We start from the raw sequence: 115,343 nt of genomic DNA, 5'->3' as shown, positions 1-115,343 counted from the left end.
GATGAACGTGGTGCCCTACATCGACGTGATGTTGGTGCTGCTGGTCATCTTCATGGTGACCGCGCCGATGCTCAATCAGGGCGTGAAGGTCGATCTGCCCAAGGTTTCCAGCGAAGCCTTGCCGCAGGACAACAACACCCAGGTACTGACCATTTCGATCAAGGCTGACAAGACCTACTACTGGAACCTTGGCAGTGAAGTGGACACCGAGAAGCAGCAGGACCGGGCCATGACCTTGCCGCAGATGACCGATGCGGTGACCAAGATCATTCGTGTCGGCAACGATGCCGGCAAGCGCACGCAGGTCTTCATTCGCGGCGACAAGACCGTCGACTACGGTGCCGTGATGGGCGCCATGGGCGGCCTGCAGAAAGCCGGGGTCGGTAATGTTGGCTTGATCACCGAGGCCCCCTGATGCAGCAACAGCGAGAGCCGTCCGCCTCGGAAAGCTACTTCTGGCCCAGTGTCCTGGCCATCGGCTTGCATGTGCTGGTGTTCGGCATGCTGTTCGTCAGTTTTGCCATGACCCCGGAGCTGCCGCCGGCCAAGCCGATCGTGCAGGCGACCTTGTACCAGCTCAAGTCGAAAAGCCAGGCCACCACGCAGACCAACCAGAAGCTTGCCGGTGAGGCGAAGAAATCCGCCGCGCGCCAGACCGAAGTCGAGCAGATGGAACAGAAGAAGGTCGAGCAGGAAGCGATAAAGGCAGCGGAACAAAAGAAAGAGGAATCGGCTCAAAAGGCCGAGGAAGCCAAGAAGGCCGATGAGGCGAAGAAAGCGGACGAGGCAAAAAAGGCTGATGAAGCCAAGAAAGCCGACGAAGCGAAGAAAACCGCCGAGGCCAAAAAGGCAGAAGAGAAACAATTGGCTGATATAGCCAAGAAGAAATCCGAAGAAGAAGCCAAGAAAGCCGCTGAAGAAGAGGCCAAGAAAGCGGCCGCTGAAGAAGCGAAGAAAAAGATCGTCGAGGACGCGAAGAAAAAAGCAGCCGAAGACGCCAAGAAGAAAGCTGAAGCTGACGAGGCGAAAAAGAAAGTCGCCGAAGACGCGAAGAAGAAAGCCGCCGCCGACGCCGCCAAGAAAAAGGCCCAGGACGCAGCGCGTAAATCCGCCGAAGACAAAAAGGCCCAGGCCTTGGCAGATTTGCTTTCCGACACGCCGGAGCGCCAGCAGGCCTTGGCCGATGAGCAGGGCGATGAAGTCGCCGGCAGCTACGATGATCTGATTCGTGCCCGAGCGGCAGAAGGCTGGGCTCGTCCACCTTCGGCGCGTAAAGGCATGACGGTAGTATTGCAAATCGGCATGTTGCCCGACGGTACGGTTACCTCGGTCAGCGTCGCCAAGTCCAGTGGTGACGGCCCGTTCGACGCTTCGGCGGTCGCAGCGGTCAAGAACATTGGGCGATTGACGGAAATGCAAGGAATGAAACCGAGCGACTTTGCTCCCTATCGTTCATTCAAGATGACATTCACACCTGAGGATCTAGCCTTGTGAGAAACCTTCTTCGATCAATGCTGGTCGTTATCTGCTGCCTGGCAGGGATAGCGGTAGCAGAGGAAAAGAACATTCTGGTCACCAGCGGCAGCGACCGGGCGACCCCGATCGCCGTCGTACCGTTCGGCTGGCAGGGCGGTAACGTCCTGCCGGACGACATGGCGGAAATCATCGGCAACGACCTGCGCAACTCGGGTTACTACGCGCCGATTCCGAAGCAGAACATGATCAGCCTGCCGACCCAGGTCAGCGAAGTCATCTACCGCGACTGGAAGGCCCTGGGCGCCCAGTACATCATGGTCGGCAGCATCGTTCCGGCTGGCGGTCGCCTGCAGGTGCAGTACGCCCTGTTCAACGTCGCCACCGAGCAGCAAGTGCTGACCGGCAGCGTGTCGGGCAGTGTCGATCAGCTGCGCGACATGTCGCACTACATCGCCGACCAGTCGTTCGAGAAACTTACCGGCATCAAGGGCGCGTTCTCTACCCGCATGCTCTACGTGACGGCCGAGCGTTTCTCCGAGAACAACACCCGCTACACCCTGCAGCGTTCCGACTATGACGGCGCGCGTGCGGTGACCTTGCTGCAATCGCGCGAGCCGATCCTGTCGCCGCGCTTCGCCCCCGATGGCAAGCGCATCGCCTATGTCTCGTTCGAGCAGAAGCGTCCGCGCATTTTCGTGCAGCACATCGACACCGGTCGTCGTGAGCAGATCACCAACTTCGAAGGCCTGAACGGCGCGCCAGCCTGGTCGCCGGACGGTTCGCGCCTGGCGTTCGTACTGTCCAAGGACGGTAACCCGGACATTTATGTGATGAACCTGGCTTCGCGTTCGATCTCCCGCGTCACCAATGGCCCGGGCATCAACACCGAACCGTTCTGGGGCAAGGATGGCTCGACCATCTACTTCACCTCCGACCGTGGCGGCAAGCCACAGATCTACAAGACCGGTGCCGGTGGTGGCGGTGCCGAGCGCGTGACGTTCGTCGGTAACTACAACGCCAACCCTAAACTGTCGGCAGATGAAAAGACCCTGGTGATGATCCATCGCCAGGATGGTTTCACTAATTTCAAGGTGGCGGCCCAGGATTTGCAGCGCGGTAGCGTAAAAATCCTCACTGATAGCACTCTGGACGAGTCACCCACTGTTGCGCCCAACGGCACCATGGTAATCTACGCCACCCGCCAGCAGGGCCGGGGAGTCTTGATGCTCGTGTCCATTAACGGACGCGTGAGGCTCCCGCTTCCTACCGCTCAAGGCGAAGTCAGAGAACCGTCCTGGTCCCCTTACCTGAACTGACGCGGCGCTATACGTTTTACTTAACACACTGGGGTTCATTAGGAGTTTCACGATGGAAATGCTGAAGTTTGGTAAATTTGCTGCGCTGGCTCTGGCCATGGCTGTAGCTGTAGGTTGCTCGTCCAAAGGCGGCGACAATGCCGGTGAAGGCGCTGTTGATCCAAACGCTGGTTACGGCGCTAACACCGGTGCAGTTGACGGCTCCCTGAGCGAAGAAGCTGCTCTGCGCGCAATCACCACCTTCTACTTCGAATACGACAGCTCGGACCTGAAGCCAGAAGCCATGCGCGCTCTGGACGTTCACGCCAAAGACCTGAAGTCGAACGGCGCTCGCGTTGTTCTGGAAGGCAACACCGACGAACGTGGTACTCGTGAGTACAACATGGCACTGGGCGAGCGTCGTGCGAAAGCCGTTCAACGCTACCTGGTACTGCAAGGTGTTTCCCCAGCTCAGCTGGAACTGGTTTCCTACGGCGAAGAGCGTCCAGTTGCTACCGGCAACGACGAGCAGTCCTGGGCTCAAAACCGTCGCGTCGAACTGCGTAAGTAATTCGTCATGCGAACGTGCCGTCGTGCTGTAACTGTTCTGGCTCTCAGCCTCGCGCCGCTTGCGGCGTGGGCTGCGGTTCCTGTGGTCGATAACGATTCCGGCTATAACAATAGCGGGAGCAGCTATCCGCCTGCAGGTTACGGTACGAACGGCGCCTATGCCGGGGGAGGGGTTTCGGCCCCTGTCTCGGCACAGGGCGAGCTGTTCAACCAGCTCCAGCAAATGCAGGATCAGCTTTCGCGCCAGCAAGGCGTGATCGAAGTTCTGCAGAATGATATTTCGCGCATGAAGCAGGAAAACCTGGAGCGATACCAGGATCTTGATCGGCGCATAGGATCCGGCGTTGCACCTGCCGCGACTCCCGAGAATTCTCCAGCCGGTGGCGACTTGAACGCCCCCGGTGCAGCCGCAGGCGCGGGGGCAGCCGCTCCCGCAGCACCTGCCGCCGGTGGCGAGCCGGCTGATCCGGCGAAGGAAAAGCTCTATTACGATGCTGCCTTCGACCTGATCAAGGCCAAGGATTTCGACAAGGCCAGCCAGGCCTTTGGCGCTTTCCTGCGCAAATACCCAAACAGCCAGTACTCGGGCAATGCCCAATACTGGTTGGGCGAAGTGAACCTGGCCAAGGGTGACCTGCAAGGCGCTGGCCAGGCGTTCGCCAAGGTTTCGCAACTGTATCCCAAGCACGCCAAAGTGCCGGATTCGCTGTACAAGCTGGCTGACGTAGAGCGCCGCCTCGGTCACACCGACAAGGTAAAAGGCATTCTGCAGCAGGTGGTGGCCCAATATCCGGGTACATCCGCCGCCCAGTTGGCCCAGCGTGATCTGCAACGCATGTAAGCTGGCTTGACCTGTTTTGAAGAAACCCGCGCCTGCCGCGGGTTTTTTCGTTAGAATTCACGCCCTTTTTATGAAACACGCTTTTTGGGATCTGCGCGTTGGCGGGGTTCCTTGAAGTGCCTGACGGAGGCGGACAGCCTGTTTAGCTGTTACGCCCGTGGCGACTATGCAAGACACATTGAGAATCACCGAAGTTTTTTACTCGTTGCAGGGTGAAACGCGGACGGCTGGGCTGCCCACAGTATTTGTGCGCCTCACTGGTTGCCCGTTGCGTTGCCAATACTGCGACAGTGCCTACGCGTTCAGCGGCGGCACCTTGCGAACCCTCGACGATATCCTGGAGCAAGTGGCCAGTTATCGTCCGCGTTATGTCTGCGTCACGGGCGGCGAGCCATTGGCGCAACCCAACGCCATTCCCTTGCTCAAGCAGTTGTGTGATGCCGGATATCAGGTTTCCCTGGAAACCAGCGGCGCCTTGGATATCTCGGCCGTCGACCCGCGTGTCAGTCGCGTTGTGGACCTGAAGACTCCAGGTTCCAAGGAAGCGCACCGCAACCGTTACGAGAATATCGAACTGCTGACGCCCAACGATCAGGTCAAGTTCGTGATCTGTTCCCGGGAAGATTACGACTGGGCCGTGTCCAAGCTGATCCAGTACGGACTCGACCAGCGGGCCGGCGAAGTATTGTTGTCGCCGAGCCATCACGATTTGAGCGCCCGGGACCTGGCGGACTGGGTGGTGGCGGATAACCTGCCGGTGCGCCTGCAACTGCAGCTGCATAAATATCTTTGGAACGACGAGCCGGGGCGCTGATATGACAGAACATTCGAACATTGCGGAAAAACGTGCGGTCATCCTGTTGTCCGGCGGCCTGGATTCGGCCACCGTCGTGGCCATGGCCCATGCCGAGGGTTACCGCTGCTACACCATGAGTTTCGATTATGGTCAGCGCCACCGCGCAGAACTGCACGCCGCCGAGCGAGTGGCCCGGGACCAGGGCGTGGTGGAACACAAAGTGATCGGCCTGAACCTCAACGGCATCGGTGGCTCGGCCTTGACCGACAGTTCCATCGACGTGCCGGAGGCGCCTGGCGAAGGCATCCCGGTGACGTATGTGCCGGCGCGTAACACCGTATTCCTGTCCTTGGCATTGGGCTGGGCCGAAGTGCTGGGCGCCCGTGACATTTTCATCGGCGTCAATGCCGTGGATTATTCCGGTTACCCGGATTGTCGCCCGGAGTTCGTCGAAGCCTTCGAGCGCATGGCGAACCTGGCGACCAAGGCCGGCGTAGAAGGGCAGGGTTTCCGCATCCAGGCGCCGTTGCAGAATCTCAGCAAGGCCGACATCGTCAAGGCCGGTGTGAAGCTTGGCGTGGACTACGGGCTCACTGTTTCCTGCTATCAGGCCGACGATCAGGGCCGTGCTTGCGGCAAGTGCGACAGCTGCCGCCTGCGCGCAGAAGGCTTTGCCGCGGCGGGTGTGAGCGATCCAACCCGTTATTTTTGATTTATTTCAAATTAGGTGTTGAATAGTCCTTAAAAATCAGTATTATACGCGCCACCACACAGCGGGTCGTTAGCTCAGTTGGTAGAGCAGTTGGCTTTTAACCAATTGGTCGTAGGTTCGAATCCCACACGACCCACCATTTTTTGCAGTTTTAAAAGTCTGGAAGGCCCACGAAAGTGAGGATTTCCGGATTTTTTTTTGCCTGAAATTAAGTGTCCCCCCGCCCAAGGGCAGGGAGTCAGCAGTCCTGTTGTAGAGCCGTCGCCATGCTCACGACTGCCAGGGCCTTCAGCCCTTTTTCTCGCCCGACGCGGAGCGATGAACGCCAGGAACCAGCGCTTCCCACGCGAGCCAACGTCCTGCCTGGATCTGCCATGAGGGCACCCGACAGGACCATTCGTTCTGTGGTTTCCTGGCGAATACCGGTAGCCGAGGTTTGCGCACAACCTTGCTATTGAGCGTGCTCACACAGAACTTCGAGTAGTTTTTCAGTTCTTTGAGTTCAAGTGACAGCATGTCTTTTGGGCACAGTAACAGTACGTCCCCAAAGGAATATAACTGGAACGCCTCGACTTCTATTTTTTGCGCAGCAACCTGACGTGTTTTCCACAGGGTGGCGCTCAGGTCTTGCAGCTTTATATCCTCTGGCAAGGTGTATCGCTCCGCCGTTTGTTGGCGAACCGATAAGCCGCCTGCTGCGATGTAGGTGATCTGGCTCAAACTGCCCGGCGAGAGCAATGTGAAGACGCAAAAGGCGAAGATCATTGCGACCAGGCCATTGAAGGTCCGCCTGTAGATATCCCCCTTGAAACAATAAAATATGACGACCGGTAGCAGGGTGAAGATGAGTGTCAGCCAGGACAGGCCCGCCACGTAGGGGACGGTGTCAGGCGTTTCCCTCTCCATATAGGAGCGTATCGTCAGCAGGATTGGAAAGGCGGCGAAGATCACGGTGACGAATATGGAGATCGAGAGCAGGGTGACGAGCCAGAACTCTTTGCGAGCCCATACCCACGACTGTAGCCGCTGCCATTTTTCTTTTAGCCAGAGCCACGCTGGCGTCGTCTTGTTCTTGAGTGCCTGCCAATAGGTGAGCCATTCTTGCGACCAGGTCTTCTGGGCGGGGGCTGCCTTGTGCTGCAATTTTTTCCGCTTTATTTGTTGATGGGCTGCCAGGCGCTTCAAGCGGGCTCGATCTAGCCTGGCTTGGACAAGTGTGCTTTTCCTGATGATTCTTTTGAACGGCGTGAATGCGTACATGAGAAAGCACGCAACGAAGACGATCAGGAGTAACGCCGCCATTGTCGCCCAGTGGTTCAATAAAGTGGGCAAGAAGAAGGTGGCCCAGATGAACGCGCTAAATCCCACAACCGTGGGGAACACCAGATAGAAAACAATCTTCGGTTGGTGGTCCTTCATGTTTGAAAAAAGCGAAACCGAGCAGCCGAACATCCACGTTGTTGCCCCCAGGATGAACAAATACGAAAGCATCAGCAGCAGGACCAGCACGACCCAGACCAACAGCGCAGACTTCACATCGATCGACGGCATGAAAAGGTCGATACGTCCAATCGTGCGGGTATAGAGATACAGCGTGATGAACCCAAGCCCTGTCGCGAGCAGGCCTAACGTGACGGTGATTTGGGTCCAATAGGAAAGAATGCGTTTGACGGTTCGCTTTAGCACTTCAGCGAAGGTTCTGTCAGGAATGACGGACAAGGCGTAGCTCCCTTACGAGGTAAAAATCCTGGCAGGTATAGTAACGCCAAGTCGCACCCGCTAAATCTTCAACCTATCAAGTCCTCCTACTGGAAATTCAGCGGATGTGCTGTCCGTAACGTTTTGGGTCCAGGCGCAATACCATCACCATCATCAACGCCATGACCGCCGTGAGCGACCACCAGGCCCACTCAAAACTCCCCAATTGGTCGCGGATCATCCCGGCAATCAATGGCGAGAGCCCGGCGATGAGATAGCCGACACCCTGCACGAACGCGGTAAGGCCACCGGCCCGACGTGGGTTATCCAGGTGGTCGAGGGATACGATCAGGCTCATGGGGAACAGGCCGCCGATACCCAGCCCCAGCAGGGAGGCCCATAGCAGGCTGAAGCGTTCCGGACTGAGGATCAGGCCGCAGAAGCCGCCGATGATCAGGGCTAGCAGGACGGTGAGCACCAGGCGTTTATCCCGGCTGCGGTTGGCAATCGCCGGAGTGATCAGGCCGGACAACACTTCCATTGCCGTGAGGAACCCCAGCAGCAGGCCAGCGTGCTGTTCGCTCCAGCCCTTTTCCACGTAGTACGGCGCCAGCCAGGCCAGCACGCAGGTGTAGGAGGCGGTGCCCAGGCCAAAGAAAATCGCCAGGAGCCAGGCCCGGGCGTTGCTGGAAAACGCTTCGTGATGCCGGGACGCTGCTTCGGGCAAGGGCGTGATGTTCGAGCGCTGGGCGTACCAGCAGCCCAGGGCGACCAGTGCCAACAATGCCCAGATCGCCAGGCCGACGCGCCAACTGCCAGTCTGCGTCAGGACAAAGGGTGAAAACGATGCGGCAAGCGCCGCCCCGCCCATGATGGAGGTGACGTACAAACCCATGAACAGCGAGACGTTGTCGGCGAAGCGCGATTTGATCAGTGCCGGCATCACCGCCTGGATCAAGGCGATCCCGAGCCCGGCCACGATCGCACTGGCGATCAACCCGGCGGCGCTGTCCAGGTACAAGCGCGAGGCCGTGGCGAGACCAATGATCAACAGCGACAGCACGATGGTGCGGTGTTCACCGATGCGCAGGGCGATGCGCATGCCCAGGAACATCGCGAGGCCCATCGCCATGACGGGCAACATGGTCAACAGCGAGGCGGTACTGAAACTCAAGGGCACCTCGCCGCGAATAGCCGACAACAACGGCCCGACCGCCGCCATCGAGGGCCGCAGGTTCAGCGCGACCAAGACGATGCTGACCATCAGCCAGACGGCGTGGGTGCTTGAGGTTCGAATGTTTTCCATAACAGGGCCTTGGCTGGATAAAGCCCCATTTAGGCCAGGGCACCTTGCGATGGGCAAACTGAAAACTGGTGAGGCTTATTTAATAATTAGATGTTGCTCGCTTTTGTGGCGAGGGAGATTGCTCCCGCTTGACTCTGTAGGAGCTGGCGAAGCCTGCGATCCTTTGTTTTTTTGCTCGTTCGCTCACGACTCAAGTGTCTGGGACAAGATCGCAGCCTCGTTGCACTCGACAGCTCCTACACGCACCCCAGCGGGAGCAAGCTCCCTCGCCACGGATTCAGTGGGGCGTTAGTCGGTTATTCCATCCCCGGGCTCAGCGTCCCCAGCCACGCCACCAACCCCAGGATGATCACCGCGACAGTGAACTCCAGGACCATGCTGCGCCGCAGGGCATTCACCGCGACCCCGTGCTCGCCGGTCTTTCGGGCCTGCTCCAGCAGTGGGCTCAGGTGAAAACGGTTCAGCGCGGCGAACACCAGCATGGCCGCGAACAAGATGAGTTTGAGCGCCAGCAACTGTCCATAGGTACTGTCGAACAAGCCTGCGACGTTTGGGCCGACGATAAACAGATAATTCACCACCCCCGTCACGCTGATGACCACCACGATCACCGCCCCGGCGGTTTCAAACCCGGTCAACGTCCGGGCCAGTACCGCCAACTGCGGTTCGGTCTGGCGAAGCAGCAGGGCGAACGCGGCCAAGGCGCCGACCCAGCCACCCGCCGCCCACAGGTGCAGGAAGTCGGTGATGAAGTGCCAGTTGCGGCGTGTGCCTTCGTCCATGGCGCCATGCCCTGCCCAGGCCAGCGTCGCCAAGGCCACCGCCCCGCCCAGCATCGCCAGGCCCAGGCTGGCGCTCGGCCAACGTGTATTGAGCGTCACGGCGAAGCCGGCCAGCAGCAGCGCCGCTATCCGCAGCGTCCAACTCAAGCCGAAATCGGTCTCCATCACCATCATTTCAACGTGCGGCCACAGCTCGGCCCAGTCCGCAACGCCGCTCATGGCCCAGGCCATGCACGCCATGGCGGCGAAGGAGAGCAACCCGCCCAGCACCGCCGTGGTCAGCAGCAGCGGCGTGAAAGGCAACTGCGCGCCCGAGACCCGCTCCTGGCCTCGCAGGCTATAGAGGCCGAACGCGGCCAGGCCGAACAACAGCATCAAATCCAGGTACAGGGCGAAACGCAGGGCGATGTTGATCGAGTCGCTCATCAACTCACTTCACCTTGAACGTGACGTTACCGGTGATCGGGTGAGTGTCGGACGACACCGCGCGCCACTGGACCTGATAGGTGCCGGCGGTGAGGGGACCATTCGGGACAATGACCATGGTTTTCGGGTCATCGCTGCCGGAAACCTTGGCTGGCATGGGCATGGGCGAATGCGCCGCCATGCCGGGCATGGCGGTCATCATCAGCTTGGCGCCGGAAAACTTGGTCAGCAGGTTTTCGGAAAAATGCAGCTCGATTTTTGCAGGTGCCGCCCCGTCTGCACCGTCGGCAGGGGTAGAGGACAGCAGTTTCGGGTGGGCCTGGGCCAGGCCACTGACCAACAGGCCGGAGGATAAGGCAACGGCGACAACAGCGGTTTTGATGAATGACATGCAAGGACTCCTACAGCTTGGTTTTTAGTTTTTAGTGAAGCAGGTCAGTGGCTCAGAACCACATGCGCACGCCCAACACCAGGCGCGCTTCGCTGCGGTCTTCGCCTTCTTCCCGGGCGTAGTCGGCGGTGTTGCCGTAGACCCGATTCCAGGTGACGCCAATGTAGGGCGCGAATTCGCGGCGTATTTCATAACGCAGCCGCACGCCGAGTTCGGTGTCCGACAACCCTGAGCCGACGCCACGGGCGGGATCGTTCTTGCCATAGAAGTTGACCTCGGCGGTGGGCTGCAGGATCAACCGATTGGTCAGCAAGATGTCGTAGTCGCCTTCCAGTCGTGCCGCGCTCTGGCCGCCTTCACCGATGAACGCGGTGGCTTCGGCTTCGAAGTTGTACAGCGCCATGCCTTGCACGCCGAAGGCGGCCCAGGTTTGCGCATCGCCCGGCTTGAAGTCCTGGCGTACGCCGGCCACCACGTCCCACCAAGGACTGATGGCGTGGCCCCACAGGGCTTGAAGCTCTGCCTCTTCGGTCTTGCCGTTGAGGCGTTCACCTTCGGAGCGCAGCCACAAGCGGTCGATGTCGCCACCGATCCAGCCGGAGGCGTCCCAGCTCAGGGCGCTGCCGTCATCGGCGTCTTGCCACTCCAGCTGGTCGATGAGGAAAAACGAATGGATGGCGCTGTCATGCACCGCGTGTCCGCCATGATCCTCGTAGACGGCGGCGCGGTCGGCGGCGGTCAGTTCCGGGATCGGTGTGCGGCTGCTGGTCGGCGCTGATTGCATGGGTTCCATGCCCTGCATCGAGTCCATGCCTTGCATCTGGCTATGGTCCATCCCGGGCATCTGGCTGTGATCCATGCCTTGCATGTCGTTGCCCGCCGCCCAGGCCGAGGTGGCGCCGAGGGTCAGGCTGGCAATGAGTGCCATGGGGTAGTGAAAAACAGTGGTCATGGTCGGCTCCTCATTCCTGCACCCGAACTTCACGGAACATCCCCATCTCCATGTGAAACAGCAGATGACAGTGGTACGCCCAGCGCCCGAGGGCATCGGCGGTGACGCGGTAGCTGCGCTTGGTGCCCGGCGGCACGTCGATGGTGTGCTTACGCACCATGAACTGGCCGTTCTCATCCTCCAGGTCGCTCCACATGCCGTGCAGGTGGATGGGATGGGTCATCATGGTGTCGTTGATCAGCACGATGCGCAGTCGCTCGCCGTACTTGAGCAGCAGCGGCGCGGCGTCGGAAAATTTCACGCCGTTGAACGACCAGGCGAATTTCTCCATGTGCCCGGTCAGGTGCAGCTCGATCGTACGGCCCGGCTCGCGGCCGTCGGGGTCGGGGAAGGTGCTGCGCAGGTCTGAGTAGGTCAGCACTTTGCGGCCGTTGTCGCGCAGCCCCATGCCCGGGTCGTCGAGCCTGGGCTTGACGCTCATGGCCTGCATGTCCACCAGGGGGTTGTCGTTCTCGGTGTCGGGATGCGACTGCATGCCGTCCATGCCTTGCATGGCACCGTGATCCATACCGGCCATGTCGCCCATGCCCTGCATCTGGCTGTGATCCATACCTTGCATCGAGCTGTCGTCCATTCCCGCCATGCCCTGCATCGAGCCATGGTCCATGCCACCCATGCCCATGTCGTCCATGGTCACCAATGGCCGCGGGTCCAGGGGCGGCACCGGTGCCGACAACCCGGCCCTGGCCGCGAGAGTGCCGCGGGCATAGCCGGTGCGGTCCATGGACTGGGCGAACAGGGTGTAGACCTCCTGGGTCGGTTCGACGATGACGTCATAGGTTTCGGCCACGGCGATCCGGAACTCGTCGACGCTCACCGGTTTGACGTATTGGCCGTCGGACGCCACCACCGTCATCTTCAAGCCAGGAATGCGCACGTCGAAATAGCTCATGGCCGAGCCGTTGATAAAGCGCAGGCGAAGACGTTCGCCAGGCTTGAACAGGCCAGTCCAGTTCATATCCGGCGCCTGGCCGTTCATGAGGTAGGTGTAGGTGGCGCCACTGACGTCGGCCAGGTCAGTGGGATTCATCTTCATCTCGGCCCACATCTTGCGATCGGCCACGGTGCTGGCCCAGCCGTTCTTGCCCACATCGTCAATGAAGTCGCCGACGGTGCGTTTGTTGTAGTTGTAGTAGTCCGACTGTTTCTTGAGCTTGCGAAGGATGTCGGCGGGGTCTTCATCGGTCCAGTCGGTGAGCATCACCACATAGTCCCGTTCGTACTGGAAGGGCTCCGGCTCCCTGGCGTCGATCACCAGCGGGCCGTAGACCCCGGATTGTTCCTGGAAGCCGGAATGGCTGTGGTACCAGTAGGTGCCGTTTTGCCGGACCTTGAACTGATACACGTACATGCCGTCGGGTTCGATGCCTTTGAAACTCAACCCCGGAACGCCGTCCATGTTGGCTGGCAGCAGGATGCCGTGCCAGTGGATGGACGTGGTGTCCTTCAAGCGATTGCGCACCCGCAGGGTCACGGTGTCGCCTTCACGCCAGCGCAGCAGCGGGCCGGGAATGCCGCCGTTGATGGTCTGGGCGGTACGTGGGTTGCCGGTGAAGTTGACCGGGCTTTCGCCGATGAACAGGTCGAACTCGGTGCCGCTCAGGACGTTGGGCTGGCCCGGGCCGGTGACCGCCCAGACAGGCGCGCGCCACAAGCCCAGGCCGCCGAGGATGCCACCGGCAGTCAGGCCCTTTACGAAGGTTCGCCGGGAAGTTTTTGTTTGCATACGATGGAAGTCCGCCAGTCGATTCGCAGCGAACACGGGGGCAATCCCCCGGTGTCGCTTTGAAAAGAAGATGACATAAGCCGGCCGGGCAGGTGATTACATTTCGGTCAGCTTGCCGGAGGCAGAAGCCACTATTGCCTTGGCTAACGCAAAACCTGTGGCGAGGGGATTTATCCCCGCTGGGCTGCGAAGCAGCCCCAAAGAAGGTGAATGCAACATGCCTGATACACCACGGTGTCAGGGTTTAGGGCTGCTGCGCAGCCCAGCGGGGATAAATCCCCTCGCCACAAGGTTTGTGTTCGACTCAGTTGCCTGTGACAGGTTGGTCGGGCACAGGTCAGAATGATCTTTTGCATCGACGGGATATTCTGTAGCCTTGCCGGCTTCACGCTGTCCCGTGCCTGATTGATACCCACTTTCCCGGCGGTACCCGAGTGGTCCGGAGCCGGGTGTATACTCGACTTTCGCGCTAAACGCGCTTGCAGGTCTTGCGAACATGACGCAAATTTCCGAACGCCTTCTGGTCCAGGCCCACCTCGACGCCAAGCAGCCCAAGCCGCTGACCGCCGAGCAAGAGGCCTGGTACCGCGCCGCCATCGCCGCCGAGCTCAAGGCTCAGGACGCGGTGCTGGTCGCGCACTTCTACTGCGACCCGATCATCCAGGCCCTGGCCGAAGAGACCGGTGGTTGCGTGTCCGACTCCCTGGAAATGGCCCGCTTCGGCAATGCCCACCCGGCCAAGACCGTGGTGGTGGCGGGGGTCAAGTTCATGGGCGAGACCGCCAAGATCCTCAATCCCGAAAAACGTGTGCTGATGCCCACCCTGGAAGCCACCTGCTCCCTGGACCTGGGCTGCCCGGTGGACGAATTCTCGGCGTTCTGCGACCAGCATCCGGAGCGCACCGTGGTGGTGTATGCCAACACCTCGGCGGCAGTGAAGGCCCGGGCCGACTGGGTGGTGACGTCCAGTTGCGCGCTGGAAATCGTCGAGAGCCTGATGGACAACGGCGAGACGATCATCTGGGGCCCGGACAAGCACCTGGGCACTTACATCCAGCGCAAGACCGGCGCCGACATGCTGCTCTGGGACGGTGCCTGTATCGTCCACGAAGAGTTCAAGTCCAAGCAGTTGGAGGACATGAAGGCGCTGTACCCGGACGCCGCGATCCTGGTGCACCCGGAGTCGCCGACGTCGGTGATCGAACTGGCGGATGCCGTGGGCTCCACCAGCCAATTGATCGCCGCGGCCCAGACCCTGCCGAACAAGACGCTGATCGTCGCCACCGACCGGGGCATTTTCTACAAGATGCAGCAGCTGTGCCCGGACAAGGTCTTCATCGAAGCCCCTACCGCCGGCAACGGCGCGGCGTGCCGCAGTTGCGCACACTGCCCATGGATGGCGATGAATACCCTGGAGCGCACGCTCAAGAGCTTGCAGGAGGGTGCCAACGAGATATTCGTCGACCCGGCGCTGATCCCCCAGGCGATTCGCCCGCTCAAGCGCATGCTGGACTTCACCCAGGCGGCGCGGATGAAGCTGGCGGGCAATGCCTGATTGGAGGCGTGAGCTTGATCGTTCCCACGCTCTGCGTGGGAACGCCTCTGCGGACGCTCCGCGTTCGGCTTTTTGGGACGCAGAGCGTCCCGGGCTACATTCCCACGCAGAGCGTGGGAACGATCAAACCCACTGACGTGGTGTGCTTATTTGCTCTTCTTGGGAATCCGCACCAACTGCGTATCCGAGTAGATGTCATGCCAGCTGCGCTTGCGCTTGTCGAACAGCGCCCAGATGAAGCCCAGCCCCACCAGCAGCAGTGACGCAATCGATACCACGAACCGCAACAGCGCCTGCCACAGGCTGATGGCCGTGCCATCGGCGTTCTGTACGCGGATGCACCACACCTGCATGCCCAGGGTCTGGCCGTTGTGGGTCCAGAACTTGGCGAAGAAGCCGAACAGCACGAACAGCAGCACGGTGGACAGCAGCGGGTCACCGTCCAGTGCGCCAGCTTCGGTCAGGGCACGCATTTTTTCTTCGCCGATGATCGCCATCTGGATCATCTTGTAGGCGCCACTGGTGACGATCAGCAGCGCCGTGCACAGCAAGAAGTCATAGAACATCGCGGCCAGGCGACGGCCCAGGCCGGCGGGAGGAAAGTCGCCCTGGGGGGTGAGCAGGTGTTTCGGCATGACGGCCTCGGACGAAAAAAGAAGCCATTTTACGGATTTACGCCCATAAAAAAGCCCCTGATATCAATCAGGGGCTTTTTAGTGTGCGAAAGCCTTAGGCTTCTGCTTGAACCTCGTCAGCCTGCATGCCTTTCTGGCCTTGCACAGCAACGAAAGTGACTTTCTGGCCTTCTTTCAGGCTCTTGAAGCCGTTGCCCTGGATGGCGCGGAAATGCACGAACAGGTCCGGACCGCTTTCAGGCGTGATAAAACCAAAACCCTTCTCGTCGTTGAACCACTTGACGGTACCGCTCTGACGTTGAGACATTTTCTTATTTCCTTTGACGCTAAAATTGATGACAGCCTCTTTCGCATGAAAGAGTACTGGGGCTGGGTTGCAGGAAAGTAAGAGACGTCGAACGGGATGTAGCGAACTTCATAAGCTACTGCCCAGGTCACGATTCCAAGCGACCCATGCAAACACAGTGACCAAACTCTACGCCAACTACGAATGAAAAAACAACCCCCCGGGGAAGCCCCGTATTTGCTCAGCTTGCAAGCATTTACATACACCACCGGGCGGAGCTTATTCGATAGGCTAGTTCAATTGTTAGCGACCGTTATAAGCGTTGTTCAATGTCTAAAGATATGCACCTTTTTATGGCGGTTGCGTTACACATTAGTGCACGTATAACGCAATCGCGTTACTTATAGAAACAGTCAATCAACCGCGGTAGTAGCGCTGTGGGACGAATGGCATTTTGCTTACAAGTAAAGGCACCTTTTTCCCACGCACGATGGCCCAGACTGGCGTATCCAGTGCGACATAGGCGCTGTCCAGGTAACCCATCGCCAACGGCCCGCCCAGGGTCGGGCCGAAACCGCCGCTGCACACCGTCCCGATAATCTCGCCCGCTTCGTTGACGATTTCTGCGCCTTCGCGCACCGGTGTGCGTTCCTGGGGCAGCAGGCCGACGCGTTTGCGCTTCACGCCGCCCTGTTGTTGGGCGAACACGGTTTCAGCGCCGGGGAAACCGCCAGCGCGGGCGCCGTCGGCACGACGTACTTTGGAAATCGCCCACAACAGGCTGGCTTCGATTGGCGTGGTCTCGGTGTTCATGTCGTGGCCGTAGAGGCACAGGCCGGCTTCCAGGCGCAGGGAGTCACGGGCACCGAGGCCGATGGCCGCGACTTCCGGCTCGGCCAGCAGGGCGCGGGCCAGTTTTTCCGCATCGGCGGCGGGTACCGAGATTTCGAAACCGTCTTCACCGGTGTAGCCCGAACGGCTGACAAAGCAGTCCATGCCCAACAGCGTGACGCGCTGGAACTGCATGAAGGTCATCTTCGCCACGTCCGGCGCCAGGCGTGCGAGCACGGTGACGGCGGCCGGGCCTTGCAGGGCGAGCAGGGCGCGGGCTTCGAACAGTGGCTCGATGCTGCACTGTGCGCCAATGTGGGCCCGCAGGTGGGCCAGGTCCTGGTCCTTGCAGGCCGCGTTGACCACCAGGAAGAGTTCGTCATTGCCCAGGTTGGCGACCATCAGGTCGTCGAGGATGCCGCCGTTCTCGTGGGTGAACATGGCGTAGCGCTGCATGCCCACCGGCAGGTCGATGATGTCCACCGGCACCAGGGTTTCCAGGGCCTTGGCGGCGCCTGCGCCGGTCAGGCGGATCTGGCCCATATGGGACACGTCGAACAGCCCGGCCTGATCACGGGTGTGCTGGTGTTCCTTCATCACGCCCAGAGGGTACTGCACCGGCATGTCGTAGCCGGCGAACGGCACCATGCGGGCGCCGAGTTCGAGGTGCAGCGCGTGCAGCGGGGTCTTCAGCAGTTGTTCGGTGGACATATCAGCTCCTGGAAAAAATGTAGAAGTGAGGCCGCATCAGCATTCGATGATGTTGACCGCCAGACCGCCGCGGGCGGTCTCCTTGTATTTGCTTTTCATGTCGGCGCCGGTCTGGCGCATGGTGCGGATGACTTTGTCGAGGGAGACGAAGTGATGCCCGTCGCCGCGCATGGCCATGCGTACCGCGTTGATGGCCTTCACCGAACCCATGGCGTTGCGTTCGATGCATGGCACCTGCACCAGGCCGCCAATCGGGTCGCAGGTCAGGCCGAGGTTGTGTTCCATGCCGATCTCGGCGGCGTTTTCCACTTGCTGCACGCTGCCACCGAGCACTTCGCAGAGGGCGCCGGCGGCCATGGAGCAAGCCACGCCCACTTCACCCTGGCAACCGACTTCGGCGCCGGAGATGGAGGCGTTTTCCTTGTACAGGATGCCGATGGCGGCGGCGGTCAGCAGGAACCGCACCACGCCATCCTCGCTGGCCCCGGGGATAAAGCGCATGTAGTAATGCAGCACGGCCGGGACGATACCCGCCGCCCCGTTGGTCGGGGCGGTGACGACGCGCCCGCCATAGGCGTTTTCTTCGTTGACCGCCAAGGCGTACAGGTTGACCCAGTCCAGCACCGACAGCGGGTCGCGCAGTGCGGCTTCGGGGTTCTTGCACAGCTGGCGGTGCAACGCCGCGGCCCGGCGCTTGACCTTCAGCCCGCCTGGCAGAATCCCTTCGTTGCGACAGCCCGCCGCCACGCAATCCTGCATCACCTGCCAGATTTTCAGCAGGCCGGCACGGGTCTCGGCTTCGGGGCGCCAGGCGCTTTCGTTGGTCAGCATCACCTGGCTGATGGACAGGCCATAGGTGCTGCAATGGCCCAGCAGGTCCTTGGCACTCTTGAACGGGAAGGTCAGGGGCGTGGCATCTTCGACGATGCGGTCGGCGCCAGCCGCGTCTTCATCGACGACAAAGCCGCCGCCGACCGAGTAGTACTCGCGGCTGCGCACTTGCAGTCCTGCGGCATCGAAGGCGCGGAAGATCATGCCGTTGGGGTGAAAGGCCAACGGCTTGCGGATCATCGCCAAGTGCAGCTTTTCATTGAATTCGATGGAGTGTTCGCCGAGCAGGTTCAGGCGACCGCTGCTGCGGATCGCTTGCAGGCGGGCGTCGACGGTTTCGGTGTCCACGGTGTCGGGATGCTCGCCTTCCAGGCCCAGCAGCACGGCCTTGTCGCTGCCGTGGCCCTTGCCGGTGGCGCCGAGCGAGCCGTAGAGCTCGACCTTGACGCTGGTGGTGCAATTGAGCAAGTCATCGCGACGCAGCCCCTCGGCGAAACGGGCTGCGGCACGCATCGGGCCGACGGTATGGGAGCTGGAAGGGCCGATACCGATCTTGAACAGGTCGAACACGCTTAACGACATGGTGTTTCTCCGGTTTCTTTTTATGAGTTCGAGATTGGCGTAGATCCCCTTGTGGGAGCGGGCTTGCTCGCGAAGGCGGTGTGTCAGCCAAGTAGATGTTGACTGATACACCGCCTTCGCGAGCAAGTCCGCTCCCACAGGGGGTAGGCGGTGTTATTGAAAGAGGGGCGAGCAAGCCCGCCCCATTCAGGTCAAGCGTAGCTTTCGATCGACGGGCAGGCGCAGACCAGGTTGCGGTCGCCGAACACGTTATCGACCCGGCCCACAGGCGGCCAGTATTTGCCTTCGATCAACGACGCCACCGGGTACACCGCCTGTTCGCGGCTGTAAGGGTGGGTCCACTCGCCGACGATTTCCGCCGCAGTGTGCGGGGCGTTCTTCAGCGGGTTGTCGTCCTTGTCCAGACTGCCGTTTTCCACCGCGCGAATTTCTTCGCGGATGCAGATCATGGCGTCGCAGAAACGGTCCAGTTCTTCCTTGGATTCGCTTTCGGTCGGCTCGATCATCAGCGTGCCGGCCACCGGGAACGACATGGTCGGCGCGTGGAAACCGAAGTCGATCAGGCGCTTGGCCACGTCATCGACGCTGATGCCGCTGCTGTCCTTGAGTGGACGCAGGTCGAGGATGCATTCGTGGGCCACCAGGCCGTTGCTGCCGGAGTAGAGCACTGGATAGTGCTCTTCCAGGCGACGGGCGATGTAGTTGGCGTTGAGGATCGCCAGTTGCGAAGCGCGCTTGAGACCGGCGCCGCCCATCATGCGGATGTACATCCAGGTGATCGGCAAGATGCTCGCGCTGCCGAACGGCGCCGCGCACACCGCGCCTTCCTTGCGTTCCATGTTGGCGTGGCCCGGCAGGAACGGTGCCAGGTGCGACTTGACGCCAATCGGGCCGACGCCCGGGCCGCCACCGCCGTGGGGAATGCAGAAGGTCTTGTGCAGGTTCAGGTGCGACACGTCGCCGCCGAACTTGCCTGGGGCGCAGAGGCCGACCATGGCGTTCATGTTGGCGCCGTCGATGTACACCTGGCCGCCGTTGTCATGAATGATGCCGCAGATTTCGCGGATGCCTTCTTCGAACACACCGTGGGTGGACGGGTAGGTGATCATCAGCGCGGCGAGGTGTTCGCGGTGCTCGATGGCCTTGGCCCGCAGGTCTTCGATGTCGACGTTGCCGCGGGCATCGCAGGCGGTCACGACCACGCGCATGCCGGCCATGTTGGCGGTGGCCGGGTTGGTACCGTGGGCCGAGGACGGGATCAGGCAGATGTCGCGACGGTCTTCGCCACGGCTCTGGTGATAGGCGCGGATCGCCAGCAGGCCGGCGTATTCGCCCTGGGAACCGGCGTTGGGTTGCAGCGACACCGCGTCATAGCCGGTGGCGGCGCAGAGCATGGCCTCCAGCTCGTCGGTCAGTTGCTGGTAGCCAGCGCTCTGTTCGGCCGGGGCGAACGGGTGCAGGGCGCCGAACTCGGCCCAGGTCACCGGAATCATTTCGCTGGCGGCGTTGAGCTTCATGGTACAGGAACCCAGCGGGATCATGGTGCGATCCAGGGCCAGGTCCTTGTCGGCGAGCTTGCGCAGGTAGCGCATCAGCTCGGTTTCGGAGTGGTAGCGGTTGAACACTGGGTGGCTGAGGATCGCCGATTGGCGCACCAGCTCGGCCGGAATGCGGCTTTGCACGCTGGCGGCCAGTGCCGCGAAGTCCGGCAGCGCCTTGCCGTCGGCCAACAGATTCCACAGGGCTTCAACGTCAGCCTGGCTGGTGGTCTCGTCCAGGGACAGGCCCAGGCGTTCAGCGTCCACCACCCGCAGGTTGATGTGTTGGGCGCGGGCCTTGTCGTGCAGGGCGGCGGTTTGCGCGCCGGTGCGCAGGGTCAGGGTGTCGAAGAAGCACTCTTGCTCGACGCTCAGGCCCAGCGCGCCCAGGCCCTTGGCGAGGATCGCGGTCAGGTGATGGATGCGATTGGCAATTTGCACCAGGCCCTTGGGGCCGTGGTACACGGCGTACATGCTGGCGATGTTGGCCAGCAGCACCTGGGCGGTGCAGATGTTGCTCGTGGCTTTCTCGCGGCGGATGTGTTGCTCGCGGGTCTGCATCGCCAGGCGCAGGGCCGGCTTGCCGAAACGGTCCACGGAAACGCCGACCAGGCGGCCCGGCATGTCGCGCTTGAACGCATCCTTGGTGGAGAAATACGCCGCGTGCGGGCCACCGAAGCCCAGCGGCACACCGAAGCGCTGGGCGCTGCCGATGGCCATGTCGGCGCCGAATTCACCTGGCGGGGTCAACAGGGTCAGGGCCAGCAGATCAGCAGCCACGGCCACCAGGGCGTTGGCGGTGTGGAAGCGTTCGGTCAGTTCGCGGTAGTCGAACAGGTCACCGTTGCTGGCTGGGTACTGCAGCAGCGCGCCGAAGAAGCCGCTGACGTCGCTCAGTTCGCGCTCATCGCCCACCACCACGTCGATGCCCAGGGGCTCGGCACGGGTGCGCAGCACGTCGAGGGTTTGCGGGTGGCTGTGCACGGAGGCGAAGAACGCGTTGCTGCCTTTGTTCTTGCTCAGGCGCTTGCAGAAGGTCATGGCTTCGGCGGCGGCGGTGGCTTCGTCGAGCAAGGACGCGTTGGCGATCGGCAGGCCGGTAAGGTCGCTGATCAAGGTCTGGAAGTTCAGCAGCGCTTCGAGACGGCCCTGGGAAATTTCTGGCTGGTACGGGGTGTAGGCGGTGTACCAGGCCGGGTTTTCCAGCAGGTTGCGCAGGATCGGTGCCGGCGTATGGCAGTTGTAGTAGCCCTGGCCGATGTAGGTCTTGAACAGTTGGTTCTTGGCGGCGATGGCCTTGATCGAGGCCAGTGCGTCGGCTTCGCTCTGGCCGTCGCCCATGTCCAGCACGCTGGTGCCCTTGATGCTTTCCGGGATGACGCTGGCGCTCAGGGCTTGCAGGGAGTCGTAGCCCAGGCGCTCGAGCATGGCTTGCTCGTCGCTGGCACGCGGGCCGATGTGGCGGGCGATGAATTCGTTGGCAGTGCCGAGATTAACGGTCATATGGCGCTCCTCAGGCTTGGGCGTTGGCTTTGATCAGGCGATCGTAGGCGTCTTGATCCAACAGCTTAGCCACTGCGTCGACGTCGGTCGGTTTAAAGCGGAAGAACCAGCCTTCGCCCATCGGATCTTCGTTGACCAGTTCCGGGCTGCTGTCGAGGTTGCCATTCACTTCGAGCACTTCACCGTCCAGTGGCATGTACACACCGCTGGCGGCCTTGACCGACTCCACGGTGGAGGCTTCGGCGCCTTTTTCATAGGCCTGCAGTTCAGGCAGTTGCACAAAAACCACGTCACCCAATGCGTTCTGCGCGAAAGCGGTAATGCCTACGGTGACGCTGCCGTCGGCTTCGGTGCGCAGCCATTCGTGATCTTCAGTGAAACGCAACTCGCTCATGGAAACTCCTGGGGCCAGAATCGTCTGGTGGACGCGAAGAAAGGCACGGGGCTTGGCCCGGCCGAATGCTAATACCCATAGCAAGAATGCGGCCAATGTTAATAATTGCTTACACATCAATGGCTTGACTGGTTTTGTCAAAGCTTGGACCAACTTCGCTGTAGCGAAATCGCTACAGATGGGAGGCTGGAAAAAATCGTTGTGGGATCAAAGCCTTGCGCAGCGCTGCTTAGCGATGAGTGTATCGATATCGTTCCACTGTAGCGCTTTCAGTACAGGTGGAGGTCGTTTTTGACGCTACTTTCGAATGCAACACAAGAATCCCTGTGGGAGCGGGCTTGCTCGCGAAGACGGTGTGTCAGCTAATTGGATGTCGACTGGCACACCGCTTTCGCGAGCAAGCCCGCTCCCACATGGACCGAGTAAAACTAGGGCTTGTTGGAGATCCCGTACTTGCGCAACCGATGGGCAATCGCGGTGTGGGAGGTTTGCAGGCGGCTGGCGAGCTGGCGGGTGGAGGGGTAGTTGACGTAGAGGCTTTCGAGCAGGTGCTTCTCGAAGCTTTCCACGGCCTGTTCCAGGCTTTCGACTTCCACATCGCCCTGGCGCGCCACGGAGGTGCCGGCGATGTCCAGGTCGCCGATGTCCACCAGGCTGCTTTCGCAGATGGCCGCGGCGCGGAAGATCACGTTCTGCAATTGCCGCACATTGCCTGGCCAGCGGTTGCCCAGCAGGGCCGGGTAAGTGCCGGGGGCCAGGCGGCAGACCGGGCGCTGGATCTGCGCGCAGGCCTGCTGCATGAAATAACGCGCCAGCAGCAGGATGTCCTGGCCGCGTTCCCGCAGCGGCGGGACTTCGACATTGAGCACGTTCAGGCGATAGAACAGGTCTTCGCGGAACGAGCCCTCGCTGACCATTTTTTCCAGGTTGCGGTGGGTGGCGCTGAGGATCCGCACGTTGACCTTGATTTCCCGGTCGCCGCCCACTCGGCGGAAGCTGCCATCGTTCAGGAAGCGCAGCAGCTTGGCTTGCAGGTACGGCGACATCTCGCCGATTTCATCGAGGAATACCGTGCCCTGGTTCGCCAGCTCCATCAGTCCCGGCTTGCCGCCTCGTTGCGCTCCGGTGAAGGCGCCGGGGGCATAGCCGAACAGTTCGCTTTCCGCCAGGTTCTCCGGCAATGCTGCGCAGTTCAGGGCCAGGAACGGTGCGCCATGACGGGCGCTGATGGCATGGCACGCCCGGGCCACCAGTTCCTTGCCGGTGCCGGTTTCGCCCTGGATCAGCAGCGGCGCATCCAGCGCCGCGACCCGCTGGGCCCGGGCCTTGAGGGTGCGGATCGCCGGGGATTCGCCCAGTAGCGCGTCGAAACCTTCGGCGTGATCGTGATGCAGTGCCGACAGGCGCTCGCCGATGCGGTTCGGCTGATACAGCGTCAGCAGCGCGCCGGCGTCGGTGATGGGCGTGGCGTCCAGCAGCAACGTCTGGCCGTTGAGGGTGATTTCCCGCAGCGGCAAGCGGAAACCGTTCTCCAGCAAGGCGTCCAGCAAGGCCTCGTCACCGAACAGCTCGGCCACGCTTTCCCCGGCCGGTTCACGCCCGTACAGGGCAATCAGCGCCGGATTGGCCAGCAACACCTTGCCGGCGCTGTCCAGGGCCAGCACCGGGTCGGTCATGGCGGCGAGCAAGGCATCGAGCTGCAAGTGCCGACGCTGGCCCGGCAGGATGTCCACCACGGTGACCGCCTGCACGCCGCGCACGCTGAACAGCGCCTCGCGCAACTCGTCGAGCACTTGTGGACTGAGGGTCGGGGCGTCGATGTAGACGTTGGGCGGCACCATTTCCACCGCATCCAGATTGAGATTGCGCCCACCGAGCAAGGCCAGGACTTCCTGGGTGATGCCGACGCGGTCGATGAAACTGACGTGGATACGCATGGGGCGGTTTTGGGTTCTGGAGTGCGGAGGGTGGCCAGTATGCCTTGGGGCGGGCTGTTGGTGAAATCCTGGCGAAGAGACAAGGAATACACCGACCTCCACTGTGGGAGCGGGCTTGCTCGCGAAAGCGGTGTACCAGTCGACATTTGATTGGCTGGCACTCCGCCTTCGCGAGCAAGCCCGCTCCCACAGTGGCGGTCGGCGGTGAGGCGGCTATCGCTTAGAGCCCCACATCCCACTCGGGCATCTCGGGAAACTTGAGCACCAAAAAATCCAGCAGGCTGCGCAGTGCCGACGGCATGTGTTTGCGTGAGGCATACACCGCGTACATGTTCATCCGGCGGGGTTCGGCGTGGGGCAGCAGGCGGATCAGTTCGCCGTTCTTGATGTGGGCGCCGGCCTGGTAGCTGGGCAGCATGGCCACGCCGGCACCGGCTATCGTGGCCTGAAGCAATGTGCTGGCTTCGTTGGCGCTGATATTACCTTGCACCGGCACCGAGACCTGCTCGCCGTCCTGCTCGAAATGCCACAGGCTCTTGCCGACGTAGGAGTGGGTCAGGCAGTTGTGCCGGCTCAGGTCTTCCACGCGCAGCGGTGTCGAGTGCTCGCGCAGATACTGTGGCGAAGCGCAGATCACCGAGCGGCAGACCGTGAGGCGACGGGCAATCAGGTTCGGGTCCAGGTCGTTGCTCATGCGGATCGCCAGGTCGATGCGCTCATCCACCAGGTTCACGGTGCGGTCGAGCATTTGCAGGTCGACGCTCACCCCTGGGTAGCGCTTGACGTATTCGGCCATGGCGCTCGCCAGTTGGGCCTGGCCGAACGAGGTGCTGGCGCTGATGCGCAGCATGCCCCGCGGCGCGTCGTCCGGGGTGCTGACGGCGGCTTGCATGTCGCCGGACAGCTCGAGCATCTGCCGGCAGCGCGGCAGGATCTCCGTGCCTGCGGCCGTCAGGCTCAGCTTGCGAGTGGTGCGGTGCATCAGCCGGGCACCGACCCAGTCCTCCAGCTCCGCCAAATAGCGCGACACCACCGGCCGCGACAGGTCCAGATGCTCGGCCGCCGCCGACTGGCTGCCCAGGTCCACCACCGTGACGAACACCCGCATTGCTTGTAGACGATCCATGATTTGCCCGATTTCAGAAACAAACTATGTTCCAGCATCGCATTTTTTGTAACGAGTAAGGTAACTAAGCTCAATCCCCATTCCCCTGACGGGTTTTTGGACAACGGAGCACACCATGACCGGACTTATCCCACTCAAGCGCCTGCTGCTGGCAACCGCCGCCCTGGCCTTCACCGCCCAGACCTGGGCCGCCGGCCTGACGCTGGACGTCTACAACCCCGGCGCGGCGGCGGTTTTCCCGGTGACTTCGGTTTTAGTCAGCGGTGAAAAAGAGGCAATCCTGGTGGACGCCCAGTTCGGCAAGACCCAGGCCGCCCAGGTGGTGGAAAAAATCCGCGCCAGCGGCAAGCGATTGACCACGATCTACATCAGCCACGGCGATCCAGACTACTATTTTGGTTTGGAAACCCTCACCGCCGCGTTCCCTGAGGCCAAGGTGCTGGCGTCCGCACCGACTGTCGAGCACATCAAACACACCATGGACGGCAAGCTGAAATATTGGGGGCCGATTCTGAAGACCGATGCACCGGCCAAAGCCATCGTGCCCCAGGTACTCAAGGGCGACAGCCTGACCCTGGAAGGCCAGCGCTTGCAGATCGTCGGCCTCGATGGCCCACAGCCGGACCGCAGTTTCGTGTGGATTCCATCGATCAAGGCCGTGGTAGGCGGTGTGGTGGTGGCCGAGAACATTCATGTCTGGATGGCTGACACCCAGACGCCGCAGTCCCACAAGGACTGGCTGGCGACCCTTGCCGGTATTGAAAAGCTGCAGCCGAACACCGTGATCCCGGGCCACTACCTGGGTGAAAGCGCCCGGTCCCTGGCCCCGGTGACATTCACCGCCGGCTATATCAAGGCCTTCGATGAAGAAACCGCCAAGGCCAAGGATTCCGCCGCGCTGATCGCCGCCATGAAGCAACGCTACCCGAACCTGGGTGAAGACAGTTCCCTGGAACTGAGTGCCAAGGTGGCGAAGGGCGAGATGAAGTGGTGAGACACAAATCTTGGGGGCGGTACTCCTTTGTGGCGAGGGGATTCAGCGAAACGTCGCACCGCCCCGCTGGGCTGCGAAGCGGCCCTAAAAAGGCTGAACGGGTTACATCAGGTTTATCACCAATGGCGCATTGGGACTGCTTCGCAGTCCAGCGGGGATAAATCCCCTCGCCACAAGAGCATACATTTCGAACATCGCTAACCAATGGAGAACACCATGAGCAAAATCGCAATCATCGGCGCCACCGGTCGCGCCGGCAGCCAATTGCTGGAAGAAGCCCTGCGCCGTGGTCACAGCGTGACGGCCATTGCCCGCAACACCGCGAAAATCGGTGAAAGGGCCGGGGTGGTCAGCAAGCAACTGGATGTATTGGACAGCGAGGCATTGACGGCGGCGGTGACCGATCACGATGTGGTGATCAGCGCGGCCCACTTTGCCAGCGTGTCGGCCGACAAGCTCATCGCGCCGGTGAAAGCCGCTGGGGTCAAGCGTTTGCTGGTCGTCGGCGGGGCCGGTTCGTTGCTGCTCCCGGACGGATCTCGTGTGATCGACAGCGATGGCTTCCCGGAGGAATACCTGGCCGAAGCCAGCGCCGGAGCATTGTTCCTCGATGTACTGCGCCAGGAGCAAGACCTGGACTGGACCTTCCTTTCGCCTTCGGCAGAGTTCGTCGAAACCGAGCGCACGGAGCAGTTTCGCCTCGGCAAGAATCACCTGCTGTTCGACGATGCCGGGCGTAGCTGGATCAGCTTTGCCGACTACGCTATCGCGATGATCGATGAAGTGGAAACGCCGCAGTTTTCGCGGACGCGATTTACCGTCGGTTATTGATCACAGAGATCAGCCGTGAAGCCGTACCCAAGCGCTGACCAGCACCGTCGCCGCCATCAGCCAGGCGACGGCTGCCACGGCCAATGAGGCTTCGAGGCGCATGCGGTCGACCATCACGTACAGCGTTGCCAGATAGACGAAGTACGGAATGATCGACCACATCCCAAACACGATGGTGGTCTTCAGGTCGTCCACCGAGCGGCCCTTGCCGACGATGTAATGGGCGATCAGGGCGAAGGTCGGGAACAGCGGCACCAGCCCGGCGATGTAATAGTTCCTGGTCTTGGCCAGCATCGCCAGGATGACCACCACGGCTGCACCGAGCGCCGCCTTGAAAATCAGATCCACAGGTTTCCCGCCCAGTTAATGGCTCAGGCCATATTTTTTGACTTTGTCGAACAGCGTGGTCTTGGCCATGCCCAACTCCAGGCTGGCCTGGGTCAGGTTGCCACCGCTGCGTTGCAGGGCGTCCACCAGCAGGTTGCGCTCGAAGGCTTCGACGGCTTCGGCGAAGGCCAGGCCCTGGTTACCGCCGCTGGCACCGGCGCGCTTGAACGCCGGCAGGCCCAGGGCGTAACGCTCGGCGACGTTGCGCAGTTCGCGTACGTTGCCCGGCCAGTCGTGGCTCATCAGGTTCGACAGGGTCTGGTTGTCCAGCTCCGGCACCGTGCGGTCGAAGCGCAGGGACGACTGCTGGAGAAAGTGCTTGAACAGTTGCAGGATGTCTTCGCGCCGCTCGCGCAGTGGCGGCAGTTCCAGGGTCACCACGTTGAGGCGGTAATACAAGTCGCTGCGGAACTGCCCGGTCCGGCCCATTTCGTCCAGGTCGGACTTGGTGGCGGCGATCACCCGGCAATCCACGGCCACGCTCTGGTTCGAACCCAGGCGCTCGAGGGTGCGTTCCTGCAGCACGCGCAGCAACTTGATCTGCAAGGGCAGGGGCATGCTTTCCACTTCGTCGAGAAACAGCGTGCCACCGTCGGCGTGTTCGATCTTGCCGATCCGGCGTTTGCCGGCACCGGTAAAGGCATTGGCTTCGTGGCCGAAAATCTCGCTTTCGAACAGGTTCTCCGGCAGGCCGCCGCAGTTCAATGCGACGAACTGCTTGTCGTGGCGTCGGCTGAAGTCGTGCAGGCAACGGGCGACCAGTTCCTTGCCGGTGCCGGTTTCGCCTTCGATCAGCACGTTGGCCGAGGTGTCGGCGACGTTGGCGATCAGCGCGCGCAGGTGCTGCATGGCGGGCGAGCGGCCAATGATCCGGCCTTCCAGGGAATCGCGTTCGGCCAATTGCCGACGCAGCGATGACACTTCCCGGGCGAGGCTGCGCTGCTCCAGGGCACGGCGGGCGACGTCCACCAGGCGTTCAGGAGAGAAGGGTTTCTCCATGAAGTCATAGGCGCCTTTTTGCATGGCACCGACGGCCATGGAGATGTCGCCGTGGCCGGTGATCAGCACCACCGGCAGGCTGCGGTCCCGTGCCTTGAGGCGGGTCAGCAGTTCCAGGCCGTCGATGCCCGGCAGGCGAATGTCACTGATGACGATGCCGGCAAAGTTATCGTCGACACGCTCCAGGGCCTCTTCGGCGCTGCCCACGCCGATGCAGGGAATGTCTTCCAGGCTCAAGGCCTGCTGGCAGCCCAGCAGGACGTGGGGGTCGTCTTCGACGATCAGTACGCTCAGGTCGTGGTTCATAGCGGCTCGACAGGTGAAAGGCTTACCAACGGTAAACTGAGGACAAAGGTGGTTCCACTGCCCTCGACCGGGTGCTCGACGCCCAGGTATCCGCCCGTGGCGGCGGCCAGGCTGGCGGAAAGCGTCAGGCCCAGGCCCAGGCCTTGTTCGCCGGGTTTGGTGGTGAAGAAGGGTTCGAACAGATGCTTGCGTGCTTCTGGGTCAATACCGTGGCCGTTATCTCGCACACGCAGGCGATATTTGCCATCGCCGGCCTGGCCTTCGAGCCACAGCTGCGGTTCGGGTTGCGTCTGCATGGCGTCCAGGGCATTGCCGATCAGGTTCACCAGGATCTGCTCCAGGCGCGTCTGGTCAATTTGCACCTGGACGTCGTCGAAACTGGAATGAATCTGGATGTTCAAGCTTTCAAGACGAGCGCCCAGCAGTTGCAGCGCGGCCTCGATACCTTTGCCGAGGCTGGCCTGGCCCTGGTCGTCCCCACGCCGGGCAAAGGAGCGCAGGCTGGCGGTGATCCGGCCCATGCGGTCGATCAATTCGTTGATGGTCTTGAGGTTGGTGCTGGCGATGTCCAGTTGACCGCGTTCCAGGAAGCGCACGGTATTGCCGGACAAGGTGCGCAGCGCCGCCAGCGGTTGGTTGAGTTCATGGGCGATGCTGGTGGACATCTGGCCGATGGCCGCCAGTTTACCGGCCTGGACCAATTCGTCCTGGGCCCGGCGCAAGGTCTCTTCGGCCTGGCGCCGCTCGCGGATCTGGCCCTTGAGTCGTTCGTTGCTGGCGCGCAGGTCGGTGGTGCGTTCGGTAATCCGACGCTCGAGCTGGTTGTTGGCTTGCTGCAAGGCTTCCCGGGCCGCAAGGCGGGTGGCGATGACCTTGCGTCGTTCGTTCCAGGCAATCAGCAGGAACGCCACCAGGGCGAAGGCCACGGCCACCAGGATGCCTTGGTTGATCGCCTGGCGACGCAGGTCTTCAAGTGGGGTCAGCAGGGTGAAATTCCACGGTGTATCGCTCAAGGGCCGGGTCTGCGACAAGTAGCTGATGGCGCGCTCGTCGGGCACCAGTTCGCTGTTGGCCGGGAACGTCAGTTTCTCCATGCCTTCGGCCAGGCGTTCCCGGGCCAGTGGCACCAGTTCATTGAGCGGGAACCAGTAGTACTGCAGGCTGCGGGCCAGGCGCTCCTTGGTGTCGTCGCTCAGGGGGCGAACCGACTTGAGCCGCCGCGCCGGGTCGCTGGACAGGATGATGATGCCGTTCTCATCACTGACAAACGCCTCCAGCCGCGCTCGCTGCCAGCGCTCTTCCAGGGCTTCGAGGCGCACCTTGACCACGGCCACGCCAATGATCTTGCCTTGTTGCTCCAAGCCATGGGCCAGGTAGTAGCCGGGTTCGCCGTTGGTGCTGCCGATGCCGTAGAAACGCCCCGGCTGGCCGCGCACGGCGTTCTGGAAATAGGCGCGGAAGGACAGGTCTTCGCCCAGGTAACTGTCGACATCGCGCCAGTTGCTGGTGGCCATCACCCGGCCGGTGGTGTCCATCACGTAGATGGCCCGGCTGCGGCTGCGGCGGTTCAGGCCTTCGAGGTATTCATTGACGGTCCTGCGGTGCTCGGGCGTCGGGTCGTCGAGCAGTTGCGAGACACTCGATTCAAGTTCCAGCAGGCTGGGCAGGTAGGTGTACTTGCTGATCTCGCTTTCGACCGCACGGGCGTGCAGCTCCAACTGGCGTTCGCCATTCTCGGCGAGGCCACGTACGCCATAGTGCTCGCTGATCCAGAAGCCGAGGTAACCCAGGCCGATCATCAGGGCGATGACCAGTGGCGGCAGGAACAGATGGCGGATCAGGCGGGGTTTCACGGCGAGTGATGGCGGCGCGGCGCGATAAAGGGTGGGGTCGCATTTCATCACAGAAGCCTTGGGTCAACCACAACACAAATCGACAAGCCAACTCCGATCCCTGTGTGGGAGCGGGCTTGCTCGCGAAGGCGGTGTGTCAGCCACATTGATGTTGAATGTGCTGACCTCTTCGCGAGCAAGCCCGCTCCCACAGTGGGGAGTGGTGTTGTTTAGTGCTGCAGGATTTTCTCAAGGAAATGCTGCGCGCGTTCGGAGCGGGCGCTGATGTCGCCGAAGAACTCTTCTTTCGGGCAGTCTTCGATGATCTGGCCCTGGTCCATGAAGATCACCCGGTTCGCCACTTTGCGGGCGAAGCCCATTTCGTGGGTCACGCACATCATGGTCATGCCTTCGTGGGCCAGTTGCACCATCACGTCGAGCACTTCGTTGACCATTTCCGGGTCAAGGGCCGAGGTCGGTTCGTCGAACAGCATCACCACCGGGTCCATCGCCAGTGCACGGGCAATCGCCACGCGCTGCTGCTGGCCGCCGGAGAGCTGGCCCGGGTGCTTGTGGGCGTGGGCCGAGAGACCCACGCGCTCAAGCAGTTGCAGGCCTTTCTTGGTGGCTTCTTCCTTGCTGCGGCCCAGCACCTTGATCTGCGCGATGGTCAGGTTCTCGGTGATGGTCAGGTGCGGGAACAGTTCGAAATGCTGGAACACCATGCCCACGCGCGAACGCAGCTTCGGCAGGTTGGTCTTCGGGTCGGCGATGGATGTGCCATCGACCACGATGTCGCCTTTCTGGAACGGTTCCAGGGCGTTCACGCACTTGATCAGCGTGGATTTGCCCGAACCGGACGGCCCGCACACCACCACAACCTCACCCTTGCTGACCTCGGTGCTGCAATTGGTCAGTACCTGGAAGTCCCCATACCACTTGTTGATGTTTTTGATAGAGATCATACGGCGAACCTTTTTTGCAGACGCTTGACCAGCAGCGAGGCGGCAAAGCTGATTGTGAAGTACACGAGACCTGCGATGATCAGGAACTCATTGGAGCGGCCGATGATGTCGCCATTGGCCCGCGAAGCATTGAGGAAGTCCACCAGGCCGACCGTGTAGACCAACGAGGTGTCCTGAAACAGGATGATGCTTTGTTGCAGCAGCAGCGGGGTCATCTTGCGAAACGCCTGGGGCAGGATGATCAGGCGCATGACCTGGCCATAATTCATCCCCAGTGCCTGGGCGGCGCCCATCTGGCCCTTGGGAATCGCCTGTACGCCGGCCCGCACGATTTCGCAGAAGTACGCTGCCTCGAACATCATGAATGCCACGACGCAGGAGCCGAACGCGCCGATCGGCGTGTCTTCGCCGGTGATCCAGCGCAGCACGAACGGCACCGCCAGGTAGAACCAGGTGATGACCAGCAGCAGCGGAATCGAGCGGAAATAGTTGACGTAGGCGCCAGCGATATTGGAGACCAGCTTGTTGTGGGACAGGCGCATCAGCGCCAGGATGGTCCCCAGGATGATCCCGCCGACCACGCCAAGGGCCATCAGTTGGAGGGTCATCAGCATGCCGTTCCACAAGCCGGGAATGGCCGGGATGACGCCAGTGAAGTCGAATTCCATTATTTACCCCCCACGGAGATCAGGCCGGGCACCGCGACTTTCTTCTCGACCATGCGCATGAGCAGCATCAGGCTCATGTTCAAGGTGAAATAGATCAGCGTCGCCAGGGTAAAGGCTTCGAACAGGTTGGCGGAGAACTCGGCGGTCTGCTTGGTCTGCGCGAGCAGTTCCATCAGGCCGATCAGCGAGGCCACGGAAGAGTTCTTGAAGACGTTGAGGAATTCCGAAGTAAGCGGCGGAATGATGATCCGGTAGGCCTGGGGCAGCAGCACGTTCCAGTAGATCTGCGGCAGCTTGAAGCCCATGGCGCGCGCGGCGGATTCCTGGCCACGCGGCAGCGCCTGGATGCCGGTACGCACCTGTTCGCAGACCCGGGCGGCGGTGAACAGGCCCAGGCACACCACGACGCTCAGGTAGGCCGAGGTGGTCGGGTTCAGGTCCTGCTTGTACCACTCCTGCATATCGGCGGGCAGCAGGTCCGGGACCAGGAAGTACCAGATGAACAGCTGAACCAGCAGCGGCACGTTACGGAAAAGCTCCACGTAGCACGTGGCGATACCCGACACCAGCCGGTTCGGCACGGTACGCATCACACCCAGGATCGAGCCCAGCAGCAGGGCAATGATCCAGGCGACGACGGCGATGGCGATGGTCCAGCCCAGGCCGGCCACGTACCAGTCGAGATAAGTCTCGCTGCCCACGCCGGTGGACTTGAAGAACACGCCCCAGTCCCAGTTGTAATTCATTAGGGTCTCCCCTCAGATCGTTCGATGTACAAATGCCTGCCTGGGGAAACTCCGTTCCCGCCCGGCTTGGAGGCCAGGCACACGCGATCGGCTCGACAGCCACCGGTTCGAGTGTTTCCAGAGTTGCCAGCAGGGAGTGACCATCCCCTGAAAGGGCCGGGCCCCTTCAGGAGATAAGGTTAGTCAGAAATCAGGATTTCTTGTCGTCAGCCGCTTTATCGGTCGGCTTGGCGATCAGTGCCTTGAGTTCTTCGCTCATCGGGAAGTTCAGGTTCAGGCCTTTTGGCGGAATAGGCTGCATGAACCATTTTTCGTAGATCTTGTTGATCTCGCCCGAAGCGTAGGTGGCCTTGATGGCGTCATCGACAGCCTTTTTGAACGGCTCGTCGCCTTTGCGCATCATGCAGCCGTAGATTTCGTAGGACTGTGGGGTACCGGTCACGGCCCAGTCATCGGCTTTCTTGGCCTTGGCGGCTTCGCCGGCCAGCAGGGCGTCGTCCATCATGAACGCAACGGCACGACCCGATTCCAGCATCTGGAAGGATTCGCCGTGGTCCTTGGCGGAGATGACGTTCATGCCCATCTGCTTGTCGGCGTTCATCGCCTTGAGGATGCGCTCGGACGTAGTGCCGGCGGTGGTCACGACGTTCTTGCCCTTGAGGTCGTCGAAATCCTTGTACTTGGAATCTTTCTTGGACAGCAGCTTGGTGCCGATCTCGAAGATGCCAACGGAGAAGTCAACCTGCTGCTGACGCTCGACGTTGTTGGTGGTGGAGCCGCACTCCAGGTCCACGGTGCCGTTCTGCACCAGCGGGATACGGGTTTGCGAGGTGACCAGGTTGTACTTGACCTGCAGGTTGGGCAAGTCCAGGTCTTTTTTCAGTGCTTCGACGACTTTCATCTGGATATCGTGGGAGTAGCCGACCGGCTTGCCGGAAGCGTCCGCGATGTAGGAAAACGGAATGGAAGCATCGCGATGGCCCAGCGTGACAACGCCGGACTCTTTGATCTTTTTCAATGTGCCGGTCAGTTCGGCTGCGAAAACCGGAGTGCTGATCAGAGCGGCAGCAATGGCTGCGCCCAGGAGATGGGGAACGATACGCATCGATGTTTCCTCGACATTGTTTTTTTTATTTCGACCGGTTTGTCGGCCCTGAGTACTTCGAAGTGCCTGGCAGCTCCTGTTGTGTTGGCTTACAGGCATTCGTCTCCAGGAGTGTAGAGCATGAGTCGTGCCAGGCCAGGGTTATCTGGTTAACTTATTGTTTTAGATGGTAATTAATGTTTTGTTTCAGGTTTTATGCGGGCTGTTTTATCCGGTTAGCCGAACTGACTGGCGGGTCTTGTTCGGAAAACCGAATGCCCTGGAGCTTCATTAATCCTTGTGGGAGCGGGCTTGCTCGCGAAAGCGGTGTGTCAGCCACATTGATGTTGAATGTGCCGGCCTCTTCGCGAGCAAGCCCGCTCCCACAGGATCTGTGGCGGATTTCAGACAGCAAAAAGCCCCTGAATCGCTGGATTCAGGGGCTTTGGGTTTGCGGGCGATCGTTCAGGCCGCTTCGATCTTGCGGCGGTTGTGCTCGACCTTGTCCAGGTACTGCTGCAGTTTCTCCTGCTCGACCGGGGTGGTGAACAAGCCCAGCTTGCTGCGGCGCCACAGGATGTCCTGGGCATCGACGGCCCACTCGTCGCTGCACAGATAATCGACTTCACGGGTATAGAGGCCGGCGCCGATGTGCTCGCCCAGGTCGCTCAGGTTGTGCACGCCTTCGAGCATGCGCCAGGTACGGCTGCCGTAAGTGGTGGCCCAGCGGCGGGCAATGTCGGTTGGCAGCCAGTCGAACTTGTCGCGGATCGCCGAGCAAAGCGCCTGCGGGGTGGTCATGTTTTCACCGCCGGGGAGGGCCTCTACGGCGGTCCAGCTCGCACGCATTTGCATGAAATACGGGGCCAGTTGCGCCATCGCCGATTCGGCCAGTTTGCGATAGGTGGTCAGCTTGCCGCCGAACACCGACAGCAAGGGGGCTTCTTCACTGCCGCCCGACAGCGCCAGGGTGTAGTCGCGGGTCACGGCCGACGGGTTGTCGGATTCGTCATTGCACAGCGGACGCACGCCGGAATAGCTGTGCAGGATATCGTCGCGGCTGATCTGCTTCTTGAAGTGGGCATTGACCACCTTCAACAGGTAATCGGTTTCGCCCTCGGTGATCGCCACTTTGGCCGGGTCACCGGTGTATTCGCGGTCAGTGGTACCGATCAGGGTGAACTGGCTCAGGTACGGAATGGTGAACACGATGCGCTGGTCTTCGTTTTGAAGAATGTGTGCATGCTCGCCTTCGTAGAGTTTCGGTACGATCAGGTGACTGCCCTGGATCAGGCGGATGCCATAGGGCGATTCCAGCTTCAGGTCATCGCGAATGAACTTGGCGACCCACGGGCCGGCGGCGTTGACCAATGCCTTGGCACGGATCGAGAACAGGCTGCCGTCGGTACGTTCCAGGTGCAAGTGCCACAGGCCTTTGCTGCGACGGGCGTTCACGCAACGCGTGCGGGTGTGGATATGCGCGCCTTTTTCCCGGGCGGCCATGGCGTTGAGTACCACCAGCCGCGCATCGTCGACCCAGCAGTCGGAATATTCGAAACCTTTGGTGATCTCGCTTTTCAATGCGCTGTCGGCACCGAACTTCAGGCTTTTGGAGCCGGCGAGCTGTTCACGCTTGCCCAGGTGATCGTAGAGGAACAGGCCGGCGCGGATCATCCAGGCCGGGCGCAGATGCGGGCGGTGAGGCAGCACGAAGCGCATTTGCTTGACGATGTGCGGGGCCTTGGTCAGCAGCACTTCGCGCTCGGCCAGCGCTTCGCGCACCAGGCGAAACTCATAATGTTCGAGGTAGCGCAGGCCACCGTGGATCAGCTTGCTGCTGGCCGACGATGTGTGGCTGGCCAGGTCGTCCTTTTCGCAAAGGAACACCGAAAGACCGCGACCGGCAGCGTCCGCGGCAATCCCCACGCCGTTGATACCGCCACCAATGACGGCGACGTCGTAAACCTCGGCGAGAGGGGGCGTAGGCAAGGTAGAAGTGGGCATCGGCTGGCCTCGGGCTCTTTTTCGCAATATTTGAATTCGAACATAAATGTTCATTTGCGAAAATACTAGCCCATAAACAACGCAACAGCCAGCGGGCTTCGATTGAAAATACTGATCAAAGGAAGCTAAAAGGAAAATTTTCGAACACGAAGAGAGATTGAAGCCGACAGAGAGGCAGTTGCGGCGAGGGGATTTGTGGGAGCAAAGCTTGCTCGCGAAACAGGCGCCTCGTTCTTTGTAGAAACCGTGTCGTCTTCATCGCGGGCAAGCCTTGCTCCCACAGCATTAGTCTTGCCACAGGGTATTGGAGAAGGCGTTAAACCACCTCCAGCCGAATCTTGTGCTGGCTCAGCAATTGCGCCAGGGCCGGCACGGGTTGCTGGTCGGTCACCAGGCAGTCGATCAAGCTGATAGGCCCCAGGCGGACCATGGCGTTGCGCCCGAATTTGCTGGAGTCCGCCGCCAGCAGCACTTGCCGGGCGTTGGCGATGATGGCTTGGGAGACCCGCACTTCCTGGTAGTCGAAGTCCAGCAGGCTGCCGTCTTCATCGATCCCGCTGATGCCCACCAAGGCGAAGTCGACCTTGAACTGGTTGATGAAGTCGACGCTGGCCTGACCCACCACGCCGCCGTCTCGCCGTACGTTGCCGCCGGCGATCAGGACTTCGAAGTCGTCCTTGGCGCTGAGGATCGAAGCCACGTGCAGGTTATTGGTGATGACCTTCAGATGGTTGTGATTGAGCAGCGCTCGGGCAATGGATTCGGTGGTGGTGCCGATGTTGATGAACAGCGAGGCATGATCGGGGATCTGGGCGGCGATGGCTTCGGCGATGCGTTGCTTCTCGTCGCGCATCTGATCGGCGCGCATGGCGTAGGCGGTGTTTTCCACGCTTGAGTCGTAGGCGGCGCCGCCGTGGTAGCGACGCAGCAGGTTCACTTCCGCCAGTTGGTTGATATCGCGGCGAATGGTTTGCGGGGTGACGACGAATAGCTGCGCCATTTCCTCGATGCTGACATAGCCGCGTTCGCGGACCAGTTCGAGGATTTGCTGCTGGCGGGGAGGCAGATTCATGGGGCTTCCTTTGGGCTGCCGTACAAAATTTGCCCATGATGCCGCAGGAATCCACTCCCGACCAGTTTCAGAACCTTATCAGGCCTTATTCAGCGTCTTCATGGGGTTCCCAGTCACGGGTGCGGCTGACCGCCTTCTGCCAGCCGGCGTAGAGTTTTTCCTTCGCCTGCTCGTCCAGTTGTGGTTCGAATACACGCTCGATCACCGCTTTGCCGCGCAGTTCCTCCAGGCTGCCCCAGAAGCCGCACGCCAGGCCGGCCAGGTACGCCGCGCCCAAGGCTGTGGTTTCACGCATTTTCGGGCGCTCGACCTGAGTACCCAGGATGTCGGCCTGGAACTGCATCAGGAAGTTGTTCGCCACCGCGCCACCGTCGACGCGCAGGGCCTTGAGGCGTTCACCCGAATCCTGCTGCATGGCGTCGAGTACGTCGCGGGTCTGGTAGGCAATCGACTCCAACGCTGCGCGAATGATGTGATCGACGCGTACGCCGCGGGTCAGGCCAAACAGCGCGCCGCGGGCATAGGGGTCCCAGTAGGGTGCGCCCAGGCCGGTGAAGGCGGGCACCAGGTACACGCCATTGCTGTCCTTGACCTTGTTGGCAAAGTATTCGGTATCCAGCGCGTCGTTGATGATCTTCAGTTCATCGCGCAGCCACTGGACCGTGGAACCGCCATTGAAGACCGCACCTTCCAAGGCGTAGGCGACTTCGCCGCGCGGGCCGCAGGCGATGGTGGTGAGCATGCCGTGATTGGATTTGACGGCCTTTTTACCGGTGTTCATCAGCAGGAAGCAGCCGGTGCCGTAGGTGTTTTTCGCCTGGCCCGGCTCCACGCACATCTGGCCGAACAGGGCCGCCTGCTGGTCGCCGGCGATGCCGCCGATGGCGATGCCGCTCTTGGTGCGGCCATAGATTTCCGAGGAGGACTTCACTTGCGGGAGCATTTCGCGGGGGATGTCGAGGATGTCGAGCATCTTCGCGTCCCACTCCAGCGAGTGAATATTGAAGAGCATGGTGCGCGAGGCGTTGGTGTAGTCGGTGACGTGGACCTTGCCGCCGGTGAATTTCCAGATCAGCCAGCTGTCGACGGTGCCGAACAGCAGTTCACCGTTGCGCGCACGCTCGCGGCTGCCTTCGACGTTGTCCAGGATCCACTTGAGCTTGGTGCCGGAAAAGTACGGGTCGGTAACCAGGCCGGTGGTCTGGCTGATGTATTGCTCGTGGCCATCGCGCTTGAGCTGCTGGCAGATTTCGGTACTGCGGCGGCATTGCCAGACGATGGCGTTGTAGATCGGCCGGCCGGTGGTCTTGTCCCAGACCACGGTGGTTTCACGTTGGTTGGTGATGCCGATGGCGGCCACCTGGTCATGGTGCAGGCCAGCCTGGGCGAGGGCTTCGACCATGACCGCGCTCTGGGTGGCGAAGATTTCCATCGGGTCGTGTTCGACCCAGCCGGCCTGTGGGTAATGCTGGGCGAATTCGCGCTGGGCGGTGCAGACCACGTTGGCGTCGCGATCGAAGATGATCGCCCGCGAGCTGGTCGTACCCTGGTCGAGGGCAATGATGTAGTTCTTGTTCTGGATATCGGTCATGTCGATTGCCTTGGGACGTAAAAGGAAGAAGCCACGGCGCAGGTTCGATGGGCAAGAGCCTGCACCGACTGTTTCAGGATGTTCTGGGCTTGCCGTCAATGGCCGTTTTTGCATCCTTTGTAGCCGTTATGGCGCTGGGCAGGTGGCGGGCAATCAGCCCGCGATAGGCCGCAGCACCGAGGCAGGCACCCACGATAGGTGCAAAAATCGGAACCAGGAAGTACGGGATGTCGCGTCCACCCGTGAGGGAAATTTCACCCCAGCCAGCGAAGAAAGTCATCAGTTTAGGACCGAAGTCCCGCGCCGGGTTCATCGCAAAGCCTGTCAGGGGCCCCATGGAGCTGCCAATCACGGCAATCAGCAGGCCGATCAGCAGTGGCGCCAATGGGCCGCGAGGCAAGCCATTGTTGTCATCGGTCAGGGACATGATCACGCCCATCAGGATGGCCGTGATGATCACCTCCACGAGGAAGGCCTGGCCGGTGGACAGCGCTGCGTGCGGGTAGGTGGAAAACACCGAGGCCAGTTCGAGGCTTGCTTCGGTGCCGCGAATCATGTGCCGGGACTGTTCGAAATCGAAGAATAGGTTGCTGTACAGCGTGTAGACCAGGAGGGCACCGCAGAAAGCACCGGCCAACTGGGAAAGCATGTAGAGAGGCAGTTTGCGCTTTTCGAAGTCAGTGAAAATGCACAGGGCAATGCTGACGGCGGGGTTGAGATGGGCGCCGGAAATGCCTGCGCTCAGATAGATCGCCATGCTGACGCCAACGCCCCAGATGATGCTGATTTCCCACAAGCCGAAGCTGGCACCCGCAACCTTGAGCGCCGCGACACACCCGGTGCCGAAAAAAATCAGCAGGGCAGTGCCCAGGAATTCAGCCAGGCATTGGCTGGACAGGGACGGCTGTTGTAAAGCAGTTGTCATTCAAACCTCGGTTTTTGTTGTTTTGCTGCGCCTTCGATAAAGCTCGATGGCGCGATCTCCACCGAGGCAGGATCCTCATCCTGATCTCGTGTTGTTGCTTGAGACCTGCGATATGACTTTCAGTTTCGAAAAAATATAGACAAGAAACGCTGGTGTCAAAGGTCGAAAGTGAACCGTCGGTCACATTTCAACTATTCGTGGCGTGAATGACTCTTCCATTGGCGGTGGATCACCGGAACACGCGACGCCCTCCCAAGCCTTTTCGCTGACGATGGCTTAGAATCCGGCCACTCTTTTCTTCATTTCCTTGTCAGGAGCAGTCATGACACCCGCGTTGGATCTGCTTAAGAAAGTGCGCGCCGAACATCGCATCCACAGTTATGAACACGATCCCAAGGCCGCGTCCTACGGCCTGGAAGCGGCGGAAAAGCTCGGGCTGGATCCGGCGCAGGTGTTCAAGACGTTGTTGGCGGCCAGCGAAAAGGGTGAACTGTTGGTGGCGGTGGTGCCCGTGGCCGGAAGCCTGGACTTGAAAGGCCTGGCCCATGCCGCCGGGGTGAAAAAGGTCGAGATGGCCGACCCGGCGGCCGCGCAGCGTTCGACCGGTTATTTACTTGGCGGGATCAGCCCGCTGGGACAGAAGAAGCGTTTGCGCACTTTCATCGACAATTCCGCACAGCCGCTCGCCAGTATGTTTGTCAGTGCGGGGCGCCGTGGCTTGGAAGTCGAGTTGGCGCCTTCGGTTTTGAAGGAGCATACCGGGGCGGCGTTTGCCGATATTGGGCGGGCTTGATAGCCGGGTGGCTGCTGCGCAGCCAAGCGGGAGCAAGCTCCCTCGCCACAGGGGCGTAAGGCCTGGTCGGTGTTTTTATCCTTCGCTGTAGGGTGAAAATTCTGCTGATCTGTCACTGGATAACCCGTGCCGCTGCACCGCATGCTGGTGCATCATAAAAAGGAGAAGTGCCATGCAGCTTGCGTTTCATCAGGTCGATGCGTTCAGTGACCGGCCGTTCGGCGGTAACCCGGCGATGGTCTATCGGCTCGACGGCTGGCTTGCCGACGACTTGATGCAGAAGATCGCCGCCGAACATAACCTGGCTGAAACCGCGTTTCTGGTGCGTGAAGGCCAGCATTGGCATATCCGCTGGTTCACCCCCGCCACCGAAGTCCCGCTGTGCGGGCACGCTACGTTGGCCGGCGCTTATGTACTGTTCGAGGTCTACCACGAAACCGTCGAACGACTGGATTTCATCTGCAAGTCCGGCTCATTGAGCGTTACGCGCGAGGGTGATCGGCTGTGGCTGGATTTTCCGGCCGTCGTGCCTGCCGAGTTGGGCGCGTCCTTGGCCGTCCAGAATGCCTTGGGCGTCGAAGCGGTGGATGTGCTGAGTTCCAACGAACTGTTCGTAGTGCTGGAGTCGGAGCAAGCGGTGCTCGATTGCAAGCCGGACATGGCGGCCCTGGCAAAACTGCCCTGGCCCGGCGCTATCGTCACCGCGCCGGGGAGCAAGCATGATTTTGTCTCGCGCTATTTTGCCCCGGCGATCGGCATCAACGAAGACCCGGTGACCGGCTCGACTCACTGCAGCCTGGTTCCCTATTGGTCCAAACGCTTGGGCAAGCACGGCCTGACGGCTTACCAATGCTCGGCCCGGGGCGGGGCGCTGTTTTGCCGGCTGGAGGGGGAGCGGGTGAAGATCGGTGGGAATGCGACGTTGGTGGCCAGTGGGACGTTGATGCTGGGTTGACTCTGCACTCAAGCCAATGAGATCAACTGTGGGAGCGAGCTTGCTCGCGATAGCGGTGGTTCAGCTTGCATCGATGCTGAATGTGCCTACGCCATCGCGAGCAAGCTCGCTCCCACAGAGGTTTTCATTCTTCAGGTCTTAGCTGGCGCTGCTATGGCGCCGCACACCGCTGTCCATCGGAGGGATGTGCGCCGCGGTGCTGCCCGAGGCCTGGAACAGCACCAGGTGTTCAGCCGCCACGCGGATGCCGACACGGTCCCCAAGCTGATGGTCGGCATGGCTGGGGAAGATCGATTCCAATTGCGCGCCTGTGGGCAATTGCAGGCGATACAAGGTTGAAGCGCCCTGGAAGGTCTTGCCGACAATGCTGGCGGTGAGCGGACTGTCCGGTGCGTAGACGATATCGTCCGGGCGCAGCAACACGTCCACCGCGCCGCCGATGGGCCAGGTGTAGGCACGGTTACCGCGCAGGGTGCCCAACTCGGTCTGCACCGATTCCGGGCTGTCGAGCCGGCCGCGAATGAAGTAGCCCTGGCCAATGAAGCTGGCGACGAATGGCGTCAGCGGTTCGTGATACAGGTTGTAGGGCGTGTCCCACTGTTCCAGTCGACCTTCCTTGAATACCCCGACATGGTCACTGACGGCGAAGGCTTCTTCCTGATCGTGAGTGACCAGGATCGCGCTGGTGCCGCGGGCCTTGAGAATATCCCGCACTTCATGGCTGAGCTTGCGTCGCAACTCGCCATCGAGGTTGGAGAACGGCTCATCGAGCAACAGCAGTTGTGGTTCCGGTGCCAGCGCGCGGGCCAGGGCCACACGCTGTTGCTGGCCGCCGGACAACTCATGGGGAAAGCGCTTGCCCAGGTGCTTGAGGTTGACCAGTTCCAACAACTCTTCGACGACGCGATCCTTGTCCGGATGCTTGCGAATGCCAAAGGCGATGTTCTCGGCCACGCTCAGATGGGGGAACAGGGCATAGTCCTGGAACACCATGCCGATACGGCGTTTTTCCGGGGCGAGGGTGAAACCGGCGCGGGAAATGGTTTCCCCGGCCAGTTGGATTTCACCCTCGTGCACCGGTTCGAAGCCGGCAATGGCGCGCAACGTGGTGGTCTTGCCGCACCCGGACGAACCGAGCAGGCAACCGATATCGCCGGCATTGAGGTGCAGGTTGAGGTTCTGCACGACCCGCTGGTTTTGGTAGCCGCAGGCCAGGTTTTGCAAGTTCAGCAGCAGCGAGTGGCTCATGCGTGGCGATACGCCGGCTCGACAAGGAACTCGAGCAGCGCCTTTTGCGCATGGAGACGATTCTCTGCCTGGTCCCAGGCCACCGAACGCGGGTCGTCGAGCAAATCGAAGCTGATCTCCTCGCCGCGGTGGGCCGGCAGGCAGTGCATGAACAGCACCTCGGCATCCGCCAGGTCGAGCAAGGCCCGGTTGACCTGCAGCGGCGCGAACAACTCGAGGCGCTTGGCGGTTTCTTCTTCCTGGCCCATGGAGGTCCAGACGTCGGTACTCACCAGGTGCGCGCCGGCCACGGCCTGTTTCGGATCACGCACGATGGTCACCCGGTCCCCGGCCTTGGCGAGCAGTTCGGCATTGGGGTCAAAACCTTCAGGGCAGGCAATGCGCAGCTGGAAGTCGAATTGCAGCGCCGCTTCTATATAGCTGTTGCACATGTTGTTGCCGTCGCCGATCCAGGCCACGGTCTTGCCCTGGATCGAGCCGCGATGCTCGAGGAAGGTCTGCATGTCGGCCAGCAACTGGCAGGGGTGCAGGTCGTCGGACAGGCCGTTGATCACCGGTACGCGGGAATGGGCCGCGAACTCGGTCAGGGTGCTGTGGGCAAAGGTACGGATCATCATCGCGTCGAGCATGCTCGACATGACGATGGCGCAGTCGCTGATCGGTTCGCCGCGGCCCAGTTGGGTGTCACGGGGCGACAGGAAGATCGCCTGGCCGCCCAGTTGGATCATGCCGGCTTCGAAAGAGATACGGGTGCGGGTCGATGACTTCTCGAAGATCATTCCCAGCACGCGGTTTTTCAAGGGCTCGAACAGTACGCCGCGGTTACGCAGGTCTTTGAGCTCCACGCCTCGACGGATCACGCCGAGCAACTCATCGGGCGTTAAATCCATCAGGGAGAGAAAGTGCCTTGCGCTCATGATTGACTACCTTTTTGTAACTGACCGCAGATGCTCAAAGCCTTGTTTAATGAAAAAACGGGCGAGACCTGCGGCAAAAGCCGCACGGGGCGACGAAATAGGGGAAGGCGCGATCTTATAATTAAATGTCGCGTCTTACCAATAGGGCTACGGTTTTTGGGGATTTCAGCGAGGCCATCACGCGAAAGCGATGGCATATTTGTGGCCGGTTTCCTGACAGCAGCGACCCATTTGTACACTGGCGTTGCTGGGCTTGGCAATCAAGCGTGGCGGGCGCGCCATGGATGAGGGGCGGTTTGCACCGTGGCCCCCAGCCTTTCGCCTGTCTGCTGGTGGTTGTGAAACATTTCCTAATGCAAAGGCCTGGGTTATAAATGAGCCACAGCGGCACAGGAGCCCGAAATGGATTCGAAAGAGCAACAATTGATGGAATTGCTGGGGCTGACTGCACGCTCGCTGACGCACCTGACGGCTTCGGTGACTTCCATGTCATTCGAATTGCTGCGCAGCGATGACGAGGTGACCAAAGCCGCGGGTCGCCGGATGATCGATCGCATGGCCACCATCAGTAACGGGCTCGATGAGCATTGGCGGCTGATCGGCGAGCTGACGGGGGTGCCCATCGCTCAGGAACAGGTGGAAACCGTCGAAGAAATCCAGCTGCTGGCGCCGCCTCCCGACCAGCCTTGACGCCCGGTCATCGGTGGGCCTGATGCCCGGCAATTCACAGGACGAACGTCGCTGGCGCTGCCGGGAATCACGCGCCATAGTTTTGTTCCCGCGGCCGAAAACGCCCGCCACGAATAAAACAGAGACTGGCCATGACCAAGACTCTCCACCACCGTGCGTGCCATCTGTGTGAAGCCATCTGCGGCTTGACCCTCGAAACCACCGAAACCGACGGCCAGGGCCTGGCGATCACCTCGATCAAGGGCGATACGCTGGACACCTTCAGTCGCGGTCACATCTGCCCCAAGGCGGTGGCTTTGCAAGATATCCAGAACGATCCGGATCGCTTGCGCCAGCCCATGCAGCGCGTTGGTAATGAATGGCAACCCATTGCCTGGGACGACGCCTTTGCGTTAGTGGCCGAGCGCCTGGCGGATATCCAGGCGCGCCACGGCCAGAACGCGGTGGCGGTCTACCAGGGCAACCCCAGCGTGCATAACTATGGGCTGATGACCCATAGCAACTATTTCCTGGGCCTGTTGAAAACCCGCAGCCGTTTCTCGGCGACCTCGGTGGACCAACTGCCCCATCACCTGACCAGCTACCTGATGTACGGTCACGGCCTGCTGCTGCCGATTCCGGACATCGACCATACCGACTTCATGTTGATCCTGGGCGGCAACCCGCTGGCTTCCAACGGCAGCATCATGACCGTGCCGGACGTGGAAAAGCGCCTCAAGGCGATCCAGGCCCGTGGCGGCAAGGTGGTGGTGGTCGATCCGCGCCGCAGCGAAACGGCAGCCATTGCCAACCAGCATGTCTTTGTACGACCCGGCGGCGATGCTGCGCTGCTGTTTGGTTTGCTCAATACATTGTTCAGCGAAGGCTTGACCCGTGACAGTCACCTGCCGGTGGACGGCCTGGACGAGGTGCGTGAGGCCGTTGCCACGTTCACGGCTGAAGCCATGAGCCCGCTCTGTGCGGTGCCAGCAGCGCAGATCCGGCAATTGGCCCGGGACTTCGCCGGCGCGCCGTCAGCGGTGTGCTACGGGCGGATGGGGGTGTCGACCCAGGCGTTTGGTACGCTGTGCCATTGGCTGATCCAGGTGATCAACCTGGTCACCGGCAATCTTGATCGGGTGGGCGGGGCGCTGTGCACCGAACCGGCGGTGGACCTGGTCGCTACCACCTCGGGCGGGCATTTCAATCGTTGGCAGAGCCGGGTGTCCGGGCGTCCCGAGTACTCAGGGGAGTTGCCGGTGTCGGCCCTGGCCGAGGAAATGCTCACCGAGGGCGAAGGCCAGATTCGTGCGCTGGTCACCGTGGCCGGCAACCCGGTGCTGTCCACACCCAACGGGCGGCAACTGGAGCAGGCCCTGGACGGGCTGGAGTTCATGGTCAGCGTCGACTTGTACATCAACGAAACCACGCGTTATGCCGACCTGATCCTGCCCTCGACCTCGGCCCTGGAAAACGATCATTACGACACCACGTTCAACCTGTTCGCGGTGCGCAACGTGACCCGTTTCAACCGGGCGATCCTGCCCAAGCCCGAGGGCGCGCTGCACGATTGGGAAATCTTTGTCGGCCTGGCCAAGGCCTTCGCTGCCCGGACCGGCAAGGAGCTCAAGCCGACCATGCCCCCCGCGAAAATGATCGATTTTGGCCTGCGCAGCGGGGCGTATGGCGACGCCTCGCCGCACAAGTTGTCCCTGGCGACCCTGTTCGACCATCCCCATGGCATCGACCTCGGCGCACTCAAGCCCAACCTGGCTGCGCGTCTGAAAACCGAAAACCAACGGGTGCAGGCTGCGCCAGCGGTGATTCTTGCCGACCTTGTGCGCTTTGCCGCGTTGCAGGCGCCAAAACCGGACGAGTTGCTGATGATTGGCCGTCGCCATGTGCGCAGTAACAACTCCTGGATGCATAACTTCCATCGACTGGTGAAGGGCAAGCCGCGTCATCAGTTGCTGATGCACCCGGATGACCTCGCCAGTCGCGGCCTTGTCGACGGGCAACGCGTGACCGTCAGTTCGCGGGTGGGCGTCATCGAAGTCGAGGTGCTGGGCAGCCTGGACATGATGAAAGGCGTGGTCAGCCTGCCCCATGGCTGGGGCCATGCCCGGCCGGGCGTGCAGATGACCATTGCCAGCGGACAGCCGGGCTCCAGCGCCAACGACCTGACCGATGATTGTCAGCTCGATGAGTTGTCCGGCAACGCGGCGCTTAACGGCGTACCGGTGAAGGTGGCGGCTGCGTAAAATTGTCTCTGGAGCAGGTTCGGCTTTCCGTTACAATGCGTCACCGTGTCGACAACTTAAGTCGCAAAAGTTTTAAGCCGAGGTGCTCCATGGATATCATCGAAACGATTAAAGACCAGATTGCCAACAACACCATCCTGCTTTACATGAAAGGCTCGCCGAACGCGCCACAGTGCGGTTTCTCGGCCAAGGCTGCTCAGGCGGTGATGGCGTGTGGCGAGAAGTTTGCCTACGTGGACATCCTGCAGAACCCGGAAATCCGCGCCAACCTGCCCAAGTACGCCAACTGGCCAACTTTCCCACAGCTGTGGGTGGGTGGTGAACTGATCGGCGGTAGCGACATCATGACCGAGATGGCCGCCGACGGCTCTCTGCAGGCCACGATCAAGGCAGCTGTGGAAGCAGCAGCGGCGAACAAGACCGAAGCCTGATCTACACATCCGTATTCACCACGCCGGTTGTGACTGAATGCGGACACTGTGGGAGCGGGCTTGCTCGCGAAAGCGGTGGGTCAGTCGCTATTGATGTTTCTGATACAACGCTTTCGCGAGCAAGCCCGCTCCCACAGGGGATTTAAGTGAGTCTGGAGTCCAGGCAATAAAAAGCCCCGCCTCTCGAAAGAGGGCGGGGCTTTTTAGTGGCTTGCTTTCGGGGAAGCTTACTCTTCACCCATCTGCGATTGCAGGTAGTTCTCAAGACCGACTTTGTCGATCAGGCCCAATTGGGTTTCCAGCCAATCGATGTGCTCTTCTTCGGACTCGAGAATGTCTTCCAGCAGTTCACGGCTGCCGAAGTCACCAACGCTTTCGCAATGGGCGATGGCGACTTTCAGGTCCTTGTGGCCTTCGCGCTCGATTTTCAGGTCGCACTCAAGCATCTCGCGGGTGTGTTCGCCGATGTGCAGCTTGCCCAGGTCCTGGACGTTCGGCAGGCCTTCGAGGAACAGGATGCGCTTGATCAGCTTGTCCGCGTGCTTCATCTCGTCGATGGATTCGTGGTACTCGTGCTTGCCCAGCTTGTTCAGGCCCCAATCCTCGTACATGCGCGCATGCAGGAAGTATTGATTGATCGCGACCAGCTCATTGGCAAGGATCTTGTTGAGATGCTGGATGACTGTAATGTCGCCTTTCATGATGAGGCCTGCCCTGTAATAGCTGTGTATAAGGCCGAGTTTGAGCCGCGCATTTACGAGTGTCAAACCTAAGTTATTGAATAATAAATGAAAATTAATCGGAATAAGAATGTTTGTGTTCCGCGTCTGGACGCTAAGCATTTGATTTGCAGGCATAAAAAAACCGGACATTGAGTCCGGTTCCTTGAAAACTGTCTATTACGCCGCGGTAAATTCTACCGGGTAGGGGATCGAGGCCTGTGCCGTTTGCACTTTGGCGAGGGTTTCACGAACCACTTCCTTGGCCAGGCAGGCACATTTGCCGCATTGGCTGGCTACGCCGGTGGCCTGGCGGACTTCGCGATAGCTGCAGCAACCTTCGTAGATCGCTTCGCGGATTTGCCCGTCGGTGACGCCAGTGCAGAGGCATACATACATAAGTGAGAACCGTCGCTGGTTGTGACTCAATTGGGACGGATCTTAATGTTAACGAGAATGATTGTCAAAGTGGTTTCTCAAGGTCTTGCGCCAGAGCGTTGCCGGGCTGACGAACGGTTTATCCAGGACGACTGATGCGGCATGAAACCGGACGGCGATTTTTCGATGCCACCGAAAAACCGTTGAAGACAGTCCAAATGCGCGGTGTATGATGATCGGCCCTTGCAAGCGGGTTCGTGTCACAGGGCTGTCGCCTGAGGGTGGCAGGCTGGCCCGGACCTTGTTTTCACGCTATTACATCAGGAGATATCCAATGAGCGTACTCGTAGGCAAACAAGCCCCAGACTTCACCGTTCCAGCCGTCCTCGGCAACGGCGAAATCGTCGACAGCTTCACCCTGTCCTCGGCCATCAAAGGCAAATACGGCCTGGTGTTCTTCTATCCACTGGACTTCACCTTCGTCTGCCCGTCCGAGCTGATCGCACTGGATCACCGCATGGATGACTTCAAGGCGCGCAACGTTGAAGTGGTCGCTGTTTCGATCGACTCGCACTTCACCCACAACGCCTGGCGCAACACCCCGATCAACAATGGCGGTATCGGTCAGGTGAAATACACCATGGCTGCCGACATGAAGCACGAAATCGCCAAGGCCTATGACGTTGAGTCCGAAGGCGGCGTGGCCTTCCGTGGCGCGTTCCTGATCGACGACAAAGGCGTTGTCCGTTCGCAGATCATCAACGACCTGCCACTGGGCCGTAACATGGAAGAACTGATCCGCCTGGTCGACGCGCTGCAATTCCACGAAGAGCACGGCGAAGTCTGCCCGGCCAACTGGAAAAAAGGCGACAAGGGCATGGACGCATCGCCTGAAGGCGTGGCCGCTTACCTGACCGAGCACGGCGGCCAGCTGTAAGCGCACCGAGGCATAAAAAAAACCGGCCCATCATGGGCCGGTTTTTTTATGGGTGTTTCAAACCGAATGATCGGCAGAAACGCAGAACCCTGTGGCGAGGAAGTTATCTGTGGGAGCAAGGCTTGCCCGCGATGATGGCGATGCGGTCCTTCAGAAACCGAGTCGCCTGTGTCGCGAGCAAGCTTTGCTCCCACAAGTCTTGTTCCCAGAGCTCCCCTCGCCACAAGAGCGCCGTGCGCTTCAATCAGAACTTGATGAAGTGCTTACGGTAATGCTGCAACTCGGCAATGGACTCGCGGATGTCGTCCAGGGCCAGGTGGCTGCCGCCTTTCTGAAAGCTGTCGCGCACTTCTGGCGCCCAGCGCGCGGCCAGTTCCTTGAGGGTGGAGACATCCAGGTTGCGGTAGTGGAAGTAGCTTTCCAGGGATTTCATGTGGGTGTACAGGAAGCGACGGTCCTGGCAGATGCTGTTGCCGCAGATCGGCGACTTGCCCTTGGGCACCCATTGCTCCAGGAAGGCGAGGGTCTGGGCCTCGGCCTCGGCCATGCTGATCGTGCTCTCGCGCACCCGCTGGGTCAGGCCCGAGCCGCCGTGCTGGCGAGTGTTCCACTCGTCCATGCCGGCGAGGATCTCGTCGCTGTGATGGATCGCGATCACCGGGCCTTCGGCCAGGGTGTTGAGGTCGCTGTCGGTGACGATGGTGGCCATTTCGATGATGACGTCGGTATCAGGGTTCAGACCGGTCATTTCCAGGTCGATCCAGATCAGGTTCTGCGGGTTTTGCATAGGGAAGCTCCTCGGCGTAGCCACGCAGTTTAGCCTAGGCCGGCCTTTGGGCGTGCTAAACTCGCGGCCGTTTTACCCTATTCGCTGCATTTCTTCATACGGAACACCCATGGCCAAACGCCAACTCAATCGTCGTCAAAACTGGCGCATCGAAAAGATCCAGGGCGAGCGCGCAGCTCGCGCCGCCAAACGCGAATCCAGTGCTGTCGAAGCCCTGGAGGGTGGCGACCTGGGCCCTGAACAGACCGGCCTGGTGATCGCCCACTTCGGCGTGCAGGTCGAGGTCGAGGCCCGGGAAGGCGAACTGGCCGGCCAGGTGTTCCGCTGCCACTTGCGCGCCAACCTGCCAGCGCTGGTGACGGGCGACCAGGTGGTCTGGCGTGCCGGCAACCAGGGCATCGGCGTGATCGTCGCGCAATTGCCACGCCACACCGAGCTGTGCCGCCCGGACAGCCGAGGCCAGCTCAAGCCCGTGGCCGCCAACGTCGACATGATCGTCATCGTGTTCGCCCCGTTGCCCGAGCCCCACGCCAACCTGATCGACCGCTACCTGGTGGCCGCCGAACACGCCGGCATCCGTCCGTTGTTGCTGCTCAACAAATTCGACCTGATCGACGAGCACAACGCCCCGGCGCTGAACGCCCTGCTGTCGGTCTATCGGGATTTGGGGTACCCGGTGCTGGAAGTCTCGGCCCACCACGGCAACGGCATGGAGCAATTGCAACAGCAACTGGACGGGCGCATCAGCGTGTTCGTCGGCCAGTCCGGCGTCGGCAAGTCGTCGCTGGTCAACAGCCTGCTGCCGGAAGTCGAGACACGCGTCGGGCCGTTGTCCGAGCTGTCCGGCCAAGGCACTCACACCACCACCACGGCGCGGCTGTTCCACTTCCCTGGCGGCGGTGAATTGATCGACTCGCCGGGTATCCGCGAGTTCGGCCTGGGCCACGTCAGCCGGGCCGATGTGGAAGCAGGGTTCATCGAGTTCAACGAGCTGATCGGCACCTGCCGCTTCCGCGACTGCAAGCACGACCGCGAGCCTGGTTGCGCCTTGCTCAAGGCCCTGGAAGAAGGCCGCGTGCATCAGCAACGGATGAACAGCTACCGCTCGATCATCGCCAGCCTGCCGGAAAGCAGTTACTGATTCTAAAAGGAATGTGAGTCGAGAGGATCTGTGGGAGCAAAGCTTGCTCGCGAAATAGGCGCCTCGGTCTTTGAAAGACCGCATCGCCTTCATCGCGGGCAAGCCTTGCTCCCACGGTCTGTATCGGCTCTTAGGTCACTGCGCCGGCGGTTCGGCCGGCTTCGGCGCCGCGTCGTCGAACAGGTTCAGGCGCTCGCGCAACTCATGGGCCGGCACGGGTTGCTGGTCCGCCGGCAACGCGTTCGGATCGACCGCCGCGCCAGGTGTGACGGGCGAAGCAGGAGCTTCCCCCGGCGCACCCTCGCCCTGGGCCGGATCGGGCGCCGGATCGTCAGTCTGCGAACCTTCGATGGCCTGCTGGGCCTTCTTGGTCAACACCACGATATCGATACGCCGGTTGACCGGGTTGAACGGATCCTTGCGGTCGAACAACGCCGAAGACGCATAACCGACCACCCGTGCCACCTGCTCATCCGGGTAACTGCCGGCCACCAGGGCGCGACGGGCCGCGTTGGCGCGGTTGGCCGACAACTCCCAGTTACCGAAATCGCCTTTGCCCACGTAAGGCTTGGCATCGGTGTGACCGCTGATGCTGATCTTGTTCGGCACCGCCTTGATGGTGTCGGCCATGGCCAGCAGGATGTCTTCGAAATAAGGCTTCAGGCGCGCGCTGCCAGAGTCGAACATCGGCCGATTCTCGGCGTCCATGATCTGGATGCGCAAGCCGTTCGGCGTGATCTCGAACAGAATCTGATCCTTGAACTTCTGCAGTTCAGGATTCTCTTCGACCTTGTTCTGCAATTCCTGCAGCAGCAACTCCAGGCGCTCGCGCTCAATCTGCTCGGCCATGCCTTCGACCTGCTCGGTATCCGTCGTCACCTTGTCGGGCTGAGGCTGGGATTTGACTTCAGGGTTGAGGGTCGTGTCCGGCGCCAGGGTCGGTGAGCCGCCCAGGTCGATGATGTACGGCGTGCCGCTTTCAGTAAAACCCACCGGGTCCTTGAAGTAACCGGCGATGGCGATCTTCTGCTCAGGGGTTGCCGTGGACAGCAGCCACAGCACCAGGAAGAACGCCATCATCGCCGTCGCGAAGTCGGCGAAGGCGATTTTCCAGGCACCCCCGTGATGCCCAGCGGCTATGCGCTTGACGCGCTTGATGATGATCGGCTGGTTATTTTCCATAACTTAGCGACCGCGAACCGCTTGTTCCAGCTCGGCAAAGCTTGGACGGTGCGCCGGGTACAGGACCTTGCGACCGAACTCCACCGCCAGCGAGGGCGGCATGCCCGAGGCCGAGGCCACCAGGGAAGCCTTGATGGCCTCATAGACATTGAGTTCTTCCTTGGCGTCATGGGCCAGGGAAGTGGCCAACGGGCCAAAGAAACCGTACGCGGCCAAAATACCGAAGAAGGTACCCACCAGTGCCGCACCGACGTGCAGGCCGATGGACTTCTGGTCGCCATCGCCCAGGGAAGCCATGGTTACCACAATGCCCAATACCGCCGCGACGATACCGAAACCAGGCATGGCGTCGGCGATGCCGGTGACGGCGTGGGACGGGTGCTCCAGGTCTTCCTTGAGGCTGTACAGCTCCATGTCGAACAGGCCTTCGAGTTCATGGGGCGCCATGTTGCCGGACGACATGATGCGCAGGTAATCACAGATGAACGCCGTCATGCGGGCGTCCTTCAGCACCGAGGGGTACTTGGCGAAAATCGGGCTGGCGGCGGCGTCTTCGATGTCGCCTTCGATCGCCATCATGCCTTCGCGGCGGCTCTTGTTGAGGATCTCGTAGATCAGCCCCAGCACCTCCAGATAGAAGGTGTGGCTGAAACGCGAACCGAACATGCTCAAGGACTTCTTGAGCACATGCATCGTCATGTAGCCGGGGTTGGCCTGCAAAAATGCGCCAAGGGCCGCACCACCGATGATCAACACCTCGAAAGGCTGGATCAGCGCAGCAATCTTGCCATGGGAGAGTACGTATCCGCCGAGCACGCTCGCGAACACGACAATGATGCCGATAATTTTAGCCATAGATAGAAAGTACTTACTTAGTCGGGTTCAAGGTCATATTCGGAAGCTGAAAAATCTCTTCTTCTACTTATCGGCAAAACTGCGCCAGACTATAGGCTGTTCTGGCGAAAAGCCAATTTGCCCCGTTCCGGGCGTAGAGAATTCATACGATGATCACGTCCAGCCATGACTAACGAAACCAAGGTTCCAACGCCTCGACCGAGCACCCTCGAAGGCTGGGTAAAGCTGCTCAACGGCGTGCATCTGCCGGTGCCCCAGGCCAGCCATGACCTGGTCTGCAAGGCCATCGCCGACAGCCGCCGCTCATTGCGCGACATCGCCGACCTGATGCAGGACAGCCCCGCCCTGGCCCTGAGCGTCATCCGCGAAGCCAACCATCACACCCATGGCAGCCTTGCAGAACCTGCGGAAAACCTCGAAGTGGCGATCAACCGCCTCGGCCTCAAGCGCACCGAGGAACTGCTCGCCCGCCTGCCGTCATTGCCGGGGCACGAAATCCCCATCGCCTTGCGCCAGCTGCAATTGATCAGCCAGCACGCCACGCAACAGGCCAATGGTTTTTTTGCCAGCCGCCTGGCGCGACTGTGGCAAGACATACACTGGGGCAGCCTGTTGTTCCTGTCGCCACTCTGGCCCCTGGCCCTGACTCATCCGCGATTGCTCGGGGAGTGGGAGTTGCGGGTCGCCCACAAAGGCGAGCCCGCGCGCAAGGTAGAGCGCGAGCTGTTCGGCGTCAGCCTGCTGGAAATCTGCCTGGCGCTGGTGGAGACGTGGCGCTTGCCCATCTGGATTGCGCAAGGTTATCGCCTGCTGCTCAATGAACGCCGCGAGCTGGTGCAGGTCCTGCGCATCGCCCGGGACAGCGAGCACCCGCTGCGCCAGCAGAATCGCCTGGACGATGACCCGACCCTGCGGCGCTGGCTCAATCAACCGGCCAATACCGTGTTGCTGGCCAACGGCCTGGCACTTTCAGCGCAACACGCCTGGGACAGCCCCCACACTGCCCGCTGGCAATACCTCACCAGTTTGTATCTGCAGATGCCGATCGATGAGGTCCAGCAACAGCTGCACCAACAAGCCGTCACCAGCGCCCGTCATGACGCCATGCCGGACCTCTGGCATCCGGCCGTGGCGTTGCTCTGGCCCTGGGGCAGCCGTCGCATCCACCCCGGCTTGCTACCTCCTCCCCCACCCAGCGCCGAAGACCTGAGCCAGTGGCGCAAGCAATGTTCCGCACTGCTGGTGGAACCGAGCCCCTTCAGCAATGCCATGCACCTGACCACCTCGGCACGGGACGTGTTGGTGGCCTGCGGCATGCGCCGGGTGATGATCCTGATGGCCGACCGCACCCAGACCAGCGTGCGCGTACACCAGATCGCCGGCCTGCCCAAAGAAGCCGCGGCCATGAGCTTTACCATCAGCCAGAGCAAAATCTTGCAGCGGTTGCTGGCCCAGCAGGCCCAGGTTCGCCTGAACCCGGACAACAACGCGCAGTTTTCGGCGCTGCTGCCACCGGGCCTGCGCAGCCTGTTCCGGGGGGAGCACCTGCTGCTGCGCTCCCTGACCTGCAATGGCCGGGTGATCATGCTAGTGGCGGTGGACCAGGGCGGCGGGCCGTTCTCGGACGTGACCGTGCAAGCCTTCGGCAAAACCGTGCAATGCATCGAAAGGGCCCTGCATACCTTTACCAACCGCGGCCGCTGAACTTGCTACAATCTTTTCCCTTTGCGCCCCTGGAGACCTCACATGCCTGACTTCTCTGGCTTGCCGTTGGTGATCGAGCCGAGCGAACTGCTGCCGCGCCTCGACGCCCGCGAACTGATTCTGGTGGACCTGACCAGCGCCGCCCGCTACAGCACCGGCCATATCCCCGGCGCACGCTTCGTCGACCCCAAGCGTACCCAGCTCGGCCAACCGCCGGCGCCGGGCCTGCTGCCGGCCAAAGCCGACCTGGAAACCCTGTTCGGCGAGCTCGGGCACAACCCGGATGCGGTCTACGTGGTCTATGACGATGAAGGCGGCGGCTGGGCCGGGCGGTTTATCTGGCTGCTGGACGTGATCGGCCACTCGAACTACCACTACCTCGACGGTGGTTTGCTGTCGTGGCTGGACGAAGGCCTGCCGGTGTCCGTCGAAGTGCCTGCGCCCGTCGCAGGCCCGGTCAGCCTGACACTGCACGAAGCGCCCACCGCCACCCGTGAGTACCTGCAAAGCCGTCTCGGTGCTGCCGACCTGGCGATCTGGGACGCTCGCGGCCCGCTGGAATACTCCGGCGAGAAAGTCGTCGCAGCCCGAGGCGGGCACATTCCCGGCGCGGTCAATTTCGAATGGACTGCCGGCATGGACCCGGCGCGCAACCTGCGCATCCGCAAGGACATGCCGCAAATCCTCGAACAATTGGGCATCACGCCTGACAAAGAAATCATCACCCACTGCCAGACTCACCACCGCTCCGGCTTCACCTACCTGGTGGCCAAGGCGTTCGGTTATCCACGGGTCAAAGGCTATGCCGGTTCCTGGGGCGAATGGGGCAACCACCCCGACACCCCCATCGAGCTTTAAAGGTTCTTAAGGACAGTTAATGAAAAACCGTTTGTTCATCCTCACTCAATACCTGCTGCCCCACCACCTGCTGTCGCGGCTGGCCGGCTGCATTGCCGAATGCCGCGTGCGCTGGTTCAAGAACGCCTTCACCGCGTGGTTTGCCAAGCGCTACCAGGTGGACATGTCCCTGGCCCTGGTGGAAGACCTGACTGCCTACGAGCACTTCAACGCCTTCTTCACCCGCGCCCTGAAAGACGGCGCGCGCCCACTGGACGAAACCCCGGGCGCTATCCTCAGTCCCGCCGACGGTGCCGTCAGCCAGCTGGGCCCGATCGAGCACGGCCGGGTCTTCCAGGCCAAGGGCCACAGTTTCAGCGTGCTGGAATTGCTCGGCGGTGATGCGGCCAACGCGGCGCCGTTCATGGGCGGCGATTTCGCCACCATCTACCTGTCCCCCAAGGACTATCACCGCGTGCACATGCCACTGGCCGGTACCCTGCGGGAGATGGTCTACATCCCCGGGCGGATTTTCTCGGTCAACCAGACCACCGCCGAAAACGTTCCGGAGCTGTTCGCCCGTAACGAGCGCGTGGCGTGCATTTTTGACACCGAACGCGGGCCGATGGCCGTGGTGCTGGTGGGCGCGATGATCGTGGCGTCCATCGAAACCGTCTGGGCCGGGCTGGTGACACCGCCCAAGCGCGAGCTGAAAACCTTCCGTTATGACGAAGCCGCCCGCGCGCCGATTCATCTGGAAAAAGGCGCCGAACTGGGTCGCTTCAAGCTGGGTTCGACGGCCATCGTGCTGTTCGGGCCGGACCAGGTGAAATGGGCCGAAGGCCTGGTTGCCGGTTCGCCAGTACAGATGGGCCAGGGCCTGGCATTGCCGAAAGCCTGATTCACACCCGCCCCTTGAAGCAGGCCTGTAGAGGCAGGCCTGCGGGAGTAGGATTGTGAGAGCAAGGCCTGTGGGAGCAAGGCTTGCCCGCGATGAACGATGACGCGGTCCAAAAGAAACCGCGGCGCCTGCATCGCGAGCAAGCTTTGCTCCCACAGCACATTCAGGGCAACGCGCCGGCCTGTCAGCTGCTAGAGTTGGAACATCACGTTTATTTCCCGCCGGAGCCCGTACACGGCATGAATGAGACCAGCCCTCTCCAGCTATTGCGCGTCCTGACCCCGACACAATCACGCCTGTCATTCTGCGATGCTACGCCAAAGGACCTCAAACGCTGGATCGCCAACCTGCCCAAGGCCAACATCGGCGAAACCGCCCGCCTGTTGTACCAAGCCCTTGGTGAACTCAACCAACTGCTCACACCCAGCGACAATCGCCTGCAACTGCTCGAGCTGCTGCGGCCCGAGGTGTATTACGTCTGCAAGCACCTGGAGCGGCACTTCCTGCAACAGGCCATCGTGCTGGATGATCGCTCGCGCAAGATCGTCAACCTGTGCCAGGCCCTGCAAACCCAGCTGGCGATGGGCTACAAACAGATCGTGACGCGTATCGCGTCGAAATACACCAAGGACCGTGCCCGCCTGCTGAGCACCGCGCTGCAACGGGCGCTGCATGCCCTCAACGGCCCGCTGCTGCGTGCGAGCCAGCTGTACAGCCCAGTGCCCGAGGGATTGTGGCTCGATTTGCATCAGTTGTACCGGATCGCCTGCCTGCACCGCTTGCAGCACTTGAGCGTGAGTGACGAACTGGCCAGCCAGGTTCATCAATTGAACGCCGAGCAAACCTATGTCGTCGCCTTGTTGCTGGGCGCTTCACGCAGCAATCAATTGCGCCAGAGCCAGATCGGACGACTGACCGAAGTGCTCGAATCCTGGAGCCAGTGGGTCAAGCTGGACCCCGCCACCAGCGCTACCAGCCTGTTCGCGGTCGCTCCGGAGCTGGATGTCGGGCCACGCTATCGTTCCAAGTTCCGCGCCGAACAGCAGCCGACCTTGCAGGGGTTCGATCCACAGCCCCTGGTGCGCATAATCGCCACTCACCTGGAACAACCTGCCGAGCACAGTCTGCCAGTACCGAGTGGCATGAGCATCGACACCCTGCATCACCTGCATGCAGCCTGGGGCGAAGCAGCCGAGCGCAGTTTCCAGCGCACCGAGGGCAACGGCACGCTGACGCTGTGCGTGGGCATGAGTGCGCTGCACTACTACCTCGGCGGCGAGCGCTCTTTCAACGAAATACTGAAAAGCCCCACCACCCGCAAGGCCCGCTTCGAAGCCTCGCCGAGCAAGACAAACGACACCTGGGGCCAAGCCTTCGACGCCGCCCCTGTCGGCGACAGCGACCTGCTGCCCTATGAAGAAATCGAGTACCCGGTCAACCCAGCCGATGACGATGGCACCAGCTCCGACAACCAGCATCACTTCCCCACCTACGACCTGCCGATCATCAACCACAGCCCTGGCGGCTATTGCCTCGGCTGGCCCAAGGAAGTGCCGGAACAACTACAAGCCGGGGAAATGATCGGCATCCGGGACACCAGCGACCAGGCCTGGAGCGTTGCCGTGGTGCGCTGGATCCGGCAAGTGCGCAACGGGGCCATGCAAATGGGCATCGAGCTGGTGGCACCGCACGCCCAGCCTTGCGGGCTGCAACTGGTCCGGGAAAAAAATGAGCACGGCCACTACCTGCGCGGGCTGTTGCTTCCCGAGATCAGTGCCATTGACCTGCCCCCAACCATGATCGCCCCACGCCTGCCTTTCCAGGAGGGCCAGCATGTGCTGATCAATACCAACGGCCAGGAACGCCGCGCCGGCCTGGACCGCCGGGTCACCAGTACCCACAGCTTCAACCAGTTTTCCTATCACCCGGAAGACTCAGCCGAGACTGGGGATGGCGGCGACCAAGAGGGGAATTTTGATTCGTTGTGGAAGTCGCTCTAGGCAGCCAACGCGTAACCCTTTGTGAAGAGAGAATTCTCTGTGGGAGCAAAGCTTGCTCGCGATGCGGGCACCGCGGTTTTTTTATAGACCGCGTTATCGTTTATCGCGGGCAAGCCTTGCTCCCACAGCTAGATCCCCTCGCCACAAAGATTGCGACAGACTCAGAGCTGCCCGTCACGATCCCTGAAGCCCAACAGGTACAACACCCCATCCAGCCCCAAGGTTGAAATCGCCTGCCTGGCCGACTGCTTGACCAGCGGCTTGGCGCGGAACGCCACGCCCAGGCCCGCTATCGCCAGCATCGGCAAGTCGTTGGCACCGTCGCCCACGGCGATGGTCTGCTCCAGGCGCAGGCCTTCTTTTTCAGCCAGTTCACGCAGCAGGTCCGCCTTGCGCTGGGCATCGACGATCGGCTCGACGGCCACGCCAGTCACCTTGCCATCCACCACTTCCAGTTCGTTGGCGAACACGTAGTCGATGCCGAGCTTGGCCTGCAACTGCTTGGCGAAGTAGGTGAAGCCGCCGGACAGGATGGCAGTCTTGTAGCCCAGGCGCTTGAGTTCGGCGAACAGCGTCTCGGCGCCTTCGGTCAGGCGCAGGGAAGCGCCAATGGAATCCAGCACGCTGACGTCCAGCCCCTTGAGCAGTGCCAGACGCTCCTTGAAGCTGGCGCGGAAATCCAACTCGCCCGCCATGGCTCGCTCGGTGATGGCCGAGACCTTGTCGCCCACGCCGGCCGCCTTGGCCAGTTCGTCGATGACTTCGGCTTCGATCAGCGTCGAGTCCATGTCGAACACCGCCAGGCGGCGGTTACGGCGGAACAGCGAATCTTCCTGGAAGGCGATGTCGACATTCAGTTCCTGGGCCACGCTGAGGAACTCGGCACGCAACGCCTGGGGATCGGCCGGTTCACCGCGCACCGAAAACTCGATGCAGCCCTTGCCCTTGTCGTCCGGGGTGTCCAGCGGCATGCGCCCGGACAGTCGGTCGATGTGATCGATGTTCAGGTCATATTTGGCAGTGATCGAGCTGACGCGCTGCAACTGTTCGGCGGTGACCTTGCGGGTCAACAAGGTCACGATGTGGCGTTTCTTGCCCTGGCCAGCCACCCAATGCCGGTAATCGTCCTCGGACACCGGGGTGAAGCGCACCTGTTGGTCGAGCTTGTAGGCGGTGAACAGGATGTCCTTGAGCACGGACTTGCCTTGTTCGGCGTCCGGGATTTCAACCAGGATGCCGAACGACAGCGTGTCGTGGATCACCGCCTGACCGATGTCGAGAATGTTCACACCACCCTGGGCCAGAACGCCGGTAATGGCCGCAGTCAGACCCGGACGGTCGCTGCCAGTGATGTTTATCAGGACGATTTCGCGCAAGGCGCACCCCCGCAGGTGGAAAAAAACCGCATTCTACCCACATTCAGTGACCATCGGGCACCGCCAGTGCTTTGCCGGTCATGGGGCTATCGCTATACTGCGCGTCAATTTCACGGACAAAGAGCCGAGCTCAGTGAACCGGCCCACGCCAGTCAAAACCGACAACTTCTTCCTGCTGATCTTCCGTGCACTGCGTCACCGTCGTGTGCCGATTGCATTGCGCATTGCCAGCCATAACGTGATCCTGGTCGCCCTGGCCCTGGTCATCTATGCCTGCGTGATGGGTTTGCAATTCAAGCAGGCCATGCACGAGCAGGCCGATGCCCTGGGTGAAAGCCTGACCACCCAGACCGCCACGTCCGCCACCGAGCTGCTGGTGTCCAACGACATCCTCAGCCTCAATGTGCTGCTCAACAACCTGACCAAGAACAAACTGGTGGCCCACGCCGCCATCTACAGCGTGGACAACCGCATCCTCGCCGAGGCCGGACAGCGTCCCAAGCCGGGCCTGCTGAGCGAGTCCGGCGGCATGTACCAGAGCAAGATCACCTTCCAGGACGTGACCGCCGGGCAGCTGCGCATCAGCCTGGACATGGACCAGTTCCAACAACCAATGACCATCAGCCTGCAAAGCATGGGCATCCTCAGCGCGATACTGCTGGCGCTGGCACTGGCCTTGAGCCTGCGCCTGGGGCGACACATCTCTACGCCGCTGCTGCAATTGCGTGTCTGGCTGCGGGACATCGACGAGCACACGCCGGCCACCCAGCGCCAGGACGAAATCGGCGACCTGGCCCGGCAACTGCACGCCAGCTTCGCGCCGGAACCTGAGCCGGTGCCGGAACCCGAAGACATCGACTACGCGGACGACGATGCCGAGCCGGGCTTCGAAGTGCGCAACCTGCGCGACCCGGGCTTCGATGAAAGCCAGCCAGTGCCTGCCTCCAAACCGGCGCCACGCCACGTGGTACGCACGGTAGAGGACGAGGAAGACGACGACGCGTTCGCCGACCTGCGGGACGAATCAGTCGATGGAGCCCCTCAACCGGTCGCCAGGCCAGTCGCCTCGAACCTGCCCCAGCACAGCGCCGTACTGGCCGTGCAACTGGGCGCCCAGGATCAACTGCGCCGCCTGCCCCAGGCGCGCCTGAAGGAGTTGCTCGAGCGCTACCGCGACTGCCTCGACCAGGCCGCATCGCTCTATCAAGGCGAACTGCACACCCTGAACGATGGCAGCACGCTGATGCTGTTCCACACCGAAGACAGCGGTGATGACTACCTGACCAACGCCATTTGCTGCGGTGAGTTGCTGCGCGCCTTGGGCCACCAGTTGCAGATCGAAGTCGCCGACAGCGGCATCACCCTGCAACTGCAATTGGGCCTGACCCTGGGCGATGGCTTGTTCGGCCTGAGCCAGATCGACCTGCTGCTGACCGAAACCGCCCAGGACGCCCTGGCGCTGTCGCAACACAGCCGCAACCTGCTGCTGGTGGAGCGCAAGATCAACGACGACGCCCTGATCCGCCAGCGCGCCCGCATCCGCCCCATCGCCAGCCCCGAAGGCGCGTGCTGCGTGGAGCGCTTGATGGAGCCTTATCCATCGATGCTGGAGCGGCAACTGGCACGGATGCATGAACGCCAGGCCTGAGTCTCAGGACTTGAAATGACGAAGCCCGCAGACGAGTGATTGTCTGCGGGCTTTTTTGTTGCCTTCAGCGCCGTCATCGCGAGCAAGCTCGCTCCCACAGGGGGACCTCTGCAAAGCCATAGATCCAGGACATCACCGGCCCCGTGGCGAGGGAGCTTGCTCCCGCTGGGCTGCGGAGCAGCCCCAAAACGGCTGAAGGATGCATGAGAGTGCCGAGCCTAAGACGAGCAATTGCCTGCGGGCTTTTTTACTGCCTTCGCTGGCCTCTTCGCGAGCAAGCCCGCTCCCACAGGGGAACTCTGTCAGCCACAGATCCAGTGTGGGAGCGGGCTTGCTCGCGAAAGGGCCGGCCCAGGCACCAGAGAATCCAACCGGCAGAAACAACAAAGCCCGCATTGATGCGGGCTTTGTCTTGTAATCCAGTCCTGGCGTCAGAACCTGAACACTTCCATGTCCGTGCGAATCGGCAAGGCCATGGGAATCTTGTCCTTTTCCTTTTCTACCGGCTTGGCCGGGGCAGGAGCAGCCTTGCGCGGGACTTCAGCCGCAACAGGAGGCTGGTTGGCCAAAGGCTTGAGCGACACGGACAACTGTTCGGCCAGGCGTTGCAGGAGCACGCCCTGGGCCTGGACCTGTGCCGCCGTGGTGCCAGCATGTTGCTCTTGCAGATGAACGATGCGGTTCTCACGCACCTTGCCACGCCGGTCGATCAATCGCCATTGGGCATCGAGCACTGCCGGCTGGGCTTTACCCGAGTCCAGGCGGGTAATCGACAGCAGCACCTGTACATCCGGGGCGAAGCCTTGGGTCGCAGGTGCGAGCACTACACGCTGGCTGTCCAGATGCCCGGCGACCTGGCGCAGCAGCAACTGATCGATGTCAGAAGACAGGCTGCCGGCCCAACGACCATCCGTGGCGGCCTGCAGGCTGCCGTCCGGTTGGCGTTGCAACAAGGTTTCGCGTTGCAGGTAGTCGGCGATCAGGACCGGCCCCAGCAATACTGCCATGCCTGTGCTTTGCGCAGGCTGGGCCGGGGTTCCGCTGTCCAGTTGGTACAGCGACACCGGCTGGTTCATGCTGCAGCCCGCCAGGCCAAGCAGGCCGGCGAGCCACAAAATAGGAAGGCGCAGAGCAGTCATCGTTCCGTCCAGGTGGCAGCCACAAGGCTTGCCACAGTGAAAAAATACTCGGTCATTATGAAGAACGCTCGGCCACGCCGGCGCTTGAAAGGGCCTATCATCCGTGAATATGCGCGCCGACTCCAGCGCGAAAGTATCGATCTGCGGCATTTAATCGCAGACCGAGCCCTCTACTACGCCTAATTGAGGTTTTCGACGAGCAGCGCATCGACTCGCTGAAACCCTCTTGGAAGCTTGTTGCCCCGCCGACCGCGTTCACCCTTGTAATGCTCAAGATCGTCCGCCTTCAACGACAGCGTGCGCTTGCCTGCCTGCAGCACAAGCGTGGCGCCTTCCGGCAACACTGCAATATCCGTGACATATTCTTCACGACTGGCGACCCGTTCGCCGGAAATACCAATAATCTTGTTGCCCTTGCCTTTACCCAGCTGTGGCAGGTCGCTGATCTTGAACACCAGCAACCGGCCTTCGGTGGTAACCGACGCCAGCCAGTTGCTCTCTCGATCGGCCACCGACCGCGGCGCAATCACCTTGGCGTTGTTCGGCAGGCTCAACAACGCCTTGCCCGCCTTGTTCTTGGCTTGCAGGTCCTCGCCCTTGACCACGAACCCGTAACCCGCGTCCGATGCAATTACGTACAGTCCATCATCATCTGGCATCAGCACGCATTCAAAAGTTGCACCCGGCGGCGGCGTTAAACGACCGGTCAGCGGTTCGCCCTGGCCACGAGCCGACGGCAGGGTGTGGGCTGGCACCGAATAGCTGCGCCCGGTGGAGTCGACGAACACCGCAAACTGGTTGGAACGCCCGGCCGCCAAGGCCTTGAAGCCGTCCCCGGCCTTGTAGGAAAGCCCCGTCGCGTCAATATCATGCCCCTTGGCGGAGCGCACCCAACCTTTTTCTGACAGCACGACGGTGACTTTCTCGTTCGGCAACAGGTCGTGTTCGGTCAGCGCCTTGGCTTCGGCACGCTCGACGATCGGCGAGCGACGGTCGTCGCCGTAGGTTTCGGCGTCCTTGAGCAGTTCGGTGCGTACCAGCTTCTTGAGCTTGGCTTCGCTGCCCAGCAGGGCTTGCAGCTTGGCCTGCTCTTTGAGCAGTTCATCCTGCTCGGCGCGCAGCTTCATCTCTTCCAACCGCGCCAACTGCCGCAGGCGGGTGTCGAGGATATAGTCGGCCTGGATTTCACTCAGGGCAAAACGGGCGATCAGGCTGGCCTTGGGGTGCTCCTCGGTGCGGATGATGTGGATCACTTCATCCAGGTTGAGGTAGGCAATCAGCAAGCCGTCCAACAGGTGCAGGCGACGCTCGACCTTGTCCAGGCGGAATTGCAGGCGCCGGCGCACGGTCTTGACCCGGAACTCGAGCCATTCCACCAGCAACGCCCGCAGGTTTTTCAACTGCGGCTTGCCGTCCAGGCCAATGATGTTGATGTTGACCCGGTAGCTGGACTCCAGGTCGGTGCTGGCGAACAGGTGCTGCATCAGCGCGTCGTGGTCGACCCGGCTGTTGACCGGGATAATCACGATGCGGCACGGGTTTTCGTGGTCGGATTCGTCGCGCAAGTCAGCCACTTGCGGCGCTTTCGACGGTTTTGCCTGCATCATTGCGGCAATTTGCTCCAACACCTTGGCCCCGGAGACCTGATGCGGCAGCGCCGTGACAATGATGTCGCCGTCTTCTATGTGGTACACGGCGCGCATGCGCACCGAACCACGACCGGTCTCGTAGATTTTCAGCAGGTCGGCACGCGGCGTGATGATTTCCGCCTCGGTCGGATAGTCCGGGCCCTGGATGTGTTCACAGAGCTGCTCCACCGTGGCTTTCGGCTCATCCAGCAGACGCACGCACGCCGTGGCCACTTCCCGCAAGTTGTGGGGCGGCACGTCAGTGGCCATGCCCACGGCAATGCCGGTGGTGCCATTGAGGAGAATATTCGGCAAACGCGCCGGCAAAACCAGGGGTTCGTCGAGGGTGCCGTCGAAGTTCGGCCCCCAGTCCGCGGTGCCCTGGCCCAGCTCGCTGAGCAGTACTTCGGAATAGCGCGACAACCGCGCCTCGGTGTAACGCATGGCCGCGAAAGACTTGGGATCATCCGGCGCCCCCCAGTTACCCTGGCCGTCCACCAGCGTGTAGCGATAGCTGAACGGTTGAGCCATCAGCACCATGGCTTCATAACAGGCCGAGTCGCCGTGGGGGTGGAACTTACCGAGCACGTCACCGACGGTACGCGCCGATTTCTTGTGCTTGGAATCCGCATCCAGCCCCAGCTCACTCATGGCATAGATGATCCGCCGCTGAACCGGCTTCAAACCGTCGCCGATGTGCGGCAAGGCGCGGTCCATGATCACGTACATGGAGTAATTGAGGTAGGCATTTTCGGTGAAGTCAGCCAGCGATCGGCGTTCTACGCCGTCTAAGCTGTCTGCAAGAATGTCGCTCATGCGGGCCTCATCAGTTCGTTGTCTGGCGCAGCAGCATGGTGCCGTCGCGCTGGGTAAATTCAAGTTTGTTCAGGGCGCTCATGCCCAGCAGCACTTGCGTGCCACCCAGGCCTGGCGCCACCAGGGCACGGACATCGCGCAAGACGATGTCACCCAATTGCAGCCGGTCGATGCGGGTGCGATAGCCCTCACTCAAACCGTTGGCGGTACTCAACGTCACGCCGAAACCTTTTTCCAGTTTGAGGCGCTCGGCCAACTCCACCGGAATCGCCACGTCGGTGGCGCCGGTGTCGAGCATGAACTCCACCGGCTGGCCGTTGATCTGGCCGCTGGCGACAAAATGCCCCTGCGTATTGCCGACCAACTTCACCTCGATAAAACCTTCGCCTTTTTGCGAATACACCTGGGTATTGGGATTTTGCTGACGCTGCTCCCATTGGGCAAAAAAACGCGTCGCCAGAAACAGCGCCGCACACCAAGCCAGGATCATCAGCACCCGGCCGGCGCGCTTGCCGGGCAGTTGCTGGCTCATGGCGCGGCGCTCCAGCCACCGTCGGGCGCAGCAAAATGCCAGACGATCGGCCGAGTTTCGCCGTCGGCGCGGGCACCGTCGTTGTTGTCCAGGCCGACCCAGGCGCCCTCAGCGTTCACCACCAGCGCTTCGGCCAGCCCGTAGGGCTGTGGGTAACGGCGATTGTCCTGCAATGCCTCGACGGCAAACGACCAGCACCGCTCCACTTGGGCGGTCTGGGGGTCACGCCGACAGATCTCAAAGGCGTTGCGTTCCAGGGTAAACAGCTTGCCATTGAACAATGACAGATCGGCGAAATCCCGCGAAACCGCCTTGGCCTTGGGGAATTGCGCCGGCTGCATCTCCAACCCCGCTTCGCTCAGCAGCACGCAATTACCCTCGCAGTCCCACACCGTTTGCTGGCGCTTGATCAGCAGCAGGCCGCGACGCTCGCGCTCGGTCGCCAACCACAGTTGGTCACCAGCCGGGTTGACCGCCAAGCCTTCGAACAACGCATTGAAATGCAGCAACATGCCACTGGCGCGGGCCTGGCGGATCATTGTTGGTGCGATTTTCAACCAGGACGCCGGCCCCTCCGTCGGCACCTGCAACACCGCGGCATGGGACTCACTGACCACATAACGATTACCAGCGCTGTCGCAACTGATGCCTTCAAAATCCAGCTCGCCACCGCGCAGGAACGACGCCGCCCAGGTTCGGGATTTCAAGCCCCAAGGCAACCCGCTGTCCGGCACCTTCGGCACCTCGATTTCAACCACTTCGGCTTGCCAGACCGGCGCATCGACGGGCGTGAGGCGGTAGATCCGGTCATCGTCGCGATCGGACACCGTCCACATGTCGCTGCCGCACAGCGCCAGCCCCGACAAATTGCCGCCGCGCATGCCATCAACGGCATGCTCGGACAGCAGCTTCAGTTCCGGTGCAGGCCCTGCGGCCACAACCCCCGCCCACAGCAACAACGCCAGGGCGAAACCGTTGCGCATCAGGCCAGCACCTCGGCCAGGTTCCCTTTGGATTCAAGCCAGGATTTGCGGTCACCCGCGCGTTTCTTCGCCAGCAGCATGTCCATCATTTCCGACGTTGCCTCGAAATCATCCAGGGTCAACTGCACCAGGCGGCGCGTGTTCGGGTCCATGGTGGTTTCACGCAACTGCGGCGGGTTCATCTCGCCCAGGCCCTTGAATCGGGTGACCTGCGGCTTGCCGCGTTTTTTCTCGGCCACCAGGCGATCGAGAATGCCGTCGCGCTCGGCTTCGTCCAGGGCGTAGTAGATCTCCTTGCCCAGGTCGATGCGGTACAGCGGCGGCATCGCCACATAGACGTGGCCGGCATCCACCAGCGGGCGGAAATGCTGAACGAACAAGGCACAGAGCAACGTGGCGATGTGCAGGCCGTCGGAGTCGGCGTCGGCGAGGATGCAGATCTTGCCGTAGCGCAGCTGGCTCATGTCGGCGGCGCCCGGATCGACACCGATGGCCACCGCGATGTTATGCACTTCCTGGCTGGCCAGCACTTCGCTGCCGTCCACTTCCCAGGTATTGAGGATCTTGCCCCGCAGCGGCAGGATCGCCTGGAACTCCTTGTCCCGCGCCTGCTTGGCCGAGCCGCCGGCGGAGTCACCTTCCACCAGGAACAGCTCGGAACGCATCGGATCCTGCCCGGCACAATCGGCGAGCTTGCCCGGCAATGCCGGCCCCTGGGTGATGCGCTTGCGCTCGACTTTCTTGCTGGCCTTGAGACGGCGGCCGGCGTTATTGATTGCCAGCTCTGCCAGGGCCAAACCGGTTTCCGGGTTAGCGTTGAGCCACAGGCTGAACGCGTCCTTGACCACCCCGGAGACAAACGCCGCCGCTTCGCGGGACGACAGGCGTTCCTTGGTCTGGCCGGAAAATTGCGGTTCCTGCATCTTCATCGACAGCACGAAGGCGATGCGTTCCCAGACGTCTTCCGGCGCCAGCTTCACGCCACGGGGCAGCAAGTTGCGGAACTCACAGAACTCGCGCATCGCATCGAGCAAACCCTGGCGCAAGCCGTTGACGTGAGTACCGCCCTGGGCCGTGGGAATCAGGTTGACGTAGCTTTCCTGAACGCTTTCGCCGCCTTCGGGCAGCCACAACAGCGCCCAGTCCACCGCTTCCTTGTTACCGGCCAGGCTGCCGCAGAACGGCTCGTCGGGCAGGCGTTCGAAACCGTTGACCGCGTCCACCAGGTAGGAGCGCAGGCCATCTTCGTAATGCCATTCGACTTTCTCGCCGGTGGCCTTGTCCTCGAAACTGACCAGCAGCCCCGGGCACAACACAGCCTTGGCCTTGAGCACGTGCTTGAGGCGGCTGACGGAAAACTTCGGTGAGTCGAAATACTTCGGGTCCGGGGCGAAATACACGCTGGTCCCGGTGTTGCGCTTGCCGACGGTGCCGACCACTTCCAGCTCGGTGGCCTTGTAGCCGTCGGCGAAGGTCATCTGGTATTCGTTGCCGTCACGCTTGACCCGCACCCGCACCTGGGTCGACAAGGCGTTGACCACGGAAATACCCACCCCGTGCAGACCGCCGGAGAACTGGTAGTTCTTGTTGGAAAACTTGCCGCCGGCGTGGAGCTTGGTGAGGATCAGCTCGACGCCCGACACACCCTCTTCGGGGTGAATGTCCACCGGCATGCCGCGGCCATCATCGCTGACTTCCAGCGAGTGATCGGCGTGCAGGATGACCTGCACCGAACGGGCGTGCCCGGCCAAGGCTTCGTCGACACTGTTGTCGATGACTTCCTGGGCGAGGTGGTTCGGCCGACTGGTGTCGGTGTACATGCCGGGGCGCTTGCGCACCGGGTCGAGGCCCGAGAGGACTTCGATGGCGTCTGCGTTATAAGAGCTAGCGCTGGGAGTGGCCATGGGGTCTCGTCGTCAGTGTTCAATGAAAAAGGGGCGATGGGCTCACAGCGACGTGAAGTCGATCGCCTGGTACAAATCGGCGCCAATGCCGGCAAAACTCAACAGCGCCGGCAACTGCTGGGCAAACCCTTGGAAACTGTGGTCGCCGCCGGCCTGGATGCGCAAGGCACAGGCGCGGTAATACTGCTGGGCGTGGCGATAATCCAGCGTTTCGTCACCGGTTTGCAACCATACCTGAAACCGCTGCGGATCCCGGGGCGCCGGCACTTGCAGTTCGGCCAGGGCCGTAACGTGGTCGTGGGTCAATTCCCAGGTTTCGTCGGTGTACAAATTCTTCTGCGTGCCCAGGTAGCCGTCGAACAGCCGATGCGGGCTGACGGCAGGGTTGACCAGCAGGGCCTTGAGCCCGTGGCGCTCGGCCAAGTGAGTGGCATAGTAGCCGCCGAGCGAGCTGCCGACCAGCAGCGGGCGCCCCAGTTCTGTAATCGCCTGTTCCAACTGACCGATGGCCTGGCGGGGGTGGTGATGCAAGGCGGGCACCTGCAACTGGTCGCTCAGGCCCAGGCGCGTCATCACTTGCGTCAACTGGCTGGCCTTGGTCGACGCCGGGGCGCTGTTGAGGCCATGGATATAAAGGATCGAACCCGACATTGCCGACTCCCTGGGTGTTGGGCAAAAGCCGGAGTTTACAGGGAGATTGCGGTGATTGGGGGGGATTTGACCGTGTTGTTGCCTCCTATGACCCGTCGATCACAGCACCTGTGGGAGCAAAGCTTGCTCGCGAGGCGGCCTGACAGCTGGCCTGGTTCTCCGGTCGTACTCCGATCCGATTGTGGGAGCGGGCTTGCTCGCGAAGACGAAGGCACATTCAGCATTAATGCAAGCAGACCCACCGCTATCGCGAGCAAGCTCAGCTCCCACAGGGATCGGCGGTGGGCATTGATCCCGCACCCACCACCACTCCCTCTGTGGGAGCCTTCTCGCTTCTGCTCGCGGTGTGGTCAGGGTTGTGTGTTGACGTTGTCCAGCATCCGATTCGCCAATAAAGCGCCCAGCTCAATCAGTTGCTGAATGCCAAGGGCAACATGGCGTCGCGAGCCTTTCAGGTCGAAGGCAAGGTCGCTGACCATGGCATCGGCTGAGGCCAGGGTTTCGCTGAGGTTGGCCAGCAGGCTTTCGGTGTCGACGCCGTCCACGACGGTGAACAGTTGACCTGAGGGCTTTTTCTTTTTGGCTTGAGGTTTGGGATCAAGATAATGGTCGATGGCTCGCTTGGCGGCTTCATCGAGTATCGGGGGAATCTGGCTGGCTTCGGGAGAAATGGAATCTTTTTTTGTTGGCCCAGAGTTATCTTCAGACATGTTGGCGCTCCACTAGGATTGAAATAACGCCCTCCTACTTTCGGGTTTCCAGGCCCGGCCGCTGAACTTTCAGCGACGGGAAAAGGTTAGCGACAGCCCTTCCCACCCAGCAACCGCCAGAGCTCGTCGGAAAAATCTGCTTGAACCAGGAAGGATGTCCGACCATTCCCACAAACCCTGGTCGGCTGTCAGCCGCCATCGCGAGCAAGCTCGCTCCCACACAGGTTTTTGGTCGTTTATAAGATCAGCGTCCACCGCCGATCTCTGTGGGAGCAAAGCTTGCTCGCGATGGCGGTGGGTCTGCTTGCATCCATGCTGAATGTAGCGCCGTCTTCGCGAGCAAGCTTTGCTCCCACAGGTCCTGCTCAAACAAGTCTGATGGGTGTACGACCGTGAGAACCAGGTCGGCTACTAGGCCGCCTCGCGGTGGACGTTGATCTCGGCGCCCCGTTAACCACGATGGCCGAACGCAGGCATTGCGCAGTGGGCATCCCGGCATGGATGCCGGGATAGCCGCGCTGGGCCATGGATGGCCCTTCGCGGCGGGCCCACGGAGCAATGCCGGAGTGAGGGCATGCCGAGCCCTAGCGAGGCACCGAGTGGTGGGGCAGGAGCGCTTTGGTTACTTTCGCGCTTTTCGAAAGTGACCCGCCGTCAGGGCGGAACCCTAAGCGGCCGTTACCGCAGCAATGGATATGTACTCAGTCAGGCCGCCATCGCGAGCAAGCTTTGCTCCCACAGATCTGAAAGATGTACAACCGGGAGAGACAGGCCAGCTGTCAGGCCGCCTCGTCCTCAGTACCCGTTGGAGCCATAGTCCGGGGTAAACGCAAACCCAACCACCCGCTCAACCCCCGTCTCCAATCGCCCATCCGGCAACAACCGCAACCACCGATACCCCGGCGCCTGCGAGCCCACCGCAAAATCCTCACTCCCAGGCTCAAACTGAATACAGGTCGAAGGCGAAGCCAACAAACGAACCCCCTCGCGCACCCGATCAACCTCCTGATGCACATGCCCCCACAACACCGCCCGCACCTGGGGAAACCGATCCAACACCGCAAACAGCGCCTCAGGATTACGCAACCCAATCGGCTCCATCCACACACACCCAATCGAAACAGGATGATGATGCAGGCACACCAAGTGATGCCGCTCCGGCGCCTCACTCAAGGCATTGGCCAACAGAATCAACTGCTCCTCGGCCAAAAAACCCGGCACCGAACCAGGCACGGCAGAATCGAGCATCGTCACGCGCCAATTGCCAATGTCCACCACCGGATCGAGCAACCTGCTCTTGACCGTCGCCTTGAGCATCACCTGCGGCTCATCATGGTTACCGGGAATCCACCGCGCCGGCGCATCGATTCGCGCAGTCAATTGCCGAAACGCCTCGTAGGACTCCAGCGTACCGTCCTGGGACAGGTCCCCGGTGGCGAGCATCAGGTCAATGTCCGGCTGCTGCTTGAGCACCAAATCAATGACCGCCCGCAAACTGTCACGGGTATTCATGCCCAGCAACGAGGCATCGGCCTCGGCGAACAAATGGCTGTCAGACAGTTGGACCAGCAACGCCGCATCGGCAGTGGTCAAGCTGGATACGCTCGGCAAATCGCTCTCTCCCAGGCGCAGTCACGCCGTTGCATGAAGCCGCAATTATGCTGGGGGACGATCGAAAGGGGAAACCCGCGAACCGGAACCGGTTCACAACTACCGAACGACTTCGAACTCGTGGCCCAGCGCCAGGCAATGACTCAGCCACTCGCCCAGGAACAGGTTCAACTGGGCTTTTTCATCCGGCTGGTGCATCGAGGCATTGGGGTAAGGATAGATGCCACGAAAGCGTCGTGCATGTTCGGCACTGACAACTTCGGCCATGCGCGCATCGTGATAGACCTGGACCTCCAGTTGCGGCACCGGCAACCAAGGCAGGCTGTGCTCCTGACGCACTTGCAACGTGGTGGTGTAGGGACAGGTCTGCAGCACTTCCAGGGCCAGCACGCCCAGCATCTGGTCGCCGTGGGTCACGGCGATGCGCCGAGGCGCCGGGTCGTTGCGCATGTCCGGCAACAAGCGCATCAGGCGATGCGTAATTGGCCTCGCAGGCGGCCTGCAACCCCACCAGATCGACGCGATAGCGGTCGCGCAGCTTGTTCAGGACCATAGCCCCCTCACTTCATCGCGATTCAAGGCCAGCCATTGCAAGGCAATGATGCTGGCCGCGTTGCAGATACGCCCGTCGCGCACAGCTTGCAAGGCATCTTCGTAGGCCCAGACCTTCACCCGAATGTCCTCGGCTTCCTCCAGAAGGCCATGCAGGCCGCCTGCCCCCGTGCTGTCGCAACGCCCCAGGTACAAATGTACGAATTCATTGCTGCCGCCCGGCGATGGAAAATATTTGGTCATCGGCCAAAGCGCAGCGAACACAAGCCCAGCTTCCTCCTGCGCTTCGCGATGAGCAACTTCTTCCGGTTGCTCGTCCTTGTCGATCAGGCCGGCCACCAGTTCCACCAGCCAGGGGTTGGTGGTCTTGCCGATGGCACCCACGCGAAACTGCTCGATCAACACCACTTCATCGCGCTGCGGGTCGTAGGGCAATACGCACACGGCGTCATGACGCACGAACAACTCACGGCTGATCTCACGGCTCATACCACCGGCAAACAACTCGTGGCGCAAGACAAGGCGGTCGAGCTTATAGAAACCCTTGAAGCAGGTTTCACGCTTGACGATGTCCACGGTGTTCGGTGTGGCGTTGGCGAAATCGGTCATGACAATCCTCGTGTGCAGTCGATCAATACGAGGTTCCAACCTCGGCTTCGCGCCATCCTAACGCGCCCGTACCCTTTGATGCAGCCCCTTTCCACTCATCGGGATGGACGGCAGAAGGTGAAAGAACTCTAATGAGCTTAGTGGCGAACTGATTGTCCTGCTGGCAGTCGAAGCGGGTAACTTTTCGCCTTTCCCTGTTCCATGAAGGACGCCCATGTCGCTTTTCAAAACTGCCTCCGTGGCCGCCATTGCCCTGACCCTGGGCGCTTGCCAAAGCCTGTTCCAACCCAATTATCGCGCACCGCTGGAAACCACCCGCGATGCGTCGGAACAGCTGCAACAAGGTTGCGCCAGTGCCGACTGCCCATTGGTGAACATCGATACCCTGCACTTTCCCACCGAGCCAGCCCTGGACGGCATCGTTGAAAAGCGCCTGCTGCAAATGACCCGCACCACCCCGGACGCCCCGGCGGCGCCGACGCTTGCCGCCTATCGCGAGCAGTTCCTGCGCAACGCCGCCCCCCGCAACAGCAGCTATTTGCAGGCCAAGGTACGTGAGCAACATGACGGCCTGGTGATCATCGAATTGTCCAGCTACCTGGACACCGGCGGCGCCCACGGCACGCCGGGTCGCGGCTTCATCAACTATTCGCGCCAGCAACACAAGGTGCTGACGCTGTCGGACATGCTGCTGCCGGGCCAGGAAGAAGCGTTCTGGAAAGCCGCCCAGGTCGCCCACAACAGTTGGCTGATCAGCACCAAGCTGGATCAGGAACCCGAATTCCTGAAACAGTGGTCCTTCCAGAAAACCCCACACGTGGCGCTGACCTACGGCGGGGTGATCCTCAAGTACGAAGTGAGCACCATCGCGCCGTACGCCCTGGGCCACATCGAACTGAAGATCGCTTACCCACGCCTCAACGGCATCCTCAAGCCCGAGCTGTTCCCCGGCCGTAGCTGAAAGCCCGGCCCAGCAACAGTTGCAGCAACCCTGCCAGGATCAGCGACGGCAGGGTTGCGCCGACGTCCGGATAGAGGTTGGCCAGCAGGTGATAAGTGCTCACCCCACCCAGCCAGGCCAACAGGGCCGGCCAGCGCAACGCGGCCGACACCCCTTGGCTGCTGCGTTTGCGCAGGATGAAGTGGTCCACCAGCACCACGCCGAACAGCGGTGCGAACACCGAGCCGATCAGCAACAGGAAGTTCTGGTATTGCGCCAACGGTGCGAAGCAGGCGATCAAGGTGCAGATGACGCCAATCGCCAAGGCCAGGTGCTCGACTTTCAACCCCGACAGCATGCCCGTCGACACCGCCGCCGAGTGAATGTCGGCGAAGGCGTTTTCCGACTCGTCCAACAGAATCAGCAGCAGCGGAATACCCAGCCCGGCGCCAGCCAAGGCCAGTAGCAACGCGTTGACTTCACCGCTCGGCGCGAACGCCAGGGTGTAGGCCACGCCCAGGCTCATCAGCCAGACGTTACCGATGAAGAAGCCCACGGCAGTGCCGCCGAAGACGTTCTTGGCGCGCTTGCCGAAACGCGAATAGTCGGCAATCAGCGGCAACCACGACAGCGGCATCGCAATGGCGATGTCAAACCCCACCGCCAACGGCATAGAACCATCGCCTGCCTCGGCCCACAGCGCAACCAGATCAGCCTTGGCGAACAGGTTCCAGGTCAACCAGATGCAAGCCGCCAATAGCAACCAGATGCCCCACTTGCGCAGGACCTTGCGCACGAACGTCAGCGGCCCGCTCACGGCGAGCAGTGTCGCCAGGGCGCCGAAGAACAGCGTCCACAGCAGTGGGTTGGAGCCCAGGCTGCCTTCGCTGAAGGCTCGGGCACCGAGCAGGCTGGCGGCATCACGCATGACGATGATTTCGAACGAGCCCCAGCCGATCAACTGCAGCAGATTCAACACCGCCGGCACGCTCGCGCCCTTGCCGCCGAGGCTGAGCTTGAGGGCAGCCATGGCCGACAGGCCGGTGTCACTGCCGATCACCCCGACGGCGGCCAGCAGCAGAACGCCCACCAGCGTGCCGAAGAAAATCGCCAGCAACGAACCACTGAGACCCAGGCCCGGCGCGAGCAAGGCACCGACCTGCAAGACCATCAGGCCGATGCCCAGGGAGAACCACAGGGAAAACAGATCGCGGGCGCCGAAGACGCGTTTGTCCAGGGGGACGGCGGTGTCTGGGGAGTAGGTGCTGGGTTGGATGTTCAAGGGTCGTTGTCTCAGAGGGATATTTGTTGTTCTGATGATCGCAATCGCGAGCAGGCTCGCTCCCACAGGGGATTTACGGTGGACACAAGATTTGTGAACGACCGAGATCCACTGTGGGAGCGAGCCTGCTCGCGAAGGCGGCAGTGAGGACACCGCCACCCTCAGCTCAGCCCAAATCAGACTTTCTTGTAAAGCTGACTACCTTCCTTCTTGAACCGCTCAGCCTGCTCCGCCAAGCCCTGGGCGACATCGACATCCACCGCTTCAATGCGCTGGTTGGCCGCGTACTCGCGCACTTCCTGGGTGATTTTCATCGAGCAGAATTTCGGCCCGCACATCGAGCAGAAATGCGCCACCTTGGCCGAGTCCTTCGGCAGGGTTTCGTCGTGGTACGAGCGAGCGGTGTCCGGGTCCAGGCCGAGGTTGAACTGGTCTTCCCAACGGAACTCGAAACGCGCCTTGCTCAAGGCGTTGTCACGGATCTGCGCGCCCGGGTGGCCCTTGGCAAGGTCGGCGGCGTGCGCGGCGATCTTGTAGGTGATGATCCCGGTCTTCACGTCATCCTTGTTCGGCAAGCCGAGGTGTTCCTTCGGCGTGACGTAGCAGAGCATGGCGCAACCGAACCAGCCGATCATCGCCGCACCGATGCCGGAGGTGATGTGGTCGTAGCCCGGCGCGATGTCGGTGGTCAGTGGGCCGAGGGTGTAGAACGGCGCCTCGTCGCAGCACTCGAGCTGCTTGTCCATGTTCTCTTTGATCAGTTGCATCGGCACGTGGCCGGGGCCTTCGATCATGCATTGCACGTCGTGCTTCCAGGCGATCTTGGTCAGCTCGCCGAGGGTTTCCAGCTCACCGAACTGCGCTTCGTCGTTGGCGTCGGCAATCGAGCCCGGACGCAGGCCATCGCCCAGCGAGAAGCTGACGTCGTAGGCCTTCATGATTTCGCAGATGTCTTCGAAGTGGGTGTAGAGGAAGTTCTCTTTGTGGTGCGCCAGGCACCACTTGGCCATGATCGAACCGCCACGGCTGACGATACCGGTGACGCGCTTGGCGGTCATCGGCACATAGCGCAGCAACACGCCGGCGTGGATGGTGAAGTAGTCGACGCCCTGCTCGGCCTGTTCGATCAGCGTGTCGCGGAACAGCTCCCAGGTCAGGTCTTCAGCCACGCCGCCGACTTTTTCCAGGGCCTGGTAGATCGGCACGGTGCCGATCGGCACTGGCGAGTTGCGGATGATCCACTCGCGGGTTTCATGGATGTGCTTGCCGGTGGACAGGTCCATGACCGTGTCCGAACCCCAGCGGATGCCCCAGGTCAGCTTCGCCACTTCTTCTTCGATGGACGAACCCAGCGCACTGTTGCCGATGTTGCCGTTGATCTTCACCAGGAAGTTACGGCCGATGATCATCGGTTCCAGTTCGGTGTGGTTGATGTTGGCCGGGATGATCGCGCGGCCACGGGCGATTTCGTCACGCACGAATTCCGGGGTGATGACTTTCGGCACGCTGGCGCCGAAGCTGTGGCCGGCGTGTTGCTGGTCCAGCAGGCCGGCGGCGCGGGCGACTTCCAGCTTCATGTTTTCGCGGATGGCAACGTATTCCATCTCGGCGGTGATGATGCCTTTGCGCGCGTAGTGCATCTGGCTGACGTTGGCACCCGGCTTGGCGCGACGTGGGTTGTTCACGTGAGCAAAGCGCAGCTTGGTCAGCTCGGGATCAGCCAGGCGTTCCTGGCCGAAGTTGGAGCTCAGGCCGGCAAGACGCTCGGTGTCGCCACGGGCTTCGATCCACGAAGAGCGCACGTCGGCCAGGCCCTGGCGCACGTCGATGATCACGTTCGGGTCGGTGTACGGGCCCGAAGTGTCATACACCACGACCGGCGCGTTGATTTCGCCGCCGAAGTCGGTCGGGGTTACATCGAGGCTGATTTCGCGCATGGGCACGCGGATATCCGGGCGGCTGCCCTGGACATAGATTTTTTGCGAGCGGGTAAAGGGCTGAACCGATTGCTCATCGACCTTGGCCGAATCACTGAGGTTGATCGCGTTTTTTGATTTTGTCGTCATCACGGGCTCTCCAGACACACATCCAGGCAGTGGATTTTTGTCGGAGCGAACCTGTAACGAATGGACGCGTCCCTGCACGAAAATGCGGACGCTGTGCTTGCTGCTCGAGTGCGTTCGATGGTCGAACGACATCCCGGACGAAGCACAAGAGGACTCGCCGGGTGACGAGAAATCTTGTTCCCTACGCAGGCGCTAACCTGATCAGGTTCAACGGGATCCGAAATTATTCGATCTCAGCCTCATAGCAAGGCACCCCGACAAGAACCCGGCCAGTCTAGACACAACCACGAGAGAACGCCATCGCCAGGGCAAAAGGCGTGATGAATGGCGCATATACAGGATTGTTGCCACGCCCGGGCGCAACTACACTCGCTACGCCGCGCGCCACTTATGCGCACTCATTTGCGAACTAGGGATAGCCTCATGCTGCGCAAACTTTCACTGGCCCTGGCCGTGTCTTGTGCGTCCAACGCAATGGCCTGGGCCGCCGAAGCGCCCTTGACCACCAAAACCGATCTGGTGAGCGTGTATCAGGAAGCGGTGGACAACAACGCCGACCTGGCCGCTGCCCGCGCCCAGTATGGCGCCCAAAAGGAAGTGGTGCCCCAGGCTCGCGCCGGGTTGTTGCCCAACCTTTCGGCCGGCGCCGATCTGAACAACACGCGTACCGAGCTTGACCAGCCGGCGATGACCGCCAACCGCAGTTCCACGGTTTACCAGGCGACACTGTCCCAGCCGATTTTCCGCGCCGACCGCTGGTTCCAGCTCCAGGCGGCAAAGTCCGTCGACGAACAAGCGTCGCTGCAACTGTCAGCCACTGAACAGAACATGATCCTGCAAAGCGCCGAGAGCTACTTCAACGTGCTGCGTAGCCAGGACAACCTGGCCTCGACCAAGGCCGAGGAAGCCGCGTTCAAGCGCCAGCTCGACCAGTCCAACGAACGCTTCGACGTAGGCCTGTCGGACAAGACCGACGTGCTGCAATCCCAGGCCAGCTACGACACAGCACGGGCCAACCGGATCCTCGCCCAGCGCCAGGTCGAAGACGCCTTCGAAGCCTTGATCACCCTGACCAACCGTCAGTACAACGCGCTCCAGGGCATCGTCCACACCTTGCCGATCCTGCCGCCGACGCCGAACGATGCCAAAGCCTGGGTCGACACGGCGGCCAAGCAGAACCTGAACCTGCTGGCCAGCAACTACGCCGTCGATGCCGCCGAGGACACCCTGCGCCAACGCAAGGCTGGCCATGCACCGACCCTCGACGCGATAGCCCAGTATAGAAAAGGCGACAACGACGGCCTCGGCTTCACCAACCCGAGCCCCACCGGTCAGCGTTATGGCGGCGATGCCGAGCAACGCACCATCGGCCTGCAACTGAGCATCCCGATCTACAGCGGCGGGCTGACCAGCTCCCAGGTGCGCGAGTCCTACTCGCAGCTCACTCAGACCGAACAGCAACGCGAAGGCCTGCGCCGGCAGGTGGTGGAAAACACCCGTAACCTGCACCGCGCGGTAAACACCGACGTGGAGCAGGTCCAGGCCCGGCGCCAGTCGATCATCTCCAACCAGAGCGCGGTGGAAGCCACGGAAATCGGCTACCAGGTGGGCACTCGCAACATCGTCGATGTGCTCGATGCCCAGCGTCAGCTGTACACCTCGGTGCGCAACTACAACAACGCCCGCTACGACTACATTCTCGACAACCTGCGCCTCAAGCAGGCGGCCGGGACGTTGAGCCCGGCGGACCTGCAAGACCTGTCACGCTACCTCAAGCCCGACTACAACCCCGACCGCGACTTCCTGCCGCCAGACCTGGCCCAGGCCGCAGCGGAGCAATTGCGCTCGCGGCCGGCGCAATAACCTCACCGAGGGAAGGCTTGTCCAGCCCCCCTGTGGGAGCAAAGCTGGTGTGGGAGCAAGGCTTGCCCGCGATGAGTACAGCGCGGTCTCTCTGGAACCGAGGCGCTTGTATCGCGAGCAAGCTTTGCTCCCACAGGAGGTTTTGGAAAAACCTTCCCTCGCCTCCCTAGAGACTCAGCCGAGCAACCGCCCCAACCCCTCCAGCAAGCGCTGCAACGCGCCCTGATTGGTGCGCATCACCGCAAGCCCCGCCTCGGCCATGCGCTGGGCATCGCGGGGCAGTTCGAACAGGCGCTGCACTGCCAGGGCCAGGCTTTCGGCATCGTCCACTTCCGCCAGCGCACCGGCAGCGCGCAGTTGCGCGGCGATTTCGAGGAAGTTGAACAAGTGCGGCCCGCAGAGCACCGGTTTCGCCAGCGCCGCCGGCTCGAGCAGGTTGTGTCCACCGTTGGGCACCAGGCTGCCACCGACAAACGCACTGTCGGCCAACGCGTAGAGAAACAGCAGTTCGCCCATGGTATCGCCGAGCAACACCGACGTCTGGGCGGTGACCGCTTGCCCACTGGAGCGCCGCACCGTGACCAGGCCTTCGTTTTCACACAACTGGTGCACGGAGTCGAAACGCTCAGGATGACGCGGCACCAGAATCAGCAACGCATCGGGGTAGCTGTCGAGCAACCGACGGTGGGCGGCCAACACCACTTCGTCCTCGCCCTCATGGGTACTGGCGGCGATCCACACCGGGCGCTCGGTAGCCTGCCACTGGCGACGCAAGGCACTGGCGTCTTCGAGCAGTTGCGGGTCGATGGTCAGGTCGAACTTGATCGAGCCGGTGACCTCGACGGTTTCCGCCCGGGCGCCCAGCTGGCGAAAACGCTCGGCTTCGGCTTCGGTCTGCACGGCGAACAGGCTCATCTCGGCGAGCATCGGCCGGGTGAGCTTGGGAAAACGCCCATAGCCCCGTGCCGAACGCTCCGACAGCCGCGCGTTAGCCAAAGCAACGGGAATACCACGCTTGGCACACTGGTGAATGTGGTTGGGCCACAGCTCGGTTTCCATGATCACCGCCAGGGACGGGCGAACCCGGTCGAGAAAACGCTTGGCGGCGCAGGGCAAGTCGTAAGGCAGATAGCAATGCTGGATGCGCGGCTCGCCGGAGAACAACGCGCGGATCCGCTCCGAACCGGTGGGCGTCATGCAGGTGACGGTAATCGGCAGCTGTGGATAACGTTGCAGCAAGGCGCGGATCATCGGCGCGGCGGCGATGCTCTCGCCCACCGACACCGAGTGGACCCAGATGCCCCCCGGCACCATGACCGGCAGCCCCCAGGAAAACCGCTCGCCGATGCGCCGGGCATAAGCCGGCGCCTTGCGGGCCCGCAACCACAGCCGAATCGCTACCAGTGGCAGCCCCAAGTAAAACAACGCGCTATAGAGAGTTCTGTTCATGGCGGCGGAGTTTATCGGTTTTTCAGCCAATCGCCTGCAACTGCACGGCAAAACGTTCCGCCAGCCAACGGGCGGCCGGACCCAGGGGTTCGTCGCGGCGCCAGACCAGTTCCACCACCAGGGCCGGCGGGGTCCATTCGCTGCTGAGCTCGACCATGTCGCCCAGGTACGCCGGGTATTGCACCACATGCCGAGGCAGCCAGGCCCAGCCCAGGCCACTCCTCAGCCATTCGGCCAGTACATAGAAACTGTCAGCCCGCCAAACTTGCGGGCTGGCCTGCTCACTGCCGGGATAGACACTGGACTGGGTGGCCATCAACAACTGGCGGTGCCGGGCCATTTCCCGGCAGGTCACATAGTCATGGTTCGCCAGCGGGTGCCCCCTGCCACACACCGTGACCATCTCGACGCTGCCCAGCACCCGGCGCTCCAGCGCCTCGGGGATCTGGTCGTGATAGAACAGCAAGCCGAGGTCGGCGCGGCGCTCCACCAGTTTGCGCGCCACATCGCCTTGGGCGGCGCTGGCCAGTTGCACTTCGAGGGTGGGGAATTGCTCGGCCAGGGCCGCCAGGCTGTCGATGACCGGTTGATAAGGCATGGCTTCGTCCTGGGCCAGGCGCAGCGACGCTTCCTGCCCGCGCATCAGGGCCAGGGCCCGGCCATTGAGGCGCTCGCACTGACGCAGCACTTCCCGGGCCTCTTCAAGCAAGGCTTCTCCCGCGTCGGTGAGCCTGGGCTGCCGGCCGCTGCTGCGCTCGAACAGGCTCACCCCCAAGTCGTCCTCCAGCAAGGCAATCGCGCTGCTGATGGCCGATTGGGCCTTGCGCTGATCCCGGGCCACGGCCGAAAACGAACGTTTCTCGGCGACCCCGACAAACAGCCGCAATTGCTCCAGGTTCCACTGCACGTTCATGGCTCAACCTATCTTGATTACAGATAGGTAATGACTTTACCGCATCTGAGCCATCTCTAGAATGGCCCCATCGAAAGACGCAACCGTCGAAGAGGAACCGCCCATGAACGCCTACTACTACCTGGCCATCGCCATCTGCGCCGAAGTCATCGCCACCGTTTCGATGAAAGCGATCAAGGGCCTGAGCACACCTCTGCCTTTGCTGCTGGTCGTCGTCGGCTACGGCACCGCGTTCTGGATGCTGACGCTGGTGGTGCGCACCGTACCGGTGGGCGTGGCCTATGCGGTCTGGGCCGGGCTGGGGATTGTGATGGTCAGCGTGGCGGCGCTGTTCATCTATGGGCAGAAACTGGACGTGCCGGCGATGCTGGGGATGGCGTTGATTGTGTTGGGGGTGGTGGTGATCCAGCTGTTTTCCAAGACTGCTGGCCACTGAAAACACGGATTAAAAGGACTGAAAACACATGTTCGGCAAGGGGGAATCTGTGGGAGCAAGGCTTGCCCTCGATGAAAACGACGCGGTCTCTCTGGAACCGAGGCGCCCGTATCGCGAGCAAGCTTTGCTCCCACAGGTTGACCGCCAACAAATTCCCTCTGCATCGAGTCTGTATACTGCGCCCTCGTCTTGAACACTGAGGTCGCTCATGTCATCCGTTATTTCCACCGACATTCTGATTGTCGGCGCAGGCGTCGCCGGTCTCTGGCTGAATGCACGCCTGCGTCGCCAGGGTTTTTCGACCGTGCTGGTGGAAAGCGCCAGCCTCGGCGGCGGGCAGAGTGTCAAATCCCAGGGCATTATCCATGGTGGCGCCAAGTACGCCCTGCACGGCGCCCTGACCGGTGCCTCGGAAGCCATCGCCGACATGCCGCGTCGCTGGCGCGAAGCCCTGAAAGGTGAAGGTGAGCTGGACCTGTCCGGCGTGCGCATGCTGTCCGATGCCCATTACCTCTGGTCCCCCGGCACCCTGGCCGGCAACCTCACCAGTTTCTTTGCCAGCAAGGCCGTGCGCGGGCGGGTCGATCAGGTCAAGGGCGACCAGTTGCCGCCGGCCCTGCAAGACAAGCGCTTCAAGGGCAAGGTCTATCGCCTGGCCGAGCTGGTGGTGGACGTGCCGAGCGTGATCGCGCGCCTGGCGGAACTGGCCGGCGACAGCTTGTTGGCCGGGCAACACATCGAACCGCTGCGCGAAGGGGGCGAGCTGATCGGACTCAAGGTCGATGGCCGCGAGATTCGCGCGCAACGCATTGTCCTCAGCGCCGGGGGCGGCACCGCCGACCTGCTCAACGCCTTGGGCCTGGACCAGCCAGCCATGCAGCGCCGGCCGCTGCACATGGTCCTGGTCAAGGGCCCCAGCCTCAAGCCGCTCTACGCCCATTGCCTGGGCGGTGGACCGAAGCCGCGCGTCACCGTGACCACTCATCCGGCGGCCGATGGCCAATGGGTCTGGTACGTGGGTGGTGATCTGGCCGAAGGCGATGGCGTGACCCGCGAGCCTGCCGCGCAGATCGCCGCCGCCCAGAAAGAACTCGGCCAATTGTTGCCTTGGGTTGACCTGAGCACCGCGCAATGGGCCACGCTGCGGGTTGACCGCGCCGAACCGTTGCAGTCGGGCCTGACCCGTCCGGACAACGCCTTCCTCGCCGAGCAGGATCGACTGCTGGTGGGTTGGCCAACCAAACTGGCCCTGGCCCCGGACTTCGCTGATCGGGTGGTCAATGTCCTGCAACGCGATGGCATCCAGCCAAGCCACCCGGCCCCACTGCCGGACCTGCCGAAGCCGCCGATGGGCGTGCCTGCCTGGGAGCAACTGCTGCCATGAGCCAACCGACCCTGCATGACCTCTATCGCCCCCTGGGCCATGACGGCCCGCGCGTCTCCCCCCTGGGCCTGGGCACCGTCAAGCTCGGTCGCGACCAAGGCGTCAAATACCCCAACGGCTTTCGGATCCCCGATGACGACGAAGCGCGCATGTTGCTCAAACTGGCGCGCGACCTGGGTATCAACCTGATCGACACCGCGCCGGCCTATGGTCGCAGCGAAGAGCGCCTCGGCCCGCTGCTGCGCGGCCAACGCCAGGACTGGGTGATTGTCAGCAAGGTCGGCGAAGAGTTCAGCGACGGCCAGTCACGCCATGACTTCAGTGCCGCCCATACCCGATTTTCGGTGGAGCGCAGCCTCAAGCGCCTGGAAACCGACTATATCGACCTGGTCCTGGTGCATTCGGATGGCAACGACCTGGCGATCCTCAACGACAGCGAGGTCTACCCGACCCTGGCGGCGCTCAAGCGCGAGGGCAAGATCGGCGGCTTCGGTTTTTCCGGCAAGACCGTCGACGGCGGCTTGAAGGCCTTGGAGCAAGGCGATTGCGCGATGGTCACCTACAATCTGAACGAACGAAACGAAAAGGCTGTCATTGACTACGCCAGCGAACACGGCAAAGCGATCCTGGTGAAAAAGGCCCTGGCCAGCGGCCACGTCTGCCTGAGCCCCGGGGTAGACCCGGTTCGCGCCAGCTTCGAACTGTTGTTTGAGCATCCTGGGGTCGCCAGTGCTATTGTCGGCACCATCAATCCGCTGCACCTCGCCCATAACGTCGCGACCGTCGCCACGGTCCTGCGTAAACACTGACGCCGCCCACGCGGCCTGAAGGAAGGAGCCGACATGCCGCGTACGCTCATCAGAAAGAACCCGAGTAACTTCAAGACCCTGCCCCTGTTCGTCGAAGCGACCCCCGAAGGCCTGACTTACCAGAGCGTCGGGATGCCGCTGAATTTCGCCCAGACCTTGCAGCGCCGCCGTCCTGTCGCGGTGGCCGATGCCGAGCGTTTTTCCCTGGAGTTGGCGAACCTGGGCGTCTCGGTGCGCCTGACCCTGCATTGGCAGAACCGCGACTATTGGGTGCTAGTGCGCCAGCGTCGACAGGATCGCGGCGATGTGGTGCTCAAGCTGATATCCGGCTACGTCCCGGCCCACGAACTGAACCTGCCGCTGCTCACCGCCATCAGCGAAATTGCCGAGGAATGCCTGCTGGAAACCCCAGAAGGCTGGCTTGGCGGGCGCTTCAACGACACCTGGCTGCCAGCCCCCTACGCCACGGCCCTGCATTACCGCGAAGCCTTGCCGTTCCGGCTGACGCCACTGTCGGGCTCGGCACGCCCGGTGCGCAGCGCCAACCTGCAACTGATCGAGCGACCACGGGCCTACGTGCACCTGCCGACGGCATCGCTGCAACTGATCTATGACTTGCGCCTGGATGTGCCCAAGGAAGCCAAGTCCCTGAGTTTGTTTCACGTCGATGAGCGACTGGAAGGTGACCTGTTGGTGGCGCGCCTGGACCGCAAGCGGCCCGACCTGTACCTGATGCCGCTGCAGGATGGGCAGCCCTTGCCCGAGCTGTACACCCTGAAAAAGGATCAGTTGTACCCAGCCAGCACCCGGGGGCTGTACCTGGCGGAGAGTTTCGCCAGCCAAGAGGGCTGGGTGGTGCGCGACGAACGCATCCGCTGGAAAGATTGGCTTGTCAAACAAGGCCTGAAGGCTCCGACCCCACATCGCCAAGGCCTCAAAGGCTTGCACAAGAAAGCCATGGGCTTGATGCGCATGGTTCGTGGGACGCTACACAAGTAGGTCAGGTGGAGGAGCGCCTATCGAGGTAGGTCCGCCACCGCGCGAAGAGACGAAAATAACGATTCTCGCGTTTGCCCATGCCGCGCTTGGAAGAGAACGACTCTTCAGCGAAATTGCCATTAATCCGTACGCGAGATGCCGTGGTCGGCAGGGTGAAGACTTTGATATGCGCCTGCTGCAGCGCAAATTTGAGTAACCGTTCGGAATGCAGCTTCCTGCCGGTTACCTCGCAGAAATCGAAAATACGCTCGATACGCGAGCCATAGGCACGGTAGGCGTCACGCCCGCAGATCGCAAATCGGTCGTTCAAACCGTTCCACCATTGCCAGTCCGGAATATAGGCATTCAACCTGCGAGCTTCGGGACGAGCAAACACATAGCTGGGAAGCGTCGTGTGAAAGAAAATGTCGGGCCGAACGAACACGACGAAGTCTGGATCAAATGGCTCCATCATAGCCGTGACACTGTTCAGGGAGTTGAGCTGATAGATCAGGTTTCTGAGCGACGCATGCTGATCCCCCCATGTATCACCAAACGCCTTGACCCTCTCGAAGTCCCAGCGCTCCAGAACCCCCTCAATGGAATCGAGTCGACCGGTCATTGTGGTGAAGGGTGAATAGTTGTCCGCATCCAGTTTGCCTTGTTCACCGGAACGCGGATTGTGAACTTCATCGATTTTGTACAAGTGGTAAAAGCACTGCACTTCGCTCCCGGCAGGGATTTGTGCAAGAACGTTTTTTTCAATGGACGGGAAACAGACTTCCGAATTCCTCGGGATACCAAAAAATGCCAGCGCAATTTTCAACACACGTCCCGCCCCTACCGTAATAAAACAATTCGCCCCAGCGATATCACGCCAGGTTGCCGGACCTCTTCAACGCGACTGTACGTTCACTACCGACAACATGACGCTCGTAAGCGGGTTACTGCCAAACGGGACGAAGCAATGCTCACGAGCGGGCCAGGCGACGGGAAAGGCGCGTGCCATACCGCCCCCTCCCAAAACCATCGGGTGAAGACATCACCGGCCACGAATCTTCTCGACGATGGCTGTCGTCGAGCTGTTTTCCACCAGTCCCAGCACTTTCACCGCGCCGCCATAGGCCGCAACGATATCGGCGCCCACAACTTGGTCGACGCCATAATCGCCGCCCTTGACCAGCACATCCGGCTTGACCTGGCGAAGCAGGTTTTCCGGCGTGCCCTCGCTGAAACTGATGACCCAATCCACCGCGCCAAGGCCGGCCAGGACCGCCATGCGTCGATCAACGCTGTTGATCGGCCGGCCCGGCCCTTTGAGGCGGCTCACCGATGCGTCGTCGTTGACTGCAACGATCAGGCGATCACCCTGGGCCCTGGCCTGCTCGAGGTAGGTCACATGGCCGGCATGGAGGATGTCGAAGCACCCATTGGTGAAGACGATTCTTTCGTTGTGGGCACGCGCGTCGTCGACGGCCAGCAGCAGTTGCTCCAGCCCCAGCACACCGCGCTCGGAACCCTCTTCGCGCTGAATGGCGCGACGCAGCTCCGGCGCACTGATCGCAGCAGTACCCAGCTTGCCGACGACAATGCCCGCCGCCAGGTTCGCCAGGGCGACCGCATGGGGGAGCTCTTCACCGGCGGCAATCGCTGCCGCCAGGGTGGAAATCACCGTGTCACCGGCACCCGTCACGTCGAACACTTCACGGGCACGGGCCGGCAGGTGCAAGGCCGGATGATCAGGACGCAGCAGGGTCATGCCGTGTTCACCGCGGGTCACCAGCAGCGCCCCGAGATCCAGGTCATGCATCAGCTGGGCGCCTTTACTCACCAGCTCGTGCTCATCGGCGCAACCGCCGACGATGGTTTCGAATTCGCTGAGGTTCGGGGTGATCAGGCTCGCGCCACGGTAGATGGAAAAGTCCTTGCCCTTGGGATCGGCCAGGACCGGAATGCCACGGGCACGGGCGGCCTGGATCAGCGCCTGGTGGTTTTTCAACGCACCTTTGCCGTAGTCCGACAACACCAGGACCTTGATGCCTTCGAGCAGGTTGTCGACCTCAGCACCGAGGGCCAAGGGATCGGTGGCGAAAGGTTCTTCGAAGTCGATGCGCAGCAGTTGCTGGTGACGGCTCATGACCCGCAGCTTGACGATAGTCGGCTGGTGCGCGATGCGCTGGAATATCGCCCGTACGCCAGCGCCCTTGAGGCTGTTGGTCAGGCTGTCGGCAGCCTCGTCGTCGCCGGTCACGCCCACCAGGGAGGCCGGCGCGCCGAGGGCGGCGATGTTCAGGGCAACGTTGGCGGCACCACCGGGGCGATCCTCGATGTGCTCGACCTTGACCACCGGTACCGGGGCCTCAGGGGAAATCCGTGAGGTACCGCCATGCCAGTAGCGGTCGAGCATGACATCGCCGACCACCAATACAGGGGCTTGATCGAATCGCGGCATGGACAACTTCATGGAGCATCCCACATACAAAATGAACAGGGGCGCGATATTAGCACAGGGTTGAGGAAGGCTCTTCCATGGCTGTAACACGAAGCATTATCCGCAACCTTCATTATTATTTTTGCGCCAACGCAATCATGTGCTCACAGGCCTGGGCCAGCCCCACCTCGCTAGTATCGATTTCGCATTCGGCTGCAAGCGGCGGCTCGTAAGGGCTGTCGAGTCCGGTGAAATCCTTGATTCGTCCGGCGAGCGCTTCTCGGTACAAGCCTTTGGGATCGCGCTGGGCACAGACGTCGAAAGGCGTGCTGACATAAACTTCCACGAAAGCGCCCTTGGCAAAAAACCGCCGGGCGGCGTCCCGGTCGGCGCGAAAGGGAGAGATTGCCGCGACAATGACGATGAGCCCGGCTTCGACCATCAAACGTGCCACTTCGGCTATTCGCCGGACGTTCTCTCTTCGGGCCCCGGCGTCCATCCCCAAGTCACTGCACAAGCCCTTGCGCAAGTTGTCGCCATCCAGCAGGGCCGTGTGTAGCCCTTGCTCGTGGAGCCGGACTTCCAAGGCATTGGCTAGCGTCGACTTGCCCGCCCCCGAAAGCCCGGTCAACCAGATACAGCGAGGCCGCTGATTCTTTATGGCTGCCCGACTCGCGGGGGAAAGTGATAGCGCATCAGAGCGCATCTGCGATTGCTGCGTTGCTCCCTTTGATGCCTCGTGCATATCGTGCATTCCATTGTCGTGTGCAGCAGAGCATAGCCTTCGGCTCGTATTCAGGCGATGTCCTGGGCCGGGGCATCCAGCCCCATGGCGTGAAGACGCGCGTAATAGCCGTTTTGCGCGAGAAGTTCGCCATGGCTGCCGCGCTCCACGATACGCCCCTGGTCCATGACCAGGATCAGGTCGGCTTTTTCGATCGTGGACAGGCGATGAGCGATGACCAAGGTCGTGCGGCCTTTCATGACTTGGTCCAGCGCGGACTGGATATGCCGCTCGGACTCGGTGTCCAGCGCTGAAGTCGCCTCATCGAGAATCAGCAGTGGGGCGTTTTTCAACAACGCCCGGGCAATGGCCAGTCGCTGACGCTGGCCACCGGACAACAGCACGCCATTTTCGCCCACCTCGGTATCCAGGCCTTGGGGCAGTTGCTCGATGAAATCCATCGCGTAGGCGTCTCGGGCGGCTTTTTCGATATCGGCCCGCGGCGCACCGGCCAGGTCGCCATAGGCGATGTTGTTGGCCACTGTGTCATTGAACAACGTGACGTGCTGGGTCACCTGGGCGACATGGCGACGCAAGTTGCGCAGTCGATAATCTTCAATTTCCACGTCGTCGAGTAGAATCTGGCCGACTTCGTGGTGATAAAAACGTGGGATGAGACTGGCGAGCGTCGATTTGCCACTGCCCGAACGCCCTACCAGGGCAATCATCTGCCCAGGCGCTGCTGTGAAACTGATGTCCTTGAGCACCTCTCGATCGGCACCTGGGTAGGTAAAGCTCAGGTTGCGCACATCGAGACGGCCGCTGACGCGCTCTTGCTCTACCGTGCCGGTGTCGACTTCGGGTTCGACATCCAACTGTTCGAAGATGCTTTCCGCGCCCGCCACCCCTCTCTGGATCGTAGAGCTGACTTCGGAGAGCTGCCGAATCGGCTTGGGCAGCAAACCCGCCGCGGTGATATAGGCCACCAGGTCGCCCGCCGTCGCTTCGCCGCGCAAGAACAACACGAGGAACATCAAGGCCGCCATGGCGGTGTAGATGACCAATTGCAACATCGGCGTATAGACCGCGCTCGTGCGAGTCATGCGCAATTGCTTATCCGTATTGCTCTGGCTGGCACTGGCAAAGCGTTTCTCTTCATACGCCTCACCGCCAAAGCTGCGCACGACGCGGTAGCCCTGGATGGTTTCGGAGGCTACGTGGGTCACGTCGCCCATGGCCACTTGAATCTTTTTGCTCTGCTTGCGGAATTTCTTGCTGGTACTGCTGACCATCACCGCGATGAGCGGCAGGATCGCCAACATGACAAGCGTCAGCTTCCAGTTCATCCATACCAGGTACGTGAAGAGAAACACCACGGTGAGACCTTCGCGAATCACGACCTTGATGGCGTCGGTGGCCGCACCGGTGACCATGGTCACGTTGAAGGTGATCCGAGAAATAAGATGCCCTGAGTTATGGGTATCGAAGTATCGGTTGGGCAGCACCAGCAGCTTGTTGAACAGCTCGACGCGCAAATCATGCACCAAGCCCAGCGAGACCCTGGCCAAGTAGTAGTTCCCCAGGAACGACCCCAGGCCCTGCCAGGCAGCGATCAGGATGATCAACAACGGCACGGCCATCAGCAGTTTCAAGTCCTGCAGGTACGGCACATTGGGGAAAAGTACCGCATCGGGATTGCTCAAGCCGTCGACGAAATACTTGAGAATTCCGGCCAGCATGGGCTGGGTGGACGCGAATATCACGAAGCCCACGATACTCAGCGAGAAAATGCCTATGTAAGGTCTGACGTATCCCAGCAACCGTAGATAGATCTTCAGGCTGGAATCCTGTTCCGCTTTAGGCGGTGCGTCACTCATCGTCGAGCTCACTGGTTAGGAAGAGCGCGGGATTTTATCACAGCCACCGGGTTTGGCCGCGCCCAGGTCAAAACGCTGGCCAGGCCAATCGGCAACCAACTGATAAACCATTCGGCACGCGGGGTTCCCGTCAGGCTCGCAGCGTCGAACTGCATCGCCAGAAGCGAGAATATCCACATGCCCAATACGCCTTGGCCCAGCGGGGTATCTTTGGTACGCCAAGCCTCACGCAGCACAGCGAACCAGACGAGACACCATAGCAACAAGCCTGGCAAGCCCAGCTGAATGGCAATGTGGGTGAACAGATTATGAGCGTGATCAAATAATCTACCACCAACAGGGACCCGATAATCACCTGCCAAACCAATACCACCCCATGGACGCTCGGCAATCATTTGCAGGCTCGACATGAAGATTTCAGGGCGATAAGAAGCACCACGAGCCATCACCAGGGGTTCCAGCAGCCAAAAGGTCAGCATCGCCAGCACCAAAACCGTGGCGGAGATGACGCGGGTACGCTGGTCCCGGCAGTAAAGCGGCATGGCCAGTACGCTGAGCAACAAGGCCAACGCCGCGCCGCGACTTTGGCTCGTCACGACAAACATCCCTAACATTGCCAAGGCCACTCCCCAAAGGATTTGCAGCCCTGTTTGGCGCGGCATCCAGTGCAACATCCAGATTGCCGCCAGTCCCGCCACGTATGCTCCAAGAATCGGATGGGCCAACTTGCCCAGCCCTTCCAGGCGCGCCGTCCATTGATGCCCCTCGATACCGTAATATCTGACAAGGCTTAACAAGGCGATCAGTGCGAGCCCCAGGCCACCCCATTGCATAAAACGGATCACACGCTCCGGACGACCATCGGCAAAGATCGCGAAAAACAGCAGGAACACCATGATGTAGAACAAGCGTTTTATTTCGCGGACGGGCTCGGAGGCTTCGGCCCAGGACAGGGTAATCAATGCCCAGACCGCCAGCGCCAACAAGGCCAGATAAATAAAGCGTTGTGCCCGCCACAGCTCCAGCAAGCGATTGCGGGCAGGCCAAGCAAACAGGATCGCCGGCAACCATAAAAAGACAACCAGCCCTTGTTGATAGATTTTATTGGTCGGCGCCAGCGCGATAGCGAGCAAAAACCATAACAAACCAAATGCCATCCACCCCTGAACCCAACGTGACCCCTGCATCTATCGCTCCTAAACGGCATTCCAACCAAACTGGCATAGTGAAAACAAAAACTTTTGGGCATCATGACCCGTCATGGCACCCGTTCTTTCCACAAGGTTTTTCTATGATGCAGTCCTCACGGCTTTCCGAAGGCGCTTTGAATCAATTGATTGAAGGCGCCAGTATTCTGGAAACCGATAGCTACGGCCCAAAAGTCTATCTGCTACGGGATGGAAATATCCTTAAGCTGTTTCGCCGCAAACGGCTCATTTCTTCGGCTCTTCTAAAGCCTTATTCACGGCGATTCATTGAAAATGCGGCCCGTCTGCGGGAGCTCGACGTACCGACACTTCACGTTCAAGCGTTCTTCAAATTGGAAAAGCCTGGAATAACTGCAGTACTGTATCGACCACTCCCCGGAAAAACTTTGCGCCAACTATCGAATCAGGAGCGATTCAGCTGGCAGCCTATCCTTCCTGCGCTGGTCGAGCTCATCCGCCAATTGCACACCAGCGGCATTTATTTCCGCTCGTTGCATCTGGGCAACATTGTCGTCACACCTGAAAACAGATTGGGATTGATTGATGTGGCTGACATGCGCTTCCTGCGCTCACCACTGCCACGTTACCTGGCACGCCGCAATCTACAGCATTTCGCTCGCTATATTACCCGAGAGAACCTGAACGAAAGCTTTCCGATGCAGGCGCTGGAAGACGCTTTATTTCCCACCCGAGATTAACCCCTGGGCGGTCCGGCAGAAGCTCACCCACGCCTCGTCCGGTGCCAATGCCTGGTATTGCGCCGCCGACACCGCATCGGTCTGAGCCAGCGAGGCTCTGATAATTGCCTCGCTCCACGCGATTGTTTCGCCAGCAGGTACATACCAGCCGACATCGGCCAACTGCTCCCGAAACACGGCCAGATCACTGGCGAGTACCGGAATACCGGACAGGACTGCTTCTTGAAGAATGAGGCCAAGCCCCTCTTCAAAAGAGGGGATCATTACCCAATCGAACGCTTTGTACAGCTTAACGACATCCTCCTGATGCCCAGCCAGCATCACCTTACCGGTCAAATCCGGTTGGGCGACTCGCGCTTCCAGTGCCCGGCGAGCAGGCCCTTCGCCGACTATCACCAAGCGCCAGTCAGGCTGATCCAAAGCCGCAATGGCAAAAGCTTCCAAAAGGCTGGAGAAGCCTTTTTTTTCCACCAGCCGCCCTATCGCACCGAATATTCGAACCCCTGCCTGAGGCAACCCCAACCGGGCACGCGCCTCTTCGCGAGTGACGAGGCGAGATTGGAATGCGACGGGATCGAAAGCACTGCGCAAGGCGGTGACCTGGACACCCAACTCGTCCTGAAGCGAGGCTGCCAGTGTCTCGGAGACTGCCGCCAACACCAGGCGGGAGGAAGGAAAGTCGCGCAATAGCTGCTTGCTCTTGGCGTTGAACCGTGTCGCGCCGTGGAAAACAACCACCACCCGAACGTGCGGCAACGACTTCAGAACGGGTAACAGCGTACGAACCACACCAATACCGTCGAGGAGCACCACTCGGGCTTCGTCATCGAGCAAAGCCCGGCGAAAACGGCTATGCATCCAGGGCTTGAGCAAACGCCAGAAGTGCCGGCCCTTGAGCCGGGCTGAAGCCAGGTTCCATTCCCGCGCCGCGCCCATGTTTTCCTGACAAGCGGATGCCGAGCCTTGCAGGAGCCACGTCTTGACGGGCAACGCAGAATCAATCTGTGAAATTATCTGACAATGGACCTTATGGACCGAAGCAAATGGTAAACCGCCTGCCCACATAACATTAACAATGCTCATTGAGCAGCAATCCTTCTAACTCGGACCGGGATTCACGCATCGAGATACTCAATCGTTGAAAAGCCAACCAACACCGGCTCCGAGCAAGAGGATGAGTACGAGCATGATTTGCTCACGCTCCGAAAACCACACCGAAACACCGTTTAGTCAAATACCGTCCGGCACTCGGACGGCCTCTCGTTTCTTTCATATGCCCAGCTTCTGACGCCATTTCTCAAGCAAACTCAACGGCTCACGCAGCCGCAGCGGTGGCTCCAATGCCTCCACTATTTTTTCCCCAATACGCGCAAAACCAAACTGTTCCAGCGCAAGACTTTCGCCGTTACGAGCGATACTGTGCGCCAGTTCTGGATCGGCACGCAGCCTTGAAAGTTTTTCCTGGAGGTGCGGGATATCCCGATATAGCACAACGTTATGCATATCTTGCAAGCCCAGCGCACGTGCTTCCTCAGCACCCTGATCGAACGCCAACAGCACGCAGCCGCAAGCCATGGCCTCGAAATTCTTGATCATGAATTCGCCCATGCCTACATCGGCGCTGACGAAAAAGCGGACACGGTTCAAGGTGTCACAGTACTCTTCGCCGGACTGGGTGCGGGTCACAACCAGAGGTTCAACACGCGCCAGTTCGTCCAACAGCTGCTTGCGAGCGCTATAGGCAGCGCTTTTGACGCTTCCGACGAAGGCCAACTCGATATCCCGCTCACGGCCCTGATTCTGCAATAACGATCGATCGTAGCCCTTGGGCACGAAAACCGCATCGAAACCTTCACCACGCAAACGTTCGGCAACCATGAAGCCGGAACTGATCACCCGCGCCCAAGGCAGCCGACGGTAATGCGCACTGAACTTGCCCGTGTATTTGCAGGGTATGTAATTCTGATAGGCGTCGTGCTCGAGGATCACCAGGTTGGGGATCGTGCGGATGAAGCCGGCCTGACGAATTTCCTGCTTGAAGCGCAGGAAAAATACGATCCGATCATAACGTGATACGTCTACATGGCGGCGGAAGTACCCCCGCAGGTTGCGTTGTTCCTTGCTGTCGAGCCAGCGCAAGTCGCATTCGCAATGAGCGGCCACGCCTTCGTAGAGTCGGTCCAGGATGGCCCGCTGTTCTTTCTGCACCAAAAACAGAACTTTCATCGTTTTCCTTGCGGCACTGAACGACTTGATAAACACCCCGAAGCCGAACCGGTGCGCCCAGTCAGCATGGTCATCGGACCGCAGTAGCGCTCACTAATAACGTTCCCGGGTGGAAACCCTTCGCGTCGATTTCCCAGGCAGGCGATGCCGCCAATTGTTGTAGCCATGCAGGGTCTGGCATGGGCAAGGCCGGCCACTCATTGTGCTTCCAGGTTATGAAATGAAAGTACGGAAACGTACGATCTCCATCCCGGTCATTGGTCAGGCGGCCGTTGCGCCAGTACCAGCGCTGGGGGAAGTTCTTCGTACCGTCATGCCACTTTATACAGCCGCCCGGCGTGCTGAACGCTTCGGTGAATTCGCTGCGTCGACGCCACGGATTGAATTTACCCACCAGGGTAAACAGAGGTCGGGGAAAATTCTTTCGCCACAAGAAAATACGGCTGAACGCCCCTTCGTCCAGCGCATGATGCTGATCATCGGCGAAGCGTTCTTTCCAGTTCTTGATCAGCTTGAAGACTTCACGTGTGCGTGCGGTGTTGCGCATCAAGCACAAGTGACCAGCAACACGTCGCTCATGAGTTGAGAAGAGATCATGAGCGGCCAGGCGTTCAGCTGTGAAGTACTCACGAAGATTGCCGTACAACAAGTCGATGTCGCCATAAGCCCAAAAATCATAACCTTCGAGACGGTCGACATGAATATAGCCAAGGGCAGGTTTGATATCACACAGCTTGTAGGCCTGTGCTGGCCTGAAGTCGATGCCCAGTCGCTGGGAGACCAACCGGCAATACGCCTCGAAGGTAATGGTTTCGACGGTCACATTGGGCGGCAGATTTTCCGGCACACCACAATCACTGAACAACAACCAATCAATATCAGCGTTACGTCGACAGGTTTCCAGAAACAACGGCATCCAGAACGGCCAGCGTCCAAAATAGGGAATGACAAAAAGAATACGCGGGCAAGGATTGATCACAATAAACTCACATTCACTAACGAGAAGGACATAAGGCCCCCTTTAGGTGCTGTTGTGCTCGGCAGATAATAACAGCCGGGAACGCGCGTGACGCCTGAGTGCCGGGCGAAAAAAACAGCCTCTCGCACCCGCCTCGAAATCGGGTAGATATCAGTTCCTCGGTGCCAACTCAAGGACTTGAGGCAAACGCCAAAATGCCTTGCGCACAGCGTAATCCGAAAAACGTTCATGCAAGCGCTCAAGCATCAGTTCGGCACACTGGCGACGTTGCAGATCATCCATCGCCGCCAGGTGTTGTAGCCCTTGGGCCATATGTTCGGCGTCGCCGAGCGGAAACAGTATACCGACTCCCTCTACCACTTCCTCCGCGCCGCCGCACGCTGTAGCCAGCAACGGAACGCCCGCAGCCATGGCCTCGAGCAGCACCATGCCGAACGGCTCATGATCCGAGCTCAGGACAAAGGCATCAAAGGCGCGAAAATAACGGCGCGCGTCAGGCACCTGACCTAGAAACAACACACGATCGGCGACGCCCAGCTCCAGGGAGAGCTCCTTGAGGTTACGTTCCAGCCGCCCCTTCCCCAGGATCGCCAACTGGCTATTGGCCGGCAAGTAGGGCAGCGCGGCGGCAAAACCTCGAAGCAGCGTTGCCTGATCCTTGTCCGGATGCAGGCGGCCAACATTACCAACAATCCAGGCGTTTACTTCGAGTCCGAGGGTGTTCCGCGCTTCGTCCCTGGGGACCTGGTGGGCTTGCAAAGCATCGGGATCAATGCGGTTGTAGAGGGTCTGGATTCGACTGGCCGGCCATTTTGGCAAGCAATGGCGGATGTCGTCACGCACCGCGTCGGAGACCGCGAGCAAGCCCAGGCGCTTGCGAAAGACATGGGCGAACAGCCGGCGCGTACGCCGCTGGTAATCACCAAAGGCATGGTGCACGCCTATTACCGGCAAGCGAGTACCGAGCAGAGCGATGTAGACCGGCTTGAAACGATGGGCGATACAAAAACTGAAGTTGCGCGAGGCGACGATCTTGCGCAGATCGGCAATGGCACCCAACTTCAAGCTTCTGATTTCGCTGGAGCTGTACTCCATGAACAGCACCTCGTCCGAGGCGCAACCGGCGGCGACTTCAGCATCGGCCATGCCAGTCAGGAATACCGTGGTCACACGATACCCGGTGCCCACGAACAGACTGGCGTATTGACGGGCGCAGTCCAGGAACGGCCCATCATAGCCGTGGCAGAACTGCAGCACATGTCGCTCAGCCGAGCGTGTCATAAGCATCTACGCCGTCTTTGACCACCAGAATATCTTCCATGATCAGGTACTGCAGGTCGGAGCCAAAGAACATGTTCAGCGCGTCGGTCGGCGAGCAGATCATCGGTTCGCCACGACGGTTGAGCGAAGTGTTCAGCGACACGCCGTTGCCGGTCAGGACTTCCAGGGCCTTCATCATGTCGTAGTAGCGCGGGTTGTATTCGCGCTTGAGCACCTGGGCCCGGGACGTGCCGTCTTCATGGACAACTTCCGGCACGCGGGTTTTCCACTCTTCGGCCACTTCGAAGGTGAAGGTCATGAACGGCGCCGGGTGGTCGACCTTGATCATCTGCGGCGCAACGGTGTCGAGCATCGATGGGCAGAAAGGCCTCCAGCGCTCGCGGAACTTGATCTGCTCGTTGATCCGATCGGCCACGCCGCTGGCGCTTGGGCAACCGATGATCGAACGACCACCCAGGGCGCGCGGGCCAAACTCCATGCGCCCCTGGAACCAGGCCACCGGGTTGCCGTCGACCATGATCTTGGCGATGCGCTCGGGGGTGTTGTCGATCTTGCGCCACACAGGTTTGCTCGGATGACGGGCGCACGCAGCGATCACGTCTTCGTTGCTGTAGGCCGGGCCGAGGTAGACGTGTTCCATCTTCTCTACCGGCACGCCACGGGCGTGGGACACATAAGCCGCCGCACCTACCGCAGTACCGGCGTCACCGGAAGCCGGTTGCACGAACAGCTCCTTGACGTCGTCGCGGGCGATGATCTTCTGGTTAAGCTTGACGTTCAACGCGCAGCCACCGGCGAACGCCAGCTTGCCGGTTTCCTTGAGCACGTCGCCCAGGTAGTGGTCGATCATTTGCAGCGCGAGCTTCTCGAACAGCGCTTGCATGCTCGCCGCGTAGTGAATGTACGGTTCGTCGGCGATGTCGCCTTCGCGTTTCGGGCCGAGCCATTCGATCAGCTTCGGCGAGAAGTAGAAGCCCTTGCCCTTCTCTTTATAGCGGCGCAGGCCGATCACGTTGGCGTAGTCGGTGTTGATCACCAGTTCGCCGTTTTCGAACGAGGCCAGGCGCGAGAAATCGTACTTGGTGGCATCGCCATAGGGCGCCATGCCCATGACCTTGAACTCACCGTCGAGCATTTCAAAACCGAGGAACTCGGTGATCGCGCCGTACAGGCCGCCCAGGGAGTCCGGGTCGAAGAATTCCTTGATCTTGTGGATCTTGCCGTTTTCGCCGTAGCCGAAGAAGGTCGTGGCGTATTCACCCTTGCCGTCGATGCCCAGGATCGCGGTTTTTTCCTGGAAGCCCGAGCAGTGATAGGCGCTGGAGGCGTGGGCCAGGTGGTGCTCGACCGGCTCGATCTTGATCTTTTTCGGGTCGAAACCCAGTTGCTCCAGGCACCAGACGATCTTGCGGCGATAGCGCTTGTAACGACGATTGCCCATCAGGATCGCGTCAAGGGCGCGGTCCGGGGCGTACCAGTAACGCTTGGCGTAGTGCCAGCGCGCCTCGCCGAACAGACTGATCGGAGCGAAGGGGATCGCCACCACATCGACGTCGGAAGGCTTGATGCCGGCCTGCTCCAGGCAGAACTTCGCCGACTCGTAGGGCATGCGGTTCTTTGCATGTTTATCGCGTACGAAGCGCTCTTCCTCGGCCGCCGCGATCAGCTTGCCGTCAATGTACAACGCAGCGGAAGGATCATGGCTAAGGGCGCCGGACAGGCCAAGAATCGTCAATGCCACAGGGTCTAGCCTCTTAATGTCTGCATACGGGCGACAAGCGCCGCGGAAAATGGATGTGCCGCGCGCCAAGGGGGCGGGGCAGCTAAAGGGCGGGATTATAACTTAAAAGCGCTGGCAAGCCTCGTAGGAGCTGCCGAAGGCTGCGATCTTTTGATGTTGATCTTTCCCTTGACCCTCAAGTGATCAAACAAAGATCGCAGCCTTCGGCAGCTCCTACGCAGGAGACGTACCGAAGCAGCTATCGGGCATCATTCAAAAACTTTTGGGCAACCGCTGATCAATCACCCGATACAGCGCACTGTCCTGCGGCCAATTGCGCATGAACCGCGCCCGATCCCGGGCGTAGGCCGGGGCGAAGCTGGCGTGGGTGCGGTGTTGGCACATGGAATCCAGGTCGATCAGCACCCAGCGGTCGTTCTGCCAGAGCAGGTTGTGGCCCTTGAAGTCGCCGTGGCTAATGCGCTCTCGTATCAGGTCGACGAACAGCCGGTCCAGCGCCAGCAATTCAGCCTCAGGAGCGTCGCCATTTTCCACGTAAGGGGCGAAGCGCTCGATGACGTCGGGACCCGACAGATGCTCGGTTACCAGGTAAGCGCCGAGGCGCAACCACAGAAAACGCTTTTCAAACAACGCCAGCGGCTTGGGGGTGGCGATGCCGAGGAACGCCAGGCGATGCCCCTCGCGCCAGGCATGCCAGGCACGGCTCGGGCGCCAGAAGCGCTTGAGCCAGTGGGCGAAGCTTTTTATGTTATAGCGCTTGATCAGCAGGGTGCGCCCGCACACTTCGACTTTACCTACACTCGCCGACCCACCGTCCTTGTACAGATGGCCCTGGGCAAGCAAGGCATCGGCCTGCTCCAGCACGGGCGCCATGGCCGCCTCTTCATCACGGCGGATCGCCTGCAGGCCGAACGGCCCGCGCTTCACGCTGAACAAGCTGCACTCGCGCCCGACCTTTTCCAGAAAGTCCTTCAGACGCCAGGCCTGTACTTTGTCGATCTGTTTTTGCAACGCTTCCATGGGCAGTGCGTGCTCGGCGTTACCCAGCAGGTAATGCACCAACAACTCTTCATTGAACGGCTTGAGGGATTTGGGCAATTGGGCGAAAAACACCCCAAGGTTTTCGAGCACTTTGTGCCGCGACAGTGGTTGACCCGGCGTTTCGGCGCGGATGCCGGCACCGTCGATCAAATAGAGCTTGCCGTCATGGCGCAACAGATTGTCCAGGTGCAGGTCTTCCTGCCACAGGCCTTTGCCATGCAGTTGCGCGATGGCCCCCAAGGCTTCGGCCAATACCGCCGTTTGATCATCGGCCAGCAATGGCAAGTGCTCGACCTGCTTCCAGGCGTCCCCCAGGCTCTCGGCGTCTTCCAGCAGTTCGAACAGCAGCCAGCCGCCTTCGCCTTCCTTCAGGCCATCGGCCAGCAGCAGCGGCGTCGTCAGCCCCTGCTCCGCCAGCAGGCGAACGCCTTGCAGCTCTCGCTGAAAATGCCGGGGCGCCTTGCTGCCCACCAGCAGCTTGGCCAGCACCGGCCGGCCACGCCAGACGCCGGCACCGACGTAGCGCTGCCCTGGCAATACTCTCAACAGTGAAAGCAATTGCAGTTGCGCCGGACCCGCCGCGTCCGCCAACTCCAGACTCAGCGGCAGGCTCGGGCTGCGTCCGGCGTTTTTCAGTTCGGACAAATTCATCAGCGGACCTCCTTATGGCTGCGTTGAGCGCCTGGGCGAGTCATCCATGGGTGCTCCGGCAGTGGCCGGCGTTCAGCGACCGAGAAACAAGTCATTCCCGCCCCTCGAAAAACCTCACCACGTGACGGATGCGTTTTTTGTCGCCCGCATCGAGCCGGTCGCGCTGGCAATATTGCAGGTAAAAGCGCAGACGCTGAGTGGCCGACAAATGATACTTGGCCACTTTATCGAGGCATGCCAAATCCTTGGTGATGCGGTACTTGAGCCAGAAGCCATGCCAGAAATCGCCATTGGGACAGTCGATCAGGAACAGCCGTGACTGGTCGTCGATCAGCAGGTTGCGCCACTTTAGATCGTTATGGGTGAAACGATGATCGTGCATGGTTCGGGTGTGGGCCGCCAGCTGACGGCTCACACCATCGACCCAGGCACGATCCGCCAGCCTTGGATCATGACGGTCGGCCAAGACCGAGAGATCCTCGGTATTAGGCAGCTCTCGCGTGATCATCGCACCACGGGCGTAGACCGCTCCGTGACGCTCCAGCCCCCAGGCGACAATTTCGGCCGTGGGAATGCCCCACTTGGCGAAGCGTTTGAGGTTCTGCCATTCGGACTTGACCCGTGGCTTGCCCAAGTAACGCCGCAAGCCCTTGCCGGCCCCGGTGTAGCGCTTGACGTAATAATTCACGCCGTCGCGCTGTACCCGGATCACCTCCGACAGCGGGTCGCGAGTCAGGCGCTCCCCCTGGAGAGCAAACACCGCATCGAGGCTGCCAAAATCTTTTGTCAGCCCAGCGTAGGAAGGTTCCAGTACCCAACCCGACATCAGAGCGCGCCCCCGTAGCGCAGTTTGCGTGCATATAGCCTGTTGGCCTTGCCTTCGAGCCAGGTCAGCAGTGAAGCCTCTTCGACCAGCGTCCGGCGCAGCGGCTGCTGGAAATAGCCCTTGAGAAAACGCAACTTGTCGCGGCGAGTCAGACCAATGTCCATTATCGAAAAATACAGTGCAGCCAAGTCTTTGTTACGCCAGCGATTGGGGATGGTTTCGCGGACCTGCGCACGGTGCAAGTCAATCACCGAAAGCTTGAAATCTTCAGCCGTCACCGTCTTATCGGTGTGCAGCAGGAAGTGGCAGATGTAGCAGTCACGATGATTGACTCCGGCGCGGTGCATCATGCCGGTCATGCGCGCCACTTCGGCGATCAGCGCCCGCTTGAGCTTGGGCTCTGGAGGCTGCTTGACCCAGTCCATGCTGAAATCTTCGAGACTGACGGTCGGCGCCAGTTCTTCGGTGACGATGAACGAATGCTGGTCGGCCGGATTGCTGCCTTTCTCGCCATACGCAACGGCGGTCATGGTCGGCACCCCGACTTCCTGCAAACGCTGGATTGCCTTCCATTCCTGACCCGCGCCCAGTACCGGCAGCTTGGCGGTCAGCAGGTTCTTGAAGATTTCGCCCCAACCAATGCCGCGGTGGATCTTCACGAAAAAACCGCGACCGTCCACCTCCGTGCGCAAGGTGCGCCGGGCTTCCAGTTCACGATAGACCTCGCCCTTGAGCGCCTCGACTTCGGCGAACGCATCGCGCCCGGCCCAAAGGCTCTTGAACGGTTCGGCCAGCATCAACTTCATTGTGCTTGCTCCGCCAATATCACATCGGCCGCGTGCTGCGGCATGCTGTAGAGGTCGGCCGTCTCCGCGAAGGCCAGACCGTTGCGGCTCCAGGTCGCCCGGGCCTCGGCATCGTTCAACATGCGCACCAGGTACTCGGTGAGCTGTGCTTGTTCGAACGGCTCGTCCAGCACCAGGCCACTGTCGGCCTCGGCGATGTAATGGGCGTACCCACACACCGCGCTGACCAGCACCGGCAACCCGGCCACCAGCGCTTCGAGCAGTACCGTGCCGGTGTTCTCGTTGTACGCCGGATGGATCAACAGGTCGGCGCCCAGCAGGAAACGCGGGATGTCGCTGCGGCCCTTGAGGAACCGCACATTGTCACCGAGCCCCAGTGCGGCGCTCTGCAGTTGGAATACCTTGGGGTCGTCCTGGCCGATTACAAACAGCCGGGTGCGTTTTCGCAATTCGGTTGGCAGCGCGGCCAGGGCCTTGAGGCTGCGATCCACGCCCTTGGTCTTGAACCCGGAACCGATCTGCACCAGCAGCAGGTCGTCCTCGGCCAGCTCGAATTCGGCCCGGAACGCCGCGCGGATCTCGTCGGCGTCGGCAGGCCGACGGCGGTCCTGGGCGATGCCCGGTGGCAGCAGGTGAAAGCGCTCCAGCGGCGTGCCGTAGTGCTTGATGAACAGTGGCTGCTGGACTTCGGAGATCATCAGCACATCGGTCTTCGCGTCCTTGGCGAACACTGCCCGCTCGTACTCGGCGAAATGCCGGTAGCGGCCCCAGCGCCGGTACAGCGAATTGCGCAGGTTCTGCGCCTTGTCTTCGAAGCAGCCGTCGGCGGCGTAGTACACGTCCAGGCCGGGCATCTTGTTGAAGCCGATCAAACGGTCCACCGGGCGCTTGGCCAGGTCGGCCTCCATCCACGCACTGAGCTTCTCGTTGCGGCGATGGTTGAACAGCGCCTTGACCGGCGCTACCAGCACTTCGAAGCCGGGCGGCACGTCACCTTCCCAGATCAGCGTGTAGACACGGATCTGGTGACCGCGTCGCTGGCACTCCAGGGCGATGCGCATGAAGTCACGCTGCAGGCCACCAAAGGGGAAGTACTTATAAAGGACAAAAGCCAATTGCATCAGCGCGGCTCCTCAGCCAATAACGTGCTCAGGTGGCTGGCAACACGCTCGGGGTTCAGACGCGTGAAGCACAGGGGCTGCTCGCGTTTCAGGTCAAACCGCCGGGCATCTTCGGCGGTCGGCGGGTAAGTGCAATGTTTCTGCATGCATGGCGCGCAAGGGAAATCACTGGCAAGGTGAATCTGGCCCTTGCCATAGGCGCCGGTCAGCACTGGATTAGTGGGGCCGAGCAGCGAAATGGTCGGCACGTCCAAGGCCGCGGCCAGGTGACCGAGACCGGTGTCCACCGCCACGCAGGCCTGGGCGCCGGCAAGCACCTTGCCCATCCCGCCGAGGTTCAGCTTCGGCAGCACCAAGGCGTTACGCAGCCCGCTGGCGATGCGTTCGGCCCGGGCCTTCTCGGCCGGGTTGCCCCACGGCAATTTGACCACTACGCCGAACTGCCCCATGCGCTCGGTGAGCTGGCGCCAGTAAAGTTCGGGCCAGTGCTTGGACTCCCAGGTCGTGCCGTGCAGGAACACCACATAGGGATAGGGGCGTGGCAATTCCACCAATCGGTCGATGTCGAGACCATAGCTGCCCTGGGTCTGCGGCAAGTCATAACCCAGCGCCAGGGCAAATAGCTGCCGTACGCGCTCGACCGCATGCTGACCGCGAGCCACCGCCAGGCGCCGGGAATAAAAGCGCGCCGCCAGGGGCTCACGGGCCGAATTTTTATCCAGGCCGGCCACCGGGGCCTTGACGTAGCGGGTCAGCCAGGCGCTTTTCAGCAGGCCTTGGGCGTCGATGACCAGATCGTACTTTTCAGCGCGCACGCCCTGCTTGAAGCGTCGCCATTCGCCACTCTTGATGGTTTGCCAGAGGTTCTTGCGCCAGCGACGGATCGCTACCGCAATGACTTTGCCCACAGCCGGGTGCCAGGTGGGGATTTCGGCGAAGCCTTCTTCCACCACCCAATCGAACTTGATGCCAGGAATCGCCCGCGCCGCGTCGGTCAGCGCCGGCAGGGTGTGGACCACATCCCCCAGCGAAGAGGTCTTGATCAGCAATACCCGCAAGTTACCGAACCTCCACGGGTGTGCCCTGCAGACGCTCAAGGGCCTCGTTCACCGACGACGGCATGAGCTGGCGCAGGCAATTGTAATGACCGAAGCGACAGGTGCGGTCGAAGCACGGACTGCACTCGATGCCCAGGCGCACGACTTCGACCTTGTCGGCCAGCGGTGGCGTGAAGCCCGGCGAGGTGGAACCGTAGACCGCCACCAATGGGCGGTTCAGGGCCGCGGCCACGTGCATCAGGCCGGAGTCGTTGGAGACCACCGCATCGGCACAGGACAGCAGGTCGATGGCCTCGGCCAGGGAAGTGTCGCCACTGAGGTTCACCGACTCTTCCCGAAGCCCCGGGATCAACCGCGAGCGGATGTCTTCACCCACCGGGTGATCTTTTTTCGAGCCGAACAGCCAGACCTGCCAGCCTTCGCGAATCTTCGCCTCGGCAACCTGGGCGTAATGCTCCGCCGGCCAGCGCTTGGATTCGCCGAACTCGGCCCCCGGACACAGGGCCAGCACCGGACGATCCAGGCTCAGGCCGAACTTGGTCAGCGCCGCTTCACGGGTCACCGGGTCGATCTGCAGGCTCGGTCGTGGATACGGCTTGGGCAACTCGGTCCCAGGCTCGTAGGCCAGGGCCATGAAGCGCTCGATCATCAACGGATAGCGGTCTTTGTCCAGGGCGCGCACGTCGTTGAGCAGGCCGTAGCGAAACTCGCCACGCCAACCGGTGCGTTTGGGGATGCCGGCGAAAAACGGCACCAGCGCCGACTTCAACGAATTGGGCAACAGGATCGCCTGGTCGTACTGACCGGCCAGGGATTTGCCGATGCGCCGACGGGTCGCCAGCTCCAGCGCGCCGTGGCCGAGCGGGAAGCTCAAGGCCTTGCGTACCTCGGGCATGCGCTCAAGGATCGGCCGACTCCACTCGGGGGCCAGGACGTCGATTTCGCACTGCGGATGACGCTGTTTCAGGCACTGGAACAGTGTCTGCGCCATCACCATGTCACCGACCCAACTGGGCCCAACGATCAGAATATTCATTTGCTTTCCAAAAACGATACGGGGAGGCCTACGCCTCCCCGCCTCGAGAATCACTGTGGCTTAGGTCGCTGCCTGTTGCCCTAATCTACAACACCCCACCCATCAACGGTGGGAGCGAGCTGTGTGGGAGCAAAGCTTGCTCGCGATCCAGGCGCTGCGGTCCTCAAGAGACCGCGGCGTTTTCATCGCGGGCAAGCCTTGCTCCCACACAGCTCGCTCCCACATTTAAATCTTCAGCTCAGGCCCAGCTCCCGCCAGATCCGCAGTACCTGCTGGCGCTCGTCCACGAACTGATCGCCTGCGATCACCCCGGCATCTTTCTGCAAGGCCTGGCGGTGAGCGGCGGAGCGGTAGGCCTTGTAGGCTTCGCGCAACAGCGTGGCGTCCTCGGCCGGCATCAGCCCGACCTCCTGCAACCCGTCCAGGATGCGGATGTTATCGGTGTAGCGCACCAGCGACGGGTGTTCCTCGGACCACGCCAAGGCCGCGTATTGCACCATAAATTCAATATCGACGATACCTCCGGCATCCTGCTTGAGGTCGAAGGGTGCCGTGGCCTCGAAGGCATTCGGTGCGGTCCCGGCGGCGGTGGCCTTGCTGCCAAGGTTGTCGCGCATCTTGGCGCGCATCTCGCTGACTTCCTGGCGCAGCGTCGGCAAGTCCCGCTTGCGTCCCAGCACCTGGGCGCGGACTTTCTCGAACGCCTGGCCCACGTCCTGGCTGCCCACCAGCACACGGGCCCGCACCAGCGCCTGATGCTCCCAGGTCCAGGCTTCATTCTCCTGGTAACGGGCAAACGCCCCGAGGGAGCTGACCAGCAACCCCGATGCCCCGGACGGGCGCAGGCGCATATCCACTTCGTACAACTGCCCGGAGTTGGTCTGGGCGGTCAGCAGGTGAATGATCCGCTGGCCGAGTCGGGTGAAGAACTGCGCGCCGTCGATGGGTTTCGGGCCGTCGGTTTCCGCCTGAGGATCACCATCGTGGATGAACACCAGGTCCAGGTCGGAACCATGCCCCAATTCCAGGCCGCCGACTTTCCCATAACCGACAATAATGAAGCCCGGATCACACAGGCTGCCATCGGTGCGCAATGGCACGCCGTGCTTGGCGGTCGTCTGGCGCCAGGCCAGGGCCAGCACTTGTTCGAGAATCGCCTCGGCCAGCCAGGTCAGGTAATCGCTGACTTTCATCAGCGGCAGGCTGCCGGCGATTTCCGAAGCGGCCACCCGTAGGCGGTGCGCCAGCTTGAAATGCCGCAGCGCCTCCATTTGTTGTTCCAGGTCATCCTCGGGGATGCGCGTCAGGCGCTCACGCAACTCCGCCGCCAACTCCGGCGCCAAGGGCGGCTTGAACAGCCGGCCCTCGTTGAGCAATTCATCGAGCAGCAAGGGGAAACGGGTGATTTGCTCAGCAATCCACGGGCTCGCCGCGCACAACGTCAGCAAACGACGCAGGGCGCCGGGGTTTTCCGTCAACAGCACCAGGTAGGCCGATCGGCGGGCCACGGCCTCGACCAAGGGCAGCACCCGCTCCAGCACCAAGTCTGGATCGGCATGTTCCACGGCCTGGGCCAGCAGGCGTGGAATGAAGGCATCCAGACGCTCGCGTCCCAGGCGCTGCATGGCGCGCAGTTGCGGGCTACCGCGCAGGGCGGCCAAGGCCTTGAGGGCTTTAGGCGCATCGACGAAGCCGCCCTCTTCCAACTGCCGACACGCCGCCTCTTCATCCTGGCTGTCTTCCCACAACGGCAACCATTCGCCGCCCACCACCACTTCGCTTTCGCCACCCTCTTCTTCATCCGGGTCGGCGATGACCTGGCCGAAATGCCAGGCCACACGCCCGCGCCAGTACATCAATCGTTCATGAAAGGCCGACCAGTCGGCAAAACCCAGCATGAACGCAATGCGCGCCTGATCCTGCGGACTATCCGGGAGCATCTGGGTCTGGCGGTCGGCGATGGCCTGGATCGCATGCTCGGTATAACGCAGGAACTCATAGCCCTGGCGCAGCTCATCGATCACCTTGCCCGGCAGGTACCCCTGGCCCTCCAGGGTGCCCAGCACTTTAAGCAGCGGGCGCTGCTGCAAGCTCAAGTCGCGACCACCATGAATCAGTTGGAACGCCTGGGCAATGAACTCCACCTCGCGAATGCCGCCCGAGCCCAGCTTGATGTTGTCGGCCAGGCCCTTGCGCCGCACTTCCTGCTGGATCAGTTGCTTCATGGTGCGCAGCGCTTCGATGGCGGAAAAATCCAGGTAACGGCGATAGACGAACGGGCGCAGCATGTCGAGCAACTGCGCACCGGCCACTTGGTCACCCGCCACCACGCGCGCCTTGATCATGGCGTAGCGCTCCCAGTCGCGGCCCTGGTCCTGGTAATACTGCTCCAGGGCATTGAAGCTCAGCACCAGCGCACCGGCCGAGCCGTAGGGACGCAGGCGCATATCGACGCGAAACACGAAGCCGTCGACGGTCATCGGGTCCAGGGCCTTGATCAGGCGCTGGCCGACGCGGATGAAAAATTCCTGGTTATCCAGCGGTCGCTTGACGCCCACGGTTTCGCCGCCCTCGGGGTAGGCGAAGATCAGGTCGATGTCCGACGACAGGTTCAGCTCCACGGCACCCAGCTTGCCCATGCCCAGGATGACCATCTGCTGCGGCTCGCCGCTGCGTCGTCCGGTGGGTACGCCGAATTGCTGGCTGAGGCGCTGGTACAACCATTGATAGGCCTGGTCGATGCAGGTGTCGGCCATGTCCGAGAGGTCGCGGCAGGTCTGGACCAGGTCGGCCTGGCGGGTCAGGTCGCGCCAGATGATCCGTACCTGCTGGCGGGTGCGCTGGCGGCGCAGGACGCGGCCCAGTTCTTCTTCAGTCTCGGCGGCCTGCACGGCGGCACCGATCTGCGCGCACATTTCACCGGGCGCCAGGCTGCGGTCCAGTTCGCCGCTGCGCACCAGCTCCAGCAGCATCACCGGGTCACGGACGCTCTGTTCGATGACAAAGTCGCTGGCGGCGGCAATACGGTTGAACGCCTCCCAACGCTGCGGGGTCCAGGCCGACAGCCCGTGGTCGTCGTCGAACAAGGCGACCACCGCACGGAACGACTGCTCGGCACGACTGACCAATGACTGGAGAATGGCCGGTACCGTTTCCGGTATTGGGGCAAGCGAGGGCAGGCTCATGGTCTATCCTTGATCGGCGCGGGAAAGGCTCGATGTAGTGTTTTTTTAAAAGACACTACCTGATCGACTGTCGAACAAAGATGATAAATAGCTGAAAATCTGATTTTATTGGCAGCCGGCATCAAGTTTTTACCTGTACGAGTTGGCTAAAGACCAACAGTAACGATTATTCTCACAACGAAACGAGGGGCCAGAAGCCGCTCATGTGTAGTTTTACTACTCGTCTATACATTCGAAAGGCTGAAACGGCCGACGATTTGTAGTAAAACTACACGCCGCCGAAACAACCTTCGGCAATCCAAGAATTTATATCGTCTGCCCACAAGGCCAGTCGCAAACTCAGGCAACCGATTCTGGTAGCCTTTCCGCCCTGGAGCAAGCCATGCAAGACCTCGATCCCGTCGAAACCCAGGAATGGCTGGACGCCCTGGAATCGGTTCTCGACAAAGAAGGCGAAGACCGTGCTCACTATCTGATGACCCGTATGGGCGAACTCGCAACCCGCAGCGGTTCGCAATTGCCTTACGCCATCACCACGCCGTACCGCAACACAATCCCCGTCACCCACGAAGCACGCATGCCTGGCGACCTGTTCATGGAACGCCGCATTCGCTCGTTGGTACGCTGGAACGCGATGGCCATGGTGATGCGTACGAACCTGAAAGATTCTGACCTGGGCGGTCACATCTCCAGCTTCGCCTCCAGCGCAACCCTGTACGACATCGGCTTCAACTACTTCTTCCAGGCCCCGACCGACGAACACGGCGGCGACCTGATCTACTTCCAGGGCCACTCCTCGCCAGGCATCTACGGGCGCGCTTATCTGGAAGGTCGCCTGGACGAAGCACAGCTGGACAACTTCCGCCGCGAGACCGACCGCGACGGTGTTTCGTCCTATCCGCACCCAAGGCTCATGCCGGATTTCTGGCAGTTCCCCACGGTGTCCATGGGGCTCGGGCCGATCACCGCCGCCTACCAGGCGCGGTTCATGCGTTACCTGGAAGATCGCGGGCTGAAGGAACATCAGGGGCGCAAAGTCTGGGCGTTCCTCGGTGACGGTGAAATGGACCAGCCGGAATCGCTGGCGGCAATTTCCCTCGCGGGCCGGGAGAAGCTCGACAACATCATTTTTGTCGTCAACTGCAACTTGCAGCGCCTCGACGGACCGGTGCGCGGCAACAGCAAGGTGATCCAGGAATTCGAAAGCCTGTACCGCGCAGCCGGCTGGAACGTCATCAAGGTGATCTGGGGCAGCGGTTGGGATGCGCTGTTGGAAAAGGACAAGACCGACCTGCTACGCCAGCGGATGATGGAGTGCGTCGACGGCGACTATCAGAACTACAAGTCCCAGAACGGCGCCTATGTGCGAGAGCACTTCTTCGGCAAATACCCCGAGTTGCAGGCGCTGGTCAGTGACCTGAGCGATGACGACATCTGGAAGCTGTCGCGCGGCGGCCATGACCCGGAGAAGGTCTACAACGCCTACGCCGCCGCCATGCGCCACACCGGCGGACCTACGGTCATCCTGGCGAAAACCGTGAAAGGCTTCGGCATGGGCGAAGCGGGCGAAGGCCAGAACATCAACCACCAACTCAAGAAGATGGGCGAGGACGCGGTCAAGGCGTTCCGTGATCGTTTCGGCCTGGACCTCACGGATGATCAACTGGGCGACATGCCCTATCTCAAGCCCGCAGCGGACAGCGTCGAAGCCCTTTACCTGCAGGCCCGGCGCACTCAGTTGGGCGGCTACGTGCCTGCGCGCTTCAGTGCGGTGGAGCCTTTGCAGATCCCGCCATTATCGACCTTGGACACCCAACTCAAAGGCACCGGCGAGCGGGCGATCTCCACCACCATGGCCTTCGTGCGCATCCTCGCGCACGCTGCTCAAGGACCCGAACATCGGCAAGCTGATCGTGCCGATCGTGCCGGACGAATCACGCACCTTCGGCATGGAAAGCCTGTTCCGCCAGATCGGCATCCATTCCCATGTCGGTCAGTTGTACACGCCTCAAGACGCCGGCCAACTGAGCTATTACAAGGAAGCCCGGGACGGCCAGATCATGCAGGAAGGCCTGAACGAATCCGGCGGGATTTCTTCCTGGATCGCCGCGAGCACTTCCTACAGCACCCATGGCGTGATGACGGTGCCCTTCTACATTTTCTACTCGATGTTCGGCTTCCAGCGCGTCGGCGACCTCGCCTGGGCCGCTGGCGATGCCCGCGCCCGGGGGTTTCTGCTCGGCGCCACCTCCGGCCGGACCACGCTGATGGGGGAAGGCCTGCAACATGACGACGGCCACAGCCATGTGCTGTCCTCCACCATCCCCTGCTGCGTGTCCTACGACCCGACCTACGCCTATGAACTGGCGGTGATCATCCAGGACGGCATGCGGCGAATGTATGTCGACAACGAGGACATTTATTACTACATCACCCTGCTCAACGAAAACTACGCCCATCCGCCCATGCCCGAAGGGGTCGAGCAAGATATTCTGAAAGGCATGTACCGGCTCTCAGCCCCTGCGCAGCCCAACGAAGGCAAGCATGTGCAACTCATGGGCTGCGGTTCGATCCTGCGCGAAGTCGTCGCCGCCGCGCAGTTGCTGGAGCAGGACTTCGGCGTCAGCAGCGAAGTGTGGAGCGTCACCAGCCTGACCGAACTGCGTCGGGACGGCCAGGATGTCGAACGCTGGAACCTGCTCCATCCACAGCAGGTACCTCGTATCAGCCATGTTGAAAGCTGCCTGCTGGATAAACAGGGGCCGGTGGTGGTCGCGACCGACTACATGAAGATATTCGCTGACCAGATCCGCCCGTTCGTGCCCAAACGCCGCTTCGTGGCCTTGGGCACCGACGGCTTTGGCCAGTCGGACACCCGTGAATCGCTGCGCAGGTTCTTCGAAGTGGATCGCCATTTCATCGTATTGGCGGCCTTGAAGGCGCTGGCCGATGACGGGGTGATACCACGGGAAAAAGTCGCCGAGGCGATTGTGCTTTATGGCATTGACCCGGAGAAACAGAACCCGACAGCGGTTTGAGCCCTTCCCGCTTGCAGCGGCGTCCCCGGGGGCGGTGGTGAACGCCGCATTTGCAATGCATCCGAGATCAAAACTGTGGGAGCGGGCTTGCTCGCGAAGGCGGTCTGACTGGGCCGGTGATGTTGAATGTGCCGGCGTCTTCGCGAGCAAGCTCGCTCCCACAGGGTTCTGCGGTGGGAGGTTATTGCGCCGTCGACTCGACCACGCCCCGAACCCGCTGCAGCATATTGATCAGATACAAGCGCATCGACGCCCGCGCCGCTTGCGCATCATGCCGCGCCAACGCCGCGTAGATCTGCTCGCGCTCACGCACCACCAACGCCCGATTTTCACTCGTCACAGTCGGCCCGGCCTGTTGCACGACGGCGATCAACGCATTGCCCACATGGGCCATGGCGTCGATGAAAAAACTGTTGCCCGTGCACTGGGCGATCTGTAGATGAAACTCGAAATCGACCCGGGCGCTTTCGCCATCCGTTGCGTCAAAAGCATTCGCCGTGTCGAGCGCTTCACGCATCGCCAGCAATTGCTCCGGCGTGGCCCGTTGCGCGGCAATGCCGGCCGCTTCCACTTCCAGGCTCAGGCGCAGTTCGATGACGGCCAATGCATCGTAGGCGCCGCCCTTGACGTGTTTGCTACCTTGGAAATCCCCCGGGCGGGCGGTGTCCACCACGAAGGTGCCGATGCCGTGACGGGTTTCCACCAAGCCTTCGGCCTGGAGCCGCGACATGGCTTCGCGAACCACTGTCCGGCTGACGCCGCGTTCCTTGATGATGACCTGTTCGGTCGGTAATTTGCTGCCCGCTGGCAGTTCGCCGGCCAGTATCTGCTGCGTCAGGTCGACCACCAGTTGCTGGGTCATGCTCAGGCGTCGATCGGGTGTGACACGGTCCATTGCACCTATCCATTAAAGCCAGACGATCGCGGCATTATAGCCGCGACCTTGCGCCAAAACTCACTATAATGCCCGCTGATCACACTAGAGCACGCCGATGACGGATCAAGCGTTATCTCCACTGAACAAGCCGCGCCGCCTCGCCGAAACCCTGGTCGACCGCTTTGCCCAGCGCATGCGTGACGGCATTCTCAAGTGCGGCGAAAAGCTCCCCACCGAAGTGCATATCATGGAGGCCGAAGGCGTCAGTCGTTCGGTGGTGCGTGAGGCGCTGTCGCGCTTGCAGGCAGCGGGGCTGGTGGAGACGCGGCATGGCGTCGGCACCTTTGTCCTGGACATGCCAGCACCGGAGGGTTTCACCCTGGGGCCAGCGACGATTGCTACGTTGTCGGATGTGCTCAACCTGCTGGAATTTCGCCTGAGCCTGGAAGTCCAGGCCGCCGGCATGGCCGCCGAGCGCGCAACGCCTGAAGCGCTGGCCGAATTGGCCCAGGCGCTGGAGGCGTTGCTGCAAGGCCCGGAAAAGTCCGGCACCACCATCAATGCCGATTTCCAGTTCCATCTGAAAATCGCCAAGGCCGCCGGCAATTACTACCTGATCGACATCATGAAGCACCTGGGCACGAAGCTGATCCCACGTACGCGCATGAACTCCGCCTACTCCGGGCAAAGTGATCGCAGTGCGTACCTGCAGGGGATCAACGCCGAACACCAGCAGATCTTCGACGCCATCGCCAGCGGCAATGTCGATGCGGCGCGGGCGGCCATGTACCTGCACCTGAGCAACAGCCGCATACGCCTGTGTGAAACGCAACAACGCCAGGCGTTCTACAACGAATAACCCCGCCTCCCCTGTGGGAGCGAGCTTGCTCGCGATGACGGCGGCACATCCAACATCATTGGCACAGACACACCGCCATCGCGAGCAAGCTCTGCTCCCACAGGGGATCTATGGTGAGCGCCTGATCTGTGAACGCTCGAAAACCAGTGTGGGAGCCGAGCTTGCTCGCGATGACGGCGGCACATCCAACATCATTGGCACAGACACACCGCCATCGCGAGCAAGCTCTGCTCCCACAGGGGATCTATGGTGAGCGCCTGATCTGTGAACGCTCGAAAACCAGTGTGGGAGCCGAGCTTGCTCGCGATGACGGCGGCACATCCAACATCATTGGCACAGACACACCGCTATCGCGAGCAAGCTCAGCGCACACAGGGGATCTATGGTGAGCGCCTGATCTGTGAACGCTCGAAAACCAGTGTGGGAGCCGAGCTTGCTCGCGATGACGGCGGCACATCCAACATCATCGGCACAGGCAGATCGCTATCGCGAGCAAGCTCGCACACAGGGGATCTATGGTGAGCGCCTGATCTGTGAACGCTCGAAAACCAGTGTGGGAGCCGAGCTTGCTCGCGATGACGGCGGCACATCCAACATCATCGGCACAGGCAGATCGCTATCGCGAGCAAGCTCGCACACAGGGGATCTATGGTGAGCGCCTGATCTGTGAACGCTCGAAAACCAGTGTGGGAGCCGAGCTTGCTCGCGATGACGGCGGTACATCCAACATCATCGGCACAGGCAGGCAGCTATCGCGAGCAAGCTCGCTCCCACAGTTTTGATCCTAGTGTTCGTGGACTCAGTGTCGACCAGTGCTACCACAACTTAGAAAAAGTTGTATTGAATGCCGACCCGCAGGCGCAGTTGGCGATCACTGTCGACCGAGTTGACTTTGATATCACCCACTTCGAAAAACGGTGCCCAGCGCTTGTCCCACTTGTACTTGACCACCGCATTCTGTTCATAGTCGTCGGTGCCACCGTTATAACGGATGTAGTTGGCATCGAAGTACGTCAATTGATACTCATACGCCCATGGCCCTTGGTTGGCGTAGTTGACGTAAACGTCGTAGCGATGGATCTTCTGGTCGTCCTGGCCGTTGTCCGGCACATCATGATCAACCTGGTCACGGTCGAGCTTGGAGGAGTCGTAACGGTAGCGTCCGGCGATGCTCAGCTCCTTGGTGATCTTGTAGCCCAGGCGCATGCCCATCTTGTAGGTGGTGGATTCCTCATCGCTTTCCATGGCGAACGAAGGCGTCAACGTCCAGCGGTCATCGATCTTGTGCTGATAGTTGACGGTGAATTCATGGCCGCTGCCGACGGTGTTGTCGAAGGCAACGTCTTCGCGATCACCGGCGGTCTTGTATTTGAGTTCACCTTCCAGACCCACACCGTTGTCCAGCCGCATGCCAAACTTGGCACGGTCGGCGTGCATGCGGGTTTTTTCCGCATATTGATGGCGTACGTTGATATAACCGGTATCGGCCAGGGCAACAACCGATGTGAACAACGATGCGACAGAAAGTACTACGAGTGTCTTTTTCATGGTTTTTATTCTTGTTGGTTTAATAGTAAGTTGGGGTAAACGCCAAATCACAGGCGAGCGCGTGCGCGGCATTGATACCTGGGGCTCAACGTCTTTTACGGGTTAAAACAAGTACAACTGTTTAGTTAAAACAAAACTCAGACAGCGATAGGTACACGCTGTATGTCCCGACTGGCCTGCACCAGCAAACGGGTGTACGCATGGGTGGCGCCATCGCTCGCCAGCAGATGACTGTCGAGCGTCTCCACCACCCTGCCCTGCTGCATCACCGCCAACCGATCACACAGGTGCGCAACCACCGCCAGATCATGGGTGACCATCAGGTAGGTCAGCCCTTCCTGGCGGCGCAAGTCGGCCAGCAGGTTGAGGATCTCCGCCTGTACCGAAACATCCAGCGCCGAGGTCGGCTCGTCCAGCAACAGCACCCGGGGACGCAGGATCAGCGCCCGGGCAATCGCCACCCGTTGGCGCTGACCACCGGACAACTGGTGCGGATAACGAAAGCGGAAGCTGTCATTCAAGCCAACCTTGCGCAGGATTTCACTGACCTTCTGCGCACGCCCGTCGATGCCATGGATGCGCAACGGTTCTTGCAGCGCGGCATCGACGGTATAGCGCGGATGCAACGAGGCATACGGGTCCTGGAACACCATCTGCACGGTGCGGTAGTGGTTCAGCGGCAGGTTGCGCGTGACGGCTTGCCCGGCGACCCGCAGTTGTCCGCTCCAGTGTTGGTACTGCCCGGCCAGGCAGCGCAGCACGGTGGTCTTGCCCGAACCGGACTCCCCCACCAGGCCGAATGCCTCACCTTCGGCGACACTCAAATCGACGTCGTGCAGTACTGTGTTCAGTGCCGCGCCCGTGCCAAAACTGAGGTTCAGGCCGGCGATTTCAATCATGCTCATGACAGGCTCCTCAAGCATTCAACCAGTGGGGGTCGCGCTGCAGCACCGGCAACGTGGCGCGCGGATGGTCCAGGCTCGGCAATGCGGCCAACAGGCCCTGGGTGTAGGGATGGGTGGCGTTATCCAGATCGGCGGCGGCAATCGACTCGACCACGCGACCGGCGTACATCACCAGCACGCGATCACAGAAATGCCGCACCAGGTTCAGGTCGTGACTGATGAAAATCAGCCCCAGGTCACGCTCGCTGACCAACTCCTCCAGCACGTTGAGCACCTGTCGGCGCACCGACACGTCCAGCGCCGAAGTCGGTTCGTCGGCGATGATCACCTGGGGATCGGTGATCACCATCATGGCGATCATGATCCGCTGGCCCATGCCGCCCGAGACCTCGTGGGGGTACAGGTCGTAGACCCGCCGAGGGTCACGAATGTGCACCTTGGCGAGCATGTCCAAGGCGCGTTCGCGGGCTTCGCGATGGGGCACTTTGTGATGGGCCAGGTAGGCCTCGGCGATTTGTTCGCCGACCCGCACCACCGGGTTCAGCGAGTACTTGGGGTCTTGCATGATCATCGACATGCGCGCGCCGCGAATCGCCTGGATCTGCTTTTCGCTGGCGGCCAACAGGTCGATGTCGGCGAAGCGCAACGTCTTGGCGGTGACCCGCGCGGTCGGTGGATGCAGACGCAAAAGGCTGCGGCCGACGGTGGATTTGCCCGAGCCGGATTCACCGACGATGGCGAGTTTTTCCCGGCCCAGGGTGAACGACACGTCACGCACCGCCAGGGAGTTTTTGCCGGCGTTGCGAAACTCCACGCACAAGTCCTGTACCGCAAGTTTTATCTCAGTCATGGCCTGTTCCTCAGGATTG

Annotated in this window: 98 protein-coding genes, 1 tRNA gene, 2 pseudogenes and 1 riboswitch (2 of these 102 running past the window's edge); of the genes and pseudogenes, 32 read left to right on the top strand and 69 right to left on the bottom strand. The window is 61.1% G+C overall.

The window, feature by feature from the left end:
* The 8 genes from tolR to CFII68_RS00515 form a co-directional block, all read left to right on the top strand.
* Positions 1-415, top strand: the 3' portion of a protein-coding gene (gene tolR / locus CFII68_RS00485) for a protein TolR (RefSeq protein WP_161798348.1). The gene continues 38 nt to the left of window position 1, outside the view; 415 of the gene's 453 nt are visible here — the last part of the coding sequence; the start codon falls outside the window, past its left edge; the stop codon is at positions 413-415.
* A complete protein-coding gene (gene tolA / locus CFII68_RS00490) occupies positions 415-1,494 on the top strand; it encodes a cell envelope integrity protein TolA (RefSeq protein ID WP_018614246.1) in 1,080 nt (359 codons plus the stop codon). Before tolR ends, tolA begins: the two co-directional genes overlap by 1 nt.
* Positions 1,491-2,792 (top strand): Tol-Pal system beta propeller repeat protein TolB, encoded by a 1,302-nt coding sequence (gene tolB, locus CFII68_RS00495; protein ID WP_018614244.1) that lies wholly within the window; start codon positions 1,491-1,493, stop codon positions 2,790-2,792. The genes tolA and tolB overlap by 4 nt, the downstream gene beginning before the upstream one ends.
* A gap of 52 nt (positions 2,793-2,844) precedes the next feature.
* On the top strand, positions 2,845-3,342 hold the full coding sequence (pal, locus tag CFII68_RS00500; RefSeq protein WP_003205029.1) for a peptidoglycan-associated lipoprotein Pal: 498 nt from the start codon (positions 2,845-2,847) through the stop codon (positions 3,340-3,342).
* A gap of 6 nt (positions 3,343-3,348) precedes the next feature.
* A complete protein-coding gene (gene ybgF / locus CFII68_RS0126270; RefSeq protein WP_033062953.1) occupies positions 3,349-4,182 on the top strand; it encodes a tol-pal system protein YbgF in 834 nt (277 codons plus the stop codon).
* 166 nt (positions 4,183-4,348) lie between these two features.
* A complete protein-coding gene (queE, locus tag CFII68_RS00505) occupies positions 4,349-4,996 on the top strand; it encodes a 7-carboxy-7-deazaguanine synthase QueE (protein WP_018614239.1) in 648 nt (215 codons plus the stop codon).
* A gap of 19 nt (positions 4,997-5,015) precedes the next feature.
* A complete protein-coding gene (gene queC / locus CFII68_RS00510; protein WP_172681172.1) occupies positions 5,016-5,690 on the top strand; it encodes a 7-cyano-7-deazaguanine synthase QueC in 675 nt (224 codons plus the stop codon).
* Between the two features lie 63 nt (positions 5,691-5,753).
* Positions 5,754-5,829 (top strand) — tRNA-Lys (locus CFII68_RS00515).
* Between the two features lie 149 nt (positions 5,830-5,978).
* Here the strand turns inward: CFII68_RS00515 and CFII68_RS00520 are convergent.
* The 6 genes from CFII68_RS00520 to CFII68_RS00545 all read right to left on the bottom strand — a co-directional run bounded on the left by CFII68_RS00520 (position 5,979) and on the right by CFII68_RS00545 (position 13,031).
* Positions 5,979-7,409 carry a hypothetical protein gene (locus CFII68_RS00520; RefSeq protein WP_018614236.1) on the bottom strand — a complete coding sequence of 477 codons (1,431 nt, stop codon included), beginning with the start codon at positions 7,407-7,409 and terminating at the stop codon, positions 5,979-5,981.
* Positions 7,410-7,506: 97 nt separating this feature from the next.
* Positions 7,507-8,694: a cyanate transporter gene (locus CFII68_RS00525; protein WP_018614234.1), complete on the bottom strand. Its 1,188-nt coding sequence runs from the start codon at positions 8,692-8,694 to the stop codon at positions 7,507-7,509.
* Between the two features lie 296 nt (positions 8,695-8,990).
* A complete protein-coding gene (copD, locus tag CFII68_RS00530) occupies positions 8,991-9,902 on the bottom strand; it encodes a copper homeostasis membrane protein CopD (RefSeq protein WP_018614232.1) in 912 nt (303 codons plus the stop codon).
* A 4-nt stretch (positions 9,903-9,906) separates the two neighbouring features.
* On the bottom strand, positions 9,907-10,293 hold the full coding sequence (gene copC, locus CFII68_RS00535) for a copper homeostasis periplasmic binding protein CopC (protein ID WP_018614230.1): 387 nt from the start codon (positions 10,291-10,293) through the stop codon (positions 9,907-9,909).
* 52 nt (positions 10,294-10,345) lie between these two features.
* Entirely contained in the window at positions 10,346-11,245 is a 900-nt protein-coding gene (locus tag CFII68_RS00540; RefSeq protein WP_018614229.1) for a copper resistance protein B, read from the bottom strand.
* 10 nt (positions 11,246-11,255) lie between these two features.
* Entirely contained in the window at positions 11,256-13,031 is a 1,776-nt protein-coding gene (locus CFII68_RS00545; RefSeq protein WP_018614227.1) for a copper resistance system multicopper oxidase, read from the bottom strand.
* A gap of 496 nt (positions 13,032-13,527) precedes the next feature.
* On the opposite strand from CFII68_RS00545, the gene nadA reads away from it, so the two are divergent.
* Complete coding sequence (gene nadA, locus CFII68_RS00550) at positions 13,528-14,586, top strand: quinolinate synthase NadA (RefSeq protein WP_003205010.1); 1,059 nt, start codon at positions 13,528-13,530, stop codon at positions 14,584-14,586.
* Between the two features lie 146 nt (positions 14,587-14,732).
* Here nadA and CFII68_RS00555 read toward each other — a convergent pair whose 3' ends face one another.
* The 8 genes from CFII68_RS00555 to CFII68_RS00590 all read right to left on the bottom strand — a co-directional run bounded on the left by CFII68_RS00555 (position 14,733) and on the right by CFII68_RS00590 (position 24,960).
* Positions 14,733-15,221, bottom strand: a complete 489-nt coding sequence (locus CFII68_RS00555; RefSeq protein WP_018614225.1) for an RDD family protein — start codon at positions 15,219-15,221, stop codon at positions 14,733-14,735.
* Between the two features lie 94 nt (positions 15,222-15,315).
* Positions 15,316-15,528, bottom strand: a complete 213-nt coding sequence (locus tag CFII68_RS00560) for a cold-shock protein (protein ID WP_003175786.1) — start codon at positions 15,526-15,528, stop codon at positions 15,316-15,318.
* Positions 15,529-15,924: 396 nt separating this feature from the next.
* Positions 15,925-17,049 carry a glycine cleavage system aminomethyltransferase GcvT gene (gene gcvT, locus CFII68_RS00565; protein WP_018614217.1) on the bottom strand — a complete coding sequence of 375 codons (1,125 nt, stop codon included), beginning with the start codon at positions 17,047-17,049 and terminating at the stop codon, positions 15,925-15,927.
* Between the two features lie 36 nt (positions 17,050-17,085).
* On the bottom strand, positions 17,086-18,462 hold the full coding sequence (locus tag CFII68_RS00570; RefSeq protein WP_018614215.1) for an L-serine ammonia-lyase: 1,377 nt from the start codon (positions 18,460-18,462) through the stop codon (positions 17,086-17,088).
* 191 nt (positions 18,463-18,653) lie between these two features.
* Positions 18,654-21,503, bottom strand: a complete 2,850-nt coding sequence (gene gcvP, locus CFII68_RS00575) for an aminomethyl-transferring glycine dehydrogenase (RefSeq protein ID WP_018614213.1) — start codon at positions 21,501-21,503, stop codon at positions 18,654-18,656.
* A gap of 10 nt (positions 21,504-21,513) precedes the next feature.
* Positions 21,514-21,897 carry a glycine cleavage system protein GcvH gene (gcvH, locus tag CFII68_RS00580; RefSeq protein WP_018614210.1) on the bottom strand — a complete coding sequence of 128 codons (384 nt, stop codon included), beginning with the start codon at positions 21,895-21,897 and terminating at the stop codon, positions 21,514-21,516.
* Between the two features lie 428 nt (positions 21,898-22,325).
* Complete coding sequence (locus CFII68_RS00585; protein WP_018614208.1) at positions 22,326-23,834, bottom strand: sigma-54-dependent transcriptional regulator; 1,509 nt, start codon at positions 23,832-23,834, stop codon at positions 22,326-22,328.
* 220 nt (positions 23,835-24,054) lie between these two features.
* Positions 24,055-24,960 (bottom strand): LysR family transcriptional regulator, encoded by a 906-nt coding sequence (locus CFII68_RS00590; RefSeq protein ID WP_018614206.1) that lies wholly within the window; start codon positions 24,958-24,960, stop codon positions 24,055-24,057.
* A 115-nt stretch (positions 24,961-25,075) separates the two neighbouring features.
* On the opposite strand from CFII68_RS00590, the gene CFII68_RS00595 reads away from it, so the two are divergent.
* Together CFII68_RS00595 and CFII68_RS00600 are read left to right on the top strand one after the other, a co-directional pair.
* Positions 25,076-25,954 (top strand): MBL fold metallo-hydrolase, encoded by an 879-nt coding sequence (locus tag CFII68_RS00595; protein WP_018614204.1) that lies wholly within the window; start codon positions 25,076-25,078, stop codon positions 25,952-25,954.
* A gap of 216 nt (positions 25,955-26,170) precedes the next feature.
* Entirely contained in the window at positions 26,171-26,785 is a 615-nt protein-coding gene (locus CFII68_RS00600; RefSeq protein ID WP_018614203.1) for an NAD(P)-dependent oxidoreductase, read from the top strand.
* Positions 26,786-26,794: 9 nt separating this feature from the next.
* On the opposite strand, the gene CFII68_RS00605 is transcribed toward CFII68_RS00600, so the two are convergent.
* From CFII68_RS00605 to CFII68_RS00655, 11 genes are all read right to left on the bottom strand, one after another.
* Positions 26,795-27,124: a GlpM family protein gene (locus tag CFII68_RS00605; protein WP_177325063.1), complete on the bottom strand. Its 330-nt coding sequence runs from the start codon at positions 27,122-27,124 to the stop codon at positions 26,795-26,797.
* 24 nt (positions 27,125-27,148) lie between these two features.
* Positions 27,149-28,477 (bottom strand): sigma-54 dependent transcriptional regulator, encoded by a 1,329-nt coding sequence (locus tag CFII68_RS00610; RefSeq protein WP_018614199.1) that lies wholly within the window; start codon positions 28,475-28,477, stop codon positions 27,149-27,151.
* Positions 28,474-30,378 (bottom strand): sensor histidine kinase, encoded by a 1,905-nt coding sequence (locus CFII68_RS00615; RefSeq protein WP_018614197.1) that lies wholly within the window; start codon positions 30,376-30,378, stop codon positions 28,474-28,476. Before CFII68_RS00615 ends, CFII68_RS00610 begins: the two co-directional genes overlap by 4 nt.
* 161 nt (positions 30,379-30,539) lie before the next feature.
* A complete protein-coding gene (locus tag CFII68_RS00620) occupies positions 30,540-31,274 on the bottom strand; it encodes an amino acid ABC transporter ATP-binding protein (RefSeq protein ID WP_018614195.1) in 735 nt (244 codons plus the stop codon).
* Complete coding sequence (locus tag CFII68_RS00625) at positions 31,271-31,942, bottom strand: amino acid ABC transporter permease (protein ID WP_018614193.1); 672 nt, start codon at positions 31,940-31,942, stop codon at positions 31,271-31,273. Before CFII68_RS00625 ends, CFII68_RS00620 begins: the two co-directional genes overlap by 4 nt.
* On the bottom strand, positions 31,942-32,688 hold the full coding sequence (locus CFII68_RS00630; RefSeq protein ID WP_018614191.1) for an amino acid ABC transporter permease: 747 nt from the start codon (positions 32,686-32,688) through the stop codon (positions 31,942-31,944). The genes CFII68_RS00625 and CFII68_RS00630 overlap by 1 nt, the downstream gene beginning before the upstream one ends.
* A gap of 190 nt (positions 32,689-32,878) precedes the next feature.
* Complete coding sequence (locus tag CFII68_RS00635; RefSeq protein WP_018614189.1) at positions 32,879-33,793, bottom strand: glutamate/aspartate ABC transporter substrate-binding protein; 915 nt, start codon at positions 33,791-33,793, stop codon at positions 32,879-32,881.
* Between the two features lie 444 nt (positions 33,794-34,237).
* Positions 34,238-35,776, bottom strand: a complete 1,539-nt coding sequence (glpD, locus tag CFII68_RS00640) for a glycerol-3-phosphate dehydrogenase (RefSeq protein ID WP_018614187.1) — start codon at positions 35,774-35,776, stop codon at positions 34,238-34,240.
* A 316-nt stretch (positions 35,777-36,092) separates the two neighbouring features.
* Positions 36,093-36,848 carry a DeoR/GlpR family transcriptional regulator gene (locus CFII68_RS00645; RefSeq protein ID WP_003204973.1) on the bottom strand — a complete coding sequence of 252 codons (756 nt, stop codon included), beginning with the start codon at positions 36,846-36,848 and terminating at the stop codon, positions 36,093-36,095.
* Between the two features lie 85 nt (positions 36,849-36,933).
* Positions 36,934-38,439 (bottom strand): glycerol kinase GlpK, encoded by a 1,506-nt coding sequence (gene glpK, locus CFII68_RS00650; protein ID WP_018614184.1) that lies wholly within the window; start codon positions 38,437-38,439, stop codon positions 36,934-36,936.
* A gap of 73 nt (positions 38,440-38,512) precedes the next feature.
* On the bottom strand, positions 38,513-39,364 hold the full coding sequence (locus CFII68_RS00655; protein ID WP_018614182.1) for an MIP/aquaporin family protein: 852 nt from the start codon (positions 39,362-39,364) through the stop codon (positions 38,513-38,515).
* 322 nt (positions 39,365-39,686) lie between these two features.
* Between CFII68_RS00655 and ybaK the strand changes: the two genes are divergently transcribed.
* Together ybaK and CFII68_RS00665 are read left to right on the top strand one after the other, a co-directional pair.
* Entirely contained in the window at positions 39,687-40,157 is a 471-nt protein-coding gene (gene ybaK, locus CFII68_RS00660; RefSeq protein ID WP_018614180.1) for a Cys-tRNA(Pro) deacylase, read from the top strand.
* A 172-nt stretch (positions 40,158-40,329) separates the two neighbouring features.
* Positions 40,330-41,112, top strand: coding sequence for a PhzF family phenazine biosynthesis protein (locus CFII68_RS00665; RefSeq protein ID WP_018614179.1), 783 nt, complete (start codon positions 40,330-40,332; stop codon positions 41,110-41,112).
* 138 nt (positions 41,113-41,250) lie between these two features.
* On the opposite strand, the gene CFII68_RS00670 is transcribed toward CFII68_RS00665, so the two are convergent.
* Both CFII68_RS00670 and argF read right to left on the bottom strand, forming a co-directional pair.
* The gene (locus CFII68_RS00670) at positions 41,251-42,360 is read right to left on the bottom strand and encodes an ABC transporter ATP-binding protein (protein ID WP_018614177.1); all 1,110 of its coding nucleotides are present in this window, start codon (positions 42,358-42,360) and stop codon (positions 41,251-41,253) included.
* Positions 42,357-43,277, bottom strand: coding sequence for an ornithine carbamoyltransferase (gene argF, locus CFII68_RS00675; RefSeq protein WP_018614175.1), 921 nt, complete (start codon positions 43,275-43,277; stop codon positions 42,357-42,359). The genes CFII68_RS00670 and argF overlap by 4 nt, the downstream gene beginning before the upstream one ends.
* A 402-nt stretch (positions 43,278-43,679) precedes the next feature.
* On the opposite strand from argF, the gene CFII68_RS00680 reads away from it, so the two are divergent.
* The 3 genes from CFII68_RS00680 to grxD all read left to right on the top strand — a co-directional run bounded on the left by CFII68_RS00680 (position 43,680) and on the right by grxD (position 46,638).
* On the top strand, positions 43,680-43,967 hold the full coding sequence (locus tag CFII68_RS00680) for a hypothetical protein (RefSeq protein WP_014339882.1): 288 nt from the start codon (positions 43,680-43,682) through the stop codon (positions 43,965-43,967).
* 131 nt (positions 43,968-44,098) lie between these two features.
* On the top strand, positions 44,099-46,207 hold the full coding sequence (locus CFII68_RS00685) for a molybdopterin oxidoreductase family protein (protein ID WP_018614173.1): 2,109 nt from the start codon (positions 44,099-44,101) through the stop codon (positions 46,205-46,207).
* 89 nt (positions 46,208-46,296) lie between these two features.
* Entirely contained in the window at positions 46,297-46,638 is a 342-nt protein-coding gene (gene grxD, locus CFII68_RS00690) for a Grx4 family monothiol glutaredoxin (RefSeq protein WP_018614171.1), read from the top strand.
* A gap of 227 nt (positions 46,639-46,865) precedes the next feature.
* Here the strand turns inward: grxD and bfr are convergent, their stop codons facing one another.
* On the bottom strand, positions 46,866-47,339 hold the full coding sequence (bfr, locus tag CFII68_RS00695; RefSeq protein ID WP_018614169.1) for a bacterioferritin: 474 nt from the start codon (positions 47,337-47,339) through the stop codon (positions 46,866-46,868).
* 198 nt (positions 47,340-47,537) lie between these two features.
* The gene (locus tag CFII68_RS00700; protein ID WP_003178704.1) at positions 47,538-47,756 is read right to left on the bottom strand and encodes a bacterioferritin-associated ferredoxin; all 219 of its coding nucleotides are present in this window, start codon (positions 47,754-47,756) and stop codon (positions 47,538-47,540) included.
* A gap of 313 nt (positions 47,757-48,069) precedes the next feature.
* Between CFII68_RS00700 and CFII68_RS00705 the strand changes: the two genes are divergently transcribed.
* Positions 48,070-48,672, top strand: coding sequence for a peroxiredoxin (locus CFII68_RS00705; RefSeq protein WP_018614166.1), 603 nt, complete (start codon positions 48,070-48,072; stop codon positions 48,670-48,672).
* 244 nt (positions 48,673-48,916) lie between these two features.
* On the opposite strand, the gene orn is transcribed toward CFII68_RS00705, so the two are convergent.
* Positions 48,917-49,459, bottom strand: a complete 543-nt coding sequence (orn, locus tag CFII68_RS00710; protein WP_014336295.1) for an oligoribonuclease — start codon at positions 49,457-49,459, stop codon at positions 48,917-48,919.
* Positions 49,460-49,568: 109 nt separating this feature from the next.
* Between orn and rsgA the strand changes: the two genes are divergently transcribed.
* Positions 49,569-50,600, top strand: a complete 1,032-nt coding sequence (gene rsgA, locus CFII68_RS00715) for a small ribosomal subunit biogenesis GTPase RsgA (RefSeq protein ID WP_014336294.1) — start codon at positions 49,569-49,571, stop codon at positions 50,598-50,600.
* Between the two features lie 135 nt (positions 50,601-50,735).
* On the opposite strand, the gene motB is transcribed toward rsgA, so the two are convergent.
* Positions 50,736-51,782, bottom strand: coding sequence for a flagellar motor protein MotB (gene motB, locus CFII68_RS00720; protein ID WP_018614161.1), 1,047 nt, complete (start codon positions 51,780-51,782; stop codon positions 50,736-50,738).
* A 3-nt stretch (positions 51,783-51,785) separates the two neighbouring features.
* Positions 51,786-52,637 (bottom strand): flagellar motor stator protein MotA, encoded by an 852-nt coding sequence (motA, locus tag CFII68_RS00725; protein ID WP_018614160.1) that lies wholly within the window; start codon positions 52,635-52,637, stop codon positions 51,786-51,788.
* Positions 52,638-52,802: 165 nt separating this feature from the next.
* Between motA and CFII68_RS00730 the strand changes: the two genes are divergently transcribed.
* The 4 genes from CFII68_RS00730 to CFII68_RS00745 all read left to right on the top strand — a co-directional run bounded on the left by CFII68_RS00730 (position 52,803) and on the right by CFII68_RS00745 (position 58,079).
* Complete coding sequence (locus tag CFII68_RS00730; protein ID WP_018614158.1) at positions 52,803-54,341, top strand: HDOD domain-containing protein; 1,539 nt, start codon at positions 52,803-52,805, stop codon at positions 54,339-54,341.
* Positions 54,342-54,383: 42 nt separating this feature from the next.
* Positions 54,384-55,199: a rhodanese-like domain-containing protein gene (locus CFII68_RS00735; protein WP_018614156.1), complete on the top strand. Its 816-nt coding sequence runs from the start codon at positions 54,384-54,386 to the stop codon at positions 55,197-55,199.
* 19 nt (positions 55,200-55,218) lie between these two features.
* Positions 55,219-56,079: an archaetidylserine decarboxylase gene (gene asd / locus CFII68_RS00740; protein ID WP_018614154.1), complete on the top strand. Its 861-nt coding sequence runs from the start codon at positions 55,219-55,221 to the stop codon at positions 56,077-56,079.
* A 239-nt stretch (positions 56,080-56,318) separates the two neighbouring features.
* Complete coding sequence (locus CFII68_RS00745; protein WP_033062957.1) at positions 56,319-58,079, top strand: hypothetical protein; 1,761 nt, start codon at positions 56,319-56,321, stop codon at positions 58,077-58,079.
* Positions 58,080-58,240: 161 nt separating this feature from the next.
* Here CFII68_RS00745 and serB read toward each other — a convergent pair whose 3' ends face one another.
* Positions 58,241-59,455 (bottom strand): phosphoserine phosphatase SerB, encoded by a 1,215-nt coding sequence (serB, locus tag CFII68_RS00750; protein WP_003197189.1) that lies wholly within the window; start codon positions 59,453-59,455, stop codon positions 58,241-58,243.
* Between the two features lie 133 nt (positions 59,456-59,588).
* Here serB and CFII68_RS00755 point away from each other — a divergent pair, with 133 nt between their 5' ends.
* Positions 59,589-61,103, top strand: coding sequence for an AhpA/YtjB family protein (locus tag CFII68_RS00755; RefSeq protein WP_018614149.1), 1,515 nt, complete (start codon positions 59,589-59,591; stop codon positions 61,101-61,103).
* A gap of 431 nt (positions 61,104-61,534) precedes the next feature.
* Here the strand turns inward: CFII68_RS00755 and CFII68_RS00760 are convergent, their stop codons facing one another.
* The 10 genes and pseudogenes from CFII68_RS00760 to CFII68_RS00805 all read right to left on the bottom strand — a co-directional run bounded on the left by CFII68_RS00760 (position 61,535) and on the right by CFII68_RS00805 (position 72,238).
* Entirely contained in the window at positions 61,535-62,242 is a 708-nt protein-coding gene (locus tag CFII68_RS00760) for a membrane integrity-associated transporter subunit PqiC (protein ID WP_018614148.1), read from the bottom strand.
* A gap of 179 nt (positions 62,243-62,421) precedes the next feature.
* A complete protein-coding gene (gene parC / locus CFII68_RS00765; RefSeq protein ID WP_018614146.1) occupies positions 62,422-64,686 on the bottom strand; it encodes a DNA topoisomerase IV subunit A in 2,265 nt (754 codons plus the stop codon).
* Between the two features lie 10 nt (positions 64,687-64,696).
* Positions 64,697-65,218: a TIGR02281 family clan AA aspartic protease gene (locus CFII68_RS00770; protein ID WP_018614144.1), complete on the bottom strand. Its 522-nt coding sequence runs from the start codon at positions 65,216-65,218 to the stop codon at positions 64,697-64,699.
* A complete protein-coding gene (locus CFII68_RS00775) occupies positions 65,215-66,201 on the bottom strand; it encodes an esterase-like activity of phytase family protein (RefSeq protein WP_018614141.1) in 987 nt (328 codons plus the stop codon). Before CFII68_RS00775 ends, CFII68_RS00770 begins: the two co-directional genes overlap by 4 nt.
* Positions 66,201-68,105 (bottom strand): DNA topoisomerase IV subunit B, encoded by a 1,905-nt coding sequence (parE, locus tag CFII68_RS00780; protein WP_018614140.1) that lies wholly within the window; start codon positions 68,103-68,105, stop codon positions 66,201-66,203. Before parE ends, CFII68_RS00775 begins: the two co-directional genes overlap by 1 nt.
* 42 nt (positions 68,106-68,147) lie before the next feature.
* Positions 68,148-68,756, bottom strand: coding sequence for a YqiA/YcfP family alpha/beta fold hydrolase (locus tag CFII68_RS00785; RefSeq protein ID WP_018614139.1), 609 nt, complete (start codon positions 68,754-68,756; stop codon positions 68,148-68,150).
* 350 nt (positions 68,757-69,106) lie between these two features.
* Positions 69,107-69,466: a DUF6124 family protein gene (locus CFII68_RS00790; RefSeq protein ID WP_018614138.1), complete on the bottom strand. Its 360-nt coding sequence runs from the start codon at positions 69,464-69,466 to the stop codon at positions 69,107-69,109.
* Between the two features lie 795 nt (positions 69,467-70,261).
* Positions 70,262-71,077: a 3',5'-cyclic-AMP phosphodiesterase gene (gene cpdA / locus CFII68_RS00795; protein ID WP_018614137.1), complete on the bottom strand. Its 816-nt coding sequence runs from the start codon at positions 71,075-71,077 to the stop codon at positions 70,262-70,264.
* A 99-nt stretch (positions 71,078-71,176) separates the two neighbouring features.
* Positions 71,177-71,630: pseudogene (locus CFII68_RS00800) on the bottom strand (DUF1249 domain-containing protein).
* A complete protein-coding gene (locus CFII68_RS00805; RefSeq protein ID WP_018614135.1) occupies positions 71,621-72,238 on the bottom strand; it encodes an NUDIX domain-containing protein in 618 nt (205 codons plus the stop codon). Before CFII68_RS00805 ends, CFII68_RS00800 begins: the two are co-directional and overlap by 10 nt.
* Positions 72,239-72,452: 214 nt before the next feature.
* On the opposite strand from CFII68_RS00805, the gene CFII68_RS00810 reads away from it, so the two are divergent.
* Positions 72,453-73,199 carry a DUF3298 domain-containing protein gene (locus CFII68_RS00810; protein WP_018614134.1) on the top strand — a complete coding sequence of 249 codons (747 nt, stop codon included), beginning with the start codon at positions 72,453-72,455 and terminating at the stop codon, positions 73,197-73,199.
* Here the strand turns inward: CFII68_RS00810 and cytX are convergent.
* On the bottom strand, positions 73,168-74,460 hold the full coding sequence (gene cytX / locus CFII68_RS00815; protein WP_018614133.1) for a putative hydroxymethylpyrimidine transporter CytX: 1,293 nt from the start codon (positions 74,458-74,460) through the stop codon (positions 73,168-73,170). The two genes, CFII68_RS00810 and cytX, sit on opposite strands and share 32 nt — an antisense overlap.
* A gap of 176 nt (positions 74,461-74,636) precedes the next feature.
* The gene (gene thiC, locus CFII68_RS00820; protein ID WP_014336271.1) at positions 74,637-76,526 is read right to left on the bottom strand and encodes a phosphomethylpyrimidine synthase ThiC; all 1,890 of its coding nucleotides are present in this window, start codon (positions 76,524-76,526) and stop codon (positions 74,637-74,639) included.
* Between the two features lie 161 nt (positions 76,527-76,687).
* A riboswitch (TPP riboswitch) is annotated at positions 76,688-76,793 on the bottom strand.
* Between the two features lie 156 nt (positions 76,794-76,949).
* Between thiC and CFII68_RS00825 the strand changes: the two genes are divergently transcribed.
* On the top strand, positions 76,950-78,389 hold the full coding sequence (locus CFII68_RS00825; protein ID WP_018614131.1) for a TolC family outer membrane protein: 1,440 nt from the start codon (positions 76,950-76,952) through the stop codon (positions 78,387-78,389).
* Positions 78,390-78,563: 174 nt separating this feature from the next.
* Here CFII68_RS00825 and waaA read toward each other — a convergent pair whose 3' ends face one another.
* Positions 78,564-79,838 (bottom strand): lipid IV(A) 3-deoxy-D-manno-octulosonic acid transferase, encoded by a 1,275-nt coding sequence (gene waaA / locus CFII68_RS00830; protein WP_033062952.1) that lies wholly within the window; start codon positions 79,836-79,838, stop codon positions 78,564-78,566.
* Positions 79,839-79,860: 22 nt separating this feature from the next.
* Positions 79,861-80,751 carry a LysR family transcriptional regulator gene (locus tag CFII68_RS00835; RefSeq protein WP_018614128.1) on the bottom strand — a complete coding sequence of 297 codons (891 nt, stop codon included), beginning with the start codon at positions 80,749-80,751 and terminating at the stop codon, positions 79,861-79,863.
* 103 nt (positions 80,752-80,854) lie between these two features.
* On the opposite strand from CFII68_RS00835, the gene CFII68_RS00840 reads away from it, so the two are divergent.
* From CFII68_RS00840 to CFII68_RS00855, 4 genes are all read left to right on the top strand, one after another.
* Complete coding sequence (locus CFII68_RS00840) at positions 80,855-81,187, top strand: multidrug efflux SMR transporter (protein WP_014336267.1); 333 nt, start codon at positions 80,855-80,857, stop codon at positions 81,185-81,187.
* A gap of 208 nt (positions 81,188-81,395) precedes the next feature.
* The gene (locus CFII68_RS00845; protein WP_018614124.1) at positions 81,396-82,571 is read left to right on the top strand and encodes an FAD-binding oxidoreductase; all 1,176 of its coding nucleotides are present in this window, start codon (positions 81,396-81,398) and stop codon (positions 82,569-82,571) included.
* Positions 82,568-83,380, top strand: coding sequence for an aldo/keto reductase (locus tag CFII68_RS00850; protein WP_018614122.1), 813 nt, complete (start codon positions 82,568-82,570; stop codon positions 83,378-83,380). The genes CFII68_RS00845 and CFII68_RS00850 overlap by 4 nt, the downstream gene beginning before the upstream one ends.
* Before the next feature lie 33 nt (positions 83,381-83,413).
* The gene (locus CFII68_RS00855) at positions 83,414-84,379 is read left to right on the top strand and encodes a hypothetical protein (protein ID WP_018614121.1); all 966 of its coding nucleotides are present in this window, start codon (positions 83,414-83,416) and stop codon (positions 84,377-84,379) included.
* Position 84,380: 1 nt separating this feature from the next.
* On the opposite strand, the gene CFII68_RS00860 is transcribed toward CFII68_RS00855, so the two are convergent.
* The 5 genes from CFII68_RS00860 to CFII68_RS00880 all read right to left on the bottom strand — a co-directional run bounded on the left by CFII68_RS00860 (position 84,381) and on the right by CFII68_RS00880 (position 90,547).
* Complete coding sequence (locus CFII68_RS00860; protein ID WP_018614118.1) at positions 84,381-85,187, bottom strand: hypothetical protein; 807 nt, start codon at positions 85,185-85,187, stop codon at positions 84,381-84,383.
* A gap of 213 nt (positions 85,188-85,400) precedes the next feature.
* Positions 85,401-86,822 carry a bifunctional D-glycero-beta-D-manno-heptose-7-phosphate kinase/D-glycero-beta-D-manno-heptose 1-phosphate adenylyltransferase HldE gene (hldE, locus tag CFII68_RS00865; RefSeq protein ID WP_018614115.1) on the bottom strand — a complete coding sequence of 474 codons (1,422 nt, stop codon included), beginning with the start codon at positions 86,820-86,822 and terminating at the stop codon, positions 85,401-85,403.
* Between the two features lie 103 nt (positions 86,823-86,925).
* Positions 86,926-87,534 carry an adenylyl-sulfate kinase gene (cysC, locus tag CFII68_RS00870; RefSeq protein WP_018614113.1) on the bottom strand — a complete coding sequence of 203 codons (609 nt, stop codon included), beginning with the start codon at positions 87,532-87,534 and terminating at the stop codon, positions 86,926-86,928.
* Between the two features lie 50 nt (positions 87,535-87,584).
* On the bottom strand, positions 87,585-89,390 hold the full coding sequence (gene msbA, locus CFII68_RS00875) for a lipid A export permease/ATP-binding protein MsbA (RefSeq protein WP_018614111.1): 1,806 nt from the start codon (positions 89,388-89,390) through the stop codon (positions 87,585-87,587).
* A gap of 8 nt (positions 89,391-89,398) precedes the next feature.
* Entirely contained in the window at positions 89,399-90,547 is a 1,149-nt protein-coding gene (locus CFII68_RS00880; protein WP_256211763.1) for an O-antigen ligase, read from the bottom strand.
* A gap of 137 nt (positions 90,548-90,684) precedes the next feature.
* Here CFII68_RS00880 and CFII68_RS00885 point away from each other — a divergent pair, with 137 nt between their 5' ends.
* Positions 90,685-91,296 carry a toluene tolerance protein gene (locus tag CFII68_RS00885; protein ID WP_018614107.1) on the top strand — a complete coding sequence of 204 codons (612 nt, stop codon included), beginning with the start codon at positions 90,685-90,687 and terminating at the stop codon, positions 91,294-91,296.
* On the opposite strand, the gene CFII68_RS00890 is transcribed toward CFII68_RS00885, so the two are convergent.
* The 12 genes from CFII68_RS00890 to glnE form a co-directional block, all read right to left on the bottom strand.
* Complete coding sequence (locus CFII68_RS00890; RefSeq protein WP_018614105.1) at positions 91,276-92,379, bottom strand: glycosyltransferase; 1,104 nt, start codon at positions 92,377-92,379, stop codon at positions 91,276-91,278. The genes CFII68_RS00885 and CFII68_RS00890 overlap by 21 nt on opposite strands.
* 186 nt (positions 92,380-92,565) lie before the next feature.
* Positions 92,566-93,522 (bottom strand): glycosyltransferase, encoded by a 957-nt coding sequence (locus CFII68_RS00895; RefSeq protein WP_018614102.1) that lies wholly within the window; start codon positions 93,520-93,522, stop codon positions 92,566-92,568.
* A 70-nt stretch (positions 93,523-93,592) separates the two neighbouring features.
* Entirely contained in the window at positions 93,593-94,501 is a 909-nt protein-coding gene (locus CFII68_RS00900) for a DUF6625 family protein (protein WP_024617991.1), read from the bottom strand.
* A gap of 150 nt (positions 94,502-94,651) precedes the next feature.
* Positions 94,652-95,782, bottom strand: coding sequence for a glycosyltransferase (locus CFII68_RS00905; protein WP_018614098.1), 1,131 nt, complete (start codon positions 95,780-95,782; stop codon positions 94,652-94,654).
* On the bottom strand, positions 95,766-97,523 hold the full coding sequence (locus CFII68_RS00910; RefSeq protein WP_018614096.1) for a carbamoyltransferase: 1,758 nt from the start codon (positions 97,521-97,523) through the stop codon (positions 95,766-95,768). Before CFII68_RS00910 ends, CFII68_RS00905 begins: the two co-directional genes overlap by 17 nt.
* A 252-nt stretch (positions 97,524-97,775) precedes the next feature.
* Positions 97,776-99,215 (bottom strand): lipopolysaccharide kinase InaA family protein, encoded by a 1,440-nt coding sequence (locus CFII68_RS00915; protein ID WP_018614094.1) that lies wholly within the window; start codon positions 99,213-99,215, stop codon positions 97,776-97,778.
* A gap of 91 nt (positions 99,216-99,306) precedes the next feature.
* Positions 99,307-100,041, bottom strand: coding sequence for a lipopolysaccharide kinase InaA family protein (locus CFII68_RS00920; protein WP_018614092.1), 735 nt, complete (start codon positions 100,039-100,041; stop codon positions 99,307-99,309).
* Positions 100,041-100,847: a lipopolysaccharide core heptose(I) kinase RfaP gene (rfaP, locus tag CFII68_RS00925; protein WP_018614090.1), complete on the bottom strand. Its 807-nt coding sequence runs from the start codon at positions 100,845-100,847 to the stop codon at positions 100,041-100,043. The genes CFII68_RS00920 and rfaP overlap by 1 nt, the downstream gene beginning before the upstream one ends.
* On the bottom strand, positions 100,844-101,968 hold the full coding sequence (locus CFII68_RS00930; protein ID WP_018614089.1) for a glycosyltransferase family 4 protein: 1,125 nt from the start codon (positions 101,966-101,968) through the stop codon (positions 100,844-100,846). Before CFII68_RS00930 ends, rfaP begins: the two co-directional genes overlap by 4 nt.
* Entirely contained in the window at positions 101,968-103,026 is a 1,059-nt protein-coding gene (gene waaC, locus CFII68_RS00935; RefSeq protein ID WP_018614087.1) for a lipopolysaccharide heptosyltransferase I, read from the bottom strand. Before waaC ends, CFII68_RS00930 begins: the two co-directional genes overlap by 1 nt.
* Before the next feature lies 1 nt (position 103,027).
* On the bottom strand, positions 103,028-104,062 hold the full coding sequence (gene waaF, locus CFII68_RS00940) for a lipopolysaccharide heptosyltransferase II (RefSeq protein ID WP_018614085.1): 1,035 nt from the start codon (positions 104,060-104,062) through the stop codon (positions 103,028-103,030).
* A 233-nt stretch (positions 104,063-104,295) separates the two neighbouring features.
* Entirely contained in the window at positions 104,296-107,247 is a 2,952-nt protein-coding gene (gene glnE, locus CFII68_RS00945; protein WP_018614083.1) for a bifunctional [glutamate--ammonia ligase]-adenylyl-L-tyrosine phosphorylase/[glutamate--ammonia-ligase] adenylyltransferase, read from the bottom strand.
* Between the two features lie 382 nt (positions 107,248-107,629).
* Between glnE and aceE the strand changes: the two are divergent.
* Positions 107,630-110,285, top strand: a pseudogene (aceE, locus tag CFII68_RS0126265) (pyruvate dehydrogenase (acetyl-transferring), homodimeric type).
* 181 nt (positions 110,286-110,466) lie between these two features.
* Here the strand turns inward: aceE and CFII68_RS00950 are convergent.
* Positions 110,467-111,180: a FadR/GntR family transcriptional regulator gene (locus CFII68_RS00950; RefSeq protein WP_018614081.1), complete on the bottom strand. Its 714-nt coding sequence runs from the start codon at positions 111,178-111,180 to the stop codon at positions 110,467-110,469.
* A 97-nt stretch (positions 111,181-111,277) separates the two neighbouring features.
* Between CFII68_RS00950 and CFII68_RS00955 the strand changes: the two genes are divergently transcribed.
* Complete coding sequence (locus tag CFII68_RS00955; RefSeq protein WP_018614080.1) at positions 111,278-112,021, top strand: FadR/GntR family transcriptional regulator; 744 nt, start codon at positions 111,278-111,280, stop codon at positions 112,019-112,021.
* Positions 112,022-112,846: 825 nt separating this feature from the next.
* On the opposite strand, the gene CFII68_RS00960 is transcribed toward CFII68_RS00955, so the two are convergent.
* From CFII68_RS00960 to CFII68_RS00975, 4 genes are all read right to left on the bottom strand, one after another.
* Positions 112,847-113,569, bottom strand: a complete 723-nt coding sequence (locus CFII68_RS00960) for an oligogalacturonate-specific porin KdgM family protein (RefSeq protein ID WP_018614078.1) — start codon at positions 113,567-113,569, stop codon at positions 112,847-112,849.
* A 137-nt stretch (positions 113,570-113,706) separates the two neighbouring features.
* Positions 113,707-114,474, bottom strand: coding sequence for an ABC transporter ATP-binding protein (locus tag CFII68_RS00965; protein WP_018614075.1), 768 nt, complete (start codon positions 114,472-114,474; stop codon positions 113,707-113,709).
* Between the two features lie 10 nt (positions 114,475-114,484).
* Positions 114,485-115,324: an ABC transporter ATP-binding protein gene (locus CFII68_RS00970; protein ID WP_018614073.1), complete on the bottom strand. Its 840-nt coding sequence runs from the start codon at positions 115,322-115,324 to the stop codon at positions 114,485-114,487.
* A gap of 10 nt (positions 115,325-115,334) precedes the next feature.
* Positions 115,335-115,343, bottom strand: partial view of an ABC transporter permease gene (locus CFII68_RS00975; RefSeq protein WP_018614072.1) — the 3' end only. It continues 900 nt past the right edge of the window; the window shows 9 of its 909 coding nt (coding positions 901-909); its start codon lies off the right edge, out of view; it ends in the stop codon at positions 115,335-115,337.

The organism is Pseudomonas sp. CFII68 (genome assembly GCF_000416195.1).
Lineage (GTDB): Bacteria > Pseudomonadota > Gammaproteobacteria > Pseudomonadales > Pseudomonadaceae > Aquipseudomonas > Aquipseudomonas kilonensis.
Note: the sequence above shows the minus strand (reverse complement) of the source record. Positions and strands in the feature narration are given on the sequence as shown.

Excerpts from the sequence above, each read along its gene's own strand:
- tolA (WP_018614246.1), top strand. The coding sequence starts at position 415 with ATGCAGCAACAGCGAGAGCCGTCCGCCTCGGAAAGCTACTTCTGGCCC.
- pal (WP_003205029.1), top strand. The coding sequence starts at position 2,845 with ATGGAAATGCTGAAGTTTGGTAAATTTGCTGCGCTGGCTCTGGCCATG.
- ybgF (WP_033062953.1), top strand. The coding sequence starts at position 3,349 with ATGCGAACGTGCCGTCGTGCTGTAACTGTTCTGGCTCTCAGCCTCGCG.
- queE (WP_018614239.1), top strand. The coding sequence starts at position 4,349 with ATGCAAGACACATTGAGAATCACCGAAGTTTTTTACTCGTTGCAGGGT.
- CFII68_RS00525 (WP_018614234.1), bottom strand. The coding sequence starts at position 8,694 with ATGGAAAACATTCGAACCTCAAGCACCCACGCCGTCTGGCTGATGGTC.
- copD (WP_018614232.1), bottom strand. The coding sequence starts at position 9,902 with ATGAGCGACTCGATCAACATCGCCCTGCGTTTCGCCCTGTACCTGGAT.
- copC (WP_018614230.1), bottom strand. The coding sequence starts at position 10,293 with ATGTCATTCATCAAAACCGCTGTTGTCGCCGTTGCCTTATCCTCCGGC.
- CFII68_RS00540 (WP_018614229.1), bottom strand. The coding sequence starts at position 11,245 with ATGACCACTGTTTTTCACTACCCCATGGCACTCATTGCCAGCCTGACC.
- CFII68_RS00545 (WP_018614227.1), bottom strand. The coding sequence starts at position 13,031 with ATGCAAACAAAAACTTCCCGGCGAACCTTCGTAAAGGGCCTGACTGCC.
- nadA (WP_003205010.1), top strand. The coding sequence starts at position 13,528 with ATGACGCAAATTTCCGAACGCCTTCTGGTCCAGGCCCACCTCGACGCC.
- CFII68_RS00555 (WP_018614225.1), bottom strand. The coding sequence starts at position 15,221 with ATGCCGAAACACCTGCTCACCCCCCAGGGCGACTTTCCTCCCGCCGGC.
- CFII68_RS00560 (WP_003175786.1), bottom strand. The coding sequence starts at position 15,528 with ATGTCTCAACGTCAGAGCGGTACCGTCAAGTGGTTCAACGACGAGAAG.
- gcvT (WP_018614217.1), bottom strand. The coding sequence starts at position 17,049 with ATGTCCACCGAACAACTGCTGAAGACCCCGCTGCACGCGCTGCACCTC.
- CFII68_RS00570 (WP_018614215.1), bottom strand. The coding sequence starts at position 18,462 with ATGTCGTTAAGCGTGTTCGACCTGTTCAAGATCGGTATCGGCCCTTCC.
- gcvP (WP_018614213.1), bottom strand. The coding sequence starts at position 21,503 with ATGACCGTTAATCTCGGCACTGCCAACGAATTCATCGCCCGCCACATC.
- gcvH (WP_018614210.1), bottom strand. The coding sequence starts at position 21,897 with ATGAGCGAGTTGCGTTTCACTGAAGATCACGAATGGCTGCGCACCGAA.
- CFII68_RS00585 (WP_018614208.1), bottom strand. The coding sequence starts at position 23,834 with ATGCGTATCCACGTCAGTTTCATCGACCGCGTCGGCATCACCCAGGAA.
- CFII68_RS00590 (WP_018614206.1), bottom strand. The coding sequence starts at position 24,960 with ATGGATCGTCTACAAGCAATGCGGGTGTTCGTCACGGTGGTGGACCTG.
- CFII68_RS00595 (WP_018614204.1), top strand. The coding sequence starts at position 25,076 with ATGACCGGACTTATCCCACTCAAGCGCCTGCTGCTGGCAACCGCCGCC.
- CFII68_RS00600 (WP_018614203.1), top strand. The coding sequence starts at position 26,171 with ATGAGCAAAATCGCAATCATCGGCGCCACCGGTCGCGCCGGCAGCCAA.
- CFII68_RS00610 (WP_018614199.1), bottom strand. The coding sequence starts at position 28,477 with ATGAACCACGACCTGAGCGTACTGATCGTCGAAGACGACCCCCACGTC.
- CFII68_RS00615 (WP_018614197.1), bottom strand. The coding sequence starts at position 30,378 with ATGAAATGCGACCCCACCCTTTATCGCGCCGCGCCGCCATCACTCGCC.
- CFII68_RS00620 (WP_018614195.1), bottom strand. The coding sequence starts at position 31,274 with ATGATCTCTATCAAAAACATCAACAAGTGGTATGGGGACTTCCAGGTA.
- CFII68_RS00625 (WP_018614193.1), bottom strand. The coding sequence starts at position 31,942 with ATGGAATTCGACTTCACTGGCGTCATCCCGGCCATTCCCGGCTTGTGG.
- CFII68_RS00630 (WP_018614191.1), bottom strand. The coding sequence starts at position 32,688 with ATGAATTACAACTGGGACTGGGGCGTGTTCTTCAAGTCCACCGGCGTG.
- CFII68_RS00635 (WP_018614189.1), bottom strand. The coding sequence starts at position 33,793 with ATGCGTATCGTTCCCCATCTCCTGGGCGCAGCCATTGCTGCCGCTCTG.
- glpD (WP_018614187.1), bottom strand. The coding sequence starts at position 35,776 with ATGCCCACTTCTACCTTGCCTACGCCCCCTCTCGCCGAGGTTTACGAC.
- CFII68_RS00645 (WP_003204973.1), bottom strand. The coding sequence starts at position 36,848 with ATGAATCTGCCTCCCCGCCAGCAGCAAATCCTCGAACTGGTCCGCGAA.
- glpK (WP_018614184.1), bottom strand. The coding sequence starts at position 38,439 with ATGACCGATATCCAGAACAAGAACTACATCATTGCCCTCGACCAGGGT.
- CFII68_RS00655 (WP_018614182.1), bottom strand. The coding sequence starts at position 39,364 with ATGACAACTGCTTTACAACAGCCGTCCCTGTCCAGCCAATGCCTGGCT.
- ybaK (WP_018614180.1), top strand. The coding sequence starts at position 39,687 with ATGACACCCGCGTTGGATCTGCTTAAGAAAGTGCGCGCCGAACATCGC.
- CFII68_RS00665 (WP_018614179.1), top strand. The coding sequence starts at position 40,330 with ATGCAGCTTGCGTTTCATCAGGTCGATGCGTTCAGTGACCGGCCGTTC.
- CFII68_RS00670 (WP_018614177.1), bottom strand. The coding sequence starts at position 42,360 with ATGAGCCACTCGCTGCTGCTGAACTTGCAAAACCTGGCCTGCGGCTAC.
- argF (WP_018614175.1), bottom strand. The coding sequence starts at position 43,277 with ATGAGCGCAAGGCACTTTCTCTCCCTGATGGATTTAACGCCCGATGAG.
- CFII68_RS00680 (WP_014339882.1), top strand. The coding sequence starts at position 43,680 with ATGGATTCGAAAGAGCAACAATTGATGGAATTGCTGGGGCTGACTGCA.
- CFII68_RS00685 (WP_018614173.1), top strand. The coding sequence starts at position 44,099 with ATGACCAAGACTCTCCACCACCGTGCGTGCCATCTGTGTGAAGCCATC.
- grxD (WP_018614171.1), top strand. The coding sequence starts at position 46,297 with ATGGATATCATCGAAACGATTAAAGACCAGATTGCCAACAACACCATC.
- bfr (WP_018614169.1), bottom strand. The coding sequence starts at position 47,339 with ATGAAAGGCGACATTACAGTCATCCAGCATCTCAACAAGATCCTTGCC.
- CFII68_RS00700 (WP_003178704.1), bottom strand. The coding sequence starts at position 47,756 with ATGTATGTATGCCTCTGCACTGGCGTCACCGACGGGCAAATCCGCGAA.
- CFII68_RS00705 (WP_018614166.1), top strand. The coding sequence starts at position 48,070 with ATGAGCGTACTCGTAGGCAAACAAGCCCCAGACTTCACCGTTCCAGCC.
- orn (WP_014336295.1), bottom strand. The coding sequence starts at position 49,459 with ATGCAAAACCCGCAGAACCTGATCTGGATCGACCTGGAAATGACCGGT.
- rsgA (WP_014336294.1), top strand. The coding sequence starts at position 49,569 with ATGGCCAAACGCCAACTCAATCGTCGTCAAAACTGGCGCATCGAAAAG.
- motB (WP_018614161.1), bottom strand. The coding sequence starts at position 51,782 with ATGGAAAATAACCAGCCGATCATCATCAAGCGCGTCAAGCGCATAGCC.
- motA (WP_018614160.1), bottom strand. The coding sequence starts at position 52,637 with ATGGCTAAAATTATCGGCATCATTGTCGTGTTCGCGAGCGTGCTCGGC.
- CFII68_RS00730 (WP_018614158.1), top strand. The coding sequence starts at position 52,803 with ATGACTAACGAAACCAAGGTTCCAACGCCTCGACCGAGCACCCTCGAA.
- CFII68_RS00735 (WP_018614156.1), top strand. The coding sequence starts at position 54,384 with ATGCCTGACTTCTCTGGCTTGCCGTTGGTGATCGAGCCGAGCGAACTG.
- asd (WP_018614154.1), top strand. The coding sequence starts at position 55,219 with ATGAAAAACCGTTTGTTCATCCTCACTCAATACCTGCTGCCCCACCAC.
- CFII68_RS00745 (WP_033062957.1), top strand. The coding sequence starts at position 56,319 with ATGAATGAGACCAGCCCTCTCCAGCTATTGCGCGTCCTGACCCCGACA.
- CFII68_RS00760 (WP_018614148.1), bottom strand. The coding sequence starts at position 62,242 with ATGACTGCTCTGCGCCTTCCTATTTTGTGGCTCGCCGGCCTGCTTGGC.
- parC (WP_018614146.1), bottom strand. The coding sequence starts at position 64,686 with ATGAGCGACATTCTTGCAGACAGCTTAGACGGCGTAGAACGCCGATCG.
- CFII68_RS00770 (WP_018614144.1), bottom strand. The coding sequence starts at position 65,218 with ATGAGCCAGCAACTGCCCGGCAAGCGCGCCGGCCGGGTGCTGATGATC.
- CFII68_RS00775 (WP_018614141.1), bottom strand. The coding sequence starts at position 66,201 with ATGCGCAACGGTTTCGCCCTGGCGTTGTTGCTGTGGGCGGGGGTTGTG.
- parE (WP_018614140.1), bottom strand. The coding sequence starts at position 68,105 with ATGGCCACTCCCAGCGCTAGCTCTTATAACGCAGACGCCATCGAAGTC.
- CFII68_RS00785 (WP_018614139.1), bottom strand. The coding sequence starts at position 68,756 with ATGTCGGGTTCGATCCTTTATATCCATGGCCTCAACAGCGCCCCGGCG.
- CFII68_RS00790 (WP_018614138.1), bottom strand. The coding sequence starts at position 69,466 with ATGTCTGAAGATAACTCTGGGCCAACAAAAAAAGATTCCATTTCTCCC.
- CFII68_RS00805 (WP_018614135.1), bottom strand. The coding sequence starts at position 72,238 with ATGACCGATTTCGCCAACGCCACACCGAACACCGTGGACATCGTCAAG.
- CFII68_RS00810 (WP_018614134.1), top strand. The coding sequence starts at position 72,453 with ATGTCGCTTTTCAAAACTGCCTCCGTGGCCGCCATTGCCCTGACCCTG.
- thiC (WP_014336271.1), bottom strand. The coding sequence starts at position 76,526 with ATGACGACAAAATCAAAAAACGCGATCAACCTCAGTGATTCGGCCAAG.
- CFII68_RS00825 (WP_018614131.1), top strand. The coding sequence starts at position 76,950 with ATGCTGCGCAAACTTTCACTGGCCCTGGCCGTGTCTTGTGCGTCCAAC.
- waaA (WP_033062952.1), bottom strand. The coding sequence starts at position 79,838 with ATGAACAGAACTCTCTATAGCGCGTTGTTTTACTTGGGGCTGCCACTG.
- CFII68_RS00835 (WP_018614128.1), bottom strand. The coding sequence starts at position 80,751 with ATGAACGTGCAGTGGAACCTGGAGCAATTGCGGCTGTTTGTCGGGGTC.
- CFII68_RS00840 (WP_014336267.1), top strand. The coding sequence starts at position 80,855 with ATGAACGCCTACTACTACCTGGCCATCGCCATCTGCGCCGAAGTCATC.
- CFII68_RS00845 (WP_018614124.1), top strand. The coding sequence starts at position 81,396 with ATGTCATCCGTTATTTCCACCGACATTCTGATTGTCGGCGCAGGCGTC.
- CFII68_RS00850 (WP_018614122.1), top strand. The coding sequence starts at position 82,568 with ATGAGCCAACCGACCCTGCATGACCTCTATCGCCCCCTGGGCCATGAC.
- CFII68_RS00855 (WP_018614121.1), top strand. The coding sequence starts at position 83,414 with ATGCCGCGTACGCTCATCAGAAAGAACCCGAGTAACTTCAAGACCCTG.
- hldE (WP_018614115.1), bottom strand. The coding sequence starts at position 86,822 with ATGAAGTTGTCCATGCCGCGATTCGATCAAGCCCCTGTATTGGTGGTC.
- cysC (WP_018614113.1), bottom strand. The coding sequence starts at position 87,534 with ATGCACGAGGCATCAAAGGGAGCAACGCAGCAATCGCAGATGCGCTCT.
- msbA (WP_018614111.1), bottom strand. The coding sequence starts at position 89,390 with ATGAGTGACGCACCGCCTAAAGCGGAACAGGATTCCAGCCTGAAGATC.
- CFII68_RS00880 (WP_256211763.1), bottom strand. The coding sequence starts at position 90,547 with ATGGCATTTGGTTTGTTATGGTTTTTGCTCGCTATCGCGCTGGCGCCG.
- CFII68_RS00885 (WP_018614107.1), top strand. The coding sequence starts at position 90,685 with ATGCAGTCCTCACGGCTTTCCGAAGGCGCTTTGAATCAATTGATTGAA.
- CFII68_RS00890 (WP_018614105.1), bottom strand. The coding sequence starts at position 92,379 with ATGAGCATTGTTAATGTTATGTGGGCAGGCGGTTTACCATTTGCTTCG.
- CFII68_RS00895 (WP_018614102.1), bottom strand. The coding sequence starts at position 93,522 with ATGAAAGTTCTGTTTTTGGTGCAGAAAGAACAGCGGGCCATCCTGGAC.
- CFII68_RS00905 (WP_018614098.1), bottom strand. The coding sequence starts at position 95,782 with ATGACACGCTCGGCTGAGCGACATGTGCTGCAGTTCTGCCACGGCTAT.
- CFII68_RS00915 (WP_018614094.1), bottom strand. The coding sequence starts at position 99,215 with ATGAATTTGTCCGAACTGAAAAACGCCGGACGCAGCCCGAGCCTGCCG.
- CFII68_RS00920 (WP_018614092.1), bottom strand. The coding sequence starts at position 100,041 with ATGTCGGGTTGGGTACTGGAACCTTCCTACGCTGGGCTGACAAAAGAT.
- rfaP (WP_018614090.1), bottom strand. The coding sequence starts at position 100,847 with ATGAAGTTGATGCTGGCCGAACCGTTCAAGAGCCTTTGGGCCGGGCGC.
- CFII68_RS00930 (WP_018614089.1), bottom strand. The coding sequence starts at position 101,968 with ATGCAATTGGCTTTTGTCCTTTATAAGTACTTCCCCTTTGGTGGCCTG.
- waaF (WP_018614085.1), bottom strand. The coding sequence starts at position 104,062 with ATGAATATTCTGATCGTTGGGCCCAGTTGGGTCGGTGACATGGTGATG.
- glnE (WP_018614083.1), bottom strand. The coding sequence starts at position 107,247 with ATGAGCCTGCCCTCGCTTGCCCCAATACCGGAAACGGTACCGGCCATT.
- CFII68_RS00950 (WP_018614081.1), bottom strand. The coding sequence starts at position 111,180 with ATGGACCGTGTCACACCCGATCGACGCCTGAGCATGACCCAGCAACTG.
- CFII68_RS00955 (WP_018614080.1), top strand. The coding sequence starts at position 111,278 with ATGACGGATCAAGCGTTATCTCCACTGAACAAGCCGCGCCGCCTCGCC.
- CFII68_RS00960 (WP_018614078.1), bottom strand. The coding sequence starts at position 113,569 with ATGAAAAAGACACTCGTAGTACTTTCTGTCGCATCGTTGTTCACATCG.
- CFII68_RS00965 (WP_018614075.1), bottom strand. The coding sequence starts at position 114,474 with ATGAGCATGATTGAAATCGCCGGCCTGAACCTCAGTTTTGGCACGGGC.
- CFII68_RS00970 (WP_018614073.1), bottom strand. The coding sequence starts at position 115,324 with ATGACTGAGATAAAACTTGCGGTACAGGACTTGTGCGTGGAGTTTCGC.